Source organism: Nonomuraea sp. NPDC001636, assembly GCF_040298265.1.
In the GTDB taxonomy this organism is placed as follows: Bacteria; Actinomycetota; Actinomycetes; order Streptosporangiales; family Streptosporangiaceae; genus Nonomuraea.
On record NZ_JBEOZT010000035.1, the window covers coordinates 1 to 105,941 of the forward strand.

Annotated in this window: 97 protein-coding genes; 60 read left to right on the forward strand and 37 right to left on the reverse strand. The window is 72.5% G+C overall.

Annotated elements, in window-relative coordinates:
* Positions 1–163 precede the first annotated feature (163 nt).
* From ABT158_RS43520 to ABT158_RS43560, 9 genes are read right to left on the reverse strand one after another with little or no spacing between them, the layout of a single operon-like run.
* Positions 164–1,126, reverse strand: coding sequence for a UDP-glucuronic acid decarboxylase family protein (locus ABT158_RS43520; protein WP_352363993.1), 963 nt, complete (start codon positions 1,124–1,126; stop codon positions 164–166).
* Positions 1,123–1,995, reverse strand: a complete 873-nt coding sequence (locus tag ABT158_RS43525; protein ID WP_352363995.1) for a glycosyltransferase family 9 protein — start codon at positions 1,993–1,995, stop codon at positions 1,123–1,125. The genes ABT158_RS43520 and ABT158_RS43525 overlap by 4 nt, the downstream gene beginning before the upstream one ends.
* A complete protein-coding gene (locus ABT158_RS43530) occupies positions 1,986–2,660 on the reverse strand; it encodes an SDR family oxidoreductase (protein WP_352363997.1) in 675 nt (224 codons plus the stop codon). Before ABT158_RS43530 ends, ABT158_RS43525 begins: the two co-directional genes overlap by 10 nt.
* On the reverse strand, positions 2,657–4,000 hold the full coding sequence (locus ABT158_RS43535) for a PfkB family carbohydrate kinase (protein WP_352363999.1): 1,344 nt from the start codon (positions 3,998–4,000) through the stop codon (positions 2,657–2,659). Before ABT158_RS43535 ends, ABT158_RS43530 begins: the two co-directional genes overlap by 4 nt.
* Entirely contained in the window at positions 4,000–4,548 is a 549-nt protein-coding gene (locus tag ABT158_RS43540) for a D-sedoheptulose-7-phosphate isomerase (protein WP_352364001.1), read from the reverse strand. The genes ABT158_RS43535 and ABT158_RS43540 overlap by 1 nt, the downstream gene beginning before the upstream one ends.
* A gap of 2 nt (positions 4,549–4,550) precedes the next feature.
* On the reverse strand, positions 4,551–5,744 hold the full coding sequence (locus tag ABT158_RS43545) for a glycosyltransferase (RefSeq protein WP_352364003.1): 1,194 nt from the start codon (positions 5,742–5,744) through the stop codon (positions 4,551–4,553).
* A complete protein-coding gene (locus ABT158_RS43550; protein ID WP_352364005.1) occupies positions 5,741–6,952 on the reverse strand; it encodes a glycosyltransferase family 9 protein in 1,212 nt (403 codons plus the stop codon). The genes ABT158_RS43545 and ABT158_RS43550 overlap by 4 nt, the downstream gene beginning before the upstream one ends.
* Positions 6,949–8,010, reverse strand: a complete 1,062-nt coding sequence (locus ABT158_RS43555) for a glycosyltransferase family 2 protein (RefSeq protein WP_352364007.1) — start codon at positions 8,008–8,010, stop codon at positions 6,949–6,951. Before ABT158_RS43555 ends, ABT158_RS43550 begins: the two co-directional genes overlap by 4 nt.
* Positions 8,007–9,638 (reverse strand): carbamoyltransferase family protein, encoded by a 1,632-nt coding sequence (locus ABT158_RS43560; RefSeq protein WP_352364009.1) that lies wholly within the window; start codon positions 9,636–9,638, stop codon positions 8,007–8,009. The genes ABT158_RS43555 and ABT158_RS43560 overlap by 4 nt, the downstream gene beginning before the upstream one ends.
* Before the next feature lie 173 nt (positions 9,639–9,811).
* On the opposite strand from ABT158_RS43560, the gene ABT158_RS43565 reads away from it, so the two are divergent.
* The 3 genes from ABT158_RS43565 (at position 9,812) to ABT158_RS43575 (ending at position 11,694) form a co-directional block, all read left to right on the forward strand.
* Positions 9,812–10,405, forward strand: coding sequence for a D-glycero-alpha-D-manno-heptose-1,7-bisphosphate 7-phosphatase (locus ABT158_RS43565; protein WP_352364011.1), 594 nt, complete (start codon positions 9,812–9,814; stop codon positions 10,403–10,405).
* Positions 10,402–11,322, forward strand: coding sequence for a glycosyltransferase (locus ABT158_RS43570; protein WP_352364013.1), 921 nt, complete (start codon positions 10,402–10,404; stop codon positions 11,320–11,322). Before ABT158_RS43565 ends, ABT158_RS43570 begins: the two co-directional genes overlap by 4 nt.
* A gap of 93 nt (positions 11,323–11,415) precedes the next feature.
* On the forward strand, positions 11,416–11,694 hold the full coding sequence (locus ABT158_RS43575) for a WhiB family transcriptional regulator (protein ID WP_502911619.1): 279 nt from the start codon (positions 11,416–11,418) through the stop codon (positions 11,692–11,694).
* On the opposite strand, the gene ABT158_RS43580 is transcribed toward ABT158_RS43575, so the two are convergent.
* On the reverse strand, positions 11,630–12,094 hold the full coding sequence (locus ABT158_RS43580) for a peptide deformylase (RefSeq protein ID WP_352364015.1): 465 nt from the start codon (positions 12,092–12,094) through the stop codon (positions 11,630–11,632). The two genes, ABT158_RS43575 and ABT158_RS43580, sit on opposite strands and share 65 nt — an antisense overlap.
* Positions 12,095–12,489: 395 nt before the next feature.
* Here ABT158_RS43580 and ABT158_RS43585 point away from each other — a divergent pair, with 395 nt between their 5' ends.
* Both ABT158_RS43585 and ABT158_RS43590 read left to right on the forward strand, forming a co-directional pair.
* Positions 12,490–13,635 carry a uroporphyrinogen-III synthase gene (locus ABT158_RS43585; protein ID WP_352364170.1) on the forward strand — a complete coding sequence of 382 codons (1,146 nt, stop codon included), beginning with the start codon at positions 12,490–12,492 and terminating at the stop codon, positions 13,633–13,635.
* A 197-nt stretch (positions 13,636–13,832) separates the two neighbouring features.
* Complete coding sequence (locus ABT158_RS43590; protein ID WP_352364017.1) at positions 13,833–14,588, forward strand: sirohydrochlorin chelatase; 756 nt, start codon at positions 13,833–13,835, stop codon at positions 14,586–14,588.
* Positions 14,589–15,243: 655 nt separating this feature from the next.
* Here ABT158_RS43590 and ABT158_RS43595 read toward each other — a convergent pair.
* On the reverse strand, positions 15,244–16,098 hold the full coding sequence (locus tag ABT158_RS43595) for a PAC2 family protein (RefSeq protein ID WP_352325653.1): 855 nt from the start codon (positions 16,096–16,098) through the stop codon (positions 15,244–15,246).
* A 307-nt stretch (positions 16,099–16,405) separates the two neighbouring features.
* Between ABT158_RS43595 and metH the strand changes: the two genes are divergently transcribed.
* The 8 genes from metH to ABT158_RS43635 all read left to right on the forward strand — a co-directional run bounded on the left by metH (position 16,406) and on the right by ABT158_RS43635 (position 27,349).
* The gene (gene metH, locus ABT158_RS43600) at positions 16,406–19,870 is read left to right on the forward strand and encodes a methionine synthase (protein ID WP_352364020.1); all 3,465 of its coding nucleotides are present in this window, start codon (positions 16,406–16,408) and stop codon (positions 19,868–19,870) included.
* A 21-nt stretch (positions 19,871–19,891) separates the two neighbouring features.
* Positions 19,892–20,533, forward strand: coding sequence for an HAD family hydrolase (locus tag ABT158_RS43605; protein ID WP_352364022.1), 642 nt, complete (start codon positions 19,892–19,894; stop codon positions 20,531–20,533).
* 85 nt (positions 20,534–20,618) lie between these two features.
* The gene (locus tag ABT158_RS43610) at positions 20,619–21,083 is read left to right on the forward strand and encodes a cellulose synthase (protein WP_352364024.1); all 465 of its coding nucleotides are present in this window, start codon (positions 20,619–20,621) and stop codon (positions 21,081–21,083) included.
* Between the two features lie 274 nt (positions 21,084–21,357).
* Positions 21,358–22,356, forward strand: a complete 999-nt coding sequence (locus tag ABT158_RS43615; protein ID WP_352364026.1) for an ABC transporter permease — start codon at positions 21,358–21,360, stop codon at positions 22,354–22,356.
* 63 nt (positions 22,357–22,419) lie between these two features.
* Complete coding sequence (locus ABT158_RS43620; RefSeq protein ID WP_352364028.1) at positions 22,420–24,189, forward strand: ABC transporter substrate-binding protein; 1,770 nt, start codon at positions 22,420–22,422, stop codon at positions 24,187–24,189.
* A 93-nt stretch (positions 24,190–24,282) separates the two neighbouring features.
* Positions 24,283–25,296 carry an ABC transporter permease gene (locus ABT158_RS43625; protein ID WP_352364030.1) on the forward strand — a complete coding sequence of 338 codons (1,014 nt, stop codon included), beginning with the start codon at positions 24,283–24,285 and terminating at the stop codon, positions 25,294–25,296.
* Positions 25,293–26,321, forward strand: a complete 1,029-nt coding sequence (locus ABT158_RS43630) for an ABC transporter ATP-binding protein (RefSeq protein ID WP_352364032.1) — start codon at positions 25,293–25,295, stop codon at positions 26,319–26,321. The genes ABT158_RS43625 and ABT158_RS43630 overlap by 4 nt, the downstream gene beginning before the upstream one ends.
* The gene (locus tag ABT158_RS43635; protein WP_352364034.1) at positions 26,318–27,349 is read left to right on the forward strand and encodes an ABC transporter ATP-binding protein; all 1,032 of its coding nucleotides are present in this window, start codon (positions 26,318–26,320) and stop codon (positions 27,347–27,349) included. Before ABT158_RS43630 ends, ABT158_RS43635 begins: the two co-directional genes overlap by 4 nt.
* A 93-nt stretch (positions 27,350–27,442) precedes the next feature.
* On the opposite strand, the gene ABT158_RS43640 is transcribed toward ABT158_RS43635, so the two are convergent.
* The 3 genes from ABT158_RS43640 to ABT158_RS43650 form a co-directional block, all read right to left on the reverse strand.
* Entirely contained in the window at positions 27,443–28,126 is a 684-nt protein-coding gene (locus ABT158_RS43640; protein ID WP_352364036.1) for a response regulator, read from the reverse strand.
* A complete protein-coding gene (locus ABT158_RS43645; RefSeq protein WP_352364038.1) occupies positions 28,123–29,298 on the reverse strand; it encodes a sensor histidine kinase in 1,176 nt (391 codons plus the stop codon). Before ABT158_RS43645 ends, ABT158_RS43640 begins: the two co-directional genes overlap by 4 nt.
* Positions 29,299–29,384: 86 nt before the next feature.
* Positions 29,385–30,245 carry a RecB family exonuclease gene (locus ABT158_RS43650; RefSeq protein WP_352364040.1) on the reverse strand — a complete coding sequence of 287 codons (861 nt, stop codon included), beginning with the start codon at positions 30,243–30,245 and terminating at the stop codon, positions 29,385–29,387.
* Positions 30,246–30,361: 116 nt separating this feature from the next.
* On the opposite strand from ABT158_RS43650, the gene ABT158_RS43655 reads away from it, so the two are divergent.
* Complete coding sequence (locus ABT158_RS43655; protein ID WP_352364042.1) at positions 30,362–31,498, forward strand: site-2 protease family protein; 1,137 nt, start codon at positions 30,362–30,364, stop codon at positions 31,496–31,498.
* Between the two features lie 317 nt (positions 31,499–31,815).
* A complete protein-coding gene (locus ABT158_RS43660) occupies positions 31,816–33,351 on the forward strand; it encodes an FHA domain-containing protein (RefSeq protein ID WP_352364044.1) in 1,536 nt (511 codons plus the stop codon).
* A 440-nt stretch (positions 33,352–33,791) separates the two neighbouring features.
* Here ABT158_RS43660 and ABT158_RS43665 read toward each other — a convergent pair whose 3' ends face one another.
* On the reverse strand, positions 33,792–34,262 hold the full coding sequence (locus tag ABT158_RS43665) for a hypothetical protein (RefSeq protein ID WP_352364046.1): 471 nt from the start codon (positions 34,260–34,262) through the stop codon (positions 33,792–33,794).
* A gap of 188 nt (positions 34,263–34,450) precedes the next feature.
* A complete protein-coding gene (locus ABT158_RS43670; RefSeq protein ID WP_352364048.1) occupies positions 34,451–35,542 on the reverse strand; it encodes a GNAT family N-acetyltransferase in 1,092 nt (363 codons plus the stop codon).
* A 55-nt stretch (positions 35,543–35,597) separates the two neighbouring features.
* Here ABT158_RS43670 and ABT158_RS43675 point away from each other — a divergent pair, with 55 nt between their 5' ends.
* The 6 genes from ABT158_RS43675 to dop all read left to right on the forward strand — a co-directional run bounded on the left by ABT158_RS43675 (position 35,598) and on the right by dop (position 44,657).
* Positions 35,598–36,449, forward strand: a complete 852-nt coding sequence (locus ABT158_RS43675; protein WP_352364050.1) for a tRNA (adenine-N1)-methyltransferase — start codon at positions 35,598–35,600, stop codon at positions 36,447–36,449.
* Positions 36,450–36,653: 204 nt separating this feature from the next.
* A complete protein-coding gene (gene arc, locus ABT158_RS43680) occupies positions 36,654–38,417 on the forward strand; it encodes a proteasome ATPase (protein WP_352364052.1) in 1,764 nt (587 codons plus the stop codon).
* A 146-nt stretch (positions 38,418–38,563) separates the two neighbouring features.
* Positions 38,564–40,822 carry a carbamoyltransferase HypF gene (gene hypF, locus ABT158_RS43685; RefSeq protein ID WP_352364054.1) on the forward strand — a complete coding sequence of 753 codons (2,259 nt, stop codon included), beginning with the start codon at positions 38,564–38,566 and terminating at the stop codon, positions 40,820–40,822.
* Between the two features lie 65 nt (positions 40,823–40,887).
* The gene (locus ABT158_RS43690; protein WP_352364056.1) at positions 40,888–41,907 is read left to right on the forward strand and encodes a pyridoxal-phosphate dependent enzyme; all 1,020 of its coding nucleotides are present in this window, start codon (positions 40,888–40,890) and stop codon (positions 41,905–41,907) included.
* Positions 41,908–41,973: 66 nt separating this feature from the next.
* Complete coding sequence (locus tag ABT158_RS43695) at positions 41,974–43,053, forward strand: acyltransferase family protein (RefSeq protein ID WP_352364058.1); 1,080 nt, start codon at positions 41,974–41,976, stop codon at positions 43,051–43,053.
* Between the two features lie 86 nt (positions 43,054–43,139).
* Positions 43,140–44,657 carry a depupylase/deamidase Dop gene (gene dop / locus ABT158_RS43700; protein ID WP_352364060.1) on the forward strand — a complete coding sequence of 506 codons (1,518 nt, stop codon included), beginning with the start codon at positions 43,140–43,142 and terminating at the stop codon, positions 44,655–44,657.
* Between the two features lie 19 nt (positions 44,658–44,676).
* Here dop and ABT158_RS43705 read toward each other — a convergent pair whose 3' ends face one another.
* A complete protein-coding gene (locus ABT158_RS43705) occupies positions 44,677–45,081 on the reverse strand; it encodes a hypothetical protein (RefSeq protein WP_352327589.1) in 405 nt (134 codons plus the stop codon).
* A 149-nt stretch (positions 45,082–45,230) separates the two neighbouring features.
* Here ABT158_RS43705 and ABT158_RS43710 point away from each other — a divergent pair, with 149 nt between their 5' ends.
* Complete coding sequence (locus tag ABT158_RS43710) at positions 45,231–45,440, forward strand: ubiquitin-like protein Pup (protein ID WP_132622197.1); 210 nt, start codon at positions 45,231–45,233, stop codon at positions 45,438–45,440.
* Positions 45,441–45,537: 97 nt separating this feature from the next.
* Here ABT158_RS43710 and ABT158_RS43715 read toward each other — a convergent pair whose 3' ends face one another.
* From ABT158_RS43715 to ABT158_RS43735, 5 genes are read right to left on the reverse strand one after another with little or no spacing between them, the layout of a single operon-like run.
* Complete coding sequence (locus ABT158_RS43715) at positions 45,538–46,572, reverse strand: DNA polymerase IV (RefSeq protein ID WP_352364063.1); 1,035 nt, start codon at positions 46,570–46,572, stop codon at positions 45,538–45,540.
* Between the two features lie 31 nt (positions 46,573–46,603).
* Positions 46,604–47,650, reverse strand: a complete 1,047-nt coding sequence (locus ABT158_RS43720) for an ABC transporter ATP-binding protein (protein ID WP_352364065.1) — start codon at positions 47,648–47,650, stop codon at positions 46,604–46,606.
* On the reverse strand, positions 47,647–48,465 hold the full coding sequence (locus ABT158_RS43725; protein WP_352364067.1) for a carbohydrate ABC transporter permease: 819 nt from the start codon (positions 48,463–48,465) through the stop codon (positions 47,647–47,649). Before ABT158_RS43725 ends, ABT158_RS43720 begins: the two co-directional genes overlap by 4 nt.
* Positions 48,462–49,388, reverse strand: a complete 927-nt coding sequence (locus ABT158_RS43730; RefSeq protein ID WP_352364069.1) for a carbohydrate ABC transporter permease — start codon at positions 49,386–49,388, stop codon at positions 48,462–48,464. Before ABT158_RS43730 ends, ABT158_RS43725 begins: the two co-directional genes overlap by 4 nt.
* Positions 49,363–50,727, reverse strand: a complete 1,365-nt coding sequence (locus ABT158_RS43735; protein WP_352364071.1) for an extracellular solute-binding protein — start codon at positions 50,725–50,727, stop codon at positions 49,363–49,365. The genes ABT158_RS43730 and ABT158_RS43735 overlap by 26 nt, the downstream gene beginning before the upstream one ends.
* A 152-nt stretch (positions 50,728–50,879) precedes the next feature.
* On the opposite strand from ABT158_RS43735, the gene prcB reads away from it, so the two are divergent.
* The 8 genes from prcB (at position 50,880) to ABT158_RS43775 (ending at position 58,090) form a co-directional block, all read left to right on the forward strand.
* Positions 50,880–51,746: a proteasome subunit beta gene (gene prcB, locus ABT158_RS43740; RefSeq protein ID WP_387680249.1), complete on the forward strand. Its 867-nt coding sequence runs from the start codon at positions 50,880–50,882 to the stop codon at positions 51,744–51,746.
* A gap of 21 nt (positions 51,747–51,767) precedes the next feature.
* Positions 51,768–52,631 carry a proteasome subunit alpha gene (prcA, locus tag ABT158_RS43745; protein ID WP_352364075.1) on the forward strand — a complete coding sequence of 288 codons (864 nt, stop codon included), beginning with the start codon at positions 51,768–51,770 and terminating at the stop codon, positions 52,629–52,631.
* 153 nt (positions 52,632–52,784) lie between these two features.
* On the forward strand, positions 52,785–53,366 hold the full coding sequence (locus ABT158_RS43750; RefSeq protein WP_352364077.1) for a hypothetical protein: 582 nt from the start codon (positions 52,785–52,787) through the stop codon (positions 53,364–53,366).
* Between the two features lie 136 nt (positions 53,367–53,502).
* The gene (gene pafA / locus ABT158_RS43755; RefSeq protein WP_125642647.1) at positions 53,503–54,861 is read left to right on the forward strand and encodes a Pup--protein ligase; all 1,359 of its coding nucleotides are present in this window, start codon (positions 53,503–53,505) and stop codon (positions 54,859–54,861) included.
* Positions 54,862–54,980: 119 nt separating this feature from the next.
* On the forward strand, positions 54,981–55,889 hold the full coding sequence (locus tag ABT158_RS43760) for an FKBP-type peptidyl-prolyl cis-trans isomerase (protein WP_352364080.1): 909 nt from the start codon (positions 54,981–54,983) through the stop codon (positions 55,887–55,889).
* A 94-nt stretch (positions 55,890–55,983) separates the two neighbouring features.
* Positions 55,984–56,910, forward strand: coding sequence for an FKBP-type peptidyl-prolyl cis-trans isomerase (locus tag ABT158_RS43765; protein ID WP_352364082.1), 927 nt, complete (start codon positions 55,984–55,986; stop codon positions 56,908–56,910).
* 19 nt (positions 56,911–56,929) lie between these two features.
* A complete protein-coding gene (locus tag ABT158_RS43770; protein ID WP_352331511.1) occupies positions 56,930–57,577 on the forward strand; it encodes a helix-turn-helix transcriptional regulator in 648 nt (215 codons plus the stop codon).
* A 21-nt stretch (positions 57,578–57,598) separates the two neighbouring features.
* A complete protein-coding gene (locus ABT158_RS43775; RefSeq protein WP_502911618.1) occupies positions 57,599–58,090 on the forward strand; it encodes a DUF3291 domain-containing protein in 492 nt (163 codons plus the stop codon).
* Here ABT158_RS43775 and ABT158_RS43780 read toward each other — a convergent pair.
* On the reverse strand, positions 58,036–59,103 hold the full coding sequence (locus tag ABT158_RS43780) for a DUF3866 family protein (RefSeq protein ID WP_352364084.1): 1,068 nt from the start codon (positions 59,101–59,103) through the stop codon (positions 58,036–58,038). The genes ABT158_RS43775 and ABT158_RS43780 overlap by 55 nt on opposite strands.
* A gap of 38 nt (positions 59,104–59,141) precedes the next feature.
* Here ABT158_RS43780 and ABT158_RS43785 point away from each other — a divergent pair, with 38 nt between their 5' ends.
* The 10 genes from ABT158_RS43785 (at position 59,142) to ABT158_RS43830 (ending at position 69,603) form a co-directional block, all read left to right on the forward strand.
* On the forward strand, positions 59,142–60,104 hold the full coding sequence (locus ABT158_RS43785) for a helix-turn-helix transcriptional regulator (protein ID WP_352364086.1): 963 nt from the start codon (positions 59,142–59,144) through the stop codon (positions 60,102–60,104).
* Positions 60,101–61,069 carry a helix-turn-helix transcriptional regulator gene (locus tag ABT158_RS43790; RefSeq protein WP_352364088.1) on the forward strand — a complete coding sequence of 323 codons (969 nt, stop codon included), beginning with the start codon at positions 60,101–60,103 and terminating at the stop codon, positions 61,067–61,069. The genes ABT158_RS43785 and ABT158_RS43790 overlap by 4 nt, the downstream gene beginning before the upstream one ends.
* Positions 61,066–61,284: a hypothetical protein gene (locus tag ABT158_RS43795; RefSeq protein ID WP_352364090.1), complete on the forward strand. Its 219-nt coding sequence runs from the start codon at positions 61,066–61,068 to the stop codon at positions 61,282–61,284. Before ABT158_RS43790 ends, ABT158_RS43795 begins: the two co-directional genes overlap by 4 nt.
* Before the next feature lie 13 nt (positions 61,285–61,297).
* Positions 61,298–61,660 carry a Sec-independent protein translocase subunit TatA gene (gene tatA, locus ABT158_RS43800; protein ID WP_352364092.1) on the forward strand — a complete coding sequence of 121 codons (363 nt, stop codon included), beginning with the start codon at positions 61,298–61,300 and terminating at the stop codon, positions 61,658–61,660.
* Between the two features lie 35 nt (positions 61,661–61,695).
* On the forward strand, positions 61,696–62,601 hold the full coding sequence (gene tatC, locus ABT158_RS43805) for a twin-arginine translocase subunit TatC (protein WP_352364094.1): 906 nt from the start codon (positions 61,696–61,698) through the stop codon (positions 62,599–62,601).
* A 16-nt stretch (positions 62,602–62,617) separates the two neighbouring features.
* Complete coding sequence (locus ABT158_RS43810; RefSeq protein WP_352364096.1) at positions 62,618–63,502, forward strand: diacylglycerol/lipid kinase family protein; 885 nt, start codon at positions 62,618–62,620, stop codon at positions 63,500–63,502.
* Between the two features lie 79 nt (positions 63,503–63,581).
* Entirely contained in the window at positions 63,582–66,308 is a 2,727-nt protein-coding gene (locus tag ABT158_RS43815; RefSeq protein ID WP_352364098.1) for a DEAD/DEAH box helicase, read from the forward strand.
* Positions 66,309–66,882: 574 nt separating this feature from the next.
* Complete coding sequence (locus ABT158_RS43820; protein ID WP_352364100.1) at positions 66,883–68,532, forward strand: ABC transporter ATP-binding protein; 1,650 nt, start codon at positions 66,883–66,885, stop codon at positions 68,530–68,532.
* 127 nt (positions 68,533–68,659) lie between these two features.
* The gene (locus ABT158_RS43825; RefSeq protein WP_352364102.1) at positions 68,660–69,238 is read left to right on the forward strand and encodes a TetR/AcrR family transcriptional regulator; all 579 of its coding nucleotides are present in this window, start codon (positions 68,660–68,662) and stop codon (positions 69,236–69,238) included.
* 194 nt (positions 69,239–69,432) lie between these two features.
* On the forward strand, positions 69,433–69,603 hold the full coding sequence (locus tag ABT158_RS43830) for a hypothetical protein (protein WP_352331507.1): 171 nt from the start codon (positions 69,433–69,435) through the stop codon (positions 69,601–69,603).
* A gap of 84 nt (positions 69,604–69,687) precedes the next feature.
* Here the strand turns inward: ABT158_RS43830 and ABT158_RS43835 are convergent, their stop codons facing one another.
* Together ABT158_RS43835 and ABT158_RS43840 are read right to left on the reverse strand one after the other, a co-directional pair.
* Positions 69,688–71,103 carry an RNB domain-containing ribonuclease gene (locus ABT158_RS43835; RefSeq protein WP_352364174.1) on the reverse strand — a complete coding sequence of 472 codons (1,416 nt, stop codon included), beginning with the start codon at positions 71,101–71,103 and terminating at the stop codon, positions 69,688–69,690.
* Between the two features lie 36 nt (positions 71,104–71,139).
* Positions 71,140–71,472, reverse strand: a complete 333-nt coding sequence (locus ABT158_RS43840) for an STAS domain-containing protein (protein ID WP_352364105.1) — start codon at positions 71,470–71,472, stop codon at positions 71,140–71,142.
* Positions 71,473–71,751: 279 nt separating this feature from the next.
* On the opposite strand from ABT158_RS43840, the gene ABT158_RS43845 reads away from it, so the two are divergent.
* The gene (locus ABT158_RS43845; protein ID WP_352364107.1) at positions 71,752–73,842 is read left to right on the forward strand and encodes an alpha-galactosidase; all 2,091 of its coding nucleotides are present in this window, start codon (positions 71,752–71,754) and stop codon (positions 73,840–73,842) included.
* A gap of 34 nt (positions 73,843–73,876) precedes the next feature.
* Here the strand turns inward: ABT158_RS43845 and ABT158_RS43850 are convergent, their stop codons facing one another.
* Positions 73,877–74,275, reverse strand: coding sequence for a DUF3592 domain-containing protein (locus tag ABT158_RS43850; RefSeq protein ID WP_352364109.1), 399 nt, complete (start codon positions 74,273–74,275; stop codon positions 73,877–73,879).
* A 273-nt stretch (positions 74,276–74,548) separates the two neighbouring features.
* On the opposite strand from ABT158_RS43850, the gene ABT158_RS43855 reads away from it, so the two are divergent.
* The 3 genes from ABT158_RS43855 (at position 74,549) to ABT158_RS43865 (ending at position 77,707) form a co-directional block, all read left to right on the forward strand.
* Positions 74,549–76,384, forward strand: coding sequence for an FUSC family protein (locus ABT158_RS43855; RefSeq protein ID WP_352364111.1), 1,836 nt, complete (start codon positions 74,549–74,551; stop codon positions 76,382–76,384).
* Between the two features lie 84 nt (positions 76,385–76,468).
* Entirely contained in the window at positions 76,469–76,972 is a 504-nt protein-coding gene (locus ABT158_RS43860) for a MarR family winged helix-turn-helix transcriptional regulator (RefSeq protein WP_352364113.1), read from the forward strand.
* Between the two features lie 87 nt (positions 76,973–77,059).
* On the forward strand, positions 77,060–77,707 hold the full coding sequence (locus tag ABT158_RS43865) for a DedA family protein (protein WP_352364115.1): 648 nt from the start codon (positions 77,060–77,062) through the stop codon (positions 77,705–77,707).
* Here ABT158_RS43865 and ABT158_RS43870 read toward each other — a convergent pair.
* From ABT158_RS43870 to ABT158_RS43885, 4 genes are all read right to left on the reverse strand, one after another.
* Positions 77,651–78,391, reverse strand: a complete 741-nt coding sequence (locus tag ABT158_RS43870; RefSeq protein ID WP_352364117.1) for a GntR family transcriptional regulator — start codon at positions 78,389–78,391, stop codon at positions 77,651–77,653. The two genes, ABT158_RS43865 and ABT158_RS43870, sit on opposite strands and share 57 nt — an antisense overlap.
* A gap of 28 nt (positions 78,392–78,419) precedes the next feature.
* Positions 78,420–79,121 carry an HAD family hydrolase gene (locus ABT158_RS43875; protein WP_352364119.1) on the reverse strand — a complete coding sequence of 234 codons (702 nt, stop codon included), beginning with the start codon at positions 79,119–79,121 and terminating at the stop codon, positions 78,420–78,422.
* Positions 79,118–79,843: a hypothetical protein gene (locus tag ABT158_RS43880; RefSeq protein WP_352364121.1), complete on the reverse strand. Its 726-nt coding sequence runs from the start codon at positions 79,841–79,843 to the stop codon at positions 79,118–79,120. Before ABT158_RS43880 ends, ABT158_RS43875 begins: the two co-directional genes overlap by 4 nt.
* Positions 79,844–79,959: 116 nt before the next feature.
* The gene (locus ABT158_RS43885) at positions 79,960–80,613 is read right to left on the reverse strand and encodes a GntR family transcriptional regulator (RefSeq protein ID WP_352364123.1); all 654 of its coding nucleotides are present in this window, start codon (positions 80,611–80,613) and stop codon (positions 79,960–79,962) included.
* 60 nt (positions 80,614–80,673) lie between these two features.
* Here ABT158_RS43885 and ABT158_RS43890 point away from each other — a divergent pair, with 60 nt between their 5' ends.
* The gene (locus ABT158_RS43890; protein WP_352364125.1) at positions 80,674–81,861 is read left to right on the forward strand and encodes a CaiB/BaiF CoA transferase family protein; all 1,188 of its coding nucleotides are present in this window, start codon (positions 80,674–80,676) and stop codon (positions 81,859–81,861) included.
* Positions 81,858–82,694, forward strand: a complete 837-nt coding sequence (locus ABT158_RS43895; protein ID WP_352364127.1) for an HpcH/HpaI aldolase/citrate lyase family protein — start codon at positions 81,858–81,860, stop codon at positions 82,692–82,694. The genes ABT158_RS43890 and ABT158_RS43895 overlap by 4 nt, the downstream gene beginning before the upstream one ends.
* Here the strand turns inward: ABT158_RS43895 and ABT158_RS43900 are convergent.
* A complete protein-coding gene (locus tag ABT158_RS43900; RefSeq protein ID WP_352364129.1) occupies positions 82,691–83,329 on the reverse strand; it encodes a TetR/AcrR family transcriptional regulator in 639 nt (212 codons plus the stop codon). The genes ABT158_RS43895 and ABT158_RS43900 overlap by 4 nt on opposite strands.
* Positions 83,330–83,459: 130 nt before the next feature.
* Here ABT158_RS43900 and ABT158_RS43905 point away from each other — a divergent pair, with 130 nt between their 5' ends.
* The 9 genes from ABT158_RS43905 to ABT158_RS43945 all read left to right on the forward strand — a co-directional run bounded on the left by ABT158_RS43905 (position 83,460) and on the right by ABT158_RS43945 (position 92,828).
* Entirely contained in the window at positions 83,460–84,440 is a 981-nt protein-coding gene (locus ABT158_RS43905) for a sugar ABC transporter substrate-binding protein (protein WP_352364131.1), read from the forward strand.
* Positions 84,441–84,480: 40 nt separating this feature from the next.
* A complete protein-coding gene (locus ABT158_RS43910; protein ID WP_352364133.1) occupies positions 84,481–85,521 on the forward strand; it encodes an ABC transporter permease in 1,041 nt (346 codons plus the stop codon).
* Positions 85,518–86,273, forward strand: a complete 756-nt coding sequence (locus tag ABT158_RS43915; RefSeq protein WP_352364135.1) for an ATP-binding cassette domain-containing protein — start codon at positions 85,518–85,520, stop codon at positions 86,271–86,273. Before ABT158_RS43910 ends, ABT158_RS43915 begins: the two co-directional genes overlap by 4 nt.
* A 109-nt stretch (positions 86,274–86,382) precedes the next feature.
* On the forward strand, positions 86,383–87,342 hold the full coding sequence (locus tag ABT158_RS43920) for an alpha/beta hydrolase (protein ID WP_352364176.1): 960 nt from the start codon (positions 86,383–86,385) through the stop codon (positions 87,340–87,342).
* An 88-nt stretch (positions 87,343–87,430) separates the two neighbouring features.
* Positions 87,431–87,847, forward strand: coding sequence for a nuclear transport factor 2 family protein (locus tag ABT158_RS43925; RefSeq protein ID WP_352364137.1), 417 nt, complete (start codon positions 87,431–87,433; stop codon positions 87,845–87,847).
* A 175-nt stretch (positions 87,848–88,022) separates the two neighbouring features.
* Positions 88,023–89,342 (forward strand): MFS transporter, encoded by a 1,320-nt coding sequence (locus ABT158_RS43930; protein WP_352364139.1) that lies wholly within the window; start codon positions 88,023–88,025, stop codon positions 89,340–89,342.
* Positions 89,339–90,274, forward strand: coding sequence for a hypothetical protein (locus ABT158_RS43935; protein ID WP_352364141.1), 936 nt, complete (start codon positions 89,339–89,341; stop codon positions 90,272–90,274). The genes ABT158_RS43930 and ABT158_RS43935 overlap by 4 nt, the downstream gene beginning before the upstream one ends.
* Entirely contained in the window at positions 90,271–91,326 is a 1,056-nt protein-coding gene (locus tag ABT158_RS43940) for a DUF917 domain-containing protein (RefSeq protein WP_352364143.1), read from the forward strand. Before ABT158_RS43935 ends, ABT158_RS43940 begins: the two co-directional genes overlap by 4 nt.
* Positions 91,323–92,828, forward strand: a complete 1,506-nt coding sequence (locus ABT158_RS43945) for a PucR family transcriptional regulator (RefSeq protein ID WP_352364145.1) — start codon at positions 91,323–91,325, stop codon at positions 92,826–92,828. The genes ABT158_RS43940 and ABT158_RS43945 overlap by 4 nt, the downstream gene beginning before the upstream one ends.
* A 21-nt stretch (positions 92,829–92,849) precedes the next feature.
* Here ABT158_RS43945 and ABT158_RS43950 read toward each other — a convergent pair whose 3' ends face one another.
* The 4 genes from ABT158_RS43950 to ABT158_RS43965 form a co-directional block, all read right to left on the reverse strand.
* The gene (locus ABT158_RS43950) at positions 92,850–93,797 is read right to left on the reverse strand and encodes a right-handed parallel beta-helix repeat-containing protein (protein ID WP_352364146.1); all 948 of its coding nucleotides are present in this window, start codon (positions 93,795–93,797) and stop codon (positions 92,850–92,852) included.
* Positions 93,798–93,859: 62 nt separating this feature from the next.
* Positions 93,860–94,069, reverse strand: a complete 210-nt coding sequence (locus ABT158_RS43955; protein ID WP_352364148.1) for a hypothetical protein — start codon at positions 94,067–94,069, stop codon at positions 93,860–93,862.
* Between the two features lie 124 nt (positions 94,070–94,193).
* The gene (locus tag ABT158_RS43960) at positions 94,194–95,846 is read right to left on the reverse strand and encodes a hydantoinase B/oxoprolinase family protein (protein ID WP_352364150.1); all 1,653 of its coding nucleotides are present in this window, start codon (positions 95,844–95,846) and stop codon (positions 94,194–94,196) included.
* Positions 95,843–97,870 (reverse strand): hydantoinase/oxoprolinase family protein, encoded by a 2,028-nt coding sequence (locus tag ABT158_RS43965; protein ID WP_352364152.1) that lies wholly within the window; start codon positions 97,868–97,870, stop codon positions 95,843–95,845. Before ABT158_RS43965 ends, ABT158_RS43960 begins: the two co-directional genes overlap by 4 nt.
* A gap of 135 nt (positions 97,871–98,005) precedes the next feature.
* Here ABT158_RS43965 and ABT158_RS43970 point away from each other — a divergent pair, with 135 nt between their 5' ends.
* Positions 98,006–98,626, forward strand: a complete 621-nt coding sequence (locus tag ABT158_RS43970) for a YigZ family protein (RefSeq protein ID WP_352364154.1) — start codon at positions 98,006–98,008, stop codon at positions 98,624–98,626.
* Positions 98,627–98,632: 6 nt separating this feature from the next.
* Here ABT158_RS43970 and ABT158_RS43975 read toward each other — a convergent pair whose 3' ends face one another.
* Entirely contained in the window at positions 98,633–99,868 is a 1,236-nt protein-coding gene (locus tag ABT158_RS43975; RefSeq protein WP_352364156.1) for an isochorismate synthase, read from the reverse strand.
* A 218-nt stretch (positions 99,869–100,086) separates the two neighbouring features.
* Between ABT158_RS43975 and ABT158_RS43980 the strand changes: the two genes are divergently transcribed.
* The 4 genes from ABT158_RS43980 (at position 100,087) to ABT158_RS43995 (ending at position 102,475) form a co-directional block, all read left to right on the forward strand.
* The gene (locus ABT158_RS43980; protein WP_352364158.1) at positions 100,087–100,917 is read left to right on the forward strand and encodes a GDSL-type esterase/lipase family protein; all 831 of its coding nucleotides are present in this window, start codon (positions 100,087–100,089) and stop codon (positions 100,915–100,917) included.
* Positions 100,918–101,036: 119 nt separating this feature from the next.
* Positions 101,037–101,231 carry an RNA polymerase sigma factor gene (locus ABT158_RS43985; RefSeq protein ID WP_352364160.1) on the forward strand — a complete coding sequence of 65 codons (195 nt, stop codon included), beginning with the start codon at positions 101,037–101,039 and terminating at the stop codon, positions 101,229–101,231.
* Positions 101,209–101,601, forward strand: a complete 393-nt coding sequence (locus ABT158_RS43990; RefSeq protein ID WP_352364162.1) for an RNA polymerase sigma factor — start codon at positions 101,209–101,211, stop codon at positions 101,599–101,601. The genes ABT158_RS43985 and ABT158_RS43990 overlap by 23 nt, the downstream gene beginning before the upstream one ends.
* The gene (locus ABT158_RS43995; RefSeq protein ID WP_352364164.1) at positions 101,594–102,475 is read left to right on the forward strand and encodes a CU044_5270 family protein; all 882 of its coding nucleotides are present in this window, start codon (positions 101,594–101,596) and stop codon (positions 102,473–102,475) included. The genes ABT158_RS43990 and ABT158_RS43995 overlap by 8 nt, the downstream gene beginning before the upstream one ends.
* 114 nt (positions 102,476–102,589) lie before the next feature.
* On the opposite strand, the gene ABT158_RS44000 is transcribed toward ABT158_RS43995, so the two are convergent.
* The gene (locus ABT158_RS44000; protein WP_352364166.1) at positions 102,590–105,766 is read right to left on the reverse strand and encodes a S8 family serine peptidase; all 3,177 of its coding nucleotides are present in this window, start codon (positions 105,764–105,766) and stop codon (positions 102,590–102,592) included.
* Positions 105,767–105,941 lie beyond the last annotated feature (175 nt).

Consider the following 105,941-nt stretch of genomic DNA (forward strand, 5'->3'; position numbering starts at 1 on the left):
GCCCCCCCCTCAGCCCCCGCCCTTTACCACCCCCCCACTTCCCGCCCCCCCCCCGCGCGCCACACCCCCCCCCCCCCCCCCCGGCGGCTCGTGGTGGGGGGCGGGTTTTTCCCCCCCCCCCCCACGACCTCCCGTGGAGTCGCCGATCCCTCGGCGTTCTCCGTCACACACGCAGCTCCTCGAACGTGTCGTTCGCGGCGAGCTCCGCGGTGAACCACTCGATCGTGCGCCGCAGCCCCTCCTTGGCGGGCACCTCCGCCCGCCAGCCCAGCCGCTCGGCGGCCAGGGTGGTGTCGGGCCGGCGCACCTTCGGATCGTCGGCGGGCCGGTCGATGAACTCGATCTCCGAGGCCGAACCGGTCAGGTCGCGGATGAGGGTGGCCAGCTCCAGCATGGTCAGCTCGTCCGGGTTGCCGATGTTGACCGGGCCGGTGAAGTCGCTGCGGGCCATGGCCAGGATGCCCGAGACGGTGTCGTCCACGTAGCAGATCGACCTGGTCTGGGTGCCGTCGCCGGTGATGGTCACCGGCTCGCCCTTCAGCGACTGCCGGATGAACGTCGGGATCGCCCGGCCGTCGAACGGGCGCATCCGCGGGCCGTAGGTGTTGAAGATGCGCACGATCCCGGTGTCGGTGCCGCGCGAGTGGCGGTAGGCGGTGGTCAGCGACTCGGCGAAGCGCTTGGCCTCGTCGTACACGCTGCGCGGGCCGACCGGGTTGACGTTCCCCCAGTACGTCTCCTTCTGCGGGTGCTCCAGCGGGTCGCCGTACACCTCGCTGGTGGACGCCAGGACGAACCGGGCGCCCTTCTCCCTGGCCAGCCCGAGCGCGTGCAGGGTGCCCACGCTGCCCACCCGCAACGTCTCGATCGGGTAGCGCAGGTAGTCGGCCGGCGAGGCGGCCGAGGCGAAGTGCAGCACCAGGTCCACCCGGCCGGGGACGTGCACGTACCCCGTCAGGTCGCTCTCGATGAGCCGGAAGGCCGGGTTGTCCAGCAGGTGCTCGACGTTGCGCGGGCCGCCGGTCAGGAAACTGTCCATGCAGATGACCTCGGCGCCCTCGTCCAGCAGCCGTTCGCACAGGTAGGAACCGAGGAAGCCGGCTCCGCCGGTGACCAGAGCCTTCATGACGTGACCTCCAGAGCTGCGTCGACCACTTCCGACACCTCGATCCTGAGCAGGCCGGGATCGGGGCGCAGGCCGTGCGGGTCGCCCTTGCGACCGGCCCACAGGGCCACGTGCCGCCATCCGGGCGGCGGCCCCCATTCCGACGGCGGCACCGGGCCGAACAGCACCACCGACGGCACGCAGAACGCCGTCGCCAGGTGCGCGACCCCGGTGTCGCCGCAGACCACCAGCCGGGCCCGGCTGACCAGGTCGATCAGGTCGGCCAGCCGGGTGCGGCCGGCCAGCATGCGCTCCGGCGGCAGCCCGGCCAGCTCGGCGACCTTCCTGGCGATCGGCACCTCGTCGGCGTTGCCGGTGACGACCACGTCGTCCAGCGCCGCGGCGACCTCGGCGAACCGCTCGGGCGGCCAGCGCCGCGCCGGGTAGGCGGCCCCCGGATGCACGATCACCGGGCCCGTCCGGTCGGAGATGCCGAGCGTCAGGTCCTCCGGGTCGGCGGGGATGCCGTGCCACTCCAGCAGGCCGCACCAGCGCCGCACCTCGTGCACGCCGTCCTGCCACGGCGGGCCGACGCCGAAGCTGATCAGCCGGCCCGGACCGGTGGCGCGCAGCGCCTCGATGCTCTGCGGCCCCTTGCCGTGCAGGTTGACCGCGATGTCGGGCCGCTGGAACGGCACCGGGCCCGGCCCGGACACGTCCACCTGGGCGTCCACCGCGCCGATCAGCGGCAGCAGGGCCTCCAGGGACTGCGGCGCGGCCAGCGTGATCCGGTGCCCGGGAAAGGACTGGCGCAGCGCCCGCAGCGCGGGGACGGCCGTGAGCAGGTCGCCCAGGCCGAGCCCGCGCAACGCCAGCAGTTCTAGGGCCATGACGTCTCCGTGGAGGGGCAGACGACCAGCTCTCTGACCTCGCACCCGGCCGGCTGCCGGAGCGCGAACACGACGGTCTGGGCGACGTCGGCCGGGTCGTTCAGCCCCGCCTCCGGGCCCGGCTTGTACTGCTCGGGACGCCCGTCGAAGAAGCTCGTCCGCATGCCGCCCGGGATCAGCAGGGTCACCCCCACCTCGCCGCGCAGCTCGACCGCCAGCCCCCTGGTGAAGCCGACGACGCCGAACTTGGACGCCGAGTACGCCGAGGCGTCGCTCAGCGGGCGCAGCCCGAGCGTCGAGGCGCAGGTCACCACCTTGCCGCGGCTCCGCTTCAGGTACGGCAGCGCCGCCCGGACGACGGCGGCCGTGCCGAGCAGGTTGACCTGGATCACCCGCTCCCAGTCGTCGGCGGGCACGTCCTCCAGGCGTCCGCAGGCGTCGATGCCGGCCGCGGTCACCACGCCGTCCAGGCCGCCGGCCCGCTCGGCGAGCTCGCGCACGGCCCGCTCGGCCTGCCCGCGGTCGGCCAGGTCGGCCGTGACGTGGTCGAAGCGCTGGTCCGGCTCGCGCACGTCGACGACGAGCGCCCGCCAGCCCTCCTTCTCGACCGCTTCGGCGGTGGCCAGGCCGAGACCGGAGGCGCCCCCGGTGATCAAAATATTCACTGGATCTCCCTGATCAGATTGCTGGTCGAACGTCCCGGCAGCGTGCTGAGCGCGACGAACTCGGCGCCGAGCCGCTTGAGGACCTCTGACTCGGGCAGGACTTCCCCCTCGTAGTCCCCGCCCTTCACCCACACGTCGGGCCGCAGCAGCTCGATGGACTCGGCCGGGGTGTCCTCCTCGAACACCAGGACCGCGTCCACGCAGCTCAGCGCCCGCAGCACCTCGACCCGGTCACGCGCGTCGACGACGGGCCTGGACGGGCCCTTCAGCCGGCGCACCGAGTCGTCGGAGTTGACGCAGACGACGAGAGCGTCGCCCAGCGCCCTGGCCCGCCGCAGGAGGCTCACGTGCCCCGCGTGCAACAGGTCGAAACAGCCGCCGGTGGCGATCAGCCGGCCGCCCTGCGCGCGGGTGAGCCTGGCCACCTCCAGCGCGGTGCGCGGCCGGTCGCCGAGCCGCTGTTCCTGGGTCCTGACGGTGGCGGCCCCGCCGCGCTCGACGAAGCGCGAGGCCTCGCCGACGCCGATGGTGACCGCCTCCTCGACGTCCGCGCCGTCCCGCAGCGCGAGCGCCGCGGCGCCGGCGAACCGGTCGCCCGCGCCGCACGCGTCCTGCCCGGCCGCCGTCACCGGCGGCGGCACCCGCGTCAGCGGGCCGCCCTGGACGGCCAGCGTGGCGCCGTTGCCGCCGGTGGTGACCGCCACGGCTGCCGCGCGCAGCTCCCGCACCAGGCGGCGGGCCGCGTGGTCGGGGCCGCGGTAGCCGTCCGGGCACAACATCCTGGCCTCCGCCTCGCTCGGCGTCACCAGCGTGCAGCCCGGCATGGGCGGGCCGCCCCGGGGATGGGGGTCCCACACGACCGGTACGCGGGCCTCGCGCAGCAGCTCCCGGGCGATTCCGGCCACGCCCCTGCCGTAGTCGGAGACCAGCACGGCGCCGGCGCGGGCCAGCACCGCCGTGATCTCCTCGGGGATCTCGCCGGGCGGGTCGGACCGGGTGACGCCGTCGCCGCTGTCGAGCCTGAGCATGGTCTGGCCCCTCGACCTGACCCTGGTCTTGCGCACGGTCCCGCCGTTCAGCGGCAGGCGTACCAGCTCGACCTCCTCCGACAGCAGCGCACACAGGCGGTGACCGTCGGGGTCGTCGCCGATCGCGGTGATCAGCACCACCTCCGCGCCGTCCCGCGCGGCCAGCAGCGCGGCCAGCCCGGCCCCGCCGGGGCGGGCGTGCTCGGCCGCGATGTCGACCACCGGGACCGGCGCGTCCGGGCACAGCCGCTCGCTGTCGCCCTCGACGTCCACGTCGAGCAGCGTGTCGCCGATGACGACGAGGGGGCCCATCAGACGGCCTCCTCGATGGCGTCGCAGAGCAGGTGGATCATGGCGAGGTGCACCTCCTGGACGGTGGCCGTCTCCTGCGCGGGCACGGCCACCGCCTCGTCGCACAGGTCGGCCAGCGGGTTCGGCGCGGGCCCGGTCAGCGCCCAGGCGACGACGCCGACCTCCTGCGCGGCCCGGGCCGCGGCCAGCACGTTGGGGCTGCCGCCGCTGGTCGACAGGCACATCAGCACGTCACCGGGACGGCCGTGCGCCCGCACCTGGCGGGCGTAGACCTCCTCGTGGCCGAAGTCGTTGGCGATCCCGGTCATCGAGGAGCTGTCGCCGTGCAGCGGGATCGCCGCGTACGGCGGCCGATCGGCCCTGAAGCGGCCCACCAGCTCGGCCGTCAGGTGCTGGGCCTCGGCCGCCGACCCGCCGTTGCCGCAGGCCAGCAGCCGGCCGCCGGCCGACAGCACGCCGGCCAGCTTCCCGCCCCAGGCGCGGATGGTGACCGCGTGGTCGTCGACCTGCTCCAGCGTGGTCCAGAGCTTTTCCAGATGTCTGTCCATGATCAACCCCCCAGAGCGGCCAGCCGGCAGAGCTTGCCGTCGATGACCTGCGTGTACACCGCCTCGGTCTGCTCGGCGATGCGGGACCAGCCGTACCGCTCGCGGGCCCGCCGCGCCCCCGCCGCGCCCAGCGCCGCGCGTCTGCCCGGGTCGGCGAGCACGTCGCGCAGCGCCCTGGCCAGCGCCCGCGGGCGGCGCGGCGGGACCAGCACGCCGCAGCCCGCGACCGTGTCCAGGTGGCCGCCGACCGCCGAGGCCACGACGGGCACGCCGCAGGCCATCGCCTCGATCGGGACCATCCCGAACGGCTCGTACCAGGGCACGGTGACCACGACGTCGGCCGAGCGCATCAGCGCCGGCACGTGCGTGCGCGGGACGCTGCCGATCAGGTGCACCCGGTCCTGGAGCCCGTAGGCGAGGGCCAGGTCGCGCAGCCGCGCGGTCTCCTCCTCGTCGTCCGGGCCGCCGCCGGCGATCACCAGGTCGGCGTCCGGGAGCTGGCGCAGCGCGGCGATCAGGGTGTCCACGCCCTTGCGCGGCACCATCCGGCCGATGCTGAGCACCACCTTGGCGCCCGCGCGCGGCGCGACCGGCCCCTGCGGGCGGAACGCCGTCAGGTCCACCCCGCAGGGCACCACCGTGACGCGCCGCTCGGGCACGCCCATCGCGCACAGCTCGCTCACCTCGTCGCTGCAGGTGGCCAGCACCGCGTCGGCCCGCTTGCCGATCTCGCGTTCGGTGTCGATCCGGTGCGCCGGGCTGGTGTCGGCCTCGCCCTGCCAGCGCCGCTTCACGGTGCCGAGCGCGTGGAAGGTCTGCACCACCGGCACGCCCCCGGCGGCGGCCCGCAGGGCCGCCTGGCCGCTCATCCAGAAGTGCGCGTGGGCCACGTCCGGCGGGTCGGCCGCCCAGCGGGCGGCCAGGCGTTCGGTGAACTCCGGCATGTACGGCGGCAGCTCGTCCTTCGGCACGACCGCGGCCGGGCCCGCCGTGACGTACTCGACCGTGACGCCGGGCGCCAGGGTCACCGCGTCGGGCTGCGACCGCGCCGAGCGCCTGGTGTGGACGACGACCGTGTGCCCGCGCTCGGCCAGTGCGACGGCCAGGTGCGCGACGTAGACGTTCTGCCCGCCCGCGTCCACGCCACCGATGGCCGCCAGCGGATCGGCGTGTTCGGAGATGAGATCGACCTTCACTGCGTCAGCTCCCTCACTGCCTTGACCACCTGCTCACTTGTCACCAGGGACAGGCACGGGTGCCCGGCCACCGGACAGGTGCGCGCCCTGCTTCCCGAGCAGGGCGCCTGCTGGTCGCCGAGCAGCACCGTGGGAACGCCGTATGGGGCCCATCGAGCGGCGGGGACGACAGGGGCGAACAGGCTCACGACCGGCGTGCCGACCGCCGCGGCCAGGTGCGCCGGACCGGTGTTCCCGGCCACCAGCACACTGGCGCCTTCGATCACGGCGGCCAGCTCGGCGAACGTGGTCCTGCCCCCGAGGTCGACTGCCGCGTCGCCGGCCACGTAGGCGGTGAGGTCACGTTCCTTGCCGGTCACGACGACCCGGTGCCCGTCGTCCACCAGCTCCCTGACGGCCTGCCGATGCCTGTCGGCGGGCCACGTTCTGGCGGGGGCTGACGTCCCTGGATGCACCACGACGTACGAGCGTTCATCGGCAGCGCCGCCGACGCCTAGGAGATGCCCGCTTTCCCGGCCGATATCCGGCAAGGGCCGCCGAACAGCCAGTTTGCCGTCGTCGCCGGGTGGCAGATCGAACCCGGCGGCCCGCGCGACGGCCAGCATGCGCTCGGCCTCGGGCACGTCGAGGGTCTCGTCCACGACGTGCCGGACGTCCAGGAGCGAGCCGGGGTAGTCGTTGCTGATCGCGCAGACGCGCCGCACGCCGGCCATCCGCAGCAGCAGGGCCAGCGGCAGCGCCGACTGGTGGAAGGAGGTCAGCAGCAGCGCCTCGTCCACGCCCTTCACCCGGGCGATCAGGTCGGCGACCTGGGCGTTGGACACGGCGGCGGGGGAGTGGTCGATCCACGGCGCCCGCCACTCGATCACCCGGTCCACGCCGGGCAGCAGCTCGGCGGCGGCCCGGCCGTTGGGGCCGGCCAGGAAGACCAGCTCGTCGGCGAGCGTGCGCACGGCCCGGGTGGCGGGCCCGGCCAGCAGGACGTCTCCGGCGTCGTCGAGCCGCGCCACCAGGACGCGCCCCCGGCCGCCGCCGCGCTCTCCGGCCGCCCGGCACGCCGCTGTGGTGGTCTCCGCCGTGGTGGTCTGCGCTGTGGTGGGTTCCGCGGGCTTGCGGGCGCGGGCGGCGGCCCGTCCGGCCTTATCGCGGCACTGCGTGGCGTTCGTACGGCCGCGGCCGCACCGAGCCGCCGGATCGCGACGTCTCATCGCCGCCACCTCCATTCCCCCCGAAGCCGGTGCACACAGGCGACCGGCGGGATCACCACGCTGGTGACGGCCATGCGCCACACCTCGCGCGGGGTACGCGGCCCTGGGGCGATGCGCCGCCAGGCGAACTCGGCGGTCATCGCGGCCCACAGGGCTCCGGCGACCGCGGCCAGCAGCGGCAACGCCCGCCACCCGCCGGCCGCGCCGCGCCGGCCGGGCCGCTGATCGAGCCGCCTGCAGGGCCGGCTGCCGGGCCGCCTGCCGGGCCGTCTCGCGGGCCACCGGTCCGCGCGTCCTCGCCCGGACGGGCGGGCCACGGTGGCGGCCAGGCCGAGGGCGGCGGCCGTGAGCGCGGCGGCCGAGGTGACGGCGTGGCGGCGCAGCCGGCCGCCGGAGCCGCCGATGGCCTGACGCCAGCCCGGCCCGTGCAGGTGCCGCATCAGCGCGTCGTCGGCGTTGCCGCGCTGGAAGCGCACGCTCGCCCAGAACCCGTCCTGGCGCACCGGGTGCGTGGTCACCCGCTCGCCCGCGACCAGCCGGTGGCCCGCCCGCGTCACCCGCAGGGCGATGTCGGCGTCCTCCCGGTAGGCGCGGGGGAAACGTTCGTCGAACCCGCCGGTCTGCTCCAGCACCGAACGCCGGTAGGCCATGTCGGCCGTCACCCACAGCGCGTCCGACAGCCCCAGCGTGTGCCGCTCGGCGTCGGTGGGCCGCCGGCCGGACGGCCGCGGCACCACGATCCGGCCCTGGCTGCCGCCCACGTCGTCGGGCAGGTCCACCAGGTCCTTCCAGACCGCCTCGGCCCAGCCGGGCGCGGGGATCACGTCGTCGTCGAGGAACACCACCCACGGCGTCCCGGCGGCCCGCCACCCGGCGTTGCGCGCCGCCGCCGGGCCCCGGCCGCCCGAGCGCACGACCCGCACGTGATCGGGCAGGTCCAGCGGGGCGGCGTCCGCCCGCCGGTCGTCCACCACGATCACCGGCACCGTCCGGCCCACCGCCGCCAGCGTCTCCCGCAGCGTGGCGCGGCCGATGGTGGGGATCACCACGGTGATCACGACGCGAACACCTCCCCGCGCCGCACCAGGTACGGCCCCAGCGCCAGCACGTCCACCGGCGAGGAGCCGAAGCACTCCAGCGCGTCGCGCGGGTCGTCGACCATCGGCCGGCCCGCGGTGTTCAGGCTGGTGTTGACCACCACCGGCAGCCCCGTGCGCGCCTCGAACTCGGTCAGCACCCGCGCCATCAGCGGATCGTCGGCCGGCGAGATCGTCTGGATACGCGCGGTGCCGTCCACGTGCACCACCGCCGGGATGCGGTCCCGCCAGGGCTCGCGCACGTCGTGCACGAACAGCATGTACGGCGAGGGCACCGGCCCCCGCCCGAAGATCTCCGGCGCCCTGGACTCCAGGACCATCGGCGCGATCGGCCGGAACTGCTCCCGGCCCTTGACGTCGTTGAGCCGCTCGGTGTTGCCCGCGTGCCCCGGATGGGCCAGCAGCGACCGGCGGCCGAGCGCCCGCGGCCCGTACTCGGACCGGCCCTGGAACCAGGCCACGATCCGGTCGGCGGCCAGCTCGGCGGCCACCGCCGCACCCAGGTCGGCCGGCCGCGTGTACGGCACCCGCGCCACGTCCAGCCAGGCGCCCAGCTCCTCGTCGGTGAACCCGCGGCCGAGCGCCGCGCCCGGCATGGGCCCGGCCGGCTCGCCGTAGGTCTGCGCCAGGTGCAGCGCGCCGCCCAGCGCCGTGCCGGAGTCGCCGGCGGCCGGCTGGGCCCACACCTCCTCGAACGGCCCCTCGTCCAGCAGCCGGGTGTTGGCCACGCAGTTCAGCGCCACCCCGCCGGCCAGCGCGAGCCGCCGTTCGCCGGTGCGCTCGTGCAGCCAGCGGGCCAGCTCCAGCAGCACCTCCTCCAGCCGGGCCTGCACGCTGGCGGCCAGGTCGGCGTGGTCGGAGGTCCACGGCTCGCCCATGGCCAGGGCCTTGACGTAGACGTTCCAGTCGACCGGCTCGACGCGGAATCCGCCGTCGCCGGTCGTGTAGATGATCTCGCGCAGCGACTCCAGGTGGCGCGGCCGGCCGTAGGAGGCCATGGCCATGACCTTGTACTCGTCGCTGGAGCGCAGGAAGCCCAGGTGCTGGGTGACGTCCTCGTACATCAGGCCGAGCGAGTGCGGCAGCTCCTGGGCGGCCAGCACCTCCAGCTCGCCGTCGCGGTAGCGGCCGGCCAGGTGCGAGACGTTCTCGCCGCGCCCGTCGCACACCAGCACCGCGCAGTCGCGCCAGGGGGAGGCCAGGCCGGCCGAGGCGGCGTGCGCCACGTGGTGCGGCACGTACGTGACCTGCCCGGCGTCCAGGCCCGGCAGCGCGGTCGCCAGGAAGGCGGGCGCCCGGACGGCGTACTTCGTGCGCAGGTCCTCCCAGTCGCCCTCCGGCCGCTGGACGACCAGCGCCGGGTCGTAGGAGTAGGCCACGGCGTCCAGGTCCTCGGGGGACAGGCCCGCCTCGTGCAGGCACCAGGCGGCGGCCTGCTCGGGCAGCTCCCACGCGGAGAACGCCAGCGGCCGTTTGCCGTGCTTGCGGCGGCTGAAGCGCTCCTCCTCCGCCGCGGCCACGATCTTCCCGTCGACGACCAGCGCCGCGGCCGGGTCGTGGAAGATCGCGTTGATGCCGAGAAACTTCATCGTTTCCTCCCCCGCAGATGTCGAGAACCGCTACCGAGAGAAGCGGCTCTCAAACCTGGGGCTACCTCGGGAGATGCGAAAACGGGCGCAATCGCCTGGGGTTGGTTACTCTGAGTAGTTGTTTGCCGGGTGGTGGGCCGGGTAGCTGCCGGACCACGCGACGGAGGTGGAAGGTGTTCGAAAAGCGACGTCCCGGGGCCGTCCTCTTCGACCGGGACGGAACCTTGATCAAAGACGTGCCGTACAACGGCGACCCGCGCCTCGTCGAGCCCATGCCGGGAGCGGTCGAGGCGCTCGGCAGGCTCCGCCGGGCCGACGTGCCCGTCGCGGTGGTCACCAACCAGTCCGGCGTGGCCAAGGGCCTGCTCTCGCCCGACGAGATGGACCAGGTGAACGCCAGGGTGGAGGAGCTGCTCGGGCCGTTCGACGCGTGGGCCATCTGCGTGCACGACGACGCCGACGGCTGCACCTGCCGCAAACCGGCGCCGGGGCTGGTGATCAGGGCGGCCGCCGTCCTCGACGTCAGCCCGCGCGACTGCGTGGTGGTCGGCGACATCGGCCGGGACATGGAGGCGGCCAGGGCCGCGGGGGCCCGGGGCATCCTCGTGCCGACCAGGCAGACGCTGGAGGAGGAGATCGAGCAGGCGGCCGAGGTCGCCGACGATCTCACCGACGTCGTCGACCGGGTGCTCAGCGCGCCCGAGCTGCCCGTGGCGGCGGCCTCGGCCGCGCCCTGGGCCCGGGCCATGGGCTGGAGCCGCTGGTGAGGATCCTCATCTGGCACGTCCACGGCTCGTGGACCAGCGCCTTCGTCAGCGGCGGCCACGACTATGTGCTGCCGCTCGTCGCCGGCCGCGGTCCCGACGGCCGAGGGCGCGCCGCCACCTACGACTGGCCCGACAACGTCCGCGAGGTGGCCTACGACCGGCTCCGCGACGAGCCCATCGACGTGGTCGTCTACCAGCGGCCGCACGAGATCGACCTGGCCCGCGAATGGCTCGGCCGCGCGGCGCCCGGCGTGTACGTCGAGCACAACACCCCGGCCGGCGACGTCCCGCGGACCAGGCACCCGCTGTCCGGCCAGGACGACGTCACGATCGTGCACGTCACCCACTTCAACGAGCTGTTCTGGGACAACGGCCGGGCGCCCACCCGCGTGATCGAGCACGGCGTCCCCGACCCCGGCCACCTGTACACCGGCGAGCTGGCCAGGGCCGGCGTCGTGGTCAACGAGCCGGTACGCCGTACCAGGGTCGCCGGCACCGACCTGCTGCCGCGCTTCGCCGAGCGCGTCCCGCTCGACGTGTTCGGCATGAAGGTGGACGGCCTGCCCTACGGCACCTACGAGGACCTGCCGCAGCACGTCATGCACGCCGCCCTGGCCCGCAGACGCGCCTACCTGCACCCCTACCGCTGGACGTCGCTGGGCCTGGCCCTCATCGAGGCCATGACCCTCGGCCTGCCCGTCGTGGCGCTGGCCACGACCGAGGCCGTCGAGGCGGTGCCGCAGGAGGCCGGGGTGATCTCCACCAGGGTGGACGTGCTGGCCGACGCCCTGCACGCCTTCGTCACCGACCCCGAGCGGGCCGCCCAGGCCGGCAAGGCCGCGCGCGCCGCCGCCCTGGCCCGCTACGGCCTGCCCAGGTTCCTGCGGGACTGGGACCGGCTGCTGGCCGAGATCTGAGCCGGGATCCGAGCCGGAATCCATATCGAGGTCCGAGCCGGGATCCGACAGGTATGACGCCGGAAGGCATGGGTAGGCGCGATGGGCATGATGATGCTCAACTGGTCACGCAGGGCAGCCTGCCTGGAACTGGACCCCGAACTGTTCTTCCCGATCTCGCTCGAAGGCCCCGGCCGCTCGCAGGTCGAGAAGGCCAAGACCGTCTGCGGCCGGTGCCCCGTGCGCCGGCCCTGCCTGCAGTACGCGCTGGACACCCGGCAGGCGCACGGCGTGTGGGGCGGCACCGACCCCGAACAGCGGCGTGAGCTCAGCTCGCCGGCAGTGCCTCGGCAAGAAAGCGTTCCCGCTCCTCAGCTTCGAGGTGGTCGCTGAACAGCACCCCGTCGAGATGATCGGCCTCGTGTTGCAGCACCCTCGCCAGCACGCCCAGCGCCCGTAGCGTCACCGGCTTGCCGAACATGTCGCGGCCGCGCGCCGTGACCATGTAGGAGCGTTCCAGCGGACGCCAGAGGCCCGGCGCCGACAGGCACGCCTCGTCGGCGGTGATCCGCCGCTCCGACAGCTCCAGCCGCGGGTTGACCAGATGACCGGAACGGCCGTCGTAGGAGTAGACGAGCACCCGTACCGGCTCGCCGATCTGCGGCGCCGACAGGCCCGCCCGGCCCGTGCCCGCCCGCAGGGTGAGCGTCAGCGACTTCACCAGGCGCCGCAGCTCCCGGTCGAAGTCGTGCACCGGCTCCGCCACCACGCGGAGCACCGGATCGTCGAACACGCGAATAGGCCGGACCGTCACCCGCAACTCCCCGAAACGCCGCGATCATCATGCGGAACGGTTCCCGTCGCCGGATCCCCTCAACCCTGAAGGCTTTGCCTTGTAGCACAGCGGTAACAGCGGAGACCCAGGGGTGAAACCACCCGAAAGCAGGATCGGAGGGTGATCTCACTTGCGTCGCCCGCGCCTGTGATGCCCGGCCGGGTGCTCGGGGCCCGGCCGGGCCCCACCTGCCCGGAGGTACCGGCATGACCGCCCTCTCCGAAGGATCTCCCGAGACGGCGTCCGACGCGCCGGCCGGATTCATCCAAGGGTCTCCAGAGACGGCGTCCGACGCGCCGGCCGGATTCATCCAAGGGTCACCTGAGACGGCGTCCGACGCGCCGGCCGGATTCATCCAAGGGTCACCTGAGACGGCGCCCGACGCGCTGTCCGGGTTCACCATCGGCGTGACCGCCACGCGGCGGCGGGAGGAGTTCGCCGCGCTGCTGGCGCGGCGCGGCGCCCGCGTCGTCAGCGCCCCCGCCATCCGCCTGGTGCCCCTGGCCGAGGACGCCGACCTGCTCGCCGCCACCCGGCTCACCCTCCAGGCCCCCCTGGACGACGTGGTCGTCACCACCGGCGTCGGCTTCCGCGGCTGGATGGCCGCCGCCGAGGGCTGGGGCCTGTCCGCCGACCTCGCCGACCACCTCGGCCGGGCCCGCCTGCTCACCCGCGGCCTCAAGGCCAGGGGAGCCGTACGGGCCGCCGGGCTGACCGACCACTGGACGCCCGTCACCGAGTCCTGCGACGAGGTCAAGGAGCACCTGCTCGCCCAGGACCTGCGCGGCCGGCGCATCGCCGTCCAGCAGCACGGGGAGCCGCTCACCGCCTTCGTGGCAGCCCTGCGCTCGGCCGGGGCCGAGGTGATCGAGATCCCGGTCTACCGGTGGCTGCCCTGCCGCGACGGCTCGCCCCTGCGCCGCCTGATCAGCCAGGCCGTCTCCGGGGCCGTGGACGCGGTGGCCTTCACCAGCGCGCCCGCCGTCCACGCCATGCTCGGCGCGGCCCGCTCCGACGGGCTGGAGGACGCGCTGCTGGCCGCGTTCGGCGGGTCCGTCGTGGCCGCCTGCGTGGGGCCCGTGACGGCCGAGCCGCTGACCTCGCGCGGCGTACGCGTCCTGCGGCCCGACCGTTCCCGGCTCGGCGCCCTGGCCCGGGCGCTGGCCAGGCACCTGCCCGAGCACGGCGTCACCCGGCTGGTCGCGGGCGGGCACCGGCTGGAGGTGCGCGGTCACGCCGTCGTCGTGGACGGCGACCTGCGTCCGCTGCCGCCCGCGCCGATGGCGGTGCTCAAACGCCTGGCCGACAAGCCGGGCCACGTGGTCTCCCGCGCCGACCTGCGCACGGTGCTGCCGGGCAGCGTGGCCCGCGACTCGGCCGAGCACGCGGTGGAGATGGCCGTCACCCGGCTGCGCCGGGCGCTGGGGCCGAGCGGCATCGTCGAGACGGTCGTCAAACGCGGCTACCGCCTGGCCTGCCCCCACGACCCCACCCCATGACCCCCCACCAGCCCACCGACCGGGCCCCGACACCAGCCGACGGGCCCGCTCCCGTACGTGCCCCTGCTCTCGTGCGTGCACCTGATGTCGTGGGTGCGTGCGATGTGGTGCGTGCACCTGGGCACGTGCATGCCCCCGCTCTCGTGCATGCCCCCGCTCTCGTGCATGCCCCCGCTCTCGTACGTGCGCCTGCTCTGGTGGATGCGTCCCCTCTGGTGAGCGGGCCCGCGATGGAGGACAGGGCGCTGCCCGCGTTGGTGCTGGCCGCGCACGGCACGCGGAGTGCGGCGGGGGAGCGGGCGCTGGTCGCGCTGGCCCGTTCGGTCCGCAGGGCCCGGCCCGGATGCCGGGTCGAGCCGAGTTTTCTGGAGATCAGCGCGCCGCTGCTCGCCGACGTGCTGCCGGCCGTGCCGGGGCCGGTGGTGGTCGTGCCGTTGCTGCTGGCCGGGGGCTACCACGTGCACGTCGACCTGCCCGAGGTGGTCGCCGGCCGCCGTCCGGACGCGCTGGTGGCCGGCCCGCTGGGTCCGCACCCCCTGCTGACCTCGGCGCTCGTCCGCACGCTGGTCCAGGCGGGGCTGCGCGCCGACGACACGGTGATCCTGGGCGCGGCGGGCTCGTCCGACCCCGCCGGGCTCGCCGACGTGCGCGCCGCGGCCCGGCGGCTCTCGGTACGCCTGTCGCGGCCGGTCACGGCGGCCTTCGCCGCCTCGGGGACGCCGTCGCTGCCCGACGCGGTGGACCAGGCGCGCAGGACGTCCCGTGGCCGGGTGGTGGTGGCCTCGTACGTGCTGGCCCCCGGTTTCTTCCACGACCGGCTGACCGCCTCGGGCGCCGACCTGGTCACCGCCCCGCTCTCCCCGGACCCCGCCGTGACCACCCTGATCTGGCACCGCTACGACCAGTCCCTCACACACCGACACCCGCACCCGACCCCCGCCGCCCGGACGTAACCCCCGCCCTCACACGCCCCGAAATCCGGCCACGCGACCCCACAGGCATTGGAAGATGCAGCGAGCAACCCCGTGAGCCCGCCCGAGATGTAGCCGAGCGTCCCTTCAGCCCCGGCCGGGCATGTCGCCGAGCGTCCCTTCACCGTCCGGCCTCGGGGATGCAGATGCGCGACCTCACAGCGCTGGCCTCGGGGGCGCAACACGCAACCTCCTCAACGCGGCCTGGGACATTGCCACACGCCCTCACCACCCCGGCCCGACCCCCGAGGGCCGCCCGCAGAGTCGGCCGCCGGGGGGCCCCTGCCGCGGTACTGCTCCGGAAGCAGGCCGTCGGGTGTGGCGGTCTGAGACGGGATGGCCGCCGGAACCAGCAGCCGGGTGTGGAGGTCCGTGCCGTGGGATTGCTCCGGGAGCAGTCCGTCGGATGTGGCGGCGTGCGACGGGATGGGCCCCGGAGCCAGCGGCCGGGTGGGGCGCCCTGGGCCGGGATGGGGCCTGGAGTCAGGCGTCGGGTGGGACAGCCCGAGGGATGGGACCCGGAGGCAGCCGGGCAGCCTGGGGCGGGATGCCCCAGGAGTCAGTCGTCGGGTGTGGGGGCCTGGGGCGGGGTGAGCCCGGGAGTCGGCCGGCGGGTGTGGTGGACCGGGCCTCGGGGTCAGCTGTCGGTGTCGCGGTCGCGGCGGCGCAGGTAGCGCTCGAACTCGGCGGCGATCGCGTCGCCGCTCGCCTCCGGCAGCTCGGCCGCGTCCTTGCGCTCCTCCAGCTCCTTGACGTATTCGGCCACCTCGCTGTCCTGCGAGGCCAGCTCGTCGACGCCGCGCTCCCAGGCGCGCGCCTCCTCGTCGAGGTCGCCGAGCGGCATCGGGATCTCCAGCACGTCCTCCATGCGGCGCAGCAGCGCGAGGGTGGCCTTCGGGTTGGGCGGCTGGGCGACGTAGTGGGGGACCGAGGCCCACAGCGAGATCGCGTCGAGCCCGGCCTCGCCGAAGGCGTGCTGGAGCACGCCGACGATGCCGGTGGGGCCCTCGTAGCGGCTGAGCTCCAGGTTGGTCGAACGGGCCAGCGCCTCGTCGGTGGCCCCGCCCAGGATCGGCACCGGACGGGTGTGCGGCGAGTCGTTGAGCAGCGCGCCCAGCATGACCGCCAGCTCGACGCCCAGCTCGCGGCAGACCTGGATGATGTCGGCGCAGAACGAGCGCCAGCGCATGTTGGGCTCGATGCCGCGCAGCAGCACGACGTCGCGCTCGCTGCCCGGCGGACGGGCGTGGAACAGCCGCGTCGTCGGCCACACGATGGACCGGGTCAGCCCGTCGCCCATCTCCACCACGGGACGGGTGACCTGGAAGTCGTAGTAGTCGTCGGGGTCGAGCGCGATCAGCGGCTCGGCCTTCCAGGACGACTCGAGATGGGCGATCACACCGCTGGAAGCCTCGCCCGCGTCGTTCCACCCCTCGAACGCGGCAATGAGCACCGGGTCGACGAGCTCGGGGAGCCCTTCGAGCTCGATCACGTGTCGCCTCCTCTCTCCCTCATCGCGCTAAGCCTATGCGGTAAGCAGGCGTCGGCGTCACCGATCTCCCCGCGAACGCTCCGAGCCACCGGCCCACCCCTTTCGCCCAGCCCACCACGCCACTATCCCCCGTCCCGGCGCGCTCACCCCTCCCTTTCGTTCGCCCCTAGCGGATCACCCCGAAAGGGGGCGGACCGCCCGCCGGGACGACGCCACGGGAGCCGGCCGGGCCCACCGGTATTGGACGCTGCGTCAATTGACAGGCGGAAGAATAAGCGGTCGGGACTCAGCCGATAAGCTCTACAGCATGAGCATCTCCCCGTCCTTCCGAGAAGTGTTGTCCCAGCGCGTGATCGTGGCCGACGGGGCTATGGGCACGATGCTCCAGGCGCAGGACCCGACGCTCGACGACTTCGAGGGGCACGAGGGCTGCAACGAGGTCCTCAACGTCACCCGCCCCGACATCGTCCAGGGCGTGCACGACGCGTACTTCGCCGTCGGCGTCGACTGCGTCGAGACCAACACCTTCGGCGCCAACCTGGCCGCGCTCGGCGAGTACGACATCGGCGAGCGCGTCTTCGAGTACTCCGAGGCCGGCGCCCGCATCGCCCGCGAGCGGGCCGACCACTGGTCCACGCCCGAGCAGCCGCGCTTCGTCCTCGGCTCGATGGGTCCCGGCACCAAGCTGCCGACGCTGGGCCACCTGCCCTACCGGAGCCTGCGCGACGCCTACCGCGACAACGCGGCCGGCCTGATCGCGGGCGGCGCCGACGCGCTCATCATCGAGACCTGCCAGGACCTGCTCCAGGTCAAGGCCGCCGTCATCGGCGCCAAGCGGGCCGTCGAGGCGGCCGGCCGGGACGTCCCGATCATCGCCCAGGTGACGATCGAGACCAACGGCGCGATGCTGCTCGGCTCGGAGATCGGCGCCGCGCTCACCGCGATCGAGCCGCTCGGCGTCGACATCGTCGGGCTCAACTGCGCGACCGGCCCGGCCGAGATGAGCGAGCACCTGCGCTACCTCGCCCGCCACTCCCGGCTCAAGCTGTCCTGCATGCCCAACGCCGGCCTGCCGGTGCTCACCTCCGACGGCGCGTACTACCCGCTGTCGGCGCAGGAGCTGGCCGACGCGCACGAGACCTTCGCCCGCGACTACGGCCTGTCGCTGGTCGGCGGCTGCTGTGGCACCACCCCCGAGCACCTGCGCCAGGTGGTCGAGCGGGTGCGCGGCAAGGAGCCGGTCGCGCGCCGCCCCCACCCCGAGCCCGGCGCCTCCTCCCTCTACCAGACGGTCCCCTTCCGCCAGGACACCTCCTACCTGGCCATCGGCGAGCGCTGCAACACCAACGGCTCCAAGGCCTTCCGCGAGGCGATGCTGGAGGGCCGCTGGGACGACTGCGTGGAGACCGCCCGCGACCAGGCCCGCGACGGCGCCCACATGCTCGACCTGTGCGTCGACTACGTCGGCCGCGACGGCGTGGCCGACATGAAGGAGCTGGCCTTCCGCTTCGCCACCGCCTCCACGCTGCCGATCATGCTCGACTCCACCGAGCCCGCCGTGCTCCAGGCCGGCCTGGAGATGCTCGGCGGCCGGGCGGCCGTCAACTCCGTCAACTACGAGGACGGCGACGGCCCCGACTCCCGCTTCCAGAAGATCATGCGCCTGGTGCGCGAGCACGGCGCGGCCGTCGTCGCGCTGACCATCGACGAGGAGGGCCAGGCCCGCACCGCCGACTGGAAGGTGCGCGTGGCCACCCGCCTCATCGAGGACCTGACCGGCAACTGGGGCATGCGCGTCGAGGACATCATCGTCGACTGCCTGACCTTCCCCATCGCGACGGGCCAGGAGGAGACCAGGCGCGACGGCCTGGAGACCATCGAGGCCATCCGCGAGCTCAAGCGCCGCTACCCGGGCGTGCAGACCACGCTGGGGCTGTCCAACATCAGCTTCGGCCTCAACCCGGCCGCCCGCATGGTGCTCAACTCGGTGTTCCTCAACGAGTGCGTCAACGCCGGCCTCGACTCCGCCATCGTGCACGCCTCCAAGATCCTGCCGATGGCCCGCATCCCCGACGAACAGCGCCAGGTCGCGCTCGACATGGTCTACGACCGCCGCCGCGAGGGCTACGACCCGCTGCAGCGCTTCATGGACCTGTTCGAGGGCGTCGACGCCGCGGCCATGCGCGCCGGCAAGGCCGAGGAGCTGGCCGCGCTGCCGCTGTGGGAGCGGCTCAAGCGGCGCATCATCGACGGCGAGCGCAAGGGCCTGGAGGCCGACCTCGACGACGCGCTCACCCAGCGGCCCGCGCTGGAGATCATCAACGAGGTGCTGCTCGACGGCATGAAGACGGTCGGCGAGCTGTTCGGCTCCGGCCAGATGCAGCTGCCGTTCGTGCTGCAGTCGGCCGAGGTGATGAAGGCCGCCGTGGCCCACCTGGAGCCGCACATGGACCGCGTCGAGGGCGAGACCAAGGGCCGCATCGTGCTGGCCACGGTCAAGGGCGACGTGCACGACATCGGCAAGAACCTGGTGGACATCATCCTGTCCAACAACGGCTACCAGGTGGTCAACCTCGGCATCAAGCAGCCGGTCTCGGCCATCCTGGAGGCCGCCGACGAGCAGAAGGCCGACGTGATCGGCATGTCCGGGCTGCTGGTGAAGTCGACGGTCATCATGAAGGAGAACCTGGAGGAGATGAACTCCAGGGGCCTGTCGGAGAAGTACCCGGTGCTGCTCGGCGGCGCCGCGCTGACCCGCGCCTACGTCGAGCAGGACCTCGCCGAGCTGTTCGAGGGCGAGGTGCGCTACGCCCGCGACGCGTTCGAGGGGCTGCGGCTGATGGACTCGTTCATGGCCGTCAAGCGCGGCGTCGAGGGCGCCACGCTGCCGCCGCTGCGCGAGCGGCGGGTCAAGACCGGCGCGGTGCTGCAGCGCACCCCGGTGGAGGAGCTGCCCGCCCGCTCCGACGTGGCCGCCGACAACCCGGTGCCCACGCCGCCCTTCCACGGCGACCGCGTGGTCAAGGGCATCTCGCTGAACGAGTACGCGGCCTTCCTCGACGAGCGCGCCCTGTTCCTGGGCCAGTGGGGCCTCAAGCCCACCAGGGGCGGCGACGGGCCCGGCTACGAGGAGCTGGTCGAGACCGAGGGCCGGCCCAGGCTGCGCATGTGGCTGGAGCGCATGCAGACCGAGGGCCTGCTGGAGGCGGCCGTCGTCTACGGCTACTTCCCGTGCGTCAGCGACGGCGACTCGCTGATCATCCTGGGCGACGACGGCAACGAGCGCACCCGCTTCACCTTCCCGCGCCAGCGCCGCGACCGGCACCTGTGCCTGGCCGACTTCTTCCGGGGCAAGGACTCCGGCGAGGTCGACGTCGTCGGCTTCCAGGTGGCCACCATGGGGGCCAAGATCTCCCAGGCCACCGCCGAGCTGTTCGCCAAGGACGCCTACCGCGACTACCTGGAGCTGCACGGCCTGTCGGTGCAGCTCACCGAGGCGCTGGCCGAGTACTGGCACGCCCGGGTGCGCGCGGAGTGGGGCATCGGCGGCCAGGAGACCCTCGACGACATGCTCAAGGTCAACATCCAGGGCTGCCGCTACTCCTTCGGCTACCCGGCCTGCCCCAACCTGGAGGACCAGCAGCAGCTGTTCGAGCTGCTCGACCCGGGGCGCATCGGCGTCAGCCTGTCGGAGGAGTTCCAGCTCCACCCCGAGCAGGCCACCTCGGCGCTGGTCGCGCACCACCCCGAGGCCAAGTACTTCAACGTCTAGTTCGTCATCGGGGGAAAGCACGTGGAAGCGGTCTTCTTCGACATGGACGGCCTGCTCGTCGACAGCGAGAAGGTCTGGCTGGAGATCGAGACCAGGGTGATGGCCAGGCTCGGCGCCGAGTGGACGCCGCAGCACCAGGCCCACCTGGTCGGCGGGTCCATGGAGCGCACGCTCGACTACATGCTCGCCGTCTCAGGGGCCGACGTGCCGGCGCCGACGGTGCAGGAGTGGATGGTCTCCGGCATGGTCGAGCGCCTGGCCGACGGCGTCGCCGTCATGCCCGGGGCCGCGGAGCTGCTGGAGGCGCTGCGCGACGAGGGGGTGCCGGTCGGCCTGGTCACCTCGTCGATGCGGGAGATCGCCGACGCCGTGCTGAAGGGCTTCGGCGAAGACCGCTTCGACGTCGTCGTCACCGCCGCCGACGTCGAGCGGACCAAGCCCGACCCCGAGCCCTACCTCAAGGCCGCCGGGCTGCTCGGCGTCGAGCCGGTGCGCTGCGTGGTGCTGGAGGACTCACCCAACGGCGTGGCGGCCGCCACGGCGGCCGGCTGCGCCGTCGTTGCCGTCCCCAACCTGCTGCCGGTCGAGCCGGCCCCGGGTCGCCTGGTGGTCTCCTCGCTGGCCGGCGTCGGCGTCGCCGATCTGCGCGCGTTGATCCCCTAGGGGGCGTCTGGTCCTCGCGGAGGAGAGGCTCCCGGCGTTTCGCGTGCCAGGATGGAAGGCGTAGTCGAGACGAGGGGCGGCCGTAATGTTCAATCAGATCGCCTGGTTGCCGCTGTGCGCCGGGGTGACGGCGGTAGGGCTGGTGCTGAGCTTCCTGGCCTTCAGGCGCCGGGGCGCGGCCGCGGGGATGAGGCTGGCGGCCTGGTCCCTGCTGCCGGTGGCGGCCTACCTGACCGGCGCGCTCAGCGCGCTGTGGACGATCGGGGCGACCGCGGTGGGGTTCGTCACCGGGCTGGTGCTCAACCCGATGGTGTGGGCCGGTGTGGCCGTGGCGGGCCTGGCCGCCGTGCTGTTCGTGGTCTCCGGGGTGATGCGCGGCCGCAGGCTGTCCGTGGGGCGCAGGAAGAAGGCCGCTCCGGAGCCGGGCGGGAAGCCGCCGGTTCAGCCCGTAGCGAACAAGGCGCAGCCGTCGGTGGCCCCGAAGACCCCCAAGAACGACGATGACTTCTCCGATATCGAAGCGCTTCTGAAGCGCCGCGGCATCAGCTGATTTCGGACGGAAACGGTCGTGGATCGGCACTGTCACAGTTCCGAGACCCAACCGGGACGGGCCGTAGACATTCACATCAAGATCGATACGAATAAGTTTCGCGTCAATCACAGTTGAGCCACATCGAGCGCTGAGGGACTGGTCATACCAGCTCAGGCCATAGATTCTGCCTCCTGGGGCCGCGACTCTGCGGACTCGCCTTGCACGGGCGCACTACCCTGACCGGGTCGCGCCGACACGGACGACGTCGTCTGGAATCCAGGGGGCCACTGGCATGACCGCACCGCTCGATGTTCCTGACTCGGCCGTCGAGGCCGGGCCGGAGACCGTTCTTGAGGGGGCGGAGTCTTCAGTCATCCGGGGGCGTTCCCTCGGGCAGATCGCCTGGATGCGCCTCAAGCGCGACCGCATCGCGATGATCGGCGGCATCGTCATCGTCCTGCTGATCCTCGTGGCGATCTTCGCGCCGCTGCTGGTGTCGTGGTTCGGTCACGACCCGGCCGAATGGCACCGGGAGAAGATCGACCCGGCGATCCAGGCTCCGATCGGCGCCTTCGGCGGCATGAGCTGGGACTTCCTGTTCGGTGTCGAGCCCACCACGGGCCGCGACCTGTTCAGCCGGATCCTGTACGGCGCCCGCATCTCGCTGCTGATCGCGTTCTTCGCGACGCTGCTGTGCGTGGTGATCGGCACCGTGCTGGGGATGATCGCCGGCTTCTTCGGCGGCTGGGTCGACACCATCATCTCCCGCCTCATGGACATCTTCCTCGCCTTCCCGCTGCTGGTGTTCGCGCTGGCGCTGGCCGGCGTCATCCCCGACAAGGCGTTCGGAATGTCGGGCGACACCCTCAGGATCAGCCTGCTGGTGTTCATCATCGGCTTCTTCAACTGGCCCTACATCGGGCGCATCATCCGAGGCCAGACGCTCTCCCTGCGCGAGCGGGAGTTCGTCGACGCCTCCAGGAGCCTGGGCGCGCGCAGCCACACGATCCTGTTCAAGGAGATCCTGCCCAACCTGCTCGCGCCGATCCTCGTGTACTCGACGCTGCTGATCCCGTCGAACATCCTGTTCGAGGCCGCACTCTCCTTCCTCGGCGTGGGCGTGCGGCCGCCGACCCCCACGTGGGGAGGCATGCTGGCTGAGGCGGTCCACAACTACGACGTGGCGCCCAACTTCATGATCTTCCCCGGCCTCGCGATCTTCATCACCGTGCTGGCGTTCAACCTGCTCGGTGACGGCCTCAGGGACGCCTTCGATCCCAAGGCCCGATAAGGCCTCGTGAGTAGTTATCCGCAAGTTCTCTCAACTCCTAGATTCAAGGGGTGTGTCAGGTCGATGAAGATGAGATCTAAGGCGTCGGCGATCGCGGTGACCGCCGCTCTCGCCGTGGTCGTCTCCGCGTGTGGTGGCGGCGGCGGTGGCAGCAAGAACACCAGCGGCTCGGGCAGCGACGACAAGCCGTCCAGCAAGTACAACGCGGGCGTGACGGCGGTCATCAACCCGTCGGACAAGGTCGGCGGCACCCTCCACATGGGCATGCCCGGCGACTTCGACTCGGTGGACCCGGGCGACATGTACTACGGCTACGCCTGGAACTTCGCCCGCCTCTACACGCGCGCGCTCACCATGTTCAAGCCGGTCCCCGGCGAGGAGGGCCTGCAGCTCGTCGGCGACCTGGCCGAGGGCCTGGGCACGCCGAGCGACGGCGGCAAGACCTGGACGTACAAGCTGCGCAAGGGCGTCAAGTTCGAGGACGGCACCCCGGTGACCTCGAAGGACGTCAAGTACGGCGTGGCGCGCTCGCTGGACAAGGACATCCTGCCCAGCGGCCCGACGTACTTCAACGACTGGCTCGACGTCGGCAGCTACACCGGCCCGTACAAGATGAAGGGCAAGCTCGACGACTTCAAGGCGATCGAGACCCCCGACGACCAGACCATCGTCTTCCACCTGAAGAAGGCGTACGGCGGTTTCGACTACTTCGCCATGCTCCCGCAGACGGCCCCCGTGCCCGAGGCCAAGGACACCGGCTCGAAGTACAAGGAGCACCCGGTCGCGACCGGCCCGTACATGTTCAAGGCGCACGAGCTCACCAAGCGCATCGAGCTCGTCAAGAACCCGAACTGGGACGCGGCGACCGACCCCAACCGCAAGCAGCTCAACGACTCGATCGAGGTGCTGCTGGGCCAGAACGAGGACGACCTCGACCAGCGCCTGCTCTCCGGCAAGATCGACGTCAAGGTCAACAGCACCGGCGTGGCGGCCAACGCCCGCAAGACGGTCCTGACCGACGAGAAGGTCAAGCAGTACGCCGACTCGGCCCCGATCGACCGCACCTGGTTCACCAACATCAACGGTGACGTGCCGCCGTTCGACAACATCCACTGCCGCAAGGCCGTGCTGTACGCGACCGACCGCTCGGCCATCCAGGGCGCCTACGGCGGCCCGGACGCCGGTGGCGACGTGGCCCTCAGCCTCATGCCGGCCAAGATGACCGGTTACGAGAAGATCGACCCCTACGGCGTCGAGGCCAACCCGACCGGTGACCTCGCCAAGGCCAAGGAAGAACTGGCGGCCTGCGGCCAGCCCAACGGCTTCAGCACCACCATCTCCTTCCGCAACGAGCGCTCGGCCGAGAAGCAGACCGCCGAGTCGCTGCAGCAGTCGCTCGGCCGCGTGGGCATCAAGCTGGAGCTCAAGGGCTTCCCGCAGGGTGACTACTTCAAGCTGTACGCCGGCAAGCCCGACTTCGCCAAGAAGAACAACCTGGGCCTCATGGTCTACGGCTGGGGCGCCGACTACCCCGAGGGCTTCGGCTTCTTCCAGCAGATCGTCGACAGCCGGGTCATCCGTCCCGCCGGTAACACCAACCTCGGCGTGAAGGACCCCAAGATCGACGAGCTGATCGACCAGGCCGCGGGCGAGACCGACGCGACCAAGCGCAACAGCATCTGGGCCGCTGTCGACAAGCAGGTCATGGAGTCGGCCTACATCCTTCCCTACGTCTGGGCGCACGGCCTGTTCTACCGCCCGCCGCAGCTGAAGAACGTCTTCGTCTCCCAGAACTGGGGCATGTACGAGTTCCTCACGCTGAGCACCCAGTAACAACGGCGCCAACTGCCGGAACGTCCCGTACCGAAAGCAGGTGAAGGCTTCGGCGGCCGGGCTCACAAGGCCCGGCCGCCATGGCCGAGATCAGTGTTCACATACATTCTCAGACGGTTGATAGCGGCCGTCATGCTGCTCTTCGTGGTGAGCATCGCGACGTTCGCCATCTTCTTCCTCGTGCCTCGGCTCGCTGGGATGTCCGCTGACGACCTGGCCTCCCGGTACGTGGGCAAGGCGGCCAACGCCGAGGTGATCCACGACACGGCTGTGCGCCTCGGCTTCTACGACCCGATCCTGGTCCAGTACGGGCGTTTCGTGCAGGGCATCTTCGTCGGCGTCGACCGCAACTACGGCCCCGGCATCGAGCACTGCCCGGCGCCCTGCTTCGGCTACAGCTACGTCAGCCAGAACCCGGTCCTGCCCGACCTGCTCAACCGCCTGCCGATCACCTTGTCGCTGGCGCTCGGCGCGGCCGTGGTGTGGGTCATCTTCGGCGTGGCCACCGGCGTGTTGTCGGCGCTGCGCCGCGGCAGCTTCTTCGACCGCCTGTCCATGGGCATCGCCCTGGCCGGCGTCTCGCTGCCGATCTTCTTCACCGGCATCGTCTCCCTGGCCATCTTCCGCGACCAGCTCGGCCTGGTCGGCGACGTGGCCGACTGGGTGCCGATCAGTGAAGACCCGCTCACCTGGGCCAACAACCTCATGCTGCCCTGGGTGACGCTCGCCTTCCTGTACGCCGCCGGCTACGCCCGCCTCACCCGCGCGGGCATGCTGGAGACCATGTCGGAGGACTACATCCGCACGGCCAGGGCCAAGGGCCTGCCCGAGCGGAAGGTGGTGCTCAAACACGGGCTGCGGGCCACGCTCACCCCCGTGGTCACCATGTTCGGCCTCGACCTGGGGCTGCTGCTCGGCGGCGCCGTCCTGACCGAGAGCACCTTCTCGCTGCCCGGCATCGGCAAGTACGCCGTCGACGCCATCAGCAACAACGACCTTCCCCAGGTGATGGGCGTCACGATCGTCGCGGCGGCCTTCATCATCCTGGCCAACCTGATCGTCGACCTGCTCTACGCGGTCGTTGACCCGAGAGTGAGGCTGGCGTGAGTCCCTTCCTCGACGTCAAGGACCTGAAGATCCACTTCCCGACCGACGACGGCCTGGTCCGGTCCGTCGACGGGCTGACCTTCAGCCTCGAACGCGGCAAGACCCTCGGCATCGTCGGCGAGTCCGGCTCGGGCAAGTCGGTGACCAGCCTCGGCATCCTCGGCCTGCACAAGGGCAAGGGCGCCAACGTCTCGGGCGAGATCTGGCTCGACGGCGAGGAGCTCGTGGGCGCCTCGCAGGAGCACGTGCGGGGGCTGCGCGGCAAGAAGATGGCGATGATCTTCCAGGATCCGCTGTCGGCGATGCACCCCTTCTACACGGTCGGCGACCAGATCGTCGAGGCGTACCGGATCCACCACAAGGTCACCAAGGCCGTCGCCAAGAAGCACGCCGTGGACATGCTGGGCCGCGTGGGCATCCCCGAGCCGCAGCGCCGCGTCGACTCCTACCCGCACGAGTTCTCCGGCGGCATGCGCCAGCGCGCGATGATCGCCATGGCGCTGTCGTGCGACCCCGAACTGCTCATCGCCGACGAGCCGACCACCGCGCTCGACGTGACCGTGCAGGCCCAGATCCTCGACCTCATGGTCGACCTGCAGCGCGAGTTCAACTCCGCGCTGATCATCATCACCCACGACCTGGGCGTGGTGGCCGAGCTGTCCGACGACATCCTGGTCATGTACGGCGGCAAGTGCATCGAGTACGGCACCGCCGACGACATCTTCTACCGTCCCGAGCACCCCTACACATGGGGTCTACTGGGATCGATGCCCCGCCTCGACCGGGAGCCCACCGAACGGCTGCTGCCGATCAAGGGCTCGCCGCCGTCCCTGATCAACGTGCCTCCGGGCTGCGCCTTCCACCCCCGCTGCCCCTACGCCGAGCGCACCGGGGGCAAGTCCAGCAGCGAGGTGCCCGGCCTGATCGAGACCGAGGGCGGCCACCTGGTGCGCTGCCACATGAGCAGGACGGAGCGGCGGGAGCTGTGGGAGAACGAGATCAAGCCAGTGCTGGAGAGCCAGTGAGCGAGACGGTGACCGCGAACGAGCCGCTTCTTTCCGTCCAAGGGCTGGAGAAGCACTTCCCGGTGACGAAGGGCCTGCTCAAGCGGCAGGTCGGCGCCGTCAAGGCGGTCGACGGGGTCAGCTTCGACGTCTTCAAGGGCGAGACGCTCGGCCTGGTGGGGGAGTCCGGCTGCGGCAAGTCCACCACCGGCCGCCTGGTCACCAGGCTCCTTGAGCCGACCGGCGGCAAGGTCGTCTTCGAGGGCCAGGACATCACGCACATGGGGCAGGGCAGGCTGAGGCCGCTCCGCCGCGACATGCAGATGATCTTCCAGGACCCGTTCTCGTCGCTGAACCCCCGCCACACCGTCGGCACCATCGTCGGCGCGCCGTTCCGCATCCAGGGCGTGCAGACCGAGAACGGCGTCAAGAAGGCGGTCCAGGACATCCTCGCCCTGGTCGGGCTCAACCCCGAGCACTACAACCGCTACCCGCACGAGTTCTCCGGCGGTCAGCGGCAGCGCATCGGCATCGCCCGCACGCTCGCGCTCAAGCCCAAGCTCATCATCGCCGACGAGCCGGTCTCCGCGCTCGACGTGTCCATCCAGGCCCAGGTCGTCAACCTGCTGGAGGACCTGCAGAACGAGCTCGACCTGACCTACGTCGTGATCGCCCACGACCTGTCGGTGGTGCGCCACATCAGCGACCGGGTCGCGGTCATGTACCTGGGCAAGATCGTCGAGATCGCCGACCGCAAGAGCCTCTACAGCTCGCCGATGCACCCCTACACCAACGCCCTGCTGTCGGCCGTGCCCGTGCCCGACCCCAAGGCGCGCAAGGAACGCGAGCGCATCAGGCTCACCGGCGACGTGCCCAGCCCGCTCAACCCGCCGCCCGCCTGCCGCTTCCACACCCGCTGCTGGAAGGCGCAGGAGATCTGCAAGACGGTCGAGCCGCCCCTGGAGCAGCTGGCCGACGGCCACCGCGTGGCCTGCCACTTCCCGGAGAACGCGCCCGCCGCCGCGACCGCCGCGGCGACCCAGGCCTGAACCGGACGCCTGAACCGGGCCCGAGCCGGGTTCGACCGGGCCTCGATCGGGGCCTGACCTTGCGGCCGCCGCCCTCCTGCCGGGGCGGCGGCCTCAGGACATCGTGCCGGGCGTGATCAGCCCGGTCTCGTACGCCAGCACCACGGCCTGCACCCGGTCGCGCAGCCCCAGCTTGGTCAGCACGTTGCCCACGTGCGTCTTGACCGTCGTCTCGCTCACCACGAGCTTGGCCGCGATCTCCGCGTTGGACATGCCCTTGGCGATCAGCCGCAGCACCTCCAGCTCCCGCTCGGTCAGCCGGTCGAGGCGGGCCGGCGTGGCCTGCTCGTAGGCCGAGGGCAGCCGCTTGGAGAACCGGTCGAGCAGCCGCCTGGTCACGCTCGGCGCCACGATCGCGTCGCCGGCCGCCACCACCCGGATCGCCTGCACCAGCTCGTCGGGCGGCACGTCCTTCAGCAGGAAGCCCGACGCCCCCGACCGCAGCGCCTCCACGATGTACTCGTCGAGGTCGAACGTGGTCAGCACCAGCACCTTCGGCACGTGCGCCGTGGGCGCGGCCTCCCGCACGATCCGGCGGGTCGCCTCGATGCCGTCGACGCCCGGCATGCGGATGTCCATGAGCACCACGTCGGGCAGCAGCGCCCTGGTCTGCTCCATCGCGTCCTTGCCGTCGCCGGCCTGGCCGACCACCGTGATGTCGGACTCGGCCTCCAAGATCAGGCGAAATCCCGTGCGAAGCAGCGGCTGGTCGTCCACCAGCAGCACTCTGATCGTCATTGGCCGTCCTTCAACGGGAACCTCGCCCGCACCTCGAAACCGCCCCCCGGTCGCGGACCGATGTTCAGAATTCCACCATAGAGTGCGACCCGCTCGCGAATGCCGACCAGGCCGTGGCCCGGCCGGTCGGCCGCCGGGGCCGTGCCCCTGCCGTCGTCCTCGACGCGTACGTCAAGGCCCGAGGGGGCGTGGGAGACGGTGACCACCGCCTCCGCCCCGGCCCCCGCGTGCCGCAGGCTGTTCGTCAGCCCCTCCTGGACCAGCCGGTAGGCGGCCAGGTCGACACCGGCGGGCAGCGGCCGCGGCTCGCCCTCCACGCGCAGCCGCGTGGGCAGCCCCGCCTCGCGCATCTGCTCCACCAGCCCCGGCAGGTCGCCCACGCCCGGCTGCGGCCCCAACTCGGCCCGCGCGTCGGTACGCAGCACGCCCACGATGTTGCGCATCTCCGACATGGCCAGCCGCCCGGTGTTCTCGATCGCCGACAGCGCCTCCCGCGCCAGGTCGGGATCGGCGGCCAGCACCCGCCGCGCCGCGGCCGCCTGCACCGTCATCACGCTCACGTGGTGGGCCACCACGTCGTGCAGCTCACGGGCGATACGTGAGCGCTCCTCGGCCCGCGCGGCCCGCGTGTCGGCCGCGTGGGCCCGCTCCAGCCGGGCCGCCCGGTCGCGCAGCTCCTCCAGGTACGCCCGCCGCAGCCGCAGGCTCCTGCCCGCCCCCCAGACCGCCAGCAGCACCAGGACCGCCACCACGTGCCCGCTCGCGCCCGGCCCCGTGACCGGCCCGGCCAGCGCCCCCACCGCGTACGTCAGCAGCGAGACCAGCAGCCCGCCCAGCGCCACCGCCAGCCCCCGGTTGGAGGCCACCGAGTACACCAGCACCAGGCTGGACACCCCCGACGCGCCGGTGCCGTAACCCAGCGCGGTCAGCGCCGTCTCGGGGATCAGGCCGGCGCACAGCGCCGCCAGCGGCCAGCGCCTGCGCACCGCGATGGGCGCGGCGGCCAGCACCAGCAGCGCCGCCCCGAGCCCGTCGGGCGCGCGCATGCTCACCGTCGTCAGCTCCGCCGGCTCCAGGCGCTCGGGCCCGTAGAGGAGGAAGAGCGTCACCGAGGCCGCGGCCACCACCACGGCCAGGACCGTGTCGTGGAACAGGGGTCGGTCGATCCGCACCGCTTCACTGTAGGCCCAGGTGAGAGCCTTGAACTCCTCCCTTCGGAGGATAACGGGCGGCCTGTGGGAGGGCTACGGGCCCAGGGCTACAGCTCGTCGGTGGCCGCGCGCCGGTTGCTGCGCACCGTGTCGCCGGGCTGGCGGTCGGGCACCGGCGGCGGGGTGCCGCCGAACTCCGGGCACAGCGCCTGGTGGTCGCACCAGTCGCACAGCCGGCTGCGGCGCGCCCGCCACTCGCCGGTCTCCAGCGCCCGCTCGATCGCCGTCCACAGAGCCATCACCTTGCGCTCGGTGGCCAGCAGGTCGGCCTCGTCGGGGGCGTAACGCAGCACCTCGCCGCGCCCGCCCAGGTAGACCAGCTGCAGCAGCCGGGGCACCTGCCCGCGCAGCCGCCACAGCACCAGCGCGTAGAACTTCATCTGGAACAGCGCCTTGGCCTCGAAGTCGGGGCCCGGCGCGCTGCCCGTCTTGTAGTCGACCACCCGGACCTCGCCGGTGGGCGCCACGTCGAGCCGGTCGACGTAGCCGCGCAGCATCAGGCCGCCGTCGAGCACCGCCTGCACGTAGAGCTCGCGCTCGGCGGGCTCCAGCCGGGTCGGGTCCTCCAGCGTGAAGTAGCGCTCCAGCATCGCCCGCGCCTGCGCCAGCCACTCGGCCTGCTCGGCGTCGTCGGCGAACATCCGCGCGTACTGCTCGTCCTCCTGCAGCAGCCGCTGCCACTGGGGCTCCAGCAGCTCCAGCGCCGCCTGCACCGACCGGCGCGGCGCCGGCAGGTCGTAGAGCCGCTCCAGGACGGCGTGCACCACGGTGCCGCGCACGGCCGCCGGGGAGGGTTTCTCGGGCAGCTGGTCGATGACCCGGAACCGGTAGAGCAGGGGACAGGTCATGAAATCGCCTGCCCGGGACGGGGAGAGAGCTCCGATGATCACCGGTTCGGTCAACGTCATGCACCGCACTCTAGGTCAAGAGCCCGACAGAATAACCCTCGCCGGGACGAGGATCACGTGATCCGGCGCGTAGCATCGAGGCAGCAACAGCACGTAATGGACGTACGAGGAGTGCGGTGAGCGAGCAGAGCCCGCGTCAGGAGTTCCCCGGCCTTCGGATGGGGCGGCCCTTCGGCATCCCGGTGTACGTCTCCTGGACGTGGTTCATCGTCGCCGCCTTCATCACCGTCATGTTCGGCCCCCGCATGCGCGACATGCTCCCCGAGCTGGACAGCACCGTCGCCTACGCGGTGGCCTTCGTCTTCGCCGTGCTGCTCTACGTCTCGGTGCTGCTGCACGAGCTGGCCCACAGCGTGCTGGCCAAGATGTTCGGCCTGCCGGTGCGCCGGATCACCCTCTACTTCCTCGGCGGCGTGTCGGAGATCGAGAAGGAGCCGCCGACGCCGGGCAAGGAGTTCCTGGTCGCCGCCGCCGGGCCGGCCCTGTCGCTGGGCCTGGCCGGGCTCGGCCTGCTCGCCGACACGTACGTGATCAACGACGGCGGCATCGCCGAGGTGCTCATCTGGCAGCTGTGGGTGGCCAACCTCATCGTCGGCGTGTTCAACCTGCTGCCCGGCCTGCCGCTCGACGGCGGCCGGATGCTGCGCGCGGGCGTGTGGAAGCTGACCAAGAACCCCGGCTCCGGCACGGTCGTGGCCGCCTGGGGCGGGCGCGTGCTGGCCGTGCTGCTGGTCGTGCTGCCGTTCGCGACGTCGATGACGAGCGGGCAGGAGTTCGACCCCGTCGAGCTGCTGTGGCCGGTGGTGCTGGCCTCCTTCATCTGGATGGGCGCCACCCAGTCGCTCCGCGTGGCCCGCATCCGCGCCCGCATCCCACAGGTCAACGCACGCGCGCTGGCCCGCAGGGCCATCCCGGTGGCGGCCGAGACGCCGCTGGCCGAGGCGCTGCGGCAGGCCGCCGAGCAGCGGGCCGGCGCCCTGGTGGTGGTCGACCACGACGGACGGCCGGTCGCCATCGTCAACGAGGCCGCCGTCCAGGCCACCCCCGAGCACCGGCGCCCCTGGGTCGACGTGGCCTCGCTGGCCAAGGCGCTCGAACCGACCATGGTGCTGGCCGCCGACCTGACCGGCGAGCCGCTCATCGACGCCATGCGCTCGGCCCCCGCGGGTGAGTACCTGCTGGTGGAGCACGGCGGCGAGATCTACGGCGTGCTCGCCACCGCCGACGTCAACCGCGTCTTCACCGGGGTCTGACATGCCCGGCGCGTTTGCGGCTAAGGTCTTGTCCGGCCACTTCCCGTAGCCCGGCGATTTCGATGCCAGGACGGCAGGCCGATAGTCTTCTGTTTGGCCGAACTTGCACAGTTGACGGGTTGGTCGTGGTCCACCGGTTCACCGAATCGAGACGCCTGGGCCGCGACACGGCGTCGTCGTCTGGGTATGCGTATGGCTGGTGGCCGGCACGGCAGTGCGGGTGCCGTAAGATCGCCGGCTTCCGGGGAGGAGAGTTGAGTGACCGAGCGCAGCGAGGGCACCGATGAGCGCAGCACGGTCGTCATGAGGGAGGGCGCATGAGCGGCCAGGGCTTCGGAGTGGTGCGTCCCCTTCCCGGTGACGGGCTGGTCGCCTACATCGGCGGCCTGCTGCTGGTGTGCGACGCGGGCGAGGCGGCCGCCGACGGCCTGATCGAGGCGCTGCGCGAGACCGCGGCCTCCGGCGGCGACGGCCGGGCGCTGGCCCGCCGCGCGGCGCAGGTGCTGGCCGCCAACATGGCGGGCGACCCGGCCACGTGCGCGGTCGCCGGTCCCGTGGGCGGCGGCGTGGCCGTGCTGGTCAGCGGCTCGGCCTCGGCCTCGGTCAGCACCTCCGGCGGCGAGACGCGCCTGGCCGGCAGCGACTCCCTCACCTGGGCCGACCGGCTGATCAGCGGCCCGGTCGAGCGCGTCGAGCTCACCCTGCCCGGCGCCGGCAGTGCGCATCCCGCGGTCGGCTTCGAGGGCGGCGTCGTCCACGGCGGCGGCCTGATCGGCGACCTCACCGACCAGCCGTCGCACGTCCGTCCCCAGGGGCAGGCGGCCGACCGGTCCAGGCCGCTCACCAGCGAGATGCCCAACACGGCCCTGCACATGGAGCCCGACCTGGCGCCGCCGCCCGAGCGGCCCGCGGAGCGGCCCGTCGAGCGGCCTCCCTACCCGCTGGCCGACCAGCCGCCGATCGTCCAGGGCCCGCCCTCGGGCGCGCAGGCCGGCGTCCCGCACCCGGGCCCCCAGCCCGGTCCCCACTCCGGCCCTCACTCCGGCCCGCCGTCGCTGGACCAGCCGCCGTTCGGGCACGAGCAGCCGCCCTTCGGCCAGGAGCAGGCCCCGTTCGGGCACGAGCAGCCGCCCTACCTCCCGCCCCAGGACCAGCCTCCCTTCCTGCCCGCGCAGGAGCAGTCCCACGCCGAGCCCCAGCAGCAGTTCCCGTCCTACGACGAGCTGCCGCCGTCCGGCAACGGCATGGCCGACCAGCCGCAGCAGCACATGGGCCCGCCCGATCACTTCGACCAGCCGGCCCCGCCCGTGCTCGGCCCGCCGGAGCACTTCGACCACCCGGGGCCGCCGCCGCAGGAGCAGCAGGGCGACCACGGCGACCGCCCGCTGGTCTACGGGGTCGACTGCAAGAACGACCACTTCAACGACCCGAGGGTGCCCTACTGCGCCGTCTGCGGCATCGCCCTGGTGCAGCGGACGCTGGTGCCGTACAAGGGGCCGCGGCCCTCGCTCGGGGTGCTCATCCTCGACGACGGCACGGCGCTGCCGCTGGAGAGCGACTACCTGCTGGGCCGTGACCCCGAGCGCGCGCCCGAGGTGGCGGGCGGCTCGGCCAGGCCCGCCAAGGTCACCAGCCCTGACGGCTCGGTCTCGCGCCGCCACCTGCGGGTGGCCCTCGACGGCTGGGACGTCAACCTGGTCGACCTGGGGTCGGTCAACGGCACCCAGATCCAGCCGCCCGGCGACCCCAACTTCTACGACATCCCGCCCAACGAGCCGGTCACCATCGCGCCCGGCACGACGGTCCGCGTGGGCGTCTCCCGCACGCTCCGCTTCGAGGCCCACCGGGGCTGATCCCGGCACCCGTCCGCCCGCACCTCTTTGCCGGGGTGCGGGCGTTCGTGTTTCCGGAAAACCCTTTAAGAGATACGCCAGGAATGTCTGGTGTCGAATGGCTGAATGGGAAATGCCAGGGTCGGGGGAGGGGGGTTAGTAAGGGTATTTCATGGGCGCTGGGCGATATTTCGGGAAAAGTCAGGACCGGGGGCAGGGGGCTTCTCCGAAAGAGGGATGCGGGCCGTCCCGAAAGGGCGGCCGCGCCAATGGGGCAGCCGTTCCGAGGGGGCGGAAGTTCGGAGGGTACAGCCCCCGAGGGGCGGGCGTTCCGAGGGTGCAGCCCGTCCTGGAGGGTGCCAGGCCAGAAGGTGCAGCCCGTTCTGCAGGGGGGGGCAGGCCAGAAGGTGCAGCCCGTTCCGAAGGGGTGGCCTGGCCCAGGTGGGTAGGTGGGCCTGGGGTCAGGTGGGGCGGAAGGTGCGTACGCCGCGCAGCAGGCGCACGGCCGCCTCCAGGCCGCGAGCCCCTTCCACCGCCCGTCCCGCCGCCGTCGCGTACCGGCTCAGCAGGTGTTCGTCCCCCTCCTGGAACCCCCGTCCCGCCACCCACACGAACGTGTGGTCGCGGACCTGCGCCGGCACCGGCACGGCCAGGAACCCCGGCTCGCCCATCGTCTCGTCCCGCGCCAGCCGGAGCGACCCCTCCGCGGCGGCCAGCTCCTTCAGCACCCCCGACCCCGACAACCACCGCCGCACCCGCAGCGGGTCTCCCGGCGGCGCGTGGACGTGCAGCGGACGGGCGTCCCGCCGCAGCACGTCCACGTGCACGAACCCGGCGTACGCGGTGCCCGCCACGGCCGCCGCGGCGCGCGCGAGCCGATCGATCACGTCGGCGACCTCCAGGCAGGAGAACGCGGTGATGAGTTCACGCATGGCGATATCGACACGGTTGTTTGGCATCGCGGTGATTCCCTCGGGTAGAGGGGGAAGAGATCGCGCGGCCCGATCACGCGAAACTCCGAACGGTGCCCCGGAGTATCACCCTCGACGCGGCTCCTGACTACCCCTCAACAGGAAATTGCGATTTTTCCGCATTTCGCAGGCAGAGCCGGTCGAGCGGTTCACGACGGGCGCAGCCGCACCCACTCCACGTCGTCCGCCCGCGTGCCGTCGGGCTTCGGGAACAGCTCCCGGTGCAGGCTCTCCCTGCTGAAACCGGCACGTTCCAGCACCGCGTGCGAGGCCGTGTTCACCACGTCGGTGCCCGCCACCACCCGGTGCAGGGCCGTGCGCGCGAACGCCCAGTCGACCAGCAGCCGCACCGCGCGGGTCATGAACCCCCTGCCGCGGAAATCCGGCATCAGCGAGTAGCCGATCATGGCCTGCCCGAGCACGGGGAGGACCTGCATGAGCTGGAGGTGCCCGGCGAACGCGCCGGTGGCGGCGTCCCTGATCGCCAGTTCGATCCGCTGCCCGGTGACCCACCAGTAGCCGGTGCAGCGGCAGCGCTGCTCGTCCTCCTCCAGGGAGGCGGGCGGGGTCAGGGAGTAGGCGGTCACGCTCGGGTCGCACATCATCCGGTGGTACTCCGGGGCGTCCTCCACCGAGAGCGGCACGAGCCGCACCACGCCGTCGGTCAGCTCGCCGCCGTCGAAGAAGGGCAGGTACGGCTCCTCGGCCGCCGCCGGCTCCCCGGCGACCCGGGCGAAGGACACCAGGTCGGCCCACCGCCCGTCGCGCAGCCGCTTGGCCTTGCGCCGCCGGCCCTCCTCGCGGAACCCGGCCCTGAGCGCGACCCTGAGGCTGGCCACGTTCTCCACCTCGGCCTGCAGCTCCACCCGGTGCACGCCCTGGTCGGTGAGCCAGTCGGACACCGCCCTGGCGGCTCGGGCGGCCACGCCCCTGCCGCGCGCCCACGGCGCCACCACGTAGCCGATCTCGGCCGTGCCCCAGCGGTCGGGCGGCTGCACCCCGATCGCGCCGCAGTAGCGGCCGTCCTCGGTGACGGCCCACTCCGCGCCGCCCGAGGCCCACTTGTCCTCGGCGTACTTCAGGTAGGCGCGGGCGTCCTCGATCCGGTACGGCGACGGCACCAGCGGCAGATGCCGGGCGGTGACGGGGTCGTCCATCATGCGCGCGATCGCCTCGGCGTCGGGCTCGGCGGGCATTCGCAGGATCAGGGGGCCGGTGGAGATCACGTCGCGCGGGAGCATCCCCCATAGATACCGTGCGTCCGGAGGCGTGAGAAACCCATATAACCTTGCCGACATGGGTTTCCGCAGGCATGGGCCGTTCCAGGCAGGGGATCAGGTGCAGCTCACCGACCCCAAGAACAAGCGCCACACGATCACGCTCAAGCAGGACGGCGTCTTCCACACGCACAAGGGCGCCATCCCGCACAGCGAGCTGATCGGGCAGCCTGAAGGCTCCGTCGTGCGGTCTTCCGGCGGCACCGCCTACCTCGCCTTCCGCCACCTGCTCCAGGACTACACGCTCGCGATGCCGCGCGGCGCGGCCGTCATCTACCCCAAGGACGCCTCGATGATCGTCGGCATGGCCGACGTGTTCCCCGGCGCCCGGGTGATCGAGGCCGGGGTCGGCTCCGGCGCCCTGACCTGCTTCCTGCTGCGCGCCGTCGGCCCCGAGGGCCACGTCACCTCCTACGAGCGCCGCGAGGAGTTCTCCGAGGTGGCCCGCAAGAACGTGGAGAAGTTCTTCGGCGGCCCGATGGAGGACAACTGGCGCCTGGTGGTCGGCGACCTGGTCTCCTCGATCGACGAGGCCGACGTCGACCGCGTCATCCTCGACATGCTGGCTCCCTGGGAGTGCGTCGACGCCGCCGCCAAGGCCCTCACGCCGGGCGGCGTCATCTGCTGCTACGTCGCCACCACCACCCAGATGTCCAAGACCGTGGAGGCCATTCGCGATCACGGGTGTTTCACCGAGCCTCATGCGTGGGAGACCCTGGTTCGCGACTGGCATGTCGAAGGGCTCGCGGTACGTCCCGATCATCGGATGATCGGCCACACCGGCTTCCTCGTCAGCGCCCGCCGCATGGCAGACGGAGTGACGCCGCCACCGCGACGCCGCCGACCGAAGGGAACCACCGAGGAACTATGACAATTTGGCCACGAGGGTGCGTTGGTGCGTGACACGGGAACAGATCGCCGTGTTCATATGCTGGGAGTATTAAACGCACCATTGAGGATTATTCACCGAATACTGCATGTCACTCGACGAACACTGCCCGGCCAGGTTACGGAGGGGCCCGAGATAGGTAAGGTCCTTAGTAGTCGCCCTCGACTGGGAAGGAGGTGACGGGGCGTGGCAGCTCGCGATGATGCTGAGGCTCGAGCCGCGCAGCGCGAACGGGAGGTCGCTGATCTTTCAACACAGGTCTCCTTCCTCCAGGAGGAGATCACCGCGCTGAGGCGGAAGCTGGCCGAGTCACCCCGTCAGGCCAGGGTCCTCGAAGAACGTCTCCATGAGGCACAGGCGAATCTCGCGGCCGTGACAGGCCAGAACGAGCGTCTGGTGGCCACACTCAAGGAGGCCCGGGACCAGATCGTCGCTCTCAAGGAGGAGGTCGACCGGCTGGCGCAGCCGCCGTCCGGCTTCGGCACCTTCCTTGAAGCCCGAGAAGACGGCACGATCGAGGTGTTCACCGGAGGGCGCAAGCTCCGGGTGAACGTCAGCCCCGCCGTCGACGTCGACTCGCTGAGGCGTGGCCAGGAGGTCATGCTCAACGAAGCACTCAACGTGGTCGAGGCGCTCGGCTACGAAGAGGTCGGCGAGATCGTCATGCTCAAGGAACTGCTGGACGAGGGCAAGCGGGCCCTGGTCATCTCGCACGCCGACGAGGAGCGCGTCGTGCGACTGGCCGACTCGCTGGTCGGCCAGCCCATCAGGGCCGGTGACTCGCTCCTGCTCGAACCCCGCTCCGGCTACGTCTACGAGCGCATACCCAAGTCCGAAGTCGAAGAGCTCGTGCTCGAGGAGGTCCCCGACATCTCCTACGAGGAGATCGGCGGGCTCATGCGGCAGATCGAGCAGATCAGGGACGCCATCGAGCTGCCCTACCTGCACGCCGACCTGTTCCGCGAGCACAAACTCCGTCCCCCGAAGGGCGTGCTGCTCTACGGCCCGCCCGGCTGCGGCAAGACGCTCATCGCCAAGGCGGTCGCCAACTCCCTGGCCAAGCAGGTCGCGGAGAAGACCGGCCAGTCCGGCAAGAGCTTCTTCCTCAACATCAAGGGCCCGGAGCTGCTCAACAAGTACGTCGGCGAGACCGAGCGGCACATCCGCCTGGTCTTCCAGCGGGCCCGGGAGAAGGCCTCCGAGGGCACCCCGGTCATCGTGTTCTTCGACGAGATGGACTCGATCTTCCGCACCCGAGGCTCCGGCGTCTCGTCCGACGTGGAGAACACCATCGTCCCTCAGCTGCTGTCGGAGATCGACGGCGTCGAGGGCCTGGAGAACGTCATCGTGATCGGCGCCTCCAACCGCGAGGACATGATCGACCCCGCGATCCTGCGGCCGGGCCGCCTGGACGTGAAGATCAAGATCGAGCGGCCCGACGCCGAGGCGGCCAAGGACATCTTCTCCAAGTACCTGCTGGCCGACCTTCCCCTGCACCCCGACGATCTGTCCGAGCACGGCGACTCTCGCGAGGCGACCATCCACGGCATGATCCAGAGTGTGGTGGAGCGCATGTACACCGAGAGCGAGGAGAACCGCTTCCTCGAGGTGACCTACGCCAACGGTGACAAGGAAGTCCTCTACTTCAAGGACTTCAACTCCGGCGCGATGATCCAGAACATCGTCGACCGGGGCAAGAAGATGGCCATCAAGCAGTTCCTGGAGAGCGGCCAGAAGGGCCTGCGGGTGCAACACCTGCTCACCGCCTGCGTCGACGAGTTCTCCGAGAACGAAGACCTGCCCAACACCACCAACCCCGACGACTGGGCCCGCATCTCCGGCAAGAAGGGCGAGCGGATCGTCTACATCCGCACGCTGGTCTCCGGCAAGCAGGGCACCGAGGCCGGCCGTTCGATCGACACGGTCGCCAACACCGGCCAGTACCTGTAAGGAACGTCTGGAAAGGGCCGCGCGGCCGTCCGCGCGGCCCTTTCCATGCCCGCCGGAGGAGACGGGCGCACGACTTCCGGAGAGGAAGGCCGCGACACGCGTCATCCGGCGTACAAGCCGCCCCGGTGAGGCGCACACTGGGGCCTGTGACGGTCCGTAAACGGGTGGACGTCCGCGTCGAAGGCGTCGTCCAGGGCGTGGGGTTCCGCCCCTTCGTGTATTCGCTGGCCAGCAGGCTCGGCCTGGCCGGCCGCGTGCGCAACGACGTCGAGGGGGTGTACATCGAGGTCGAGGGCGCCCTGGCGGGGGTCGAGGAGTTCCTGACCGCGCTGGAGCGCGACGCGCCCGCCCTGTCGGAGATCGAGAGCGTCACCGTCGTCAGCGGCCCGCCCGCCGGCCACCGGGGCTTCAGCATCGCCGCCGGCGACCCGGCCGGCCCACGCCGCGCCCTCGTCCCGGCCGACCTCGCCACCTGCGACGACTGCCTGCGCGAGCTGGCCGACCCGGCCGGCCGGCGCCACCGCTACCCGTTCATCGCCTGCGCCAACTGCGGGCCGCGCTTCACCGTCGTGCGCGGCGTGCCCTACGACCGGCTGCTGACCACCATGGCCGGGTTCGCGATGTGCGCCGGCTGCTCGGCCGAGTACCACGACCCCGGCGACCGTCACTTCCGCGCCGAGTCCACCTGCTGCCCGGCCTGCGGCCCGTCCCTGCGGCTGCTGGACGCCCGCGGCGCCGAGCTGTGCGGCGACCCGGTCAGCGCGTGCGCGAGCCTGCTGCGGGCCGGCCGCGTCGTCGCCGTCAAGGGGCTGGGCGGGTTCCACCTGGCCGTGCCCGCCGCCCACCAGGAGGCCGCCGCGGCGCTGCGGGCCCGCAAGCACCGCGCGGAGAAGCCGTTCGCCGTCATGGTCGCCGACCTCGACCAGGCCCGCCGGCTGTGCGCGGTCGACGGGCAGGGCGCCGCGCTGCTCACCGGCCGCGCGCGCCCGATCGTGCTGCTGCCCCGGCTGCCCGGCGCGCCCGTCGCCGACGCCGTCGCGCCCGGCAGCCGCGACCTCGGCCTGATGCTGCCCTGCACGCCGCTGCACCACCTGCTGCTCGCGGAGCTGGCCGAGCCCATGGTCCTGACCAGCGGCAGCGTCGGCGACGAGCCCCTCGCCTACGAGGACGCCGACGCGGTCACCCGGCTCGGCGGCATCGCCGACGCCTTCCTCGTCCACGACCGGGCCATCCACGTGCCCGCCGACGACTCGGTGCTGCGTCCCTGGTCCGGCGGGCACACCGTGCTGCGCCGCGCCCGCGGCCACGCGCCCGAGCCGCTCACGCTGCGCCGTCCCGCGCCCCGCCCGGTGCTGGCCTGCGGCGCCGAGCTGCGCAGCACGTTCTGCCTGGTACGCGGCCGGCGCGCGTTCCTGTCCCAGCACATCGGCGACCTGGACGACCAGGAGACCCTGCGCTCCTTCGTCGAGGGCATCGACCACTTCTGCGGCCTGTTCGACATCCGTCCCGAGGTCGTCGCCCACGACCTCGACCCCGGCTACCTGTCCACCAGGCACGCCCTGGAGCTGACCGGCGTCGAGCTGGTCGGCGTCCAGCACCACCACGCCCACATCGCCTCCTGCCTGGCCGACAACGGCGAGACGGGCCCGGTCATCGGCGTGGCCCTCGACGGCCCCGGCCACGGCCTCGACGGCACGCTGTGGGGCGGCGAGTTCCTGCGCGCCGACCTGACCTCCTTCCACCGGCTCGGCCACCTGGCCCTGGTGCCGATGCCCGGCGGCGCCGCCGCGGTCCGCCAGCCGTGGCGCATGGCCGCCGCCTACCTGCGCGACGAGCACCCCGGCCTGGACGTCGTCCGCCGCAACGCCGCCCACTGGCCCGACGTGCTCGCCCGGACCCGCACCGGGCTGGGCGCGCCCATGACCTCCAGCGCCGGGCCGCTGTTCGACGCCGTCGCGGCGCTGCTCGGCATCCGGGACGCCGTCACCTACGAGGGACAGGCGGCCGCCGAGCTCGAACAGCGCGCCGACCCGGCCGAGAGCGGCTCGTACCCGGCGACCATCACCGAGGGCGACCTGCTCGTCGTGCACGCCGCCGACCTCGTCCGGGCCGCCGCCGCCGACGTCGCCGCCGGGGTGGCCACCGGCTCGATCGCGGGCCGCTTCCACAACGGCGTGGCCGACGCCGTCGTGCGCTGCTGCGTCATGCTCAGGGACGGCACCGGCCTGAACACCGTGGCGCTGTCGGGCTCGGTGCTGCAGAACGCGCTGCTGCTCGAACGGGCCGTCGAGCGCCTGCGCGGGGCCGGGTTCCGGGTGCTCACCCACACCCGGGTGCCGCCCGGCGACGGCGGCCTCAGCCTCGGCCAGGCCGCCGTGGCCGCCGCCCGCGACCGGTCCTCGTGACATGCGGCCGGGCGCGCCCGCCAGGTGCCGGGGAACGCCGCCCGGCCCGTCCTAGCATGGCGATCATGCATTTCTTCAACCCCGGCCGCACGCCCTACGCCGAACGCGACCGTGAGCTGATCGGTGTGGAGCACGCCCGGCTCGCCCGCGCCCACTTCGCCCGGCATCCCGCCTACCGGCCCACGCCCGTGCGCACCCTGACCGATCTGGCCGGGGCGGGCACCGTGCACGTCAAGGACGAGAGCGGCCGCATGGGCCTGGGCAGCTTCAAGGCGCTCGGCGGGGCCTACGCCGTGCACCGGCTGTCCGAACGCGACGGCGGCGGCACCACGTACGTCTGCGCCAGCGCCGGCAACCACGGCATCTCGGTCGCGGCCGGGGCCAGGGAGCTCGGCGCGCACTGCGTCGTCTACCTCAGCGAGCAGGTGCCCGAGCCGTTCGCGCACCGGCTGCGCGCCCTGGACGCCGAGGTCCGCCGCGAGGGCGGCGACTACGACGCCAGCCTGGCCGCCGCCCTGCACGCCTCCCAGGAGCACGGCTGGCGCCTGGTCGCCGACACCTCCTGGGCGGGCTACGACGACATCCCCCTGGACGTGATGCGCGGCTACACCGTCCTGTTCGACGAGATCGAGATCCCGCCCACCCACGTGTTCGTGCAGGCCGGGGTGGGCGGGCTGGCCGCCGCCGCGGCCGGGTACACGCGCGACCGCTGGGGCGAGCAGCCGAGGGTCGTCGTGGTCGAGCCCGACGGCGCGCCCTGCCTGCTGGAGAGCGCCCGCGCGGGACGGCCGGTGCACGCGACCGGTTCGCCCACGCGCCTGGGCAGGCTCGACTGCCTGGAACCGTCCCTGATCGCCTTCGACCTGCTGAGCCGCCAGGCCGACCTGTTCGTCACCGTGGCCGACGAGCAGGCCGCGCAGGCCGCCGCGCTGCTGGCCGAGCGCGGGGTGGCGCTGTCGGAGTGCGGCGCGGCGGGGGCCGCCGGGCTGCTCGCCCTCGACCCGGGCACCCGCGAGGCGATCGCGCTGGGCCCGGCCGCCCGCGTGTTGCTGGTGGGAACAGAAGGACCTGTGGAACCAAAGTGATCAGCGGGTCGTCAAAAGGGCGTGCATCAAGCTAACCGGCCAAAGCATGCTCGGGGAGACGGCCGGTTGGCCGAGCTCGACCTGCTGCGTTTCCTCGCCGCCCTGGCGGTCGTCGCCTTCCACTACCTGGTGGCCTTCGCCTCGGTCTGGGGGGCCAGGCCCGCCGCGCTGTTCCCCGCGCTGGCGCCCTTCGCCGGGCTGGGCATCCTCGGCGTCGAGCTGTTCTTCGTCATCAGCGGGTTCGTCATCCTCATGACCGTGTGGGGGAGGGGGCTCGGGGCGTTCGCCCGGTCGCGGCTGGTGCGGCTCTACCCGGCGTACTGGCTGAGCCTCGGCGCGGTGGCGGCCCTGTACGGGCTGACCGGCGCCACCGCGCTGGACCCAAAACTTTCACCAGGCCAGTACCTGGTGAACGCCACCATGTTCCAGCGGCTGTTCAAGGTGGCCGACGCCAGCGGCGTCTACTGGTCGCTCTGGGCCGAGCTGCGCTTCTACCTGCTGATCGCGATCCTGGTGATCGCCGGCGTCACGTACGGGCGCGTGCTGGTCTTCTCGGGCGTGTGGCTGGCCGCCGCGCTGGCCGCCAGGTTCGTGGAGAACGATCTGCTGAAGGAGATCGTCATGCCCGACTACGCCCCCTACTTCGTCGCCGGCATGGCCCTGTATCTCATCCACCAGAACCGCAAGGCCCTGCTCCCGTGGCTGTACGTCGCCGCGGGATACGCCATGGCCGTCCCCGCCGCGCTGGGCCGCGTGCACCGCCGCATCGACGCGGCCGGGTTCAAGAACATGCCCGTCACCGACACCAGCGTGATCGTCACCCTCACCCTGATCTTCGCCGCCATGGCCCTGGTCGCCCTCGGCCTGATCCGCCTCAAGCCCTCCAGGACGCTCACCGCGCTGGGCGCCATCACTTACCCGCTTTACCTCTTCCATGGGGTCGCCGCGGCGGCGCTGATCCCGCTGCTCACCGGCGACCTGTCCCCCTGGGCGGTGGCCCTGGTCACGACTCTGGCCGCCGTCGTGCTGTCGTATCTGATCTACTCCTTTGCCGAACGGCCGATCCAGCGACTCCTCAAGCCCCGCAGATCACCGCAAACCACAACAAGCTCCGCCGTACAGATTCAGAAGGCGTCGGTGCCATAACTCTGTGGCCTCGGGGCACTGTGAAGGGCATAGGCTCGGGCATATAAACGGCGGATAGGCAGATCCGGACGAACAGAGGGTGTTGCATGACGGTGCGTCGGGTGATGGGCATCGAGACCGAATACGGCATCTCCGTACCAGGTCAGCCAGGCGCCAACGCGATGGTGACCTCCTCCCAGGTCGTGAACGCCTACCTGGCCGCCTCGGCGGCCCGCGCGCGCAGAGCGCGATGGGACTTCGAGGAGGAGAACCCGCTGCGCGACGCGCGCGGCTTCGACCTGGCCCGCGAGGTCGCCGATGCCAGCCAGCTCACCGACGAGGACCTCGGGCTGGCCAACGTCATCCTGACCAACGGGGCCAGGCTCTACGTCGATCACGCCCACCCGGAGTACTCCTCGCCGGAGTGCACCAACCCGCGGGCCGCGGTCATCTGGGACAAGGCCGGCGAGCGCGTGATGTACGACGCGGCCACCCGCGCCTCGGCGATCCCGTCCAACGCGCCGATCCAGCTCTACAAGAACAACACCGACGCCAAGGGCGCCTCCTACGGCTGCCACGAGAACTACCTGATGCGGCGCGCCACGCCGTTCGCCGACATCGTCCGGCACCTGACGCCGTTCTTCGTCTCGCGGCAGGTCGTCACCGGCGCCGGCAAGGTCGGCATCGGCCAGGACTCCCGCGGCGAGGGCTTCCAGATCAGCCAGCGCGCCGACTTCTTCGAGGTCGAGGTCGGCCTGGAGACCACGCTCAAGCGGCCCATCATCAACACCCGCGACGAGCCGCACGCCGACCCCGAGAAGTACCGCCGGCTGCACGTGATCATCGGCGACGCCAACATGTCGGAGATCTCCACCTATCTCAAGCTCGGCTCCACCGCGCTCGTCCTGGCCATGATCGAGGAGGGCTTCCTGACCCGCGACCTGGCCGTGGAGAACCCCGTCCAGTCGCTGCGGGCGGTCAGCCACGACCCGACCTGCCGCTACGAGATCCCGATGCGCGACGGCCGCAAGCTCACCGCCGTGCAGCTCCAGATTGAGTACCTGGAGCAGGCCCGCAAGTACGTCGAGGAACGCGGCACCGCCCAGGACGAGATGAACAAGGACGTCCTCGACCGCTGGGAGTCCGTGCTCACGCGCCTGGCCGAGGACCCGATGCAGCTCTCGCGCGAGCTCGACTGGGTCGCCAAGCTGGAGCTGCTGGAGGGCTACCGCACCCGCGACAGCCTGCCCTGGTCCCACCCGCGGCTGCAGCTCGTCGACCTCCAGTACTCCGACATCCGCCCCGACCGCGGCCTGTACAACCGGCTCGTGGCGCGCGGCCGCATGCAGCGCCTGATCAGCGAGGAGGAGGTCGAGCGCGCGATCGAGCTGCCGCCGACCGACACCCGCGCCTACTTCCGCGGGCGCTGCCTGAGCCAGTACAGCGAGTCGGTGGCCGCCGCCTCCTGGGACTCGGTGATCTTCGACATCCCCGGCCGGGAGTCCCTGCAGCGCGTGCCCACGCTCGAACCGCTGCGCGGCACCAAGGCCCACGTCGGCGAGCTCTTCGACCGCTGCCGCACCGCGGCCGAGCTGGTCGCGGCGCTGACCGGCACCGGGGAGTAGCCCCGGGCCGTCCCGGGGCTCACAGCAGGCCGATGCCGAGCGTCAGCGTGCCCGCGGCCAGCGACGCGCCGCCCACCGCGGTCAGCCAGATCAGCCGGTTCGGCTTGGTGTCGCGCGGACGCAGCACCGACAGGAAGAAGCCCAGCGGCATCAGGATGGGCGCGGCCACGATGAGCGTGCGCGTCAGCGCCTTCACGCCTTCGGACAGGCTCGCCTGGTCCACGTACACCATCGCGACCAGGCTGAACAGCACCAGGACGCCCGCGTGCGCGTGCCCGGCCCGCCACAGGCCCCTGCGGACGGGGTTGTCCAGATAGCCCGGCTCGTTGCGCATGAGGAAGCGCAGCAGCGTCACGCCGCCGAACGCGACGCCGGGGACTGTGATGAGGAGCACACCTGCCGTGTGCAGCGACGAAGGCGACATGTCGGGATCTCCTTGTGTAGAGGTGGATCCATTATTAGATAGGAGCGCTATCCAGTCAAGCCGCCAAGATCGCAGGGCGTAGGACGCGAAATGTCGTCCGGTTCGGGGAAGATATGCCTTAGAGGCAGTCCCCCAAGCGGAGGTAGGACATGGCAACCAAGGACACCGGCGGGCAGAAGCAGACCGGCCGGCGTGAGGCCGAAGTTGAGGAGACCGAGGCCTCGGCGGCGCCGGACGTGCAGGAGCGACAGGAGAAGCTCACTGACGATGTGGACGCGATCCTGGACGAAATCGACGAAGTGCTCGAAGAGAACGCAGAGGAATTCGTGCGTTCCTATGTGCAAAAGGGTGGCGAGTAGGGCCAGTAGGGCCTTGTCCTCACCGCTCTGACCATGGGGAAGGATGAGCCCCGGCCGACCCGGCCGGGGCTCACTCCTCGGACCAGCCCGGTGCTGTTCAGTCGGGCGCCGTGTAGTCGACCGCCACGCCGAGCAGCCGGACCGGGCGGTCCAGGTCGAAGCGGCCCAGCGCGGCGAGCGCCGCCTCGGTCAGCACGCCGGCGTCGGCCGTGGGCTCAGGAAGCGTGCACTGCCGGGTTCGGGTCAGGAACGGGGTGAAGCGCACCTTGACCGTCACCCGCGCGCAGAGACGCCCCGCCACCACGGCGTCGCGGGCCACCTGCCCGGCGAGATCGGCCACCTGGCCGGCGACGGCCTCCCGATCGGTGAGGTCACGGGGGAAGGTGATCTCGCGGCTGTGCCCGCGGGCCACCCAGGGAGTGGTGTCCACCTCGGCCTCGCCCCTGCCGAGGGCCAGATAGTGGTACCAGGGGCCGTTCACCGGACCGAAGGCGCGGGCCAGCTCGGCGGGGTCGGCGGCGGCCAGGTCGGCGACCGTGCGCAGGCCGAGCCCGGCGAGCTTCCTCGCCGTCCGGGCGCCGATGCCCCACAGCGCGTCGGTCGGCCGGTCGTTCATCACCTCGGCCCAGTTCTCGCTGGTCAGGCGGTATATGCCGGCCGGTTTGGCGAAGGCCGAGGCGAGCTTGGCCTGGTGCTTGTTGTCGCCGATGCCGACCGAGCAGCTCAGCGTGGTGCGGTCGAGCACCACCCGCCGCAGGTCGGCCGCCAGCGCCTCGGGGTCGTCGGTCGTGGCGCCGACGAACGCCTCGTCCCAGCCCCAGACCTCCACCAGCACCGGCAGCTCGCGCAGGGCGGCCATGACGCGCTCGGAGGCGGCCTCGTAGGCGGGCGGGTCGCTGGGCAGGAAGACGGCGTCGGGGCAGCGCCGCAGCGCGGTGCGCAGCGGCATGCCGGAGTGCACGCCGTGCGCGCGGGCCTCGTAGGTGGCGGTCGCGGCGACCGTGCGCGGCTGGGCGGGGTCGCCGGAACCGCCCACGACGACGGGCCTGCCGCGCAGCTCGGGATGGCGCAGCAGCTCGACGGCGGCGATGAACTGGTCGAGGTCGACGTGCAGGATCCAGGACCTGGCCATGAGTCCAGTATGCGAGGCGGTCCGCCCGGGGTCACAGCAGCCGGTCGTCGCGGTAGACCAGGGCGCGGCGCGGCACGGCCCAGCGGGCGGCGCCGAGCGGCGGCTCCTCGCCCTCCGGCACGACGGCCTGGACGAGCGCGTCCGGCGACTCCAGGGTGACGAGGGTGTGGGTGCCCATGTTCTCCAGGACGGAGACGACGCCGGGGAAGGCGTCGGGGCGCTCGGCGGGGGACAGGTCCATGTACTCCGGGCGTACGCCGTACGTCACGGGGACGTCGTCGTCCGGGGCCAGGCCGTCGGGCAGGGGGCGCAGGGCGCCGGCCACCTTGAGCCCGGAGCCGGTGACCTGGGCGGGCAGCAGGTTCATCGGGGTGGAGCCGATGAAGGAGGCCACGAACGTGGTGGCCGGCCGGTGGAAGATCTCCGCCGGGGTGCCGACCTGGATCATCGAGCCCCTGGACATGACGGCGATGCGGTCGGCCAGCGCGAGCGCCTCGGCCTGGTCGTGCGTGACGAACACGGTGGTGACGGCCAGCTCCCGCTGCAGCCGCTTGAGGAAGGTGCGCGCCTCCAGGCGCAGGCGGGCGTCGAGGTTGGACAGCGGCTCGTCGAACAGGAACGCGGCCGGATGGCAGGCGATCGCGCGGGCCAGCGCCACCCGCTGCTGCTGGCCGCCGGACAGCTCGGACGGACGCCGCAGCAGCAGCTCGGTGAGGCTGAGCCGGGCCGCGACCTCGGCCGCCTTCTCGGTCCGGCGGGCGCGGGGGACCTTCCTGATGCGCAGCGGGTAGGCGATGTTGGCGGTGACGTCCATGTGGGGGAAGATCGCGTAGTCCTGGAAGACCATGGCGACGTCGCGCTCGCCCGGCGGCAGCGCGGTGACGTCCCTGCCGTTGATGGCGACGGTCCCGGAGGTGGGGATCTCCAGGCCGGCGATGCTGCGCAGGAGGGTGGTCTTGCCGCAGCCGGAGGGGCCGAGCAGGGCGAAGAACTCGCCGTCCTCGATGGTGAGGGCGAGGTCGTCGAGCGCGCGTACGCCCCCGGGGAACACCTTGGTCAGGCCGTGCAGGGAGATCAACGCTTGATTCCTCCGTGGAAGCGGAAACCGTACCGCTGGGAGACGAACAGGTACATCAGCACCACCGGCAGGGAGTACAGCAGCGAGAAGGCGGAGATGAGGTCGAGCCGGGGCGCGCCGCCCTCGGTGTAGAGCGTGTAGAGGATGATCGAGCCGGGCGCCTTCTCGGGATCGCGCAGCAGGATGAACTGGAACAGGAACCCGCCCCACACGCTGGCCAGCGCCCACACGGCGATGGTGGCCAGCCCCGGCCGGACGAGCGGCACCACGATGTGCCGCAGGATCTGCAGCGACGAGGCGCCGAAGACCCGGGCCGACTCCTCGTAGGAGGTGGGCGTCTCGTCCATGAAGTCCTTGAGAATGAAGATCGCGGCGGGCAGCAGACCGGCCGAGACCACGAGGACGACGCCGAGATGGGTGTCGATGAGGCCGAGCCGGGTGGCCAGCTCGAAGATCGGCACCATCGCCGCGGTGCCGGTGACCACGGACGACAGCAGCAGGAGCAGGTAGAGCAGGACGTCGCGGCCGGGCAGCCGCACCCGCGACAGGGCGTAGGCGGCCAGCGCCGACAGGACGACGACCAGCACCGCCGCCCCGCCCCCCTGGATCAGGGAGTTGCGGATCGAGCCCAGCGCGTACGGGTTGTCCAGGACGGCGGCGAAGTTGCGCAGCGTGAACTCGGGGATCGACGTGGTGATCGTCGGCGTGTCGTCGAAGGGCGCGCTGGCCAGCCAGAGCATGGGCAGCGCGAAGAAGGCCAGGACGACGGCGACGAACACGGTGGCGGCCAGCCGTCCGAGCGTGTGGCGGATCATGCGGGCGGTCCTCCGGCGGCGGCGACCTCCCGCGTGCGGCGACGTCCGCGCAGCAACCGCAGGTAGGCCAGGGCGAAGACGAGGTTGATCAGCAGGATGAGGAAGGAGATGGCGGCGCCGACGCCGAGCTGCCCGTCCTGGAGGGCGACGCGGTAGACGTACACGGGCAGGATCTCCGAGCGGCCCTCGGGCCCGCCGCCGGTCAGCACGAACGGCGTGAAGTCGTTGAACGTCCACAGGCTGATCAGCAGCAGGTTCGTCAGGACGTGCCGTCTGATGGCGGGCAGCACCACGTCGCGCAGCTGCTGCGGCACGCTCGCGCCGGCCAGCCGGGCGGTCTCCAGGTGCGAGGGCGGCACGTTCTCCAGGGCGGCCGAGTAGAGCATCATCGAGAACGCGGTGCCGCGCCACACGTTGAAGACGATGATCGACAGCAGCGGGTAGTCCAGCAGCCAGGCGAACCCGGGCGTGTGCAGCAGGGCGTTGAGCGTGCCGTCGTCGCGGTCGAGCAGTGCGAACCACAACATGCCGACCACGGTGCTGGGCAGGATCCACGACAGCAGCACCGCGCCCTCGACGACCCGGCGCAGCGGGCCGGTGCGCGAGCGCAGGATCCAGGCCAGGGCGAAGCCCAGCCCGGCCTGCCCGACGACGGCCGAGCCGCCGACGTACAGCAGGGTGAGCCACAGCGAGGACAGGAAGCGCGGGTCGGCGAGCGCGGCGGTGTAGTTGTCCAGTCCGACGACCTGGGGGTCGGCGGCGGCCAGGCCGGTCAGCCGGTAGTCGGTCAGGCCGAGGTAGACGGTCCACAGGGCCGGGAAGAGCAGGAAGACGCCGATCAGGACCAGGGCGGGCAGGACGAACGCGACCGCCCTGCCCCGGCCCAGCCCCGCGGCGTCAGCCGCTGACGTTGGCCGCGCCACCCACCAGTCCCTCCAGCTTGCTCCGGTACGCCGCGGCCGCCTCGTCGGCGCTCTTCCCGGCCACCACGGCCGCGGTGGCCTCCTGCAGGGCGGTGGAGACCTGCGGGTAGACGGCCAGGCCCGGCCGGTAGGCGGTGATGGGCAGCACCTCGTCGGCGACGAACTTGAGCATGGGGTCGGCGCCCAGCACCTCTTCGTTGACGTCGGTACGGGCGCTGACGCGGGCCTGCCCGGCCAGCTGCGACTTGGTCGCGGCGGCCGAGTGCATGAAGGCCAGCAGCTCCCAGGCCGCCTTGGGGTTCTTGGAGAAGGGGTTGAGCACGCGGACCGCCCCGCCGGACATGCTGACGAAGTCCTGGCCGCGGATGCCGCCGCCGGGCTGCCTGGCCGGGATCTTGGCGTAGCCCACGACCTGGTCGCGGTCGGGCATGGGGGCGACCCCGGCCTTGGGCTCGATGACCGAGCGCCAGAAGTAGTCGCTCTCGGCCAGGACGGCGATCTTGCCGGCGGCGAACTGCGCGAAGGACTTGTCGCGGCCCTTGGCCTCCTGCTGGAGCTTGGGGTCGCCGAGCCCGCTGCCGCCGTAGACCTGCTGGTAGAAGCCGAGGACGTCCTTGACGGCCTGGGAGGCGCCGGTCCACTTGCCCGAGGCGTAGATCTCCGCCCCGGCGCCGGCCAGCAGCGGCAGCACGCCCTGCATGGTGGTGGCCTCGCCCATGGCGGTGCCGGCGTCGATCTGGAGGGGGGTGGGCACCCCGGCGGCCTTGAGCTTGACGCCGGCGTCGATGATCTGCTGCCAGCTGGTCGGCTGCCAGGTCTCGGGCAGCCCGGCCTTCCTGAACAGCGCCTTGTTGTAGTAGAGCACGCGGCCGTCGGTGCCCTGGGGCAGGCCGTACTTCTTGCCGTCGAAGATGCCAAGGCCCTGGACGGCCTGCGGGATCTGCGACCAGCCCTCCCACTGCTCGACGCCGGCGCCGCCGACCTCGGTGAGCGGCTTGATGTATCCGGCCTGGGCGAACTCGCCGACCCAGATGCCGTCGAGGTCGATGACGTCGGCCCCGGTCCGGGACTTGAGGTCGAGGGCGATCCTGGTCTTGTACTGCTCGTCGTCCACGCCGTTGCCCTGGAAGAGCACCTTGACGTTCTGATGGGTCTTCTCGAACTCGGGGATGACCCACTTCTTGATCCAGGTGGCGGACTCGGAGTTCTTGCCGCCCTCGATGGAGTTGGCGGTGATGGTGAGGGTGATGCTGCCCCCGGACTGGGTGCCGGAGCCGCAGGAGGTGAGGGCCAGGACGGCTGCGGCCGCGGCGAGCGCGGGCCGGCTGGGGAGTCGCAAGTCGGCCTCCTGTTCAGGACGTGCAGACATACCGACAATCGCACGGGGTGTGGCAGGCGTAAAGAAACGATCTGATGAACGGTTCGCCGTGAGCTGATCGTGGGAAGTGCAGACAGCAGCGCAACATGAGTAGGGTCGGCCTAGAGACACTGATGTTGGGAGGGAGTCGCGTGGCACCGAACAGGGATCTGCCCGTCGGCCTGGTGGACCAGCTTTTCCGAAACTCAGGGAACTCCTCGTTCACCGAGTTCGTCGGCTCTTACGCGCCCGAGTTGCTGCCGCAGCGTCACCAGGCGCTGGCCACTCCGATCGGCGACCAGGTCCCGCACGCGACCACGATCGTGGCCGCCACCTTCGCCGGCGGCGTGGTGATGGCGGGCGACCGGCGGGCCACGTCGGGGAACATCATCTCGCAGCGTGACATCGAGAAGGTGTTCCGCTCCGACGACTACTCGTGCATGGGCATCGCGGGCACCGCCAGCACCGGCATCGAGATGGCCCGCCTCTACCGCGTGGAGCTGGAGCACTACGAGAAGATGGAGGGCCGCACGCTGTCGGTGGCGGGCAAGGCCAACCGCCTGGCCACCATGATCCGCGGCAACCTCGGCATGGCGATGCAGGGCCTGGTGGTGGTGCCGCTGTTCGCGGCTTACGACCCCGATCGCGACGAGGGCCGCATCTTCAGCTACGACGTGGCGGGCGGCCCCTACGAGCGCGACCGGTACGACGCCATCGGCTCCGGCTCGATCTTCGCCCGCGGCTCGCTGAAGAAGCTCTACCGCGACGGCGCCTCGGCCGACGACATGGTGATGACGGTGATCCAGGCCCTCTACGACGCGGCCGACGACGACTCGGCGACCGGCGGGCCCGACGTGTCCAGGAAGATCTGGCCGATCGTGTCGGTGATCGACGCCGACGGCTTCCGCAGGCTGACCGATCAGCAGGTGGCCGCCAAGGTCGAACAGATGCTGGAGGCCCGGATGATCTCGCCCGACGGCCCCATCGCCCCGCTGCGCTAGAAAGGACCACTGCCCGTGTCCATGCCTTTTGGATATGCGTCCCCTGAGCAGATCATGCGGGACAAGGCCGACTACGCGCGCAAGGGCATCGCGCGGGGCCGGTCGGTCGTCGTGTTGCAGTACGTCGACGGCATCCTGTTCGTGGCGCCCAACCCGTCGCGGGCGCTGCACAAGATCAGCGAGATCTACGACCGCATCGGGTTCGCCGCCGTCGGCCGCTACAACGAGTTCGAGGAGCTGCGTCTCGGCGGCATCCGCTACGCCGACATCAACGGCTACACCTACGACCGCTCCGACGTGACCGGCCGCGGGCTGGCCAACCTCTACGCCTCCAACCTGGGCCGCATCTTCACCGAGTCGATCAAGTCGCTGGAGGTGGAGGTCGTCGTCGCCGAGGTCGGCGACACCCCCGACGGCGACGCCATCTACCGGCTGACCTTCGACGGCTCGGTGTTCGACGAGCACGGCTTCGCGGCCATGGGCGGCCAGGCCGACGCCGTGGCCGGGCGGCTGAAGGAGCGCTACCGCGAGTCGATGTCGCTGGCCGACGCCCTTGAGGTGGCGCTGGCCGCGCTCACCGAGCCGGGCGGCGAGCGGCCGCCGGTCACCCAGCTGGAGGTCGCGGTGCTCGACCGCAACCGCGAGCACCGCAAGTTCCTGCGGCTGACGGGCGCGCGGCTGGAGCGCCTGCTCGCCCAGACGACGACGTCCGCCACGCCGCCCGCGGCGCCGCCGACCGGGCCCGCCGCGGAGTCGTCCGAGCCGGCGTCCGAGACCCCGCCCGCCACCCCGCCGGCCACGCCGCCCGCCACCCCGCCCGCGCCGCCGACCGGTCCGCCCACGGGCCCCGAGGGCGACGTCGACGACGGTTCCGGGCCGCTCTGAGGCTTCGACGACCGCCGGAACAGGGCGAGGGCTGCCGTGGCGGCCCTCGCCCTGTTGCGTGAGGCCACCGCCCGCGACGGGGGCCCGCGCTGTGTGACCTGTATCACTGGCGCGGCGGTGAACCCAGGGGCGCGAGGTGGGATCTCAGCAAGCGTGAACACAACGATGCGCACCCTCCTCGCCGGCGGCACCGCCGCCGCCGCGCTGCTGGCCTCCGGCGTCGCCGCGCACGCGGCCACCACCGCGACCGCCACCGGCACCGCCACCGCCACCGGCACGGCGAGCCAGGCCGCCACCGCCTACCCGGCGTACAAGAAGCCCGCGATCTTCGGCACGAGCTTCCAGGCCGACCCCGGCCACGACTTCACCAAGGGCATCCACTCCCGCCACAACGGCATCCTGCGCGGCTGGATCACCGACGTGCGCGACGGCGTCGCCGAGTACGAGCCCATCAAGTGGAAGCGGTCCAAGACCACCGAGGGCTACTTCGTCGGCCCGCCCGAGGGCGACGTGACCGCCTACGCCTCCCCGATCGCCAAGGACGTCGTGTTCCTGTCGGCCTACGGCTGCAAGCCGACGATGGCGGCCATGACCGTCGACCGCAACACGGGCCTGGGCGCCAAGCGCTGCCCCGCGTCCGTCCTGGTCAAGCGGCACGACAAGCAGCGGCAGCCGTCGCTCATCACGGTGCACCAGGGCAAGATCGTCAAGGTTCAGGAGATCTACACCCCGTGATCCCGGCTCCGCGCTTCGCGGGGGCGGGCGCGGACCTGGTAAAACCCACCCAGCAAATCTGGCAAATGGGACGTCCGCCGGAAAACACCTGTGAAGATCTCTCCCGATCGCCGATCCGTGGGCATAGTGTGAGGTGATGGATCGTCGCATCTTCGGGCTGGAGAACGAGTACGGCGTGACCTGCACGTTCAGGGGACAGCGCAGGCTGTCCCCCGACGAGGTCGCGCGCTACCTGTTCCGGCGGGTCGTGTCCTGGGGCCGATCGAGCAACGTCTTCCTCCGCAACGGCGCACGTCTCTACCTCGACGTGGGCAGCCATCCTGAGTACGCAACACCCGAGTGTGACAACGTCATCGAACTCGTCACCCACGACAAGGCGGGCGAGCGCATCCTTGAGGGCCTTCTCGTCGACGCCGAGAAACGCCTGCGCGAAGAGGGCATCGCGGGTGACATCTATCTGTTCAAGAACAACACCGACTCGGCCGGCAACTCCTACGGCTGCCACGAGAACTACCTGGTGGGCCGGCACGGCGAGTTCGGCCGCCTGGCCGACGTGCTGATCCCGTTCCTGGTGACCCGGCAGATCGTGTGCGGGGCGGGCAAGGTGCTCCAGACGCCGCGCGGCGCCGTCTACTGCGTCTCGCAGCGGGCCGAGCACATCTGGGAGGGCGTCTCCAGCGCCACCACCCGGTCCCGGCCGATCATCAACACCCGCGACGAGCCGCACGCCGACGCCGAGCGCTTCCGCCGCCTGCACGTGATCGTCGGCGACTCGAACATGAGCGAGACCACGATGCTGCTCAAGGTCGGCGCGACCGACCTGGTGCTGCGCATGATCGAGGCCGGCACGGTGATGCGCGACCTGTCCCTGGAGAACCCGATCAGGGCCATCCGCGAGGTCTCCCACGACATGACCGGCCGCCGCCGGGTGCGCCTGGCCAACGGCCGGGAGGCCTCCAGCCTGGAGATCCAGCAGGAGTACCTGTCCAAGGCCCAGGACTTCGTCGACCGGCGCGGCGGCGACGCCATCACCCGCCGGGTGCTGGAGCTGTGGGAGCGCACGCTGCGCGCGGTCGAGACCGGCGACCTCGACCTGGTCTCGCGCGAGATCGACTGGGTGACCAAATACCAGCTGATCGAGCGCTACCGCAAGAAGTACGACCTGCCGCTGTCCTCGCCCAGGGTGGCCCAGCTCGACCTGGCCTACCACGACGTCCACCGCAAGCGCGGCCTGTTCTACCTGCTGCAGAAGCGCGGCTCGGTCGAGCGGGTGGCCTCCGACCTGAAGATCTTCGAGGCCAAGTCGGTGCCGCCGCAGACCACCAGGGCGCGCCTGCGCGGCGAGTTCATCCGCAAGGCGCAGGAGAAGCGGCGCGACTTCACCGTCGACTGGGTTCACCTGAAGCTGAACGACCAGGCCCAGCGCACGGTGCTGTGCAAGGACCCCTTCCGCAGCGTGGACGAGCGCGTCGACAAGCTCATCGCCGGCATGTGAGGGAACGGCCGGGGCGTGGTGTTTACCTCGGCCCTACCTCGATGTCGGGTAGGGTGACGCGAATCTGACGTCTTTTCCGAGGGAAGTCCATGCGCCGCGCTCTGGCCGTACTGGCAGCCGTGCCTTTGATCTTCGTCGCCGCCGCGTGCGGCGACACCGACGCCGGGGCGAACGGAGGCGCCGCCACCAGCACCGACTCGGCCGGGCTCACCGTCACCGGGAACGTGGGCGTCAAGCCCACGGTGACCTTCCCCGCCGGCTCGCCGGCGACGAAGTCCTCCTACAAGGTGATCCAGCCGGGCACCGGCCCCGAGGTCAAGACCGGCGACAAGCTGATCGTCAACCTGACCGTCTACAACTGGGACGGCAAGGGCAACGCGATCCAGGGCTCCTCCTACGACACCAAGCAGCCCGAGACCGTCCCGGTCAACGAGCAGCTGCCGCAGGTGCTGCGCGACGGCTTCACGAAGGTCAAGCACGGCGGCCGGCTGCTGGCCGTGCTGGCCAACGACTCGGCCCCGGCGGGGCAGGCCACGGCCGGCGCCGAGCCGACGAAGGTGTTCGTGCTCGACGTGGTCGGCGCCCGGCCCCCGGCGCTGAAGGCGGCCACGGGCAAGGAGACCGGCCAGACCCTCAAGGGCGTCAAGGTGGTCAACCCGGGTGGGGAGAAGGCCCCGACGCTGACCACCAAGACCGGCGAGAAGCCGTCCAAGGAGCTGGTGGTCAAGACCATCATCGAGGGCACCGGCGCCAAGGTGCAGCCCACCCAGACGCTGACCGTCCACTACACGGGCAAGATCTGGGGCACCGACAGCCAGTTCGACTCCAGCTGGGAGCGCGGCGAGCCGGCCGAGTTCCCGCTCGCGAACGTGATCCAGGGCTGGCAGAAGGGCCTGGCCGGGGTGCCGGTCGGCAGCCGGGTCGTGATGAGCATCCCGCCGGACCTCGGCTACGGCGACCAGGCCCAGGACAAGATCCCCGCCAAGAGCACGCTGGTGTTCGTGGTCGACGTGCTGGCGGCCTCCTGACCGGGTGATCTCCTGACGGGCCGTCCGACGACGCGGTAGCATCTCGTGGCCCGGTGGCGTCTCGCCGCCGGGCCACTCCGTCGTGGGAGGGCAGATGCGCCGCCGTACGATCGTGCCGTCGCTGGCGTCGCTGCTGCTGCTGGCCGCCGCCTGCACGGGCCCGACGGCCGGCGGGACCGCGCCCGAGGCGGCGGCGAAACTCGACCTGAAGGTGGCCGGCGCGTTCGGCGCCCGGCCCACGATCGTCTTCCCCGCCGGCCGGCCCGCCGCCGACCTCCAGGTCGACGAGCTGACCACGGGCGGCGGCGACCGGCTGGGCGACGACGACGTCGCGGTCGTCCAGTACACCGCGCACGTGTGGGACGGCCGTGACAACCGCCTGGTCGACTCCAGCTTCAACCGGGGCGCCCCGGCGGCCTTCCCGGTGGGCTCGCTGCTGCCGGGGCTCGGCAGGGCACTGCGCGGCCGTACGGTGGGCAGCAGGGTGCTCGCGGCCGTCCCGCCCGACCAGGGCTTCGGCGCCACCCCGCCGCGTGGCGTCGGCCCGGCCGACGACCTGGTCTACGTCGTGGACATCCTGGGCGCCCACCGCAAGGGCGCCTCGGTCGAGGCGGCCGGCGGGTCGCTGGCCGGCGTCCGGGTGACCGGCGGCGAGCGGCCGAAGGTGTCGATCCCGGCCGCCGCGCCGCCGCGCGCCTTCACCGCCAAGGTGCTGCGGCGGGGGAGCGGCAGCCCGGCGCGGGCCGGGCAGCTCCTGGTCACCCAGTACGAGGGCGCGATCTGGGCCCGGCGCGAGGTCTTCGACGCCACCTGGTCCACCGGCCTGCCGAAGGCGTTCCGGATCGGCGACGGCACCGTGATCAAGGCATGGGACAAGGCGCTGGTCGGGGTGCCGGTCGGCAGCCGGGTGCTGATGGTCGTCCCGCCCGCCTACGGCTACGGCCCGCCGGGCCATCCCGCGTACGGGATCAAGGGCTCCGACACCCTCGTGTTCGTCGTGGACGTCCTGGCCGCCTACTGAGGCTCCGTAGACTCCGGCTGTGAGCAGTGACGACGACCTGCAGGCGCTCGGCCTGCTGCACGACCCCGTGCGCCGCAGCCTGTACGAGGCCGTGACGGCCGGCGGCGGCGACGTCGGCAGGGGCGAGGCCGCCGAGGCGGCCGGCGTGTCCAGGACGCTGGCCGGCCACCACCTCGACAAGCTGGTCGAGGCCGGGCTGCTGGAGAGCGGCTTTCGCCCCCAGGACAGGAAGGGGCCCGGCAGCGGCCGTCCGGCCAAGGTCTACCGCAGGGCCAAGGGCGAGCGCACGGTCAGCCTGCCCCCGCGCGACTACGCCACGCCCGCCTCGGTGCTGGCCGACGTGGTGGAGCTGCTCGGCGCCGAGGAGCAGGCCGAGCAGGCGGCCCGCCGGGCGGGGGCGCGCATCGGCAGGGGGCGCGGCGGCGAGCCCGTCGACCGGGTGCTGCGCGAGCGCGGCTACGAGCCCTACGACGAGGGCGGCGCGCTGCGGCTGCGCAACTGCCCCTTCCACCTGCTGTCGCAGGAGCAGCCGCTGCTGGTGTGCTCGATGAACCTGGCGCTGTGCCAGGGGCTGCTGGAGGGCATGGGCGAGGACCCGGGCAGGGCGCGGCTGGATCCGCGGCCGGGGGAGTGCTGCGTCTCGCTTTCTAAAACAAATGAAGATTGACATAGAAGCCATGAGAGTGATGTGCTGAGCCCCATGCATCTGGCCCAGCTCAACGTCGCGCACCTGCGCGCGCCCATCGACGCCCCCGAACTCGCCGAGTTCGTCGCCCTGCTCGAACCCGTCAACGCCGTCGCCGACGAGGCCCCAGGCTTCGTGTGGCGGATGAAGGAGAGCGAGAGCGACCCCACCGCCACCGTCGTGCACGGCTACGGCGACCACCTGCTGATCAACTTCTCGGTGTGGGAGTCGCTGCAGACCCTGTGGGACTTCACCTACCGCAGCGTCCACCTGGGCGTGCTGCGCCGGCGCAGGGAGTGGTTCCTGCGCGTGGCCGAGCCGTACATGGTGATGTGGTGGGTGCCCGAGGGGCACATCCCCTCGCTGGCCGAGGGCATGCGGCGGCTGGAACGCCTCAGGACCGAGGGGCCGAGCCCCGAGGCGTTCACGTACAAGGACTCCTACGACAGCAGCGAGGCCGCCAGCCTGCCCGCCGCCGCCGAGGTCAGGAAGTAGGGCAGGTCCTCCTCCAGGCCCCTGCCCATGGTGGACAGCTTCACGGGCGCGGCGCGCAGCGCCTCGTGCAGGCCGTCCACCGGCACCGGCACCAGCCGGTGCCGGGCCGCCAGCGGCCCGGCCTGCTCGCGCACCCGCTCGCCGAACGCGCCGGGCAGCCGCGGCACCGCCACGTCGGCCGGCGAGAGCGCGACCCGGCCGTAGGCGGTCAGCGAGTGGTGGGAGACGCCGACGTGCCGCTCGCGCGCGTCGCCCTCGCTGACCCGCAGCGCCGCCACCGGACGGCCGCCCAGCACCCCGGCGGCGTTGACCGCCTCGCCCGCCGCCACGCCCGAGAAGCCCCAGCGGGTGCCCGTGCCGAGGTTGCCCGGACCCTGCGTGACGATCGCCACGTCGGCCCGCAGCACGTGCCTGGCCGCCAGCAGCCCGGTGTGGACGGTGACCGTCTCGACGTCGCCGCCGAACGCCTGGCCCGTCGTGACCACCCCGGCCAGCCAGCCGGTCTCGCGCAGCCGGGCCGCCGACATCGAGAACCAGGCGGGCAGCGCGCCGCCGTCCTGCATCACGTACGCCACCCGCAGGCCGGGGGCGCCGTCGTACAGGCCGGACAGGATCGGGGCCAGCGCGGAGTGCAGATCGGCCACGATCACCGGCATCCCGGCCAGGTCGTCGGCCTCGCTCAGGACGTCGTGGAACGGCGAATCCTGCTCGTCGGCGCCCAGCACCGTGGCCTGCAGCGGCGTGTAGCGGGCCTTCACCAGGTGCCCCGGCCCCGCCGGATCTTGCGGCAAACGGTTCGGGACGGCCACCACCATGGCGTAACCTCCCGTACCGAGACCCATCGCGAGTGCGGTCGTGTTGAGCAGCACCTCGTCACCGGGTTCCGGGCGGCCCACCAACGGGGGGTAGGCCAGTGCCCGGCACTCACCTTCGGGAACGGCGACGTCCAGCTCCACCGCTCCCGGCCACTCGCGTCGGATCCGGACAACCTCGCCCTTGCGCCATCTGATCACGGGGGCAGGGTAGCGTCGATGAAGGAGGAGTGAGGCAGATGTCGCGCCGTAAGACCGAGCGGTTGCTGAATCTGGTGATCTGCCTGCTCGCCACCCGGCGCCCGCTGTCGGCCGAGCAGATCCGCCAGGCGGTTCCCGGCTACGACCGCGACGGCGACGAGGCGTTCCAGCGCATGTTCGAACGCGACAAGAACGAGCTGCGCGAGATCGGCATCCCCATCGACGTCGTGCGCGACCCGTGGGAGGACGAGCCGGGCTACCGCATCGACCCGCAGTCCTACGAGCTGCCGGAGATCACCCTGGAGGCCGACGAGGCCGCCGTGCTGGGCCTGGCGGCGCAGGTGTGGCAGCGGGCCAGCCTGGCCGAGGCCGCCTCGGGGGCGCTGCTGAAGCTGCGCGCCGCCGGCGTGGCCACCGACGAGCCGGTCGGCGGCCCGATCGGCGGCGGCGCCCTGGAACTGCGCGTCGACACCCGCGACCCGGCCTTCCCCGCCCTGTGGGACGCCGTGCGCGACCGCCGCGTGGTGCGCTTCGACTACCGCGCCTCCGGCAGCGAGACCGTGCGGGCCCGCACCGTCGAGCCGTGGGGCGTGGTCAGCCGGCGCGGGCGCTGGTACCTGGCCGGGTTCGACCGCGACCGCGCCGCGCCGCGCGCCTTCCGCCTCAGCCGCATCGCCGGACCGGTCACCGCGCTCGGCCGCCCCGGCGTCGTCGAGGTGCCCGACGGGGTCGACCTGCGGGCCATGGTCGGCTTCCCCGAGGAGCCCGTGGACGAGCGCGTCGCCGTCATCCGGGTGCGCCGGGGCGCCTGCGAGGGCCTGCGCCAGCTCGCCAGGGCCGTGCACCCGCGCGAGGACGGCTGGGACGAGGCCGAGCTCGCCTTCGCCGACCCCGAACGCCTCGCGGGCTGGATGGCCAGCCTCGGCGCCGACGTCGAGGTGGTCGGGCCGCCCGACGCCCGCGAGGCCGTCATCCGCCGACTGAAGGGAGCCCTGGCATGAGCGGTTCGGCTGACCGGCTGCCCCGGCTGCTGGCGCTGGTGCCGTACCTGATGTCCCACCCCGGGGCCCAGGTCGGCGAGGTCGCCGAGGTGTTCGGGCTGAGCGAGAAGCAGCTCATCGACGACCTGCAGCTGGTGTGGATGTGCGGCCTGCCCGGCCACACCCCCGGCGACCTCATCGACGTCTCCTGGGACGGCGGCGAGATCATCATCGACAACGCCGAAACCATCGCCCGGCCGCTGCGGCTCGGCATCGACGAGGCCAGCGCGCTGCTGGTCGCGCTGCGCATGCTGGCCGCCACGCCCGAGCTGGCCGACGTGGCCGCCGGCGACGCGCTGCCGCGCGTGGTGGCCAAGCTGGAGCGCGCCGCGGGCGAGGGCGCGGCCACCGTCAGCAGCCAGGTCGCCGTCGACGTCGAGGCCGCCCCCGACGCGCTCGGCCGGGTGCGCGAGGGGCTCACCGCCCGGCGCCGGCTGTCGCTGCGCTACTACGTGCCGGGGCGCGACGAGGTCACCCCGCGCGAGGTCGACCCGACCCGGGTCGTGGTCGTCGACGGCCGCACCTACCTGGAGGGCTGGTGCTACCGGGCCGAGGCGATGCGGCTGTTCCGGCTCGACCGGGTGCTCGGCGTCGACGTGCTCGACGTGCCGGCCGACCCGCCGGCCGAGGCCGAGCCCATCGACGTCACCCGCGGCGTCTTCCGTCCCTCGCCGACCGACGAGCTGGTCGAGCTGGAGGTCAGCGCCGCCGGGCGGTGGGTGGCCGAGTACTACCCGTGCGAGGAGGTCACCGAGCTCGGTGAAGGACGGCTGAAGATATCGTTGCGGGCGCGTGACGAGGACTGGATCGTCAAGCTGGCGCTGCGGCTCGGCGACACCGGCCGGGTCGTCTTCCCGCCGGCGATGGCCGAGACCGTGCGCGGGGAGGCCGAGCGGGCCCTGGCCCTGTACGCTCAGCACCCATGACGTGGATCTTCTTGGCCGCCGGGCTGGTCCTGGCCGGGCTGGCCGTGCTCGGCGTCGCGGGCGCCAGGGCCGCCGCCGCGGCACGTTCCCTGACGAGGGAGGTCGCCGCGGCGAAGGCGCGTCTGGAGCGGGGACAGGTCAGATTGACGCCCCGGAAGGATGAGACCACGGCCCCTGGGGGCGTACCATCGGGGCTGAAGACCGGCACTCGCTGATAAAGGACGTTTCATGTCGAACCTTGGAGTTCCCGAGCTCCTGATCATCGCAGGCGTGCTCGTCCTGCTGTTCGGTGCCAAGAAGCTGCCCGACGTGGCCAGGGGCGTCGGCAGGTCGCTGCGCATCTTCAAGTCGGAGACCGCCAAGCTCCGCGAGGACGACGACGACACGCCCCACACCACGGCCCACACCACGGTCCAGGCGCAGCCGGCCCCGGCTCCGGCCCAGCAGGCCGCACCACAGCCGATCACCCCCGCTCCCGCCCCGGCCCCCGCCGCCGCCCCGGCGCTCTCGGCCGAGGAGCAGGCCCGCCAGCTCGAGGAGCAGGCCGCCCGCCTGCGCGCCAGCGCCGCCCAGGCCGACAAGCAAGGCTGACCCCCCTTCCTCCTCCTTCACCCCTGGACGTGCGAATGGCGCTGCTCAAACGGTCGAGAGATTCCGGATCGGCCCCCGACCCCGAGGGCCGGATGCCGCTCATGGAGCACCTGCGCGAACTGCGCAACAGGTTGCTCATCTCGGTTCTCGCGGTGGTCGTGGGCATCGTCGTCGGCTGGATGCTGTTCGACCCGGTGTGGGAGGCGCTGCGCGCGCCCTACTGCGAGACGGTGCAGTCGCGCCAGCTCAACGGTCACTGCAGCCTGGTCTACAACGGCATCTTCCAGTCCTTCTTCATCACCCTGAAGGTCTCGGCGATGGTGGGCGTCGTGGTGGCCTCACCGGTCTGGCTCTACCAGATCTGGGCCTTCGTCACCCCGGCCCTCTACCGCAACGAGAAGCGCTACTCGATCGCGTTCCTCGGCCTGGCCGTCCCGCTGTTCGTGTTCGGCGCGGGCCTGGCCTACGTCATCATGGACACCAGCCTCGGCATCCTGCTGAGCTTCTCGCTTGAAGACACCGTCGCGACGATCTCGATCGACGAGTACCTCGACTACGTCCTGATCATGTTGTTGATCTTCGGCGTGTCGTTCGAGCTGCCGCTGCTGCTGGTCTTCCTCAACGTCATCGGCGTCCTGTCCCACGCGGCCGTCAAGAAGCACCGGCGTACGGTGATCTTCGCGATGTTCGTGTTCGGGGCGGTCATCACCCCCGGTGGCGACCCGCTCACCATGATGGCGCTGGCCGCGCCGATGATCATCCTGTACTTCCTCGCCGAGCTCTTCATGTACGTGCGGGAGCGCCGCAGGCCCGCGGGCGAGGACTTCTCGCACCTGTCCGACGACGAGGCCTCGCCGCTGGCGGACGCCCCGTCCGACACCGCGTCCGACACCGCGTCCGACACCGCGTCCGACGCCGAGGATTCCGACGGCGCCCGATAGGCGATAGGTTCCGGGCGTGGCCCCCCAAATCGCCCTGCTCGTCAACCCCGCCGCACGCGGCGGGCGCACCCTGCGACTGCTCGAACCCGTCGCCCGCCGGTTGCGGGCCGGCGGCGCCGAGCTGTCGGTGATCGTCGGCGCCGACGCCGCCGACGCCCTCGAACGTGCCTGCACCGCCGTCGCCGAGCGCCCCGACGCGCTGGTCGCCTTCGGCGGCGACGGGCTGGTCCACCTCGCCGTCCAGGCCGTGGCGGGCACCGACGTGCCGCTGGGCATCATCCCGGCCGGCACCGGCAACGACTTCGCCGCCGCTCTGGGGCTGGCGCGCGACCCGCTGGCCGCGGCCAGGACCGTGCTGCGGATGCGGGCCCGGCCGGTCGACGCGGCCCGCGTACGGGCCGGGGAGTCGGAGGAGCTGTTCGCCGGGGTGCTGTGCTGCGGCTTCGACTCGCGCGTCAACGAACGCGCCAACCGGCGCACCTGGCCGCCCGGCAAGGGCCGTTACCTGGTGGCGGTGGCCGAGGAGCTGCGCGCCTTCCGGCCCATCCCGTTCCGGGTCACCCTCGACGACGGGGAGGTGGTCGAGCAGGAGGCCATGATGGTCGCCGTGGCCAACACCCGCTCCTACGGGGCCGGCATGCGGGTGTGCCCCGACGCCTCGCCCGACGACGGCCTGCTCGACGTGATGATGGTCGGCGCGGTCTCCAAGGGCGAGTTCCTGCGCGTCTTCCCGGGCGTCTACCGGGGCACCCACGTGGGGCACCCGGCGGTGTCGGTGCGGCGGGCCCGCCGGGTCACGCTGGAGGCGGCCGACGTGGTGGCCTACGCCGACGGCGAGCGCGTGGGGCCGGTGCCGGTCAGCTGCGAGATCCAGCCCGGCGCGCTGCGCGTGATCACCTGAGCCACGACCTGAAGGCTGTTCGCCGCGGGCCGAGTCCGCCGGGACGGACCGGAATGGCGATTTCGGTAGGCTGACGGGTATGACAACGCCAGCGGAACGCTACGCGGCCTTCCGTCAGAAGCACGGAGACGACGGAGGGGCGCTGAGATCGTTCCGCGGTCTCTACGACTTCGAGCTCGACGACTTCCAGCTCGACGCCTGCCGGGCCCTGGAGGCGGGCGACGGCGTCCTGGTGGCCGCGCCCACGGGGTCGGGCAAGACGGTCGTCGGCGAGTTCGCCGTCCACCTGGCCCTGGAGCAGGGCCGCAAGTGCTTCTACACCACCCCCATCAAGGCGCTGTCCAACCAGAAGTACAACGACCTGGTCAAGCGCTACGGCACGGCCAAGGTCGGCCTGCTGACGGGCGACAACAGCGTCAACGGCGAGGCCCCCATCGTGGTCATGACCACCGAGGTGCTGCGCAACATGCTCTACGCCGGCTCGGCCACCCTGGCCGGGCTCGGCTTCGCCGTCATGGACGAGGTCCACTACCTCGCCGACCGCTTCCGCGGCGCGGTGTGGGAAGAGGTCATCATCCACCTGCCGGAGTCGGTGCGCCTGGTGGCGCTGTCGGCCACGGTCAGCAACGCCGAGGAGTTCGGCGAGTGGCTGGGCGAGGTGCGCGGCGACACCACGGTCATCGTCGACGAGCACCGGCCGGTGCCGCTGTGGCAGCACATGATGGTCGGCAACCGCGTCTACGACATGTTCATGACCGACGACCTGACGCCGCGCATCAACCCCGCGCTGATGCGGGTGACGCGCGACGCCGAGCGGCTGATGGCCGGGCGGCGCGGGCGCGGCGGCTACGGAAAGGTCCACCGCTCGCGTCCGCCCGACCGCGTCCAGGTGATCGAGAAGCTCGACTCCGAGGGGCTGCTCCCGGCGATCACGTTCATCTTCTCGCGGGCCGGCTGCCAGGCGGCCGTGCAGCAGTGCCTCCACGCCGGCATCCGGCTGACCACCGACCGCGAGCGCCACGAGATCAGGCAGCTCGTCGACGAGCGCACCGCCCACCTGCCCGACGAGGACCTGGCCGTGCTGGGCTACCTGGAGTGGCGCGACTGCCTGGAGCGCGGCCTGGCCGCCCACCACGCGGGCATGCTGCCGGCCTTCAAAGAGGTCGTCGAGGAGCTGTTCACCCGCGGCCTGGTCAAGGCCGTCTTCGCCACCGAGACGCTGGCCCTCGGCATCAACATGCCCGCGCGCAGCGTGGTGATCGAGAAGCTCGACAAGTGGAACGGCGAGACCCACGCCGACCTCACCCCCGGCGAGTACACCCAGCTCACCGGGCGGGCCGGGCGGCGCGGCATCGACGTCGAGGGGCACGCGGTGGTGCTGTGGCAGCCGGGCATGGACCCGCTGTCGGTGGCCGGGCTGGCCGGCACCCGCACCTACCCGCTGCGCTCCAGCTTCCAGCCGTCCTACAACATGGCCGTCAACCTGGTGGGCCAGTTCGGCCGCGAGCGCGCCCGCACGCTGCTGGAGGAGTCCTTCGCGCAGTTCCAGGCCGACCGGGCGGTCGTGGGCCTGGCCAAGCAGCTGCGCAAGCACGAGGAGGCCCTGGAGGGCTACCAGGAGGCCATGACGTGCCACCTGGGCGACTTCCCCGAGTACGCCGCGCTGCGCCGCCGTCTGTCGGACCGTGAGGCCGAGCTGTCCAAGCAGCGCGGCGCGGCCCGGCGCGCGGCCGCCGTGCGCTCGCTGGAGGCGTTGCAGCCGGGCGACGTGATCCGGGTGCCGGGCGGGCGCCGGGCGGGCCTGGCGATCGTGCTCGACCCCGGGCGCAACCCGCGCGGCCACGGCCCGAGCCCGCTGGTGCTGACGATCGGCAAGCAGATCAAGAAGCTCGACCCGGCCGACTTCCCGGTGCCGGTCGAGCCGCTGGAGAAGCTGCGCATCCCGAAGAACTTCAACGGCCGCTCGCCGAAGGAACGCGCCAACCTCGTCTCCACCCTGCTGGCCAAGATCGGCGACCGCGACCTCGGCAAGCCGGCCAGGGCGCGCGACCACTCGGTCGACGACGACGAGGTCAACGAGCTGCGCCGGCGCATCCGCCAGCACCCCTGCCACGGCTGCGACGAGCGGGAGGATCACGCCCGCTGGGCCGAGCGCTACTACAAGCTGCAGCGCGAGACCGAGGGGCTGCGCCGTCGCGTCGAGGGCCGCTCCCACGTCATCTCCCGCACCTTCGACCGCATCTGCTCGGTGCTGGAGCAGCTGGGCTACCTCGACGGCGAGGCCGTCACCGACGAGGGCCGCCGCCTGGGCCGCCTCTACACCGAGCTCGACCTGCTGACCGCCGAGTGCCTGCGCGGCGGCCTGTGGGAGGAGCTCGACCCGGCCGAGCTGGCCGCGTGCGTGTCGGCGCTGGTGTTCGAGTCGCGGCAGTCCGACGACGCACGCCGTCCCAAGGTCCCGGCCGGGCGGGCCCAGGACGCGCTGTCGTCGATGATCCGGCTGTGGGGCGAGCTGGAGGGCATCGAGTCCGACCACGGGCTGTCCACCATCCGTGAGCCCGATCTGGGGTTCGCGTGGGCGGCCTTCCGGTGGGCCAAGGGCCACAGCCTCGACGCGGTGCTGCTGGAGGGCGTGGCGGGCAACGAGCTGGCGGCCGGCGACTTCGTGCGGTGGATCAAGCAGCTGATGGACCTGCTCGGCCAGCTCGGCAACGGGGCCCCCGAGGGCAGCAAGATCAAGCAGACCGCGGGCAAGGCGATGGACGCCATGCGACGCGGCGTCGTTGCCTACTCGTCGCTCACCTGAGGGCTCACCTTGAGGGCTCGCCTGAGCCGCGGGAATGTCCGCGAAGGGCGGGCGGATCCGGCCGGATCCGCCCGCCCTTCGGGTTTTCCGATTGGGTGAGAACCAGTTCTGAGTAGCATCTTTGAGCGTTCCGTGACCGCTATCAGCGGATTTCGCGATTTACGGCGCATTTAAGTGGCCGGCAGCAGTGCCTTTGTGGCCGGGATTCACCGGTCAATTCTCCCTTTAAGTCCACACTTCTGGTGATTTGCGGCGAATTCGTGGGTATCGTCCCATTTGTCGAATGGAACAGCCATACGGGGGAGGAAAACATGGCTAACAACCAGCTGACCCAGCCCGGCTTCCAGGAGTCCTGGCGCTGCCGCCGTCGCCGGTGGTACCGCCGTCGCTGCTGCTACCGCAGGTGGTGGGGCTGGGGGTGGTAGAGCAACCCCGTGAGAGCCGGCGGCCCAGCCGCCGGCTCTCCCTCACGCTCTCCGGCCGTGAACTCGCTCCTGCCGTTTCCATCCGCCGAACCTTTCGCGAGTTCTGGCCGGACACCAAAGGTCTGCGCCGGTTCTTCGCGTGTGGCGTGGTGTTCGCCGTCCTTGCAGCACTCTGCGAGGTCGCCGCGATCCGCCTGTTCGGGCACATCACGGACGACGTGCTCGCCACCCGCGATCTGGACGCCTTCTGGGCGCCCGCCTTCACCTGGCTCGGGCTCGCCGCCTTCGCCGGGCTGACGTCCTTCGTCGGGACGTACGCCACGGCCTACGGCGCGGAACGTTTCCTGCTCGCCCTGCGCGACCGCGTGTTCGCGCACATCCAGACCCTGTCGCCGGACTTCTCGGAGAACCGGCGGCTCGGCGACCTCATGGCCCGGCTGACCGACGACATCCAGGCCATCGAGGAACTGGTCGGCTCCGGCCTGGTCAAACTGTTCACCACCGCGGCCAGCGTGGTGTTCTTCGCCGGCGCCGCCTTCCTCATCCGCTGGGACCTCGCCCTCGTCACGATGGCGCTGATCCCGGCGTTCCTGGTCGTCTCGAAGCTGTTCGCGGCCAGGTTCAGGACGGCGGCGGCGCGCGAGCGGCTCAGCAACGGCGCCATGAACAGCGTGCTGGAGGAGGGCCTGGCCAACCAGGCGCTCGTCCAGGCCTACAACCGGCAGGGGGCCGAGTCCGGGCGCCTGCACGGCGAGGGCCGCCGCTGGCTGCGCGCCAACCTGTCCCAGGCCTGGCTGTCGGGGCTCTACCAGCCCGTCGTCCAGGTCATCGAGACGGTCTGCCTGATCGTCATCATCGGGTTCGGCGCCTGGGAGATCGTCTCCGGACGGCTCACCCTGGGTGGCCTGCTCGCCTTCGCCGCCTACCTGGCGATGCTCTACCCGGCCGTGCAGAGCCTGGGGGAGCTGGCGCTGACGGTGTCGGAGGCGGCGGCGGGATCCGACCGGGTGATCGAGGTCCTGCGCGTCCGGCCGCTCGTCACCGACCCCGAGGGGGCGGTGGCGCTGCCCGGCCGGGCCGAGGGACGGGTGGAGTTCGACGGCGTCGGCTTCACCTATCCGGGACGCACCCGGCCCGCCGTGCGCGATGTGTCGTTCACCGCCGGGCCCGGCGAGCTCGTCGTCTGCACCGGGCCCAGCGGGAGCGGCAAGTCGACGCTGGCCAAGCTGCTGCTGCGGTTCTACGACCCGGAACGCGGGCGCATCCTGCTCGACGGCCGTGACATCAGGGGCCTGACGCGGGAGTCGCTGCGTGCCAACGTGGCGATCCTGCACCAGGAGACGCTGCTGTTCTCGGGGTCCGTACGCGACAACATCGCCTACGGCCGGCCGGGCGCCTCGCTCGACGAGGTGATCAGGGCGGCCGAGGCGGCGGGCGTGCACGACTTCGTCAAGCTGCTGCCCCAGGGGTACGACACCCCGGTCGGGCAGCGGGGCCGGCTGCTGTCCGGCGGCCAGCGGCAGCGGATCGGGATCGCCAGGGCCATCCTGCGCGACGCGCCCGTCCTGGTGCTCGACGAGCCGATGACCGGGCTGGACGACGCCACCGTCGCCCAGGTCATGAAGCCGCTGCGGCGGTTGATGGCCGGGCGCACGACCATCCTCATCACCCACGACCTGCGTCACGTGCCCGAGGGCGCGCGAGCCGTGGAGCTGGAGCCGGTGCCCCGCGAGGAGCGCATCCGGCTCAAGCGCGTCGGCTCGTTCGGCCTCAGGCCGCGGCTGACGACGCCGCCCTGAGCGGCGGGTTCGACAGGTCCCATGCGGCCGCCCCTCCTGGCTCCGGCCAGGGCGGGCGGCCGCGCCACGCCGGGCTACCGCCCGGTAGAATCGGAGCCTCCCTCCGCTTGCCGAAGGCAGGTGCCCCATGGGCGACCACAGCTCCGCCCGGCCGTTACGCGCCGACGCCCGCCGCAACCGCGAGCGGGTCCTGCAGATCGCGCAGGAGGCGCTGGCCGCCGACGGGCTGACCATCTCCCTCGACGAGATCGCCCGCCGCGCCGGGTTCGGGGTCGGCACCGTCCACCGGCACTTCCCCACCGAGGAGGCGCTGGTGGAGGCCGTGCTGCTGGGCCGCGCCGAACGTTTCGTGGCCGACGCCCGCGCGCTGGCCACCGCCGAGGACGCCGGGCGGGCCTTCTTCGGCTGGTTCTGCCGGGTCGCCGAGCAGGCCGCGGCCCATCAGGCGCTGTGCGACCTGCTGGACGGCGGCGCGGGGCCGGCGCCGCGGCCCGGCTCGGCGCTGGAGGCCGACCTGGCCGACGCGGTCGGGCGGCTGCTGGCCCGCGCGCAGCGCGCCGGGGCCGTGCGCCGTGATCTGTCCGCCGACGACGTCCGCGACCTGCTGCGCGGGGCCCTGGCGGCCGAACGCCACGCGCGGGGCAGGGGCGCGGCCGGGCGGATGGCGGCCGTGATGTGCGACGGCATGCGCGCCGGGGTGGCCTGAGCGCGGTCGTGATGTGCGGAGGGCGGGGCCGGGGCCGACTGACCGGCCGGTCAAGGCGGTGTCGTCATATGGCTACAGATCGTCACCCTCGGGGCAGTTTCTCCGCCGAATCCGGCGGACATCCCCAAGACGTAGGAAAGGGATCCCCCTTCAGGCCCATCGGGCCGGGGTCCGGTCAGCTCGGGAGGTAACCCGTGTTCGCTCTCATCGCCGCCCTGTTCTTCCTGCTCGCCCTGATCTTCGACATCGCCGGCACCGCCGTCGGCAACGTGCTCACCGCGGGCACGCTCACCACGGCCGGGCTGCTGTGCGTCGCCCTCCACCTGCTGGGGGTCGGCGCGGGATGGTCGCCGCTCAAGCGGTGAGGGCAGGACCACCGGGGGCCGCGCGCGAGGTCGTCCAGCGCGCGGCCCTCGCCGTGCCCGCGGCCGCAAGCTCCGCGACGGGGCTCAGGCCAGGGTGAAGCGGACCTCGCGGGTGGCCGGGTCGGCCTGCGTCAGGCGGACGGTGACCCGCTCGCCCAGCGGCAGGACGCCGTCGCAGCGGGCGATCACGGCCGGCTCGACGAGCTGCACCTGGCCGCCGCCGCGGCGCTCGTCCACGTCGATCACCATCGCCTCGAACGACTGCCCGATCCGCTCCCGCAGCAGGAACGCCTCCACCAGGTCCACGCAGGCCCGGTCGACCGCCCCGGCGCGGCGGCCGGTCGCCGACATGATGTCGGGCAGCAGCGGCAGCGCGGCCCGTACCTCGGAGGGCACCGGCTCGCCCGCCGCGACCGCCAGGCACACCTCGGTCGCGTACCGGTCCACCAGGCGCCGCAGCGGCGCCGTGACGTGCGCGTACGGCGCCGCCACCGCCGCGTGCTCGGCCAGCTTGGGCGGCGCGCCGTCGAAGGCCGCGTACCCGGCGCCGCGCAGCAGCACCTTCGACTCCTGCAGGAACGCGGCCTGCTGCGGGTTCTTCGGGTCGAGGTCGTGCACGACCTCCCCGTAACCGGCGCCCTCGGGCCACGGCACGCCGAGCGCCTGCGCGACCCGGCGCACCTTGGCCAGGTCGTCCGGCTGCGGCGCGGGCAGCACGCGCAGGATGCCGACCTCGGCGTCCAGCATCATCGAGGCGGCGGCCATGCCGGTCAGCAGCGAGATCTGGGCGTTCCACGCCTCGGCGGGCAGCGGCACGCGGAACTCCAGCCGGTAGCCGCCGTCGGCGTCCCGGACGACCTCCTGCTCGGGCGTGGGCAGGGTGACGCCGCCGCGCGCCCGCTCCAGCCCCAGCCGCAGCGCGCCGATCTCGGCCAGCAGGCTCAGGGTGCCGTCGGCGGTGCCGGTGTCCACGGCCGCCTGCACGTAGGCGTAGTCGAGCCGTTCGCGGCTGCGCACCCGGGCGCGCTGCACGTCCGCGCCGACGATCCGGCCCTCGGCGTCGAGGTCGACGCGCCAGACCGCGGCCGGTCGGATCGCGCCCGGCAGCAGGCTCGCCGCGCCCTCCGACAGCACCTTGGGATGCAGCGGCACCCTGCCCACCGGCAGGTACACCGTCTCGCCCCTGGTCCGGGCCTCGACGTCGATCGGGCCGCCCGGCCGGACGAAGGCCCCGACGTCGGCGATGGCGTACCAGACGCGGTAGCCGTCGCGCAGCCGTTCCAGGTGCAGGGCCTGGTCGAGGTCCATCGAGCCCGGCGGGTCGATGGTCACGAACGGCACGTCGGTCAGGTCTTTGGCGTCAAGCCTGGGCACCTGCGCCACCCAGTCGGCCTCGTCGAGCACGTCCCGGGGGAACCCGGCGGGCAGCCGCTGCTCGCGCAGCACGCGGTCGAACCCGTCCTCCAGCCTGGCGGGGATCGGGCCAGGAACCTGAATCATCGACACGCCCACAACCTACTCAAGGGGGGCGTACCGTCACGACTGGGGCGTCAGGTGAGCGTCGAGGCCGGTGATGCGCAGCAGGCGCTTCATGTTGGGCGGGACGTTGGCCAGCCGCAGGCTGGTGTGCCTGCGAGCGGCCTGGTTGTGCAGGGAGACCAGGATGCCGAGCCCGGCCGCGTCGATGAAGGACAGGCCGCCCACCTCGATCACCACCAACATGTCCGGCCGCCGCGCCCGCCCGGCCTCCTCCAGCACGCCGAGCAGGTGGCCGCGGACGGCCTCGGTGGTGGCGATGTCGAGTTCGCCGCTCAGGGAGACGGTCACGGTCGTGTCGTGGCGGCTGGTGGTCAGGTGAAGAGAATCCATGTCGGCTCCCCGCTGTTGGTCCGGGCGGAGGAAAGTGGTGCTGACTACGGGGACCCGCCCCTGGCCGAAGGCGCCGGATGCGATGATCGTCACGCAGCGCTACGGTCTGTTTCCGAAGAGGAGTGTACATGCCCTCCTGTCCGGGCTCGCGGAGCAGGCCCCCTCCGTGCGAAGAGCCCGCCGCGACCGGCGCCACGGGCGTTGCGGGCGTTGCGGGCAGGGGCGTACTGCCAGGTAACGTCTCGTTCCACCTGATCTACTGACATAGAGGAGCGTGACGTGCCCCCCGTCATCCTTTCCGCCGCCGGTTCGGCCCTGGTGCTCGACGACTCCGGCCCCGGGCTGCCGCGGGTGCGGCACTACGGCGCCGACCTCGGGGCGGTCGCCGGAGCCGACCTGGCGCCCGCCCTGCTCTCGCTGACCCCCGCGCTGGCGCTGCTGCCCGGCCAGGACGAGTCCTGGTTCGGCCGGCCGGGTCTGTCCGGCGACCGGGCCGGTGAGCACTGGCCGGTGCGCTGGAGCGCCGAGAGCGTCGAGACGGCGGCCGAGCCGGGCGCGGGCGGCCGCGTCACCGTCGCCGCCGTGGACGCCGAGGCGGGGTTGCGGCTGCTCAGCGAGCTGGTGATGGACGCCTCCGGCGTCGTCATGATGCGGCACACGGTGACCAACACCGCCGCCACGCCGTACCGGCTGCAGGGGTTGACGTGCGCGCTGCCGCTGCCCGCCAGGGCCGGGGAGCTGCTGGACTTCACCGGACGGTGGGCGCTGGAGAAGGTGCCGCAGCGCAGGGAGTTCGGGCACGGGGTGTGGTCGCGGGAGAGCCGACGCGGCCGGACCGGGCACGACGCGACCGGCCTGCTCGTCGCCGGCACGCCCGGTTTCGGGTTCCGCTCCGGCGAGGTGTGGGCCGTGCACGCCGGCTGGAGCGGCGGCCACGTCCACTACGCCGAACGGCTCGTCGAGGGGCAGGCCGTGCTGGCCGCCGGCGAACTGCTCGAACCCGGCGAGATCACCCTCGCCCAGGACGGCGCCTACACCACCCCGTGGGTCTACTTCACCTGGTCCGGCAGCGGCCTGGACGAGGCCGCCGGCCGCCTGCACGACCACCTGCGCGCCGCCCGCCCGCTCCCGGTGCGCCCGGTCACCCTGAACAACTGGGAGGCCACCTACTTCGACCACGGCCTCGACCGGCTGCGCGAGCTGGCCGACAAGGCGGCCGCCGCCGGCATCGAACGGTTCGTGCTCGACGACGGCTGGTTCCGCCACCGCCGCCACGACCGCGCCGGGCTCGGCGACTGGTACGTCGACGAGGACGTGTGGCCCGGCGGCCTGCACCCGCTGGCCGAGCACGTACGCGAGCTGGGCCTGCAGTTCGGCCTGTGGTTCGAGCCCGAGATGGTCAACCCCGACTCCGACCTGGCCCGCGCCCATCCCGACTGGATCCTCGCCCGCGCCGCCCGTCCGCCCGCGCTCTGGCGCAACCAGCAGGTGCTCGACCTGGCCCGGCCCGAGGTCTACGACTACCTCCTCGACCGCCTCGACACGCTGACCCGCGAGTACGCGCTGGACTACATCAAGTGGGACCACAACCGCGACCTGGCCGAGCCCGTCCACGACGGGACGCCCGGCGTGCACGCGCAGACGGCCGCGGCCTACCGGCTGATCGACGAGCTGCGCCGCCGCCATCCCGGGCTGGAGATCGAGTCGTGCTCGTCGGGCGGCGCGCGCATCGACTACGGCGTCCTGGCCCGCACCGACCGTGTGTGGGCCTCCGACAGCAACGACGCCCTCGACCGGCAGGCCATCCAGCGCTGGACCGGGCTGCTGGTGCCGCCGGACCGCATGGGCTGCCACGTCGGCGCGCCCCACGACCACATCACCGGCCGCGCGCTGCCGCTCGCCTTCCGGGCGGCGACCGCGATGTTCGGCCACATGGGCGTGGAGTGGGACCTGACCTCGGCGAGCCCCCAGGAGCTGGCGGAGCTGGGCGTCTGGATCGCGCTGCACAAGCGGCTGCGGCCGGTGCTGCACGCGGGCCGGGTCGTGCGGGCCGACCATCCCGACCCCTCGACGCTGGTGCACGGGGTCGTGCTGCCCGAACGGGCCGTGTTCGCCTGCGTCCAGCTCACCAGCCGGGTCACCGTCGGCCCGGAGCCGTTGCGGCTGCCGGGGCTCGACCCGGCCGCGCTGTACGAGGTGCGCGCCGCGGGGCCGCTGCCGGAGGGCGCGGGGCTGCCGCAGTGGGTGTTCGCGCCGGCGCGGCTGCCGGGGGCGGCGCTGGCCGAGCTGGGGTTGCCGGGGCCCGCGCTGCGTCCGGCCTCGGCGCTGGTCTTCGAGGTCGAACGGGTGACAGAAGGGCGGCAGAGTTAGCCGCTCGATCGCGGTGGTGCGGCCTGCGGGGCGGTCAGTGGGTGGCCGGGCGGCAGGGGGCGTCGGCGGGGGAGGGGCGCCAGGCCGCCCAGTCGATGCGCACCCGGTCCGGCCGGGCCGGGTCCACCTTCACGGGCAGCACCGCGCCCGGGACCACCAGGCCCATGGGGATGCGCGGCAGCGTCTGGCGGTGGGCGACCCGGTAGGCGGGGCCCTCGTGCGGCTGCACCACCAGCCCGAAGCTGACGACGGGCTGGTCGTTGACGGACATGTGGGTGTCGGCCATCGACTCCACCACGGCCTGCGCGGGAATCCCGGTCGCCAGGAGCCGCCGGCCGTTCCTCGCCATGATCAGGAACGGCACGCCGACCGCGGCCGTGATCAGCGTCGTCCCGGCGGTGATCGCCACAGCCAGCAAGATTCCCGTGGTCACTGTGCTTCCCCAGTTCTGTCCTCCGCCCGGCGTCCGGGCGGCTCGTTCCGTCTGATCTCGAAGGAGTTTCTATTCGGGACGGCTTGACCGCCGCTTGATCGCCGGTTGCAAGATCCCCTTGCCGACCTGGTTTATTTCACGGGTAAAACACCTGGTAATCTTTTGGGGATGACCAGTGCCCTCCGATCCCGTGCCCGATCCCTGCCGTCCCCTGTTTCGCCTTCGCTGCGGCCTCCGTCGGGGGTGTCGGCGGGGTGGCGTGCGCGGCTGCCCGTGCGTGCGGCGCTGCGGCTGGGGCCTGTCGGTGACATCTGGCACAAACCCGCCCTTAGCGCCGTCGTCGCCCTCGCCGTCCCGCTGCTCGCCCTTCTGTGGGCCGGACGGCTCGACCTCGTGCCCTACGTAGCCGCCGGTTCGATGTGCGCCTTGTACGGTCACGGCCTGCCGTACGCGGCCCGTGCCAGGGCGCTGGCCTGGGTGGTGCTGGGCATGACGTCCGGCACGGCGGTCGCGCTGGTCGCCTCGGCCCTCACCGGCTCGGTCGCCGTCGGGGTGGCGGTGGCCGCCCTGCTGGCCGGGCTGCACAAGGCGGTCTGCGACGCCACCCGGATCGGGCCGCCGGGGAACGTCGTGCTCACCTTCGTCGCCGCCGGCGCGGTGTTCGTCCCGCAGGAACTGGGCGACGTGCCGGGCCACGTCGGGCTCGGGCTGCTCGGCGGGCTCCTGGCCTGGACGGTCGGCATGGCCCCCGGCCTCCTCCGCCCCGACGGCCCCGAACGCATCGCCGTCGCCCGCGCCCTCGAATCCACCGCCCACCTCCTCCGTACGACCCCCAAGCCCCGCGCCCTCCCCGAGCCGCGCGCCCTCTTCGACGGGCGCGGTCTCTCCGGTACCCGTGGCCTCTTCGAGGGACGCGGACTCTCCGAGACCTGCGATCTCTCGGAGGTTCGCGATGTCCCCGAGGGGGGCGAGGCCGCCGTGGTGCACCAGGCGCGCCATGCCGCTGCGGCGGCGGTCAACGCCGCCTGGCAGACGCTGTTGCGCTCCGGCGTCCCCGCTCGGCGTCGCGACGCGCTGGCCCGGCTGCTGGTCCGCGCCGAGTCGGCCGCCGCAGGGCTTGCCGAGGAGACCGGTACGGGCGCTGCCGCGCGGCGGGCCACGCACGGACAGCTCGCCGGCTGGGCTCGCGACCTGCGCAAAGGTCGCCCGCTGCCGTCCCCGCGCGAGGTCGTGCTCCCTGCGGACGAGCGGGCCGAACTCGAAGGCGTCGCGGCCGGACGGAACGAGTCCGCGCCGACCGGAACGGACAGGCCAGGATGTGCGGCAGCGGCCGACGGGGTGCGGCGTGGGGCGGCGGCCGGCGACGTGCGGCGTGAGGGATCGGGCGATGGGGTGCGGTGTGGGAGAGGGGGTGGCGTCGTGCGGGTGGTGGCCGAGGTGGTGAGGCGGTGGCGGGTTGTCGGGATGGTGTTCGCCGGGGCCGCCGTGGCCGGGTGGGGGTCGATGGTGTTGGGGGTGGGCAGGCCGTACTGGGCGGTGGTGACGGCGGCGGCCGTGTTCGCGGCCAACACCACCCTCTCCTGGAGCCGCGCGATCCAGCGCGTCGTCGGCAACCTGCTGGGCGTCGGACTGTTCACCCTGGTCGCCCCCGTGACCCGGCTCGGCGCGGTGGCGCTCGTCGTGGCCGTTCTGGCGTTGCAGTTCGCGACGGAGGCGGCCATCACGCGCAACTACTGGCTGGGAAGCGTCTTCGTCACGCCGATGGCCATCCTCATGGGGGAGTTCGCCGGGACGCGGCCGGTGGCCGAGCTCGTGGCCGATCGCTGGCTGGACACGTGTCTCGGCGCGGCGGCGGGCCTGCTGGCCTGCGTGCTGGTGCCCGACCGGAGGGCGGCCCGGCGGGTACGGGCAGGGCTCGTACGTCTGGAGCGGATGCTGGCCGGGACGCCGGAACCGGCGGAGCGTGACCGGCTCCGCGCGGCACTGGTGGAGGTCCGCGAAGCGGCCGACGTGGCTTCGGGCGAGTGGTGGACCGGGGCGCTGCCCCATGAGCGCATCGCCGCCGCCGAGCGCGCCGGCCACCGCAGACTCGCCACCCTGTACGCCTGATCGCTCCACCCGGGGCCGCGGCGGCGCCGTCGGCGCGTACGATCGGAGCCACCGGAAGATCGGCACGATGAGAGGACCGAGCACGTGGAGGACGCCGTCGCGAAGGCGTTGCGGCAATGGCGGCAGGTCCTTCCCGACGCCGACCTCGACACGATCGCCGTCATCGGCAGGCTCAACCGCTGCGCCGCGCTCCTGCAGCAGGCCGCCGACGCCCCGCTCGGGCGCGCCGGGGTGAGCCGTCCCGAGTACGACCTGCTGTGCGCCCTGCTGAGGGTCGGCGGCGAGCTGACACCGGGCAGGCTGGCCCGCGAGACGTTCGCCTCGGGAGCGGCGGTGACCAAGCGGGTCCGGCGGCTGGAGGAGATCGGCCTGGTCGCCCGGCGGGTGGACGAGCGGGACCGGCGCGTCGCCCACCTCTCGCTGACCGGACGCGGCAGGGAGCTGATCCTGCGCCTGCTGCCCGAACAGCTCGACTACGAGACCGAGCTGCTGGAAGGGCTTCCCCGCGACCGCGAACGCCAGCTCGCCGACCTGCTGGCCGAACTGCTGCTCGTCCTGGAGGGCCGCCTCGGCGGCCTGCTCGGCTGAACCCCGCCGCATCAAGGATGCGGCTCGGGCGTGCGGTTCGGGTGGCGGACGGATGGAGGAGGCGGGGAGCGGGGTTAGGGTGGCCGCGTGCATATCGACGAATGGCTGCAGGCGATCCCCGCCGCCTGGTTGTGCGCGATGGTCGCGCTCGTGATCGGCCTGGAGAGCCTCGGCATCCCGCTGCCCGGCGAGATCGTGCTGGTCAGCGCCGCCATTCTGGCCGCCAAGGGCGTGGTCAGCCCGGTGGCCGTCGGCGTGTGCGCGAGCGCGGGGGCGATCGTGGGCGACTCCGCCGGCTACGCCATCGGGCGCAAGGGCGGCCGCCGGCTGTTCGAACGGCTGGGCCGCCGCTTCCCCCGCCACTTCGGCCCCCGTCACGTCGCCAAGGCCGAGAACTACTTCCACCGGTACGGCGTCTGGGCCGTGTTCGTCGGCCGCTTCATCGCGCTGCTGCGCATCCTGGCCGGGCCGCTGGCGGGGGCGCTGCGCATGCCGTACTGGCGCTTCGCCGTGGCGAACGTGCTGGGCGGCATCGTCTGGGCGGGCGGCACCACCGCGGTGATCTACTATCTCGGCATGGTGGCCGAGAAGTGGCTGAAGGGCTTCTCCTGGGTCGGGCTCGGGGTGGCCGTGCTGTTCGGCATCGGCACCACGCTCTACCTCAAGCGCCGCGCGGCCTCAGCGCTCGATGAGGGTGACCTCGAGGGAGTAGTGCGAGGCCCGATAGACGTGTGAGCCGTGCTCGACGGCCCGGCCCTGGTCGTCGTACGTCGTCCTGATCATGGTGAGCAGCGGCGCGCCGCGGCGCTCGTCGAGCAGCTTGGCCTCGACCTGGCCGGCGGCGCGGGCCCCGATGCGCTGGTTGGCCACCCGCATGCGCACGCCCGCGCCGCGCAGCAGCTCGTACAGGCCGCGGCCCTCCAGGTCGGCGGCCGAGAGCGGGGCCAGGCCCAGCGGCAGCCAGTTGTGCAGCACGGCGAGCGGCTCGCCGGCGGCGAAGCGCAGGCGTTCGAGGTAGAGGATCTCGGTGCCGGGCTCGACGCCCAGGATGGCGGCCTTGTCCTCCTCGACCGGGCGCGGCTCCAGCGCCAGCACCTGCGTGGCCGGCTCCTGGCCCGAGCGGCGCAGGTCGTCGTAGAGGCTGGTCAGCTCCACCGAGCGCTTGACCTGGCCGTGCACCACCTGTGTGCCGACGCCGCGCTTGCGCACCAGCAGGCCCTTGTCCACGAGGTATTGGATCGCCTGGCGGATCGTCGGCCTGGACAGGCCGAGCTTGTCGGCGAGCAGGATCTCGTTGTCCAGCCGGGAGCCGGGCGCCAGGTCGCCGCGCCGGATCGCCTCGGCGATCTGCTCGGCCACCTGGAAGTAGAGCGGCACAGGGCTGGATCGGTCCAGGTCGATGGCCAGGTTCGGGGTCATGCTGATCAGCCTAACCGAGGTCAGAATGTCAAGACAAATAGCGAGTGGCGAGCAGCGCGGGCAGCCCGGCGAGCGAGGTGAGGCGGGGGAACCCGGCCGGCGCCGCCTCGACGCCCAGCCGGTCGATCCACACCGAGGGCATGCCGGCCGCCGCCGGGCCGCGTACGTCGTTGTCGAGGTCGTCGCCCACCAGCAGCACCTGCTCGGGCGGCAGCCCGAGGGCCCGCGCGGCGGCGGCGTAGCAGGCGGCGGACGGCTTGAAGTGCCCGCCCAGGCCCTCGCCGGTCAGCACCGGGCCGACGTCGAGGCCGAGCGCCCGGATCTTCGCCTCCTGCACGTCCTGCGACCCGTTGGTCAGGACGCCCAGCGTGTAGCCGCGCAGCCCGGCCAGCGCCGGGGCCACGTCGGGGTAGGCGGCCCAGCCGCGCCGGTAGTGGCCGGCGTAGCTCGCGAAGGCGGCCTCCAGGTCGGCGGGCGCCTCCACGGACAGCTCCCGGCACAGGGCGCGCACCCGGCGGCGGCGCTGCTCCTGCCAGGAGCACTCGCCGGCCTGCCAGGCGGCCAGGTGGGGGATCTCCAGCGCCGCCCACAGCGCGGCGACCTCGGGCAGGCGGGGATGGCCGGGGGCCAGCTCCGACGCCCACGCGGTGATCGCGGCGTCGGCCGCGCCGCGATGGTCGAGCAGAGTGCCGTCGAGGTCGAACAGGATGCCCTTGATGCTGCCGCTCACCCGGCGAGCATATCGGCGGCGACCCGGGCGGCCGTCTCGCGCGGCGGGTAGCCCAGGGTGAGGCCGCGCACCGAGCGCGGCGCGGCGGCGAAGCGCGCCTCGGCGTCCTCGCCCAGCACGTAGGCCAGGGCGGGGGACAGGCCGCGATGCGACTCCAGCGCCGCCACCTCGGCCGCGGCCCGCCCGGAGGGCAGGGCCTCGTGGTAGTCGGCGATCAGGGAGTCGAGGTCGAAGAGCCGCTCGTAGGGCTCGGTGGTGCCGGCCACGACCCGGACGGCCGCGCCTTCGGCGCGCGCCCGGTAGACCAGGCCGGTGCCGCCGCTCTTGGCGAACCAGCGCAGCGCCTCCTCGGCGGGCAGGGTGAAGGTGCCGTACGGCTTGCGCCCGTACAGCAGGGCCTCGGCGATCCAGCGGTCGCACCAGTGCTCGTCGCGGTACGGCGTCGGCGACCCCGGGTCGCAGCTCAGGCCCTGGGCCAGCACCGGGTTCCAGGCCGAGACCAGCGGGCTGCTGAAGCGCGGCATGCGGGGGCCCAGGCAGCGGCTCAGCGCGTAGCCGTACCAGACGGTGACGACCTCGGTGCGCCGCTTGGGCCGCCTGCGCTCGTAGGCGCCGTTCATCACCTGGCCGTCGGGGTGGCGCCAGGGGCCGGGTTCGGTGGCCTGGTCTGTGGGGACCCTGGGGGTGCGGTAGTCGGGATTGAGCGTCCACACGTCCGCCACAGTGTCGGCTCCTTCGGGGTCGGGGTCGGGGTCGCGGCAAGACCATCAGAGTGACTCATCGTGCAACACCCGTCACGCTGAATCAATGAACCGGTGGTGAACGATGATGTTTGTCATCAGTGGTGCTTGCGGTACTCGCCCGCCTGCCGGATGTGGTCGATCATGACGCGTTCCGCGGCGTCGGCGTCGCCCGCCTCCAGGGCGGCCAGCAGCCGCTCGTGCGCCTGGAGCTGCCGCCCGACCTGCTCCGGGTCGAGCCACAGCGACGCCTCGGCGGGCACCGGGACGCCGTTGCGCACCGATCTGGCGTGGGCGCCGAGGAAGGCCGGGCCGCCGATGTCGACGATGCGCAGGTGGAAGCGGCTGCTCTGGTCGGCAAGCCGGTCGTGCCTGCCCTGCTCGGCGTCGGCGGCCATCTCGCGGTGCAGGTCGCGCAGTCCGGCGAGGTCGTCGGCGGTGATCCGGGCGGCGGCCAGCCGCGCCCCCAGGCCCTCGACGACCGCGCGCAGCCCGTAGTACTCGGCCAGGGCGTCGTCGCCGAGGTCGATGACGGTCGCGCCGTGGTGGGCCTCGTAGCTGATCAGCCGGTCCTTCTCCAGCCGGCGCAGCGCCTCGCGCACGGGGGTGACCGAGACGCCGAGCCGCCGGGCGACGGCCCCGGCGCGCAGGGCGGTGCCGCCCGGGATGCGGCCGCCGCGGATCTCGTCCAGCAGCACGCTGTAGACGTAGTCGGCCTTGCTCATGGGCGGCGTGGGCTCGCTGGCTGTCATGTCCCCAGTCTCTCGCACGGCCGGTCGCGGCTATTACATATTTCTTATAACTTACAAACTATGACAAGTCTGGCCGACCTGCGGGTCATCGACGCGGCGACGCTGTTCGCCGGCCCCTCCGCCGCGATGATGCTCGGCGACTTCGGCGCCGACGTGATCAAGATCGAGCACCCGCGCCGCGGCGACCCCTCGCGCGGCCACGGCGCCTCGGTGGACGGCGTCGGCCTGTGGTGGAAGTCGTTGTCCCGCAACAAGCGCACCGCCGCCGTCGACCTGTCCCGCGCCGAGGGCCAGGAGATCCTGCGCCGCCTGGCCGAGCGCTCCGACGTGCTGATCGAGAACTTCCGTCCCGGCACCCTGGAACGCTGGAACCTGGCCCCCGAGGACCTGCTCAAGGCCAACCCGCGGCTGATCGTGGCCCGGATGACCGGCTTCGGGCAGATCGGCCCGATGGCCGGGCAGCCGGGGTTCGGGACGCTGGCCGAGGCCATGAGCGGGTTCGCGGCCATGACCGGCGAGCCGGACGGCCCCCCGACCCTGCCGCCGCTGGCTCTGGCCGACGGCATCGCCGGCCTGGCCATGTCGTACGCGATCATGGTGGCCCTGCACGCCCGCGCGGCGACCGGCCGCGGGCAGGTGATCGACCTGGCCATCATCGAGCCGATCCTGGGCCTGCTCGGGCCGCAGATGACCGCGTACAAGGCGCTCGGGGTGGTGCCGCGGCGCACCGGCAACCGGTCCAGCAGCAACGCCCCGCGCAACACCTACCGCACCCGCGACGGCCGCTGGGTGGCGATCTCCACCAGCGCCCAGCCCATCGCCGAGCGGGTCGTCACCCTCGTCGGGCGGCCCGACCTGGTCGAGCAGCCCTGGTTCGCCAGCGGTCACGGCCGCGTCCAGCACGTGGACGAGCTGGACGAGGCGGTCGCCACCTGGATCGCCGCCCGCGACGCCGACGAGGTGATCGCCCGCTTCGAGGAGGCCCAGGCCGCCGTCGCCCCCATCTACGACGTCACCGACCTGGCGACGGACCCGCAGTACGCCGCGCTCGGCACGTTCGTCGAGCTGCCGGACGCGGAGCTGGGCACGGTCACCCTGCAGAACGTGCTGTTCCGCCTGTCGGAGACGCCCGGCGAGATCCGCTGGCCCGGCCGCCCGCTCGGCCACGACACCGACGAGGTGCTCGGCGAGCTGGACTACCCGGCCGAGGCCGTCGCGGCCCTGCGCGAGGCCGGGGTGATCGCGTGAACGCCCCCGTCACCTGGCTGTACGTGCCGGGCGACCGTCCTGAGCGCTTCGCCAAGGCCGCCGCCTCGGGCGCCGACGTCGTCATCGTCGACCTGGAGGACGCGGTCGCGCCCGCCGCCAAGGACGCCGCCCGCGCCCACGCCGTCGCCTACCTGCGCGGGCCCAGGCAGTCCGGGCCGCGCATCCACGTCCGGGTGAACGACGTGACGACCGCGCGCGGCCTGGCCGACCTGGCGGCCGTGGGCGAGCTGGCCGACGCCGTCCGGCTGCCCAAGGTCGAGTCGGCCGCCGCGCTGGACGCCCTGCCCGGCACGGCCCCCCTGTACGCGCTGCTGGAGTCGGCGGCCGGGATCGTCGAGGCCCGCGCCGTGGCCGCGCACCCGCGGGTGGCCGGCGTGGCGCTGGGCGAGCAGGACCTGGCCGCCGAGCTGTCCCTCACCGACGAGACCGCCATGAACCACCTCAGGCTGCAGGTCGTCCTCGCCGCCGCGGCCGCGGGCCTGCCGCCGGTGCCCATGTCGGTCTACCCCGACATCAAGGACGAGGACGGGCTCCTCGCCTCCTGCCGGGCCGGCCGCGCGCTCGGCCTGTTCGGCAGGACCGCCATCCATCCCGCGCAGCTCCCGGCCATCCGGCGGGCCTTCCGCCCCACCGAGGAGGAGACGGCCAGGGCCGCCGAGATCGTCGAGGCGGCCGAGCGGGCGGGCACGGGCACGGGCGCGGTGGCCCTGCCCGACGGCCGCTTCGTGGACGCCCCGGTCCTCGCCAGGGCCCGCCGCGTGCTGGACCTGGCCCGCCGGCTCGCCCCCGCGGACCAGCCGGGACCCGGTTAACGGGAGGGGTACCAGCGGACCTGCAGCTCCTCGTCCGCCGGGGCCGGGCCGGGCAGGTCGCGGTGGGCGGGCGGCACCCGCAGCGAGTCCATCATCAGCGTCAGGTAGCGGTGGCGGAGCTGGGAGGTGCGCTCCTCGTCGCCCAGCTTGATCGAGGCGATCTGCTCGAACAGCAGCGCGATGTCGGCCACCGTGACGTCGGCCCGCAGCACGCCCGCCTCGACCGCCCGGCGGTGCAGCCGGGTGGCCAGGTCGCCGGCGCGGACGGCGTCGTGGTACAGCTCCTCCGTCGGCTGGAAGGTGCCGGCCAGCTTGATCGTCAGGGAGTTGGTGTCGGCGTCCACGATGCCGCGCAGGTAGGAGGCGAACGCCTCCCAGGGGTCGCCCTCGTCGTCCATCGCGCGCTGGGCCACGGCGGCGTAGAGCTTCAGCCCGTCGCCGCACAACTTCTGCAGCAGCGCCTCCTTGCTGGGGTAGCGGCGGTAGAGCGCGCTGATCCCGACGCCCGCCTTCTCGGCCACGGCCGCGATGGGGGCGCCCGGATCGGCGGTGAAGACCGCCCTGGCCGCCTGGAGGATCAACTCGTCGTTGCGGGCGGCCTGAGCCTTGCGGCCGCTCATGGGTGCGCTGGTCATGCCGCCAGCATACGGGAACGAAAGATTCCGTTCTACTTCCGGTGAAGATCGAAGCGCTGGTCCGTATGTCTATACAAAGAGATCACATTGCGGTAGAACCAGGCTAGCCCGTTGGTCTTGGAGGTATTCGATGAGACGTACCCCGATCGTGCTGGCGCTGGCCGGCGTACTCGCCCTGACCAGCTGTTCCTCCTCCGCCGAGCCTGGCGCGCAGAGCGCCGCGCCCGGCTCGGCCGCCGCCCCGGCGGCCGGCGGCGGCAGCTTCGCCGTCATCACCCACGGCGGCGCCGGGGACGCCTTCTGGGACGTGGTCAAGAACGGCGCCGAGGCCGCCGGCAAGCAGTACGGCGTCAAGGTCACCTACCAGGGCGACGGCGACCCCGCCAAGCAGTCGCAGCTCATCGACCAGGCCGTCGCGGAGAAGGTGGACGGCCTCGTCGTCTCGATGGCCAACCCCGACGCGCTCAAGGAGGCCGTCGGCAAGGCCGTCGCGGCCAAGATCCCGGTCGTCACCATCAACTCCGGGGCCGACTCCTCCAAGGCGTTCGGCGCCCTCACCCACGTCGGCCAGTCCGAGGACGTGGCCGGGCGCGGCGCCGGCGAGCAGCTCAAGGCCGCGGGCGTCACCAAGCTGCTGTGCGTCGTGCACGAGGCCGGCAACGTCGGCCTCGACCAGCGTTGCAAGGGCGCCGAGCAGACCCTCGGCGGCACGGTCGAGCGCCTGCAGGTGGACGTCGCCAACCTGGCCGACGTCACCTCCAAGGTCACCGCCAAGCTGCAGTCGGACAAGCAGGTCAACGGCGTGCTCGCGCTCAACCCGGCGGTCGCCGTGGCGGCCAGGGACGCGATCAAGGACTCGGGCTCGCAGGCGAAACTCGCCACCTTCGACCTGTCGGGCGACGTGGTCGCCGCGATCAAGGACGGCGAGATCCTGTTCGCCGTCGACCAGCAGCAGTACCTGCAGGGCTACCTGCCGATCACGTTCCTGAAGCTGTACAAGGACAACCTCAACACCGTCGGCGGCGGGCTGCCGGTCAACACCGGGCCCGGGTTCGTCACCAAGGACAACGCCGAGCAGGTGGCCAAGCTGGCCGAGGCGGGCACCCGATGAGCGGCCGCCGGGACGCGGGCGGAGAAGGGGAGGGCCGCCGATGACGGCCGCTCCCGCGCGGGCCGACGAGCGGGTCGCCCGGGTCGGCCTGGCCCGCCGCCTGATCGTCCGGCCCGAGCTCGGCGCCGTGGTGGGGCTGGTCGTGGTGTTCGCGTTCTTCGCCGCGCAGTCGGAGGTGTTCCGCTCGCCGGCCGGGATCGCCAACTGGCTCGACCCGGCCGCCACGCTCGGGATCATGGCGGTCGCGGTGGCGCTGCTCATGATCGGCGGCGAGTTCGACCTGTCGGCGGGCGTGCTGACCGGCACCAGCGGGCTGATCCTGGTCACGCTGGCCACCCGGTACGGGTTCGGCGTGTGGCCGGCGATGCTCGCCGGGCTGGTCGTGGCGCTCGCCGTGGGGTTCGCCAACGGCCTGGTGGTGACCCGGACGAAGCTGCCCAGCTTCATCGTCACGCTGGGCACGTTCCTCATGCTGCAGGGCGTCAACCTCGGCGTCACCAAGGCCGTCACCGGGACCGTGCAGGTCGGCGGGCTGCGCCGGGCGGCCGGGTTCGACGGCGCCAGCGCGCTCCTCGCGGGCACGATCCAGATCGGCGGCACGTCGTTCCGGGTGGCGATCCTGTGGTGGATCGCCATCACCGCGCTGGCCACGTGGGTGCTCATGCGCTCCAGGCCGGGCAACTGGATCTTCGCCGTGGGCGGCGACGAGCAGGCCGCGCGGGCGGTCGGCGTGCCGGCGGCCCGGACGAAGATCGCGCTGTTCATGACCACGGCGGTGGCCGCCTGGCTGGTCGGCTCGATGCTGGCGCTGCGCTACACCTCCGTCCAGGCCAACATCGGCATCGGGCAGGAGTTCATCTACATCATCGCGGCCGTCATCGGCGGCTGCCTGCTGACCGGCGGGTACGGCTCCGCCGTCGGCGCCTCCATCGGCGCGGTGATCTTCGGCATGGCCGACAAGGGCATCGTGTTCCTGGGCTGGGACGCCGACTGGTTCAAGTTCTTCCTCGGAGCCATGCTGCTGCTCGCCACGCTGGCCAACCGGATGGTCCGGCGCTACGCCGAGGAGGTGCGGCATTGATCCTGCAGACCCGCGACATCGGCAAGTCGTTCGGCTCGGTGCTGGCCCTGCGCGGGGTGTCGATGGGGGTGGAGGCGGGCTCGGTCACCTGCGTGCTCGGCGACAACGGCGCCGGCAAGTCCACGCTCATCAAGATCCTGGCCGGGGTGCACCAGCACGACACGGGGACGTACCTGGTGGACGGCGCCGAGGTGCGCTTCGCCGGCCCGCGCGAGGCGCTCGACCGCGGCATCGCCACCGTCTACCAGGACCTGGCGATGATCCCGCTCATGTCGGTCTGGCGGAACTTCTTCCTCGGCTCAGAACCCCGCAAGGGGCTCGCCTTCGACGTGGCCAAAGCCCGCCGGGTGGCGGCGGAGGAGCTGCGCGCCATGGGCATCGACATCCGGGACGTCGACCAGCCCGTCGGCACGCTGTCGGGCGGCGAGCGGCAGTCGGTCGCCATCGCCAGGGCCGTGCACTTCGGCGCCCGGGTCCTCATCCTGGACGAGCCCACCTCGGCGCTGGGCGTCAAGCAGGCGGGCGTGGTGCTGCGCTACATCGCCCGCGCCCGCGACCGGGGGCTCGGCGTGGTGTTCATCACCCACAACCCGCACCACGCCTACCCGGTCGGCGACCGGTTCCTGCTGCTCAACCGCGGGACCGGCATGGGCGAGTACGCCAAGTCCGACATCGGCAAGGACGAGCTGACCGCGCTGATGGCCGGCGGCGCGGAGCTGGCGGAGCTGGACCACGAGCTCCGGCGCGAATGAGCACCGCTTGATCGGAATTTGACGGAACCGGGCGATCGGATCGAGGTACCTCAAGGCAGGAACCGGGGTGGACCACACTGACGACCCGGGGGCGGCCACCGTGACGACGATGATCAGCAAGCAGATCGTGCTGGAGAAGGCGGCGCAGGAGTTCGCCGACGCCAACGCCAAGCGGCCCTTCATCTACGAGCTGCCGCCCGAGCAGGGCCGCGAGGTGCTGGAGAAGCTGCAGTCCGACCCCAGCGTGCCCAAGCCGGAGATCGACGAGGAGTGGATCCAGGTCCAGGGCGGCCCGACGGGCATCGTGCCGGTGCGCATCGTCAAGCCCAAGGGCGCCACGGGCACGCTGCCGGTCATCTTCTACATCCACGGCGCGGGCTGGGTGTTCGGCTCGGCGCACACGCACGACCGGCTCGTGCGCGAGCTGGCCGTGCGGACCGGCGCCGCCGTCGTCTTCCCCGAGTACGACCGCGCGCCCGAGGCGAAGTACCCCACGCAGATCGAGCAGAACTACGCCGCCGCCCAGTGGGTGGCCGAGCACGGCGCGGAGAAGGGCCTGGACCCCTCGCGCATGGCCGTGGCCGGGGACTCGGTGGGCGGCAACATGTCGATCGTGCTCACGCTCATGGCCAAGGAGCGCGGTGACGTGCGGCTGCTCGGCCAGGTGCTGTTCTACCCCGTCACGGACGCGAACTTCGACACCGAGTCCTACAAGCAGTTCGCCACGGGCTACTACCTCAACCGGGACGGCATGAAGTGGTTCTGGGACCAGTACACGACAGATCCGGCGCAGCGCGCGGAGAGCCACGCCTCGCCGCTGCGCGCGAGCGACCAGGAGCTGCGCGGCCTGCCGCCGGCCCTGGTGCTGAACGGCCAGGCCGACGTCCTGCGGGACGAGGGCGAGGCGTACGCGGCCCGGCTGCGGGAGGCGGGCAACGACGTCACGGCGGTCGAGCTGGCGGGGATGGTGCACGACTTCGCCATGGTGGACCTGCTGCGCGACACCAACGCCAACAAGGCCGCCATGAGCCTTGCGGTCGGCAAGCTGCGCGAGTGGCTAAACCCCTGATCTACAATGTAAAGACGCCTGCGTTCCACGCTGCCCATACGGTGAGAAAGAACCATATTTCTTCACCAAGACAAAGGAGTACGGAAGCGTGGCACGCGACGCTGTCTGGGCCGTTATTACCGGCATGTACGACGCCTACGCGCGAGGCGACAGGCAGGGCATCGACCGGCTCCTCCACCCGGAGGCCACGATCTGGGACTCCGCCGAGCCCGGCCTGATCACCAGCAGGCGGCAGCTCGACAGGGTGCGCGACGCGCGGCCGTCGGACGGCCCGGCGGAGACCTCCGTCCGGGCCATCGACGAGATCGTGGACGTGTGGGGCGACACCGCCCTGGCCCGGTACCTGCTGCAGGTGGACTTCGAGCACGGCGACCCCGAACTCGTCCGGACGACCAGCGTGCTGCGCCTGGTGGACGGCGAGTGGAAGATCGTCCACGTGCACGAGAACACGCTCAGCTCGTGCACCAGGCCGCACACCGACGACGTGCGCGCGGACACGCCCTGACGACGTGACCGGGCGCGGCCCCGGCACGCGGGGCCTCGGCAGGAACCCCGGCAGCGACCCGGCAGTGCGCCCCGCACAGCCGCGCCGGCCCCGGCCGGGCGTCGCGCACACCGAGGCGGAAGGGGGACGGCCCTATGGTGCGGCAATACTTCGCGCCCCCCTCCGAGGAGCTTGCATGACCGCCACCGACGCACCGACGCTCCCCATCGGGGCGGCGTTCGACCGGATGCCGTTCTCCCGCCGGCACGTGCTCATCGCGCTCGCCCTGTTCATCGCCTTCGTCATCGAGTCCTGGGAGCAGCTCGCCCTGGTCTACGTCTCCGGCGACCTCGGGCCGGCGTTCGGCATCGACGAGGCCGGGATCGGCGTCGTGCTGTCGGCGGTGGCGTTCGGCATGATCCCCGGCGTGCTGGTCTGGGGGCCGCTCGCCGACCGCGTCGGACGCCGGCCGACCGCGTTCTGGTCGCTGCTGGCCTACGGCGTGATCGCGCTCGCCTCGGCGTTCGCGCCGAACATGGCGACCCTGGTCGCGCTGCGCGTCTGCTCCGGGCTCGCGCTGGCCGGGATCTACACGATCACCTTCCCGCTCTTCCTGGAACTGCTGCCGACCAGGCACCGGGGCCGGGCCGCGGTCTACCTGTCGATCGGCTGGCCCATCGGCATGCTGGCGGCCATCGCCGCCTCGGTGACGCTCGGCGGGCTCGGCTGGCACGTCGTGGTCATCGCCAGCGCGGCGGCCGGGCTGTGGGCGTTCGCGATCAGGGCGTGGGTGCCCGAGTCGCCGTACTGGCTGGCCGCCCGCGGGCGGCAGGAGGAGGCGCGGGCCGTGCTGCGCGTCCTGGGCAGCCCCGACGCCGAGGCCACGTTCACGATCGCCGGAACGGCGGCGAGCGCGCGGGCCGGCCACCCCATGGACCTGTTCCGCGGCCGGCTGGCCCGGATCACCGTGCTCATGCTGCTGCTCAACTTCGTCTTCAACTGGGGCTACTGGGGGCTGCAGACCTGGCTGCCGACGCTGTTGCAGGCCAAGGGCCTGTCGCTGTCGGCCTCGCTCGGCTTCGCCGCGCTCAGCGCGCTGATGATGATCCCCGGGTACGTGAGCGCGTCCCTGCTGACCGGCCGGTTCGGCCGCAAGAAGGTCTTCCTGTTCTACGTGGTCGCCGCCGTGCTGGGCGGCCTGTGGTTCGCCACCGCGAGCAGCCTGACCGGCCTGTACCTGGGCAACTTCGTCCTGTCGTTCTTCAGCCTGGGCGCGTGGGGCGTCTGGAACACCTGGAACGGCGAGTTCTACCCGACCGCCCTGCGCGGCACCGGCTACTCCTGGGCCACGGCCTCCCAGCTCGTGGCCACCACGGTCGCGCCGTCGGCCGTGGGCGCGCTGCTGGCCCACGCCACCGGCTTCACCGCGACGATGCTGGTGATCAACGCGTTCATGGTGGCCACGGCGCTGCTGGCCATGCCGCTGCCCGAGACCGAAGGGCGCGAGCTGGAGTGATCCTCGGCGTCGCGCTGGACGGGCCGTCGCCGGCGGTGGTGGCCGTCGGCGACGGCGCGCCGCCGTCGCAGGCCGTACGCGCCTGCGTGGCGGTCGACCTCGACGGGATGCCGCGCGCGCCGGTGGCCGCGATCCGCGTCGGCGGACCGTGCCCGCCGGTGCTGCGGCCGGTCGCCGACCCGGGGGTGGCCACGATCGTGCGCGGCGGGCACAGCCTGACCGGCCGACCGCTGGCTCCGCTGGACACCGGCGCGGTACGCGAGTTCGCCGCCGGCTGCGGCCTGGTCGACTTCGCGGTGACGGCGACCGGCTCGCCGATGCTGGCCGACCACGAGCTGGCGGTGGCCGCGATCATCGCCGCCGAGGTGCCCGCGGCCAGGATCACGCTGTCGTACGAGTTCGGCCGCCCCGGCCTGCGGGAACGCGAGGCGCACGCGATCAGGAACGCGGCGCTCGGCCCCGAGGCGGGCCGGATCGCCGACCGGGTGGCGCGGGAGCTGCCCGGCGTGCCGGTGTTCTTCGCCCGCACCGGCAGCGGCCTGGTGTCGGCGCACTACTTCCGCAGGTTTCCGCGGGCCTGCGACCGCGGCGGGACGACCAGCCTGCGCCGCGGCCGGGCCGCCCTGGCCACGGCGGACGTCCCGGCGCCGTTCCAGGTGATCGAGTCCGCGGGCGAGGACCTGCTGGCCGCGGCCTACGGGGCGGCGCTCGCCCGTCCCGAGGCCCAGGTGGAGCGCATCGTGCAGGCCCGCGGCCGGGCCGAGCTGGACCGGGCGCTGCAGGACGCCAGGGACGAGGCCCTGACCCGCGTGGTCAGCGCCGGCGCCGCGCCCGGCTTCGCCCGGATCGCCGAGACCACCGTCAACCCGCTGTCCTACCTGCCCGACGGCTTCTACCGGGTGCGGGTCACGGCCGAAGGCGCGACGCCGTGACCCGGCTCGTCGGCCCCGATGAGCTGCGCCGCTTCTCGGCCGGGTCGCGGCTGTTCGCCACGGGCGCGGGCGAGTCCTCCTACGGCCTCACCCTGGCCTGGGCGGAGTCGGTGCTCGGCGACGGCGTCGAGCTGGCCGCCGCGCACGAGCTGGCCCCGGGGACGTTGTGCATGGTCGTCAGCCTGGTCGGGTCCACGACCGCGCTGGGCGAGCAGCTGCCCGCGGGCGACGAGCCCGTACGGGCGGTGCGGGCGCTGGAGCGGCGGCTGGGGGAGCGGGCCGGAGCCGTGGCGGCGCTCAACCTGGCGGCCGAGAACGCGCTGATCCCGCTGGTCGCCGCGGCGGCCCTGGGCGTGCCGCTGGTCGACGGCGACGGGACGGGGCGGGTGTTCCCGCTGGTGGAGCAGACGACGTACACGCTGGGCGGGCTGAGCGCGTCCCCGCTGGCGCTGGCCGGGGCGTCGGGGGAGCTGGTGCTGCTGGAGACCGCGGGCGGCCGGGTGGAGGAGCTGCTGCGTCCCGTCGTGCTGGCGGTGGGCGGGTGGGCGGTGGCCGCCTGCTACCCGATGGCGGCGCGGGACCTGGCCCGGGTGCTGGTGCCCGGCACGGTCAGCCTGCTGCTGGCGGCCGGGGTGCCCGGCGCGCCGCGCTCGGCGGCCGCCCCGTACGGGGTGCGCACGCTGTGCGCGGGCCGCATCCTGGCCGTCGAGGGCAGCACCGGGCACGGCGCCGACGTGGCCATGCCCTCGCTGCCCTCCAGCATCGTGGTGCAGGAGACGGGCGGCCTGCGCAGGCTCGTCCGGCTGGAGGCGCACAACGAGATCGTGCTCGCCCTGGCCGACGGGGCGCCGGTGGCGATGGCACCGGACCAGGTCTGCATGATCTCGTCCGCCGACGGCCTGGTCGTGGACGTCGACAAGGCGGCGCCCGGCATGGAGGTGGAGGTCATGGTGGTCAAGGCCGCGCCGGTCTGGCACACGGACGCGGGGCTCGCGCTGGGCGGGCTGCGGGCGTTCGGGATCCCGTTCGAGCAGCGGGCGGAGTCGCCGTGAGCGGCCTGCGCGAGCCCGGCTGGGAGGCGCCGGTCACGGTGGCGGAGCTGGTCAACACCGGCCCGCTGGCCGGGGCCAGGATGTACGGCGGCGGCGACAACCCCGTGCACCAGGTCCGCATCGTGGACGACCTGTCGGTGTTCGGCGCGGTGACGCCGCACACGGCGGTCGTGCTGATCGGCGCGGCGGCCGGCGGCGGCTGGGCGGTCGAGATGGCCATGCGCCGGGCCTGGGAGCAGGCGGCGGCCTGCGTGATCGCGCCGTCGGGCGGCCTGAGCGCCGGGTCGGGCGAGGTGCTGGCCGAACGGCTCGGCGTCACCCTGATCTTCGTGGACGAGGACCCGCTGATCGTCGCCGTCCGGGTGGCCTCGGCGGCCTCCAGGCCGGAGGCGGCCCGCACCCAGCTCGTCGCCCGCTGCGCGACCCGGCTGGCCGACGCCGGCCCCTCGGCGCGGCGGGTGCTCGGGGTGCTCAACGCCGAGCTGCCCGGCACGTCGGTGGCCTTCCTCGACCGGTACGGCCTGCACGTCGCCGGCCGCCAGAGCGCCGCCCGCGCGCCGGGCGAGCACGAGCCGGCCCGGCCGCCGGGGTCCCGGTGGGCGGCCGAGGTGGAGGTGCCCGGCCAGGAGGGCCCGGCGCTCGGGACGCTGGTGGCCGCCGGCACGTCCCGCTCGCCCGGCTGGCCCGCGGTGGTGCGGACCGTGCTGGGCCTGGCGGTGGCCCCGCTGGCGGCGTGGGCGGCCCAGGAGCGCCTGCGCGCCTCGCGCGACTTCGCGCTGCAGTCGGCGCTGGCCCGGCGGCTGCTCGCGGCGGGCCGGCCGGCCCACGAACCGGCCGGCGACGGCGGCATCTGGCTGGAGGGGGCCCCGGCCGAGGCCGTGGCGCTGGGATGGGGGGTGCGCGGCACGCTGACCGCCTACCACGTCCGCCCGGTGGGGGCGCTGGCCGACGACGGGCCGCTGGTGCAGGCGCTGGTCACGGCGGCGCTGGGCCAGGTGCCGGTGCTGCGGCGCGGCGAGGGCTGGGCCGGCTGGTCGCCGGAGCCGCCCGGCGAGCTCGCCGAGCACCTGCGGCGCTGCGTGCACGGCATGCCCTGGCCGTGCGCGGCCGGGGTGGGCGCGGCGGTGGAGGGGCTGGAGGCGGTGGGGGAGTCGCTGCTCGGCGCCGAGGCGGCGGCGTTCGTGGCCGGCGCGGGCACGGTGGCCCGCGCCGACCGGATGGGACCGGCCGAGCTGCTCGGCGCGCTCCCGGCGGGGGTGCTGCGCGCGCCGGCGACCGTCGTGCTCCAGCCGCTGCTGGCCGTCGACAAGGACGGCACGCTGCTGGTGACGCTGGCCGCCGTCCTGGACGAGGGCGGCGCGCTCAAGGCCGCCGAACGCCTGGGCGTGCACCGCAACACGGTCACCACCCGCCTGGAGCGCATCAAGGCCGCCGGCTTCGACCTGGACGACGCCGCCACCCGCCTGGCGCTGCAGCTCGCCTGCCACGTGCTGCTGCGCTGAGCCGGGGGCGGCGTCGCCGGGTCAGTAGCCCCTGGTGAGACGGACGCCCGCGCCGACCTTGCGCCGGGTGCCGACGCCGTCGAGGAGGTTGCCCGAGGAGGCGATCGACATCGACTCGCCCTCGCCCTTGGCCAGCAGGATGCCGGTCTCGCGCTTGGTGCCGTGGCCGACGACGGTGTTGCCGGTGATCGCGGCGTGGCCCGCGCCGTAGTTGACCGCGTCCAGCGCCAGGTAGACGAAGTCCACGCCGTCGGGCAGCGGGCCGGTCGCGGCGATCTTGCGCTCGGGCGGCGCCGCACCGCTCTGGCGGGCCTTGCGCAGCTCGGCCAGTGCGTTCGGCGGCGGCAGGAACTTGTGCACGCGGTTGCCGGTGATCGTGGTGGCGGCCTCGCCCTGCAGGTCGCAGCGGATGCCGTAGTACGTCTGGCCCGCCGTGCTCTCGGCGCCGAAGTCCTCGATGTAGTTGTCCTGGATCGAGGTGCCGAAGCAGCGGTGGGCGTCGATGGCGTTCTTCGGGGTCGCGTACAGGTGCAGGCCGCTCATCGTCCAGCCGGCCGCGTTGTCGGTCTGGATGGCGCTGGTGCCGCTGAAGCCGATCCAGGAGCGCTGCAGCGTCCAGTCGGTGACGGAGTTGCCGGGGTCGACGACGCGGATCCCGGCCTCGGCGGCGCCTTCGATGTAGACGTCGCTGATGACGCTGTTGACCATGGTGTTGCGCAGCGTCGTGCCGTTCCTGGACGGGTTGCTGATGCGGATGCCGTCGGACGGCGTGCCGTAGATGTCCACGTCGTAGACCCGGGTGTTCCACGAGCGCAGCAGCAGGCCGACCGTGCCGGTGTTGTGGTCGCGGTTGCCGTCGATGGTCAGCCGCTCGACGCGCACGCTCTCGCCGCTGAACTCGGTGTCCTCCAGCCAGCCCTTGGAGGCCAGCACGGCGGGCAGGCTGGCGCCGTCGGCCTGCTTGAGCACCGTGCCGGCCTTGGCGTCGCCCCGGTAGGTGCGCCGGTCGGCCAGGCTGATCGTGGCGTTGATCAGGCACGGCCCTTGATGACGATCTCGTCGCCGTCCTTGGAGGAGTCGATGGCGGCCTGGATCGCCGCGGCGTCGCCGGGGGCGTCGGAGCAGGCGGCCTCCACCCTGGCGGCCGAGGCGGGCGCGGCCGGCGTCAGCACGGCGACGCCGGCCAGGCCCGCGGCGAGCGCGGCCGAGCCCGCGAGCAGGCGCGTTCGTAACGCAGTCATGAGAGTCCCCTCGTGAAGATGGTCATGGCGGGGACACAGCCTCCCCAGGCTTCGCGTGCCCCCGCGTTGTCGATCATCTTCACAGACCGGAGAACAATCCGTGTGATTTTCGGTCGAATGCGGATCAGTTCGTGATCATGCCCTCGGCCAGGTCGGCCGCCCGCGCCGCAGGGGAGCGCCGATCGGCCGGGCCGTAGCCGCCGCCACCGCCGGACTCGCAGCGCAGCACGTCACCGGCCGACACCGGCAGGGCGTTGACCTTGAGCATCCGGCGCTCGCCCGCCGTGCCCGGATTGAGCGTCACCCGTGGGGGAGCGCCCGCCGCGCCGCCGGCCAGGCCCCACGCGGGCGTGACCGAGCGCTCGAACCACAACGACAACGAGGTGTCGCCGCAGAACTCGTACTCCCGCACCACGCCGTTGCCGCCGCGCCACTGACCGGCGCCGCCGGTGTCCGGGCGCATCTCGTAGCGGCGCACCCGGACCGGGAACAGCGTCTCCAGCACCTCGATCGGCATGTCCCGCAGCGAGCCGTTGACGTTGTTGATCAGGCAGGACTCGCCGTCGCCGCCCTCCCACGCCCCCCAGCCGCCGACCGTGGCCTCCTGGGAGACGTACAACTTCCCGGTACGCGGGTCCGTCCCGGTGAACTGCACGATCATCGAGTCCCCGTACGAGGCCGCCGCCGCCTTGCCCGGCAGCGCCGGGGCCAGCGCCCTGACCACCAGGTCGATGAGCAGCCCGAGGTGGGAGTAGTAGTACTGGCAGGCGGCCGGCGACCGCGCGGCCAGCATCGAGCCCGGCCGGGTCTCGACGCTCAGCGGGCGGAAGGAGCCGCCGTTCAGCGGTACGTCCCCCGACACCAGCAGCTTGTACCCCACCCGCACCGCCGCCACGGCCTGCGCCGCGCCGCAGTTGACCGGCCCGCGGGCCTGGTCGGCGCAGTCGGTCAGGTCCACGTGCATCGACTCGCCGGACACCGTGACGCGCACGTTCACCGGCAGCGGCGTGGCCAGGTCGATGCCGTCGTTGTCGAGGAAGCCGGACGCCTCGTACACGCCGTCGGGGATCGCGGCGATGGCCTGGCGTTCCAGGCGCTCGGTCTGGGCGAAGATCTCGTCCCGGGCGGCCATGACCGTCTCCAGGCCCCAGCGCGAGACGATCTCCTGCAGCCGCCGCTGGCCGGTCATCGCGCAGCTCACCTGGGCCCGCATGTCGCCGAGCGTGGCGTGCGGGAAGCGCACGTTGCGGGCGATCACCTCGTGCAGGTCGCGGCACGGCCGCCCGCCCGCGTACACCTTCACCGGGCCCAGCCGCAGGCCCTCCTGGAAGATCGAGGTGGAGTCCATCGAGCCGCCCGGGTCCTTGGAGCCGACGTCCAGCCAGTGGGCGCGCGAGGCGGCGAACCCGGCCAGCTCGCCGCCGGCGAAGATCGGGCCGTAGACGGTGACGTCGTTGAGGTGGGTGCCGCCGACGTAGGAGTCGTTCAGCACCCACACGTCGCCCTCCTGCCACACCTCGCGGCCGTACATGCGCTCGGTCTCGCGGGTGCACACCTCCAGGTTGCCCAGGAAGATCGGCAGGCCGGACGACTGCCCCAGCACGTTGTGGTCGCGGTCGAGCAGCGCCACCGCGCAGTCCTTGGCCTCGTAGATCACCGGCGTGTACGAGCTGCGGATCAGCGTGGTGTTCATGTCCTCGGCCGCCTGCAGCAGAGCGCACCGGATGATCTCGGTAGTAACCGCGTCGATCTTTGGGTCGATCTTTGGGTCGATCACTGGACGTCCACCTTCACGATGAGGAAACCGTTGTCGTCGACGGCCGCCAGGCAGCCCGGCGGGATGACCGTGGTCGCGGTCTCCTCGACCACGATCGCGGGCCCGGCGAACGAGCCGGACAGGCCCGCCCGCCGCAACACGGGCGTGCGGTGCACCACCCCGTCGAAGATCACGTCCCGGACGTCGCCGGACGGCTCCTCGGGCGGCTCGGCGGCCCCGGCGGCGGCGCGCGGGAACGAGCCGAAGCCGGTGCTGCGCAGCATGACGAACTCGACCGGCGCTTCGGGGGTGGCGTGGCCGTACCGGCTGGTGTGGGCCTCGGCGTAGCGGGCCGCGACCGTGGCGAGGAAGCCCGGCTCGCCCGGCTCGGCGGCGTCGCGCAGCGGGACGGTGAGCGTGTAGTCCTGGCCCTCGTAGCGCAGGTCCACGGCGTGCTCGACCCGGCGGCGCTCCTCCGGGACGCCCTGCCCGGCCAGCGCCTCCAGCGCCTCCCGCTCCAAGGTCGCCAGACGTCCGGCCATGTCGTCGCCGTCGAGCGTGTCCTGCGGCCGGAAGTACGGGTGCGTCAGGTCCCGCCGCACGTCCGCCTCCAGCATCCCCCAGGCCGAGAACGCCCCCGGGAAGCGCGGCACGACCACCTCGGAGATGCCCAGCTCGCGGGCGATGAAGACGGCGTGCATCGCGCCCGCGCCGCCGAAGGCGACCAGCGCGAACTCCCGCGGCTCCACCCCGTGCTCGACCGTCAGCGTGCGGATCGCCTGGGCCATCTTGGCGTTGGCCACGTCGCACACGCCCTCGGCCAGCCGCAGCGGGTCCAGGTCCAGCTCCTGCGCCAGCGTGACCACGGCCGCGCCCGCCGCCTCCTCGTCCAGCGTCATCAGCCCGCCCGCGAACCAGGCCGGGTCCACCCGGCCGAGCACCACGTTGGCGTCGGTCACGGTGGGCCGGGTGCCGCCCCGGCCGTAGCAGGCCGGGCCCGGCACGGCCCCGGCCGACTCCGGGCCGACGCGCAGCGCGCCCGCCTCGGCGTAGGCGATCGAGCCGCCGCCCGCGCCGATGGTGTGCAGGTTCACGATGGGCATGAGCACCGGGTAGCCCTCGATGCGGGCCTCGGCGCTGACGTCGGGCCGCCCGTTCACCACGAGCGAGACGTCGAAGGAGGTGCCGCCCATGTCCACGCAGATCGCGTTCTCCCGGCCCAGCATGCGGGCCGCGGCGACGCCGCCCATCGTGCCGCCGACCGGCCCCGACAGCAGGGTCTGCAGCGGCCGCCGCATCGCGTACGAGGCGTTGACCAGCCCGCCCGACGACTGCATCACGTGCACCGGCACCGACAGGCCGCGCTCGGCGAAGCGCCGCTCGATCCTGGCCAGGTACCTGCGCACGACCGGCCCGGTGTAGGCCTCCAGCACCGCCGAGGAGGTGCGCTCGTACTCGCGCCACTCCCGCGCGACCTCGTGCGAGAGCACCACGAGCACGTCCTCGCCCAGCTCGGCCCGCAGGATCTCGCCGGCGCGCAGCTCGTGCGCGGGGTCGGCGAAGGAGAACAGCAGGCACACGGCGACGGCGTCGAAGCCCTCCTCGCGGGCCCGCCGCGCGGCCCGCCGCACCGCCTCCTCGTCGAGGGGTTCCAGCTCGCGGCCCCGGTGGTCGAGGCGGCCGCCGGCCTCCATGACGTCCTGGCGCGGCACGAGCGGCGACGGCTTCCGGTAACGCAGGTCGAACATGCGGTCGCGGTTGCCGCGGGCGATCCGGTAGACGTCCCCGGCGCCCCGGCTCGCCAGCAGCAGCACCCGCGCGCCCTTGCGCTCCAGCAGCGCGTTCAGTCCCTGCGTGGTGCCGTGCACGAAGAAGGAGATGGCCGCGGGGTCGTCCACGACCCGGCCGAGCGCGGCGAACACGCCCTCGGCCAGGTCCCCCGGCGTGGTGGGCGCCTTCGAGGCGGTGACGGCCCCCGTGCGCTCGTCGTAGCAGACGACGTCGGTGAAGGTGCCGCCGATGTCCATGGCGACGCGATAGGTCATGCGCCGCACCGTACGCGCGGGGCGGCGCCGCGATCATGGGCGTCCTGCACAGGGAGGGGACGCCTCCCGTGCATCGCGCTCAACCCGGTGCGCCCGCGCAAAAATCTACAACGTAAAGGCGGTAGCCTGGCGAACGTGTCCCAGTCGTACCTTACCCTCGCGACCGGCGTCGAGCACGAGACCGAGGTGCGCCGCTCCCGGTTCGTCTGCGCGCTGGCCCCCGCCCGTACCGTCGAGGAGGCCGCCGCCTTCATCGCCGCCCGCCGCCGCGAGCACGCCGGCGCCACCCACAACTGCACGGCGTACGTGATCGGCGGGCGCCTGCAGAAGGGCGACGACGACGGCGAGCCCGGCGGCACGGCGGGCACGCCGATGGTCCAGGCACTGGTCGGCCGGGGGTTCAACGACGTGGTCGCGGTGGTCACGCGCTATTTCGGCGGCGTCCTGCTGGGCGCGGGCGGGCTGGTGCGCGCCTACGGGGGAGCGGTGACCGAGACGCTCGACCTGGTGGAGCCGGTGCGGATGGTCCCGGCCAGGCTGGTGAGCGTCTCGGTGGCCCACGACCAGGCCGGCCGGGTGGAGAACGACCTGCGCGCCTCCCGCTACGCGCTGCGCGAGGTGACCTACGCGGCCGGGGTGACGTTCTCGGTGGCGGTGGGGGAGGACGAGGTGGCGGCGTTCGGCGAGTGGGTGGCCGCGCTGACGGCCGGCCGGGCCCGCGTCGAGGTGGGCGAGGGCGTGCACGTGCCCGGCTGAGGCCGCTCAGCCCTCCAGGGCGTACTGCATGACGCGGAACTTGGCCTGGGCCTCGGCCAGCTCGGCGGCCGGGTCGGAGTTGCCCATGATGCCGCCGCCGGCGAACAGCCGGGCGCGGTTGCCCTCGATCAGCCCCGAGCGCAGGGCGATGCCCCATTCGCCGTCGCCGTGGGCGTCGATCCAGCCGACCGGGCCCGCGTAGCCGGCGCGGTCCATGCCCTCCAGCTCGCGGATGACCTTGATGGCGGTGTCGGTCGGGGTGCCGCCGACGGCGGCGGTGGGGTGCATGGCGGCCACCACGTCGAGCACGGACGCGCCGTCGGCCAGCCGCCCGGTGACGTGGCTGGCCAGGTGCTGGACGTTGGGCAGCACGAGGAGTTCGGGCTCGTCGGGGGTGTGCAGTGAGGAGCAGAGGGGGGCGAGGGTCTGGCGCACGGAGGCGATGGCGCACTCGTGCTCGTGGCGGTCCTTCTGGGAGGCGAACAGCGCGGCGCCGCGGGCGACGTCGTCGGCCGGGCCGCTGCCGCGGGCGGTGGTGCCGGCCAGGACGAGGGACTCGATCTCCTGGCCGGTGCGGCGGATGAGCAGTTCGGGGGTGGCGCCGACGAGGCCGGCCACGGAGAAGGTGTAGCACTCGGGGTAGCGCCGGGCCAGCCGGGTCAGCAGCAGGCGCACGTCGATGGGGTGTTCGGCGGTGGCGAGCAGGTCGCGGGCGAGCACGACCTTCTCCAGTTCGCCGTCGCGGATGCGGCGGGCGGCGCGGGCGACGACGTGCTCCCATTGGGGGGCGGTGAGGCTGCCGTCGCCGTAGCTGATGCGGCCGGGCTCGCGGATGGGGCTGAACGTCTCCAGCGGGGCCTCGCCGACGGTGGTGAGCCAGGCGCGGCCGCCGCGGCGGGCGAGCACGGCGCGGGGGACGACGAGCACGGACCCGGGGGCGTCCTCGTCGAAGGTGAAGCTGCCGAATGCGACGGGGCCGGAGCCGGAGCCGGGGGCGCGCCCGGCGTCGTCGGCGGGCGCGTCGCCGAGGACGGTGCGCAGCCATTCGCGGGCCCAGGCGAAGCGGCCGGGGCCCGGCGGCACGGCGACGCGGGCGGCCTGGCCCCATCCCACCAGGCCCTCGCCGTTCCTGATCCAGGCGTAGGGCGCCGTCTTCGGGAGGGATGCCAGCAGGTCACCGGGGTCGCCGACAGGGGTGGTGCGAACCGGTAGCGGGCGGGTTGTTCCGAGCGCGACACTCACTCAAGACACTCTATGCGGGAACTGAACACGTTCGACTCGGACCCCCGTGAATGCGGTGTTACTGCCCACGAGCCAGGAAATAACCGGATCTTGACGTTCATTGGGGGCGCCCAGCTCGCGGAGGCACTGTCAAGCGGCGATAGGAAGACGGTCCTGAAATGGCAGACCTCGCCTGAAGGACATGGTGCGACCTTGATCGACTCCCTACCTTTGGGGCCATGATCGGTCGTCTGTCCCCTGTCGTCACCGCCGTCCTCGTCCTGGCCGCTTCGGGCCCCGCGCAGGCCGTCGCCGCAGCTCAGCCCGTCCCCGAGACGATGGCGGCGCTGGGCGACTCGATCTCCACGGGCTTCAACTCCTGCGGCTGGTACGTCTCCTGCGCGGCCCGTTCCTGGGCGGCCGGCGACAACGCGCAGGTGGACAGTCACTACCTCCGGCTGCGGGGCCTGGCTGGAACGCTCCACCGGGAGAACTTCGCGGTGCCGGGCTCGACGAGCGCCGACCTGCTCGGCCAGGTCAACCAGGCGATCGCGGCGAAGGCCGATTATGTGACGATCCTCATAGGCGCCCAGGACGCCTGCAAGCGCACCGAGCGGGAGATGACGCCGGTCGCGCTCTACCGCCGGCGCATGGACGCCGCGCTGTCGGCCCTGCGTGCCGGCATGCCGCAGGCCAGGGTGTTCATCGCCAGCGTGCCCGATCTGCGGCGGTTGTGGCAGGTCGGCAAGGGCAACCCGCTGGCCCGTACGTTCTGGACCGTCGGGAGGATCTGCCAGACCATGCTGGCCGACCCGGCCTCGGTGAAGAAGGCCGACGTCGAGCGGCGGGCCCGGGTGCGGGCGCGGGTGATGGCCTACAACAGGGAGGCGGCGCTGGCGTGCGAGGCGATGGGGCCCTCGTGCGACACCGACGAGGGCGCGATCTTCTCCTTCCCGTTCACGCTCGACCACGTCAGCAAGTGGGACTTCTTCCATCCCAACCTCGCCGGGCAGAAGGCGCTGGCCGAGCAGACGTTCGAGCACGGCTTCGTCTGGGAGGACCCGCGCTAGCCCGCCCCTGGTGAGTGGCCGCCTTCCGGCGCGCGGGAAGAAAAGCCGCGTCCGCCGCGAAGGATGGGTGAAAGTAATGATCACCCACCGGAAGGCACACTCATGACGGAGACGGGCACATGACCGCCGACGTGGGCGAGCAGGTGACCGACGCCGATCTGGTCGCCGGCTACCGGCGCAACCCTGAGCTGTTCACCGCCGTGTACGACCGGTATTTCCATGACGTCTACCGGTACGTGGCCGGCCGCCTGGGCGCCCAGGCGGCCGAGGACGTCGCGGCCGAGACGTTTCTTGCTGGCGTTCGACCGGCGTGACCGCTTCGAGCCGGCAAGAGGCGCTCTGCGGCCCTGGCTGCTCGGCATCGCCACGAACCTGGTGGCCCGGCATCGCCACAAGGAGGCCCGCCGGTACCGGGTGCTGGCCCGGCTCGGCCCCGTGCCGGTCGTGGAGGGGCACGAGAACCGGGTCGTCACCGCCGCGACCGCGCAGCCGTACCTGGCCGTGGCGCTCGCCTCGCTGAACGGCGGCGAGCGTGACGTGCTGCTGCTCCTGGCGCTGGGCCAGCTCAGCTACCTAGAGATCGCCCAGGCGCTCGGCATCTCCCTCGGCACGGTGGGCTCACGGCTCAGCCGGGCCCGCGCCAAGATCCACGCCCTCACCGACAAGGAGACCCCTCATGCGTGACCTGGAAGAGATCGCCGCCTTGCTGGACGAGCCGGAGCCGTCCACCGGGGCGGTCGCGCGCGGCCGGGAGCGCCTGGAACGGAGGGTGCTGGCGGGCCGGGCGCGCCGGCGCATGGGCTGGTTCGTCCCGGGAGTGGCGCTGGCCGCCGCCGGTGCCGTCGCGGCGGTCGTGTTCGCCACGGGGGCGCCCGCGAGCGACCGCGCACCGGTCACGGGCAAGGAGGTCCTGCTCATGGCCGCGGTCACCGCGGAACGCACGCCGCAGGGCTCCGGGACGTACTGGCACGTCACGCGCCGGTGGCTCTCGTCGGACGCCCCGCCGATCGAGAGCTGGACCAGGCGCGACGGCAGGCGCTGGACCAGGGCCGTGCCGGGGGATCCCGCCGGCGCCGTCATCCAGGCGCCGGAGGGGAAGACGCTCAGGCTCAAGGGCGCCAAGGTGAGCTTCGAGGAGCTCGAACGGCTGCCGACGGACCCCGAGGCGCTGAAGGCGTCGCTCGTCGCGCGCAAGGGCGAGGAGCGGGACATGTCCGCGTCCGAGATGCGCGGCGATCCCACCCTCACCCTGCTCGCGCTGATCACGGACCTGCCGGCGCCCGGGGAGGTCCGCTCGGCGGCGTTCCGCGCGCTCGCCGCGACACCGGGGGTGGAGAACGCGGGCGCGGTCAAGGGCGGTCAGCATCTGCGCATTCCCGACCCCGATGGCGACACGGACATCGAACTGGTCATCGATCCCGAGGAGGCCCGGGTGGTCCGCGCCAACCTCGTCCTCGTCGACGACGGCGACCTGGCGTTCAGCGCCGGATTCATCTCCGTGACCACCGAGTGGACGGACCAGCTTCCTGCGGTGAAGAGCCGAAGCGGGATGCCGTGAGCCCCGCGGGTGATCGCGACCGCTGACGGTCCTCCTCTCCCGCACTCGTCCGCCCCCCGGGCTCGAAGGCCCGGGGGGCGGACGAGTCGCGATTCAGCTTGTCGGCCGTACGGGTCAGCCCACGGCGTAGGCGCGGGTCACGGTCTGGGTGACGCCGTTGCCCGCCTTGTCGGTGACGGTCGCGCGCAGCGAGACATATCCCGCGGTGGCGGGGTTGTCCAGCCGTGCCGTCCAGCCCGATCGGCTCGCCCGGACGTGCACCGGCCGCCACGTCCGCCCGTCGTCGGCGGACGCCTCCAGCGTGATCGAGGAGACCGCCGCCCTGGCGGCGCCGGGAGCGCGTTCGACCTGGATCGGGACGGTGGTCCGTGATCCCGGCCTGGCGCGGTTGGCGTCATCGAGGTCCTGCGGTGCGTAGCGCACGGCCATCAGCGGCAGCGGCTCGGGCTTGCCCGTGCGGGCGGAGTGGAACGTCCAGACGGCGTCGACGCCCGTGGACAGCTCGGCCTCCGATCGCCGGGTGGAGGCGGTCAGGGTGTAGGCGGTGTCGGCCTGCGGCAACGTGGCGGTGAGCGTGCACTCCTCGCCGGGGTAGGGCAGGCAGCCGGCGATGCCGGTCGTGGCGATCTGCTTTCCGTTCCCGGTCAGGGTGAGGGTGCCGGTCGCGGTCTCGTCCATGCCGGTACGGCCGGGGACGCCGCTGCTGTACAGCCCGTCGGCGGGGAAGGCCAGGGTGTCGCCGGTGCGGCTGCCGCCGCCTGCGGCGAACGAGGGGCCGGTCACCGCGGCGTTCCAGACCTGGGTGAACGTCTTGTCGCGCACGGGGCCGGTGCCGAGCTCGGTCAGGCCGCCCGTGCTGAACTCGTCGTTCCACGCCAGACCCGGGGTGAGGTACCGCGTCAGGCTGCTCGGCAGCGGGATGTCCCACGTGGTCACCCCCGCCGAGGGGGCGCCGCCGGGCGCGACCGGCCCGGAGGTCAGCGTGCCGGTGGCGCCCGGGACGGTCGAGCGGTGGATCTCGGTCGCCTTGACCATGTCCCGGGTCCGCGCGGCGTACCCGGGGGCGTCGGGGAAGCCGTCCGTACGGCGGTCGACGAGGTCGTAGCGGTACGGGCTGGGCGTCGTGTCCTTCTCGGTCCAGACGGTCTGGGCCAGGTAGGCGAATCCCGGTTGCCGCATCGGGACGACGTGGAAGCCGCCGCGGAAGTTGAACGCGGCCATCGTGGCGTTCCAGGGGCCGTTCACCATGGAGAGCGCGAACGCGGGATCGGGGACGGCGGTGGGGTCGTCAACCGTGAACGTGAACCGCTTCGCCTGGCGGCCGTCGACCGTCAGCGACACGTCGGCGTCGCCGACCTCGAACGGCCGGTGCGCGAGCGTCAGGCTGTGCTCCGCCCTCCCGACGATCTCGGTGTAGAGGTTCCAGCGTCCCTTCGGCAGCCTGATCCTGGCCGTGCCGCCGTGGTGGACGAGGTTGCGCTGCGCGCCGGTCGCCTGGTCGTAGACGACGCCCTGGACGTCCTCGGCGGCGGCCCCGTCCCTGCCCAGGACGGTCACCGTGACGTCATGGGACTCCGGCTCCACGTACGCCCCGGCCGGGGTGCGGACCACCGTGTCACCGGCCGTGGCGGTGACGATTCCCGGATGGTCGCCGGGGCCCCTGCCCTCGGCGTCGATCGTCACCGTGACCGACGCCTGCCCGCCCGCGGGCACCTCCAGCCGCTGCGGCGACAGCGCGAGCACGTCGGAGTCGGTCGCGAGGTCCAGGGTGACGGGCGCGGCTCCGGCGTTGGTGTAAGTGATCTTCCCGGTGGCTCGCCGCTCGCCCGGTTGCCCGTACGGGAACGCGGCCCACACGCCGGTGGGAGCGGCGATCACCTCCTGGTCCAGCGAGCGGACCACGTCCACCCGCCCAGTGCCCTGCTGGTACGGCGTGGCGCCGGCGGTCGGCCGGGCACTGCCGGCGAGCGCCGCCTTGAGCTGCTGCCCGCTCCAGCCGGGGTGGCGCTGGGCGAGGACGGCCGCCGCGCCCGCCACGTGCGGGGTGGCCATCGACGTGCCGCTCATCGCCACATGGGTCCCGTCGGCGGTGCCCGCCGCGGCGGCGGCCACGATGTCCACGCCGGGGGCGGTGACGTCCGGCTTGACCGCGTGGTCGCCGATGCGCGGGCCCCTGCTGGAGAAGCCGGCCAATTGGTCGGAGCGGTCCACCGCGCCGACGGTCAGCGCGGCGTCCGCGCTGCCGGGGCTGTTCACGGTGCCCTCGCCGCCGTCGTTGCCCGCGGCCACCACGAACAGGGTGCCCGTCTTCTGCGACAGGGTGTTCACCGCCTGTTCGATCGGGTCGAGGCCGGGTTCGTCGGGGCCGCCGAAGCTCATGTTGACGATCTTGGCCTTGACCTCCGTGGCGGCCCACTCCATCCCGGCCAGGATCGCGGAGTCGCTGATGTTCGTGCCCAGCTTGCCGAAGGCGATGCGGGCTCCCGGCGCCACGCCGCGATACCTCTCGCCGTCACCGGCGATGATCGAGGTGACGTGCGTGCCGTGGCCGAGACGATCCACGATGTCGGGCTCGTCGGAGAAGTTCCGCGACTGGGTGACCACGTCCTTCAGGTCGGGATGCGTGGGGTCGTACCCGCTGTCGAGCACGGCGACCGTGACGCCCTGTCCGGTGAATCCCCGCTGCCACGCCTCGGTCGCGCCGATCTGCCTGGTGCTGCGGTCCAGGGTGTACGTACGCCGGCCGTCCAGCCAGATCCTGCCTTTGCCCGCGGCCAGCGTGGACGCCCCGCCGACCAGGCTCCGCCACGTCTCGCCGGCGCTCTTCTTGGCCACCCGCTGCGCGGTGATGCCCAGGCTGGTCAGCCGCCGGGTCGTCGCGGGGCCCTTCAGCGCGGGGGCCGTCCCCTGCGGCGACTGGGTGATCAGCGGGATGTCGGGCGTGTCCGCGTCGCCGTATCGCCAGGCGAGCAACTGGGTGACGTCGAACAGCCGCTCGTCCAGCACCCCCTGGGCGACCAGGGGCCCGGCGTCGGACGGGACGACGTACAGGTGCCCGTCGCGGTACCCGGAGGAGAAGTACACCTCCCGGTCCGCGCCCGGCTCCACCCGGAAGCTTCGGCCCGTGACCACGACCCGGTCGCCGGTCAGCAGCGTCACGCTGCCCGCCGGGCCGGAGCGTGCCTGTCCGGGACTCTCCTGGCCCGCGTCGGCTGTGCCGGTTCCCGTGGTCGCGCCCAGACCCAGCGTGCCTGCCAGGACCGCTGCCAGCAGTCCCTTGCCTAACGTCATTGATCCTCACAAGAAGAGAAGTCGAGCGTTTTCTCCTCTTGTTCAGAGAAAGGTGGATTCTTCTTCCCTGAGCCCCGGGGCTAGGCCGTGTTTCATAAGGCTTTGAGCCACTGGTTGATCGCGGCGATGATGACGACGGCTTCGTAGCGTACGGCGAGCTTGTCGTAGCGGGTTG

Coding starts and splice junctions, on each gene's coding strand:
- tatC (WP_352364094.1), top strand. CDS start 61,696: ATGGCGCTGCTCAAACGGTCGAGAGATTCCGGATCGGCCCCCGACCCC.
- tatA (WP_352364092.1), top strand. CDS start 61,298: ATGTCGAACCTTGGAGTTCCCGAGCTCCTGATCATCGCAGGCGTGCTC.
- ABT158_RS43535 (WP_352363999.1), bottom strand. CDS start 4,000: ATGGGCCCCCTCGTCGTCATCGGCGACACGCTGCTCGACGTGGACGTC.
- ABT158_RS43620 (WP_352364028.1), top strand. CDS start 22,420: ATGAAGATGAGATCTAAGGCGTCGGCGATCGCGGTGACCGCCGCTCTC.
- ABT158_RS43985 (WP_352364160.1), top strand. CDS start 101,037: ATGACCGCCGACGTGGGCGAGCAGGTGACCGACGCCGATCTGGTCGCC.
- ABT158_RS43650 (WP_352364040.1), bottom strand. CDS start 30,245: ATGACGTTGACCGAACCGGTGATCATCGGAGCTCTCTCCCCGTCCCGG.
- ABT158_RS43905 (WP_352364131.1), top strand. CDS start 83,460: ATGAGACGTACCCCGATCGTGCTGGCGCTGGCCGGCGTACTCGCCCTG.
- ABT158_RS43900 (WP_352364129.1), bottom strand. CDS start 83,329: ATGACCAGCGCACCCATGAGCGGCCGCAAGGCTCAGGCCGCCCGCAAC.
- ABT158_RS43615 (WP_352364026.1), top strand. CDS start 21,358: ATGACCGCACCGCTCGATGTTCCTGACTCGGCCGTCGAGGCCGGGCCG.
- ABT158_RS43795 (WP_352364090.1), top strand. CDS start 61,066: ATGACGTGGATCTTCTTGGCCGCCGGGCTGGTCCTGGCCGGGCTGGCC.
- metH (WP_352364020.1), top strand. CDS start 16,406: ATGAGCATCTCCCCGTCCTTCCGAGAAGTGTTGTCCCAGCGCGTGATC.
- ABT158_RS43980 (WP_352364158.1), top strand. CDS start 100,087: ATGATCGGTCGTCTGTCCCCTGTCGTCACCGCCGTCCTCGTCCTGGCC.
- ABT158_RS43610 (WP_352364024.1), top strand. CDS start 20,619: ATGTTCAATCAGATCGCCTGGTTGCCGCTGTGCGCCGGGGTGACGGCG.
- ABT158_RS43815 (WP_352364098.1), top strand. CDS start 63,582: ATGACAACGCCAGCGGAACGCTACGCGGCCTTCCGTCAGAAGCACGGA.
- ABT158_RS43525 (WP_352363995.1), bottom strand. CDS start 1,995: ATGGCCCTAGAACTGCTGGCGTTGCGCGGGCTCGGCCTGGGCGACCTG.
- ABT158_RS43575 (WP_502911619.1), top strand. CDS start 11,416: ATGCTCAACTGGTCACGCAGGGCAGCCTGCCTGGAACTGGACCCCGAA.
- ABT158_RS43790 (WP_352364088.1), top strand. CDS start 60,101: ATGAGCGGTTCGGCTGACCGGCTGCCCCGGCTGCTGGCGCTGGTGCCG.
- ABT158_RS43660 (WP_352364044.1), top strand. CDS start 31,816: ATGAGCGGCCAGGGCTTCGGAGTGGTGCGTCCCCTTCCCGGTGACGGG.
- ABT158_RS43955 (WP_352364148.1), bottom strand. CDS start 94,069: ATGACTGCGTTACGAACGCGCCTGCTCGCGGGCTCGGCCGCGCTCGCC.
- ABT158_RS44000 (WP_352364166.1), bottom strand. CDS start 105,766: ATGACGTTAGGCAAGGGACTGCTGGCAGCGGTCCTGGCAGGCACGCTG.
- ABT158_RS43840 (WP_352364105.1), bottom strand. CDS start 71,472: ATGGATTCTCTTCACCTGACCACCAGCCGCCACGACACGACCGTGACC.
- ABT158_RS43785 (WP_352364086.1), top strand. CDS start 59,142: ATGTCGCGCCGTAAGACCGAGCGGTTGCTGAATCTGGTGATCTGCCTG.
- ABT158_RS43870 (WP_352364117.1), bottom strand. CDS start 78,391: ATGACCCCGAACCTGGCCATCGACCTGGACCGATCCAGCCCTGTGCCG.
- dop (WP_352364060.1), top strand. CDS start 43,140: ATGACGGTGCGTCGGGTGATGGGCATCGAGACCGAATACGGCATCTCC.
- ABT158_RS43675 (WP_352364050.1), top strand. CDS start 35,598: ATGGGTTTCCGCAGGCATGGGCCGTTCCAGGCAGGGGATCAGGTGCAG.
- ABT158_RS43920 (WP_352364176.1), top strand. CDS start 86,383: ATGATCAGCAAGCAGATCGTGCTGGAGAAGGCGGCGCAGGAGTTCGCC.
- prcA (WP_352364075.1), top strand. CDS start 51,768: ATGCCTTTTGGATATGCGTCCCCTGAGCAGATCATGCGGGACAAGGCC.
- ABT158_RS43930 (WP_352364139.1), top strand. CDS start 88,023: ATGACCGCCACCGACGCACCGACGCTCCCCATCGGGGCGGCGTTCGAC.
- ABT158_RS43715 (WP_352364063.1), bottom strand. CDS start 46,572: ATGGCCAGGTCCTGGATCCTGCACGTCGACCTCGACCAGTTCATCGCC.
- ABT158_RS43835 (WP_352364174.1), bottom strand. CDS start 71,103: ATGATTCAGGTTCCTGGCCCGATCCCCGCCAGGCTGGAGGACGGGTTC.
- ABT158_RS43995 (WP_352364164.1), top strand. CDS start 101,594: ATGCGTGACCTGGAAGAGATCGCCGCCTTGCTGGACGAGCCGGAGCCG.
- prcB (WP_387680249.1), top strand. CDS start 50,880: ATGTTGGGAGGGAGTCGCGTGGCACCGAACAGGGATCTGCCCGTCGGC.
- ABT158_RS43560 (WP_352364009.1), bottom strand. CDS start 9,638: ATGAAGTTTCTCGGCATCAACGCGATCTTCCACGACCCGGCCGCGGCG.
- ABT158_RS43690 (WP_352364056.1), top strand. CDS start 40,888: ATGCATTTCTTCAACCCCGGCCGCACGCCCTACGCCGAACGCGACCGT.
- ABT158_RS43765 (WP_352364082.1), top strand. CDS start 55,984: ATGCGCCGCCGTACGATCGTGCCGTCGCTGGCGTCGCTGCTGCTGCTG.
- ABT158_RS43890 (WP_352364125.1), top strand. CDS start 80,674: ATGACAAGTCTGGCCGACCTGCGGGTCATCGACGCGGCGACGCTGTTC.
- ABT158_RS43725 (WP_352364067.1), bottom strand. CDS start 48,465: ATGATCCGCCACACGCTCGGACGGCTGGCCGCCACCGTGTTCGTCGCC.
- ABT158_RS43640 (WP_352364036.1), bottom strand. CDS start 28,126: ATGACGATCAGAGTGCTGCTGGTGGACGACCAGCCGCTGCTTCGCACG.
- ABT158_RS43670 (WP_352364048.1), bottom strand. CDS start 35,542: ATGCTCCCGCGCGACGTGATCTCCACCGGCCCCCTGATCCTGCGAATG.
- ABT158_RS43825 (WP_352364102.1), top strand. CDS start 68,660: ATGGGCGACCACAGCTCCGCCCGGCCGTTACGCGCCGACGCCCGCCGC.
- ABT158_RS43705 (WP_352327589.1), bottom strand. CDS start 45,081: ATGTCGCCTTCGTCGCTGCACACGGCAGGTGTGCTCCTCATCACAGTC.
- ABT158_RS43965 (WP_352364152.1), bottom strand. CDS start 97,870: ATGACCTATCGCGTCGCCATGGACATCGGCGGCACCTTCACCGACGTC.
- ABT158_RS43710 (WP_132622197.1), top strand. CDS start 45,231: ATGGCAACCAAGGACACCGGCGGGCAGAAGCAGACCGGCCGGCGTGAG.
- pafA (WP_125642647.1), top strand. CDS start 53,503: ATGGATCGTCGCATCTTCGGGCTGGAGAACGAGTACGGCGTGACCTGC.
- ABT158_RS43910 (WP_352364133.1), top strand. CDS start 84,481: ATGACGGCCGCTCCCGCGCGGGCCGACGAGCGGGTCGCCCGGGTCGGC.
- ABT158_RS43550 (WP_352364005.1), bottom strand. CDS start 6,952: ATGAGACGTCGCGATCCGGCGGCTCGGTGCGGCCGCGGCCGTACGAAC.
- ABT158_RS43540 (WP_352364001.1), bottom strand. CDS start 4,548: ATGGACAGACATCTGGAAAAGCTCTGGACCACGCTGGAGCAGGTCGAC.
- ABT158_RS43520 (WP_352363993.1), bottom strand. CDS start 1,126: ATGAAGGCTCTGGTCACCGGCGGAGCCGGCTTCCTCGGTTCCTACCTG.
- ABT158_RS43885 (WP_352364123.1), bottom strand. CDS start 80,613: ATGACAGCCAGCGAGCCCACGCCGCCCATGAGCAAGGCCGACTACGTC.
- ABT158_RS43665 (WP_352364046.1), bottom strand. CDS start 34,262: ATGCGTGAACTCATCACCGCGTTCTCCTGCCTGGAGGTCGCCGACGTG.